This is a genomic window from Vibrio sp. 2-2(8), from assembly GCF_963888495.1.
Classification (GTDB): Bacteria; Pseudomonadota; Gammaproteobacteria; order Enterobacterales; family Vibrionaceae; genus Vibrio; species Vibrio anguillarum.
Genome location: NZ_CAWPJM010000033.1, coordinates 288,357 through 403,699, shown reverse-complemented (window position 1 = coordinate 403,699; position 115,343 = coordinate 288,357). Strand labels below are relative to the sequence as shown.

The 115,343-nt window shown below is 42.0% G+C and carries 103 protein-coding genes (2 of these 103 cut by a window edge); 68 read left to right on the top strand and 35 right to left on the bottom strand.

Features of this window, described 5'->3' with window-relative positions:
• Positions 1-448, top strand: the 3' portion of a protein-coding gene (locus tag AACV12_RS11035; RefSeq protein WP_094147295.1) for a fumarylacetoacetate hydrolase family protein. It extends 167 nt beyond the left edge of the window; only the last 448 of its 615 coding nucleotides appear in the window; its start codon lies beyond the left edge, outside the window; it ends in the stop codon at positions 446-448.
• A gap of 58 nt (positions 449-506) precedes the next feature.
• Here AACV12_RS11035 and AACV12_RS11030 read toward each other — a convergent pair whose 3' ends face one another.
• The 7 genes from AACV12_RS11030 to AACV12_RS11000 form a co-directional block, all read right to left on the bottom strand.
• Entirely contained in the window at positions 507-827 is a 321-nt protein-coding gene (locus AACV12_RS11030) for an AzlD domain-containing protein (protein WP_013868095.1), read from the bottom strand.
• A complete protein-coding gene (locus AACV12_RS11025; protein WP_088733521.1) occupies positions 824-1,555 on the bottom strand; it encodes an AzlC family ABC transporter permease in 732 nt (243 codons plus the stop codon). The genes AACV12_RS11030 and AACV12_RS11025 overlap by 4 nt, the downstream gene beginning before the upstream one ends.
• Positions 1,556-1,765: 210 nt before the next feature.
• On the bottom strand, positions 1,766-3,469 hold the full coding sequence (locus AACV12_RS11020; RefSeq protein ID WP_170900335.1) for a phospho-sugar mutase: 1,704 nt from the start codon (positions 3,467-3,469) through the stop codon (positions 1,766-1,768).
• Between the two features lie 158 nt (positions 3,470-3,627).
• On the bottom strand, positions 3,628-4,542 hold the full coding sequence (locus AACV12_RS11015; RefSeq protein WP_445286167.1) for an amino acid ABC transporter permease: 915 nt from the start codon (positions 4,540-4,542) through the stop codon (positions 3,628-3,630).
• Between the two features lie 32 nt (positions 4,543-4,574).
• Positions 4,575-5,357 (bottom strand): transporter substrate-binding domain-containing protein, encoded by a 783-nt coding sequence (locus AACV12_RS11010; protein WP_170900348.1) that lies wholly within the window; start codon positions 5,355-5,357, stop codon positions 4,575-4,577.
• A gap of 97 nt (positions 5,358-5,454) precedes the next feature.
• Positions 5,455-6,252: an amino acid ABC transporter permease gene (locus AACV12_RS11005; RefSeq protein WP_094128079.1), complete on the bottom strand. Its 798-nt coding sequence runs from the start codon at positions 6,250-6,252 to the stop codon at positions 5,455-5,457.
• Complete coding sequence (locus AACV12_RS11000) at positions 6,252-6,971, bottom strand: amino acid ABC transporter ATP-binding protein (protein ID WP_170900347.1); 720 nt, start codon at positions 6,969-6,971, stop codon at positions 6,252-6,254. The genes AACV12_RS11005 and AACV12_RS11000 overlap by 1 nt, the downstream gene beginning before the upstream one ends.
• Before the next feature lie 299 nt (positions 6,972-7,270).
• Between AACV12_RS11000 and aroG the strand changes: the two genes are divergently transcribed.
• Positions 7,271-8,323, top strand: a complete 1,053-nt coding sequence (aroG, locus tag AACV12_RS10995) for a 3-deoxy-7-phosphoheptulonate synthase AroG (protein WP_170900333.1) — start codon at positions 7,271-7,273, stop codon at positions 8,321-8,323.
• A 94-nt stretch (positions 8,324-8,417) separates the two neighbouring features.
• On the opposite strand, the gene AACV12_RS10990 is transcribed toward aroG, so the two are convergent.
• Complete coding sequence (locus AACV12_RS10990) at positions 8,418-8,861, bottom strand: DUF2850 domain-containing protein (protein WP_026029059.1); 444 nt, start codon at positions 8,859-8,861, stop codon at positions 8,418-8,420.
• 369 nt (positions 8,862-9,230) lie between these two features.
• Here AACV12_RS10990 and ppnP point away from each other — a divergent pair, with 369 nt between their 5' ends.
• Positions 9,231-9,512 carry a pyrimidine/purine nucleoside phosphorylase gene (gene ppnP / locus AACV12_RS10985; protein WP_026027338.1) on the top strand — a complete coding sequence of 94 codons (282 nt, stop codon included), beginning with the start codon at positions 9,231-9,233 and terminating at the stop codon, positions 9,510-9,512.
• 28 nt (positions 9,513-9,540) lie between these two features.
• On the opposite strand, the gene AACV12_RS10980 is transcribed toward ppnP, so the two are convergent.
• A complete protein-coding gene (locus AACV12_RS10980) occupies positions 9,541-10,287 on the bottom strand; it encodes a substrate-binding periplasmic protein (protein WP_094128085.1) in 747 nt (248 codons plus the stop codon).
• Between the two features lie 97 nt (positions 10,288-10,384).
• Positions 10,385-11,233, bottom strand: coding sequence for a pirin family protein (locus AACV12_RS10975; RefSeq protein WP_170900332.1), 849 nt, complete (start codon positions 11,231-11,233; stop codon positions 10,385-10,387).
• Between the two features lie 148 nt (positions 11,234-11,381).
• Between AACV12_RS10975 and AACV12_RS10970 the strand changes: the two genes are divergently transcribed.
• The gene (locus AACV12_RS10970; RefSeq protein WP_013868082.1) at positions 11,382-11,672 is read left to right on the top strand and encodes a hypothetical protein; all 291 of its coding nucleotides are present in this window, start codon (positions 11,382-11,384) and stop codon (positions 11,670-11,672) included.
• Here AACV12_RS10970 and AACV12_RS10965 read toward each other — a convergent pair.
• Both AACV12_RS10965 and AACV12_RS10960 read right to left on the bottom strand, forming a co-directional pair.
• Complete coding sequence (locus tag AACV12_RS10965; protein ID WP_017047428.1) at positions 11,653-12,828, bottom strand: GGDEF domain-containing protein; 1,176 nt, start codon at positions 12,826-12,828, stop codon at positions 11,653-11,655. The genes AACV12_RS10970 and AACV12_RS10965 overlap by 20 nt on opposite strands.
• 325 nt (positions 12,829-13,153) lie before the next feature.
• Positions 13,154-14,062 (bottom strand): LysR substrate-binding domain-containing protein, encoded by a 909-nt coding sequence (locus AACV12_RS10960; RefSeq protein WP_017045988.1) that lies wholly within the window; start codon positions 14,060-14,062, stop codon positions 13,154-13,156.
• Between the two features lie 90 nt (positions 14,063-14,152).
• Between AACV12_RS10960 and AACV12_RS10955 the strand changes: the two genes are divergently transcribed.
• Positions 14,153-15,079 (top strand): DMT family transporter, encoded by a 927-nt coding sequence (locus AACV12_RS10955; RefSeq protein ID WP_094147251.1) that lies wholly within the window; start codon positions 14,153-14,155, stop codon positions 15,077-15,079.
• Between the two features lie 11 nt (positions 15,080-15,090).
• Here AACV12_RS10955 and AACV12_RS10950 read toward each other — a convergent pair whose 3' ends face one another.
• Positions 15,091-16,182, bottom strand: coding sequence for a DUF3541 domain-containing protein (locus AACV12_RS10950; RefSeq protein WP_105977540.1), 1,092 nt, complete (start codon positions 16,180-16,182; stop codon positions 15,091-15,093).
• A gap of 328 nt (positions 16,183-16,510) precedes the next feature.
• On the opposite strand from AACV12_RS10950, the gene AACV12_RS10945 reads away from it, so the two are divergent.
• Positions 16,511-17,887 (top strand): diguanylate cyclase, encoded by a 1,377-nt coding sequence (locus AACV12_RS10945; protein ID WP_017045991.1) that lies wholly within the window; start codon positions 16,511-16,513, stop codon positions 17,885-17,887.
• A 272-nt stretch (positions 17,888-18,159) separates the two neighbouring features.
• On the opposite strand, the gene AACV12_RS10940 is transcribed toward AACV12_RS10945, so the two are convergent.
• Entirely contained in the window at positions 18,160-19,677 is a 1,518-nt protein-coding gene (locus AACV12_RS10940; protein ID WP_017047432.1) for a DUF3612 domain-containing protein, read from the bottom strand.
• Between the two features lie 161 nt (positions 19,678-19,838).
• Here AACV12_RS10940 and AACV12_RS10935 point away from each other — a divergent pair, with 161 nt between their 5' ends.
• A complete protein-coding gene (locus AACV12_RS10935; RefSeq protein WP_013868075.1) occupies positions 19,839-20,417 on the top strand; it encodes a malate synthase in 579 nt (192 codons plus the stop codon).
• 125 nt (positions 20,418-20,542) lie between these two features.
• On the opposite strand, the gene AACV12_RS10930 is transcribed toward AACV12_RS10935, so the two are convergent.
• Positions 20,543-21,559 (bottom strand): GGDEF domain-containing protein, encoded by a 1,017-nt coding sequence (locus AACV12_RS10930; RefSeq protein ID WP_017045993.1) that lies wholly within the window; start codon positions 21,557-21,559, stop codon positions 20,543-20,545.
• Between the two features lie 232 nt (positions 21,560-21,791).
• On the opposite strand from AACV12_RS10930, the gene AACV12_RS10925 reads away from it, so the two are divergent.
• Positions 21,792-22,169, top strand: coding sequence for an MmcQ/YjbR family DNA-binding protein (locus tag AACV12_RS10925; RefSeq protein ID WP_017045994.1), 378 nt, complete (start codon positions 21,792-21,794; stop codon positions 22,167-22,169).
• On the opposite strand, the gene AACV12_RS10920 is transcribed toward AACV12_RS10925, so the two are convergent.
• Positions 22,166-23,083, bottom strand: a complete 918-nt coding sequence (locus AACV12_RS10920; RefSeq protein ID WP_019281245.1) for a chemotaxis protein — start codon at positions 23,081-23,083, stop codon at positions 22,166-22,168. The two genes, AACV12_RS10925 and AACV12_RS10920, sit on opposite strands and share 4 nt — an antisense overlap.
• Before the next feature lie 185 nt (positions 23,084-23,268).
• Here AACV12_RS10920 and ppiC point away from each other — a divergent pair, with 185 nt between their 5' ends.
• A complete protein-coding gene (ppiC, locus tag AACV12_RS10915; protein ID WP_026027858.1) occupies positions 23,269-23,547 on the top strand; it encodes a peptidylprolyl isomerase PpiC in 279 nt (92 codons plus the stop codon).
• Between the two features lie 375 nt (positions 23,548-23,922).
• A complete protein-coding gene (locus AACV12_RS10910) occupies positions 23,923-24,594 on the top strand; it encodes a LuxR C-terminal-related transcriptional regulator (protein WP_013868071.1) in 672 nt (223 codons plus the stop codon).
• Positions 24,595-24,664: 70 nt separating this feature from the next.
• Here the strand turns inward: AACV12_RS10910 and malK are convergent, their stop codons facing one another.
• Positions 24,665-25,783, bottom strand: a complete 1,119-nt coding sequence (gene malK / locus AACV12_RS10905) for a maltose/maltodextrin ABC transporter ATP-binding protein MalK (protein ID WP_017045996.1) — start codon at positions 25,781-25,783, stop codon at positions 24,665-24,667.
• A gap of 657 nt (positions 25,784-26,440) precedes the next feature.
• On the opposite strand from malK, the gene malE reads away from it, so the two are divergent.
• From malE to malG, 3 genes are all read left to right on the top strand, one after another.
• Positions 26,441-27,622, top strand: coding sequence for a maltose/maltodextrin ABC transporter substrate-binding protein MalE (gene malE, locus AACV12_RS10900; RefSeq protein WP_026027705.1), 1,182 nt, complete (start codon positions 26,441-26,443; stop codon positions 27,620-27,622).
• A 76-nt stretch (positions 27,623-27,698) separates the two neighbouring features.
• Positions 27,699-29,273, top strand: coding sequence for a maltose ABC transporter permease MalF (gene malF / locus AACV12_RS10895; RefSeq protein ID WP_170900331.1), 1,575 nt, complete (start codon positions 27,699-27,701; stop codon positions 29,271-29,273).
• A 12-nt stretch (positions 29,274-29,285) separates the two neighbouring features.
• A complete protein-coding gene (malG, locus tag AACV12_RS10890) occupies positions 29,286-30,176 on the top strand; it encodes a maltose ABC transporter permease MalG (protein ID WP_010317575.1) in 891 nt (296 codons plus the stop codon).
• A 319-nt stretch (positions 30,177-30,495) separates the two neighbouring features.
• Here malG and AACV12_RS10885 read toward each other — a convergent pair whose 3' ends face one another.
• Together AACV12_RS10885 and AACV12_RS10880 are read right to left on the bottom strand one after the other, a co-directional pair.
• Positions 30,496-30,741, bottom strand: coding sequence for a hypothetical protein (locus AACV12_RS10885; RefSeq protein WP_017045998.1), 246 nt, complete (start codon positions 30,739-30,741; stop codon positions 30,496-30,498).
• Positions 30,742-30,834: 93 nt separating this feature from the next.
• On the bottom strand, positions 30,835-31,320 hold the full coding sequence (locus AACV12_RS10880) for an acyl-CoA thioesterase (RefSeq protein ID WP_026027856.1): 486 nt from the start codon (positions 31,318-31,320) through the stop codon (positions 30,835-30,837).
• 300 nt (positions 31,321-31,620) lie between these two features.
• On the opposite strand from AACV12_RS10880, the gene AACV12_RS10875 reads away from it, so the two are divergent.
• On the top strand, positions 31,621-32,202 hold the full coding sequence (locus tag AACV12_RS10875; RefSeq protein ID WP_013868065.1) for an acyl-homoserine-lactone synthase: 582 nt from the start codon (positions 31,621-31,623) through the stop codon (positions 32,200-32,202).
• 3 nt (positions 32,203-32,205) lie between these two features.
• On the opposite strand, the gene AACV12_RS10870 is transcribed toward AACV12_RS10875, so the two are convergent.
• The 4 genes from AACV12_RS10870 to AACV12_RS10855 all read right to left on the bottom strand — a co-directional run bounded on the left by AACV12_RS10870 (position 32,206) and on the right by AACV12_RS10855 (position 35,972).
• On the bottom strand, positions 32,206-32,928 hold the full coding sequence (locus AACV12_RS10870) for a helix-turn-helix transcriptional regulator (RefSeq protein WP_017044271.1): 723 nt from the start codon (positions 32,926-32,928) through the stop codon (positions 32,206-32,208).
• Between the two features lie 139 nt (positions 32,929-33,067).
• On the bottom strand, positions 33,068-33,829 hold the full coding sequence (locus AACV12_RS10865; RefSeq protein ID WP_013868063.1) for a DeoR/GlpR family transcriptional regulator: 762 nt from the start codon (positions 33,827-33,829) through the stop codon (positions 33,068-33,070).
• Positions 33,830-34,025: 196 nt separating this feature from the next.
• Positions 34,026-34,943, bottom strand: coding sequence for a GGDEF domain-containing protein (locus AACV12_RS10860; protein WP_013868062.1), 918 nt, complete (start codon positions 34,941-34,943; stop codon positions 34,026-34,028).
• A 129-nt stretch (positions 34,944-35,072) separates the two neighbouring features.
• On the bottom strand, positions 35,073-35,972 hold the full coding sequence (locus tag AACV12_RS10855; protein WP_017050312.1) for a DMT family transporter: 900 nt from the start codon (positions 35,970-35,972) through the stop codon (positions 35,073-35,075).
• 99 nt (positions 35,973-36,071) lie between these two features.
• On the opposite strand from AACV12_RS10855, the gene AACV12_RS10850 reads away from it, so the two are divergent.
• A complete protein-coding gene (locus AACV12_RS10850) occupies positions 36,072-36,860 on the top strand; it encodes an AraC family transcriptional regulator (RefSeq protein WP_026028665.1) in 789 nt (262 codons plus the stop codon).
• 661 nt (positions 36,861-37,521) lie between these two features.
• Positions 37,522-42,732, top strand: a complete 5,211-nt coding sequence (locus AACV12_RS10845) for a hypothetical protein (RefSeq protein ID WP_170900330.1) — start codon at positions 37,522-37,524, stop codon at positions 42,730-42,732.
• Positions 42,733-42,888: 156 nt separating this feature from the next.
• Here the strand turns inward: AACV12_RS10845 and AACV12_RS10840 are convergent, their stop codons facing one another.
• Positions 42,889-43,485: a response regulator transcription factor gene (locus AACV12_RS10840; protein WP_013868058.1), complete on the bottom strand. Its 597-nt coding sequence runs from the start codon at positions 43,483-43,485 to the stop codon at positions 42,889-42,891.
• Between the two features lie 4 nt (positions 43,486-43,489).
• Positions 43,490-46,981 (bottom strand): response regulator, encoded by a 3,492-nt coding sequence (locus AACV12_RS10835; protein WP_170900329.1) that lies wholly within the window; start codon positions 46,979-46,981, stop codon positions 43,490-43,492.
• A gap of 578 nt (positions 46,982-47,559) precedes the next feature.
• Between AACV12_RS10835 and AACV12_RS10830 the strand changes: the two genes are divergently transcribed.
• From AACV12_RS10830 to AACV12_RS10640, 39 genes are all read left to right on the top strand, one after another.
• The gene (locus AACV12_RS10830; RefSeq protein ID WP_339377066.1) at positions 47,560-50,613 is read left to right on the top strand and encodes a DUF1592 domain-containing protein; all 3,054 of its coding nucleotides are present in this window, start codon (positions 47,560-47,562) and stop codon (positions 50,611-50,613) included.
• A 5-nt stretch (positions 50,614-50,618) separates the two neighbouring features.
• The gene (locus AACV12_RS10825; RefSeq protein WP_170900327.1) at positions 50,619-51,863 is read left to right on the top strand and encodes a DUF1552 domain-containing protein; all 1,245 of its coding nucleotides are present in this window, start codon (positions 50,619-50,621) and stop codon (positions 51,861-51,863) included.
• Between the two features lie 151 nt (positions 51,864-52,014).
• Positions 52,015-52,545: a winged helix-turn-helix domain-containing protein gene (locus tag AACV12_RS10820; protein WP_170900326.1), complete on the top strand. Its 531-nt coding sequence runs from the start codon at positions 52,015-52,017 to the stop codon at positions 52,543-52,545.
• Between the two features lie 475 nt (positions 52,546-53,020).
• Positions 53,021-53,905 (top strand): RhoGAP domain-containing protein, encoded by an 885-nt coding sequence (locus AACV12_RS10815; RefSeq protein ID WP_170900325.1) that lies wholly within the window; start codon positions 53,021-53,023, stop codon positions 53,903-53,905.
• Between the two features lie 153 nt (positions 53,906-54,058).
• Entirely contained in the window at positions 54,059-54,547 is a 489-nt protein-coding gene (locus AACV12_RS10810; protein ID WP_019281251.1) for a hypothetical protein, read from the top strand.
• A 150-nt stretch (positions 54,548-54,697) separates the two neighbouring features.
• Complete coding sequence (locus AACV12_RS10805; RefSeq protein ID WP_170900324.1) at positions 54,698-55,258, top strand: hypothetical protein; 561 nt, start codon at positions 54,698-54,700, stop codon at positions 55,256-55,258.
• Positions 55,259-55,597: 339 nt separating this feature from the next.
• Positions 55,598-58,723 (top strand): PKD domain-containing protein, encoded by a 3,126-nt coding sequence (locus AACV12_RS10800; RefSeq protein WP_170900323.1) that lies wholly within the window; start codon positions 55,598-55,600, stop codon positions 58,721-58,723.
• 314 nt (positions 58,724-59,037) lie between these two features.
• Entirely contained in the window at positions 59,038-59,286 is a 249-nt protein-coding gene (locus AACV12_RS10795) for a hypothetical protein (protein WP_017044439.1), read from the top strand.
• Positions 59,286-59,831 (top strand): hypothetical protein, encoded by a 546-nt coding sequence (locus tag AACV12_RS10790; protein ID WP_019281254.1) that lies wholly within the window; start codon positions 59,286-59,288, stop codon positions 59,829-59,831. The genes AACV12_RS10795 and AACV12_RS10790 overlap by 1 nt, the downstream gene beginning before the upstream one ends.
• Positions 59,818-60,297 carry a hypothetical protein gene (locus AACV12_RS10785; RefSeq protein ID WP_019281255.1) on the top strand — a complete coding sequence of 160 codons (480 nt, stop codon included), beginning with the start codon at positions 59,818-59,820 and terminating at the stop codon, positions 60,295-60,297. The genes AACV12_RS10790 and AACV12_RS10785 overlap by 14 nt, the downstream gene beginning before the upstream one ends.
• A 25-nt stretch (positions 60,298-60,322) precedes the next feature.
• Positions 60,323-60,808, top strand: coding sequence for a tetratricopeptide repeat protein (locus AACV12_RS10780; protein WP_094164096.1), 486 nt, complete (start codon positions 60,323-60,325; stop codon positions 60,806-60,808).
• A 106-nt stretch (positions 60,809-60,914) separates the two neighbouring features.
• Positions 60,915-62,102, top strand: a complete 1,188-nt coding sequence (locus tag AACV12_RS10775; RefSeq protein WP_170900322.1) for a hypothetical protein — start codon at positions 60,915-60,917, stop codon at positions 62,100-62,102.
• A 124-nt stretch (positions 62,103-62,226) separates the two neighbouring features.
• Entirely contained in the window at positions 62,227-63,696 is a 1,470-nt protein-coding gene (locus tag AACV12_RS10770) for a hypothetical protein (RefSeq protein ID WP_269146491.1), read from the top strand.
• Between the two features lie 15 nt (positions 63,697-63,711).
• A complete protein-coding gene (locus AACV12_RS10765) occupies positions 63,712-64,440 on the top strand; it encodes a hypothetical protein (protein WP_019281259.1) in 729 nt (242 codons plus the stop codon).
• Positions 64,441-64,479: 39 nt separating this feature from the next.
• Positions 64,480-65,031, top strand: a complete 552-nt coding sequence (locus tag AACV12_RS10760) for a hypothetical protein (RefSeq protein WP_019281260.1) — start codon at positions 64,480-64,482, stop codon at positions 65,029-65,031.
• Entirely contained in the window at positions 65,021-65,434 is a 414-nt protein-coding gene (locus AACV12_RS10755; protein ID WP_017044447.1) for a hypothetical protein, read from the top strand. Before AACV12_RS10760 ends, AACV12_RS10755 begins: the two co-directional genes overlap by 11 nt.
• Before the next feature lie 5 nt (positions 65,435-65,439).
• On the top strand, positions 65,440-66,015 hold the full coding sequence (locus AACV12_RS10750; protein ID WP_094129941.1) for a hypothetical protein: 576 nt from the start codon (positions 65,440-65,442) through the stop codon (positions 66,013-66,015).
• On the top strand, positions 66,016-66,312 hold the full coding sequence (locus AACV12_RS10745; protein WP_017044449.1) for a hypothetical protein: 297 nt from the start codon (positions 66,016-66,018) through the stop codon (positions 66,310-66,312).
• 1 nt (position 66,313) lies between these two features.
• On the top strand, positions 66,314-68,548 hold the full coding sequence (locus AACV12_RS10740) for a hypothetical protein (RefSeq protein ID WP_249371339.1): 2,235 nt from the start codon (positions 66,314-66,316) through the stop codon (positions 68,546-68,548).
• 127 nt (positions 68,549-68,675) lie between these two features.
• The gene (locus AACV12_RS10735; protein WP_170900321.1) at positions 68,676-69,272 is read left to right on the top strand and encodes a hypothetical protein; all 597 of its coding nucleotides are present in this window, start codon (positions 68,676-68,678) and stop codon (positions 69,270-69,272) included.
• Positions 69,269-71,158: an FHIPEP family type III secretion protein gene (locus AACV12_RS10730; RefSeq protein ID WP_094129950.1), complete on the top strand. Its 1,890-nt coding sequence runs from the start codon at positions 69,269-69,271 to the stop codon at positions 71,156-71,158. Before AACV12_RS10735 ends, AACV12_RS10730 begins: the two co-directional genes overlap by 4 nt.
• A gap of 11 nt (positions 71,159-71,169) precedes the next feature.
• Positions 71,170-72,210, top strand: a complete 1,041-nt coding sequence (locus tag AACV12_RS10725) for an EscU/YscU/HrcU family type III secretion system export apparatus switch protein (RefSeq protein ID WP_017047171.1) — start codon at positions 71,170-71,172, stop codon at positions 72,208-72,210.
• Complete coding sequence (locus AACV12_RS10720; RefSeq protein ID WP_170900320.1) at positions 72,194-72,952, top strand: OmpA family protein; 759 nt, start codon at positions 72,194-72,196, stop codon at positions 72,950-72,952. Before AACV12_RS10725 ends, AACV12_RS10720 begins: the two co-directional genes overlap by 17 nt.
• Positions 72,942-73,337, top strand: coding sequence for a hypothetical protein (locus AACV12_RS10715; RefSeq protein WP_019280818.1), 396 nt, complete (start codon positions 72,942-72,944; stop codon positions 73,335-73,337). The genes AACV12_RS10720 and AACV12_RS10715 overlap by 11 nt, the downstream gene beginning before the upstream one ends.
• On the top strand, positions 73,324-74,328 hold the full coding sequence (locus AACV12_RS10710) for a hypothetical protein (protein WP_094163745.1): 1,005 nt from the start codon (positions 73,324-73,326) through the stop codon (positions 74,326-74,328). Before AACV12_RS10715 ends, AACV12_RS10710 begins: the two co-directional genes overlap by 14 nt.
• Before the next feature lie 12 nt (positions 74,329-74,340).
• Complete coding sequence (locus tag AACV12_RS10705; RefSeq protein ID WP_019280816.1) at positions 74,341-74,991, top strand: hypothetical protein; 651 nt, start codon at positions 74,341-74,343, stop codon at positions 74,989-74,991.
• Positions 74,992-74,996: 5 nt separating this feature from the next.
• The gene (locus AACV12_RS10700; protein ID WP_019280815.1) at positions 74,997-75,212 is read left to right on the top strand and encodes a FliM/FliN family flagellar motor C-terminal domain-containing protein; all 216 of its coding nucleotides are present in this window, start codon (positions 74,997-74,999) and stop codon (positions 75,210-75,212) included.
• A gap of 189 nt (positions 75,213-75,401) precedes the next feature.
• On the top strand, positions 75,402-75,965 hold the full coding sequence (locus tag AACV12_RS10695; protein ID WP_019280814.1) for a winged helix-turn-helix domain-containing protein: 564 nt from the start codon (positions 75,402-75,404) through the stop codon (positions 75,963-75,965).
• Between the two features lie 291 nt (positions 75,966-76,256).
• Entirely contained in the window at positions 76,257-79,787 is a 3,531-nt protein-coding gene (locus AACV12_RS10690; RefSeq protein WP_249371337.1) for a hypothetical protein, read from the top strand.
• Positions 79,788-79,965: 178 nt separating this feature from the next.
• Positions 79,966-80,238 (top strand): hypothetical protein, encoded by a 273-nt coding sequence (locus AACV12_RS10685; protein ID WP_019280812.1) that lies wholly within the window; start codon positions 79,966-79,968, stop codon positions 80,236-80,238.
• A 52-nt stretch (positions 80,239-80,290) separates the two neighbouring features.
• A complete protein-coding gene (locus AACV12_RS10680) occupies positions 80,291-80,983 on the top strand; it encodes a flagellar type III secretion system pore protein FliP (protein WP_017042612.1) in 693 nt (230 codons plus the stop codon).
• Between the two features lies 1 nt (position 80,984).
• Entirely contained in the window at positions 80,985-81,668 is a 684-nt protein-coding gene (locus tag AACV12_RS10675) for a hypothetical protein (RefSeq protein ID WP_019280811.1), read from the top strand.
• A complete protein-coding gene (locus AACV12_RS10670) occupies positions 81,661-81,936 on the top strand; it encodes a hypothetical protein (protein WP_017047161.1) in 276 nt (91 codons plus the stop codon). The genes AACV12_RS10675 and AACV12_RS10670 overlap by 8 nt, the downstream gene beginning before the upstream one ends.
• Positions 81,926-83,395, top strand: a complete 1,470-nt coding sequence (locus AACV12_RS10665; protein ID WP_017047160.1) for a type II secretion system protein GspD — start codon at positions 81,926-81,928, stop codon at positions 83,393-83,395. The genes AACV12_RS10670 and AACV12_RS10665 overlap by 11 nt, the downstream gene beginning before the upstream one ends.
• Positions 83,395-84,657: a type III secretion system ATPase VscN2 gene (gene vscN2, locus AACV12_RS10660; RefSeq protein WP_019280810.1), complete on the top strand. Its 1,263-nt coding sequence runs from the start codon at positions 83,395-83,397 to the stop codon at positions 84,655-84,657. The genes AACV12_RS10665 and vscN2 overlap by 1 nt, the downstream gene beginning before the upstream one ends.
• Positions 84,611-85,015 carry a hypothetical protein gene (locus AACV12_RS10655; protein ID WP_019280809.1) on the top strand — a complete coding sequence of 135 codons (405 nt, stop codon included), beginning with the start codon at positions 84,611-84,613 and terminating at the stop codon, positions 85,013-85,015. The genes vscN2 and AACV12_RS10655 overlap by 47 nt, the downstream gene beginning before the upstream one ends.
• On the top strand, positions 85,009-86,292 hold the full coding sequence (locus AACV12_RS10650; RefSeq protein ID WP_170900318.1) for a hypothetical protein: 1,284 nt from the start codon (positions 85,009-85,011) through the stop codon (positions 86,290-86,292). Before AACV12_RS10655 ends, AACV12_RS10650 begins: the two co-directional genes overlap by 7 nt.
• Positions 86,279-86,512 (top strand): flagellar biosynthetic protein FliQ, encoded by a 234-nt coding sequence (locus tag AACV12_RS10645; RefSeq protein ID WP_017047156.1) that lies wholly within the window; start codon positions 86,279-86,281, stop codon positions 86,510-86,512. Before AACV12_RS10650 ends, AACV12_RS10645 begins: the two co-directional genes overlap by 14 nt.
• Positions 86,513-86,520: 8 nt before the next feature.
• Positions 86,521-86,895, top strand: coding sequence for a hypothetical protein (locus AACV12_RS10640; protein ID WP_013868054.1), 375 nt, complete (start codon positions 86,521-86,523; stop codon positions 86,893-86,895).
• Between the two features lie 84 nt (positions 86,896-86,979).
• Here the strand turns inward: AACV12_RS10640 and AACV12_RS10635 are convergent, their stop codons facing one another.
• The gene (locus AACV12_RS10635) at positions 86,980-87,891 is read right to left on the bottom strand and encodes a M14 family metallopeptidase (protein ID WP_170900317.1); all 912 of its coding nucleotides are present in this window, start codon (positions 87,889-87,891) and stop codon (positions 86,980-86,982) included.
• Positions 87,892-88,171: 280 nt separating this feature from the next.
• On the opposite strand from AACV12_RS10635, the gene AACV12_RS10630 reads away from it, so the two are divergent.
• The 3 genes from AACV12_RS10630 (at position 88,172) to rlmC (ending at position 91,783) form a co-directional block, all read left to right on the top strand.
• Entirely contained in the window at positions 88,172-89,500 is a 1,329-nt protein-coding gene (locus AACV12_RS10630; protein ID WP_088718071.1) for an HD-GYP domain-containing protein, read from the top strand.
• A gap of 134 nt (positions 89,501-89,634) precedes the next feature.
• Complete coding sequence (locus AACV12_RS10625) at positions 89,635-90,546, top strand: DUF808 domain-containing protein (protein ID WP_170900316.1); 912 nt, start codon at positions 89,635-89,637, stop codon at positions 90,544-90,546.
• Between the two features lie 88 nt (positions 90,547-90,634).
• On the top strand, positions 90,635-91,783 hold the full coding sequence (gene rlmC / locus AACV12_RS10620; RefSeq protein ID WP_170900315.1) for a 23S rRNA (uracil(747)-C(5))-methyltransferase RlmC: 1,149 nt from the start codon (positions 90,635-90,637) through the stop codon (positions 91,781-91,783).
• A gap of 73 nt (positions 91,784-91,856) precedes the next feature.
• Here the strand turns inward: rlmC and pyrC are convergent, their stop codons facing one another.
• The gene (gene pyrC / locus AACV12_RS10615; protein WP_088729749.1) at positions 91,857-92,885 is read right to left on the bottom strand and encodes a dihydroorotase; all 1,029 of its coding nucleotides are present in this window, start codon (positions 92,883-92,885) and stop codon (positions 91,857-91,859) included.
• 208 nt (positions 92,886-93,093) lie between these two features.
• Here pyrC and AACV12_RS10610 point away from each other — a divergent pair, with 208 nt between their 5' ends.
• From AACV12_RS10610 to AACV12_RS10595, 4 genes are all read left to right on the top strand, one after another.
• Complete coding sequence (locus tag AACV12_RS10610) at positions 93,094-94,911, top strand: MOSC N-terminal beta barrel domain-containing protein (protein ID WP_170900314.1); 1,818 nt, start codon at positions 93,094-93,096, stop codon at positions 94,909-94,911.
• Positions 94,912-95,498: 587 nt separating this feature from the next.
• Positions 95,499-96,707 carry a NupC/NupG family nucleoside CNT transporter gene (locus AACV12_RS10605; protein ID WP_013868046.1) on the top strand — a complete coding sequence of 403 codons (1,209 nt, stop codon included), beginning with the start codon at positions 95,499-95,501 and terminating at the stop codon, positions 96,705-96,707.
• Positions 96,708-96,905: 198 nt separating this feature from the next.
• The gene (gene pepT / locus AACV12_RS10600; protein ID WP_088729747.1) at positions 96,906-98,138 is read left to right on the top strand and encodes a peptidase T; all 1,233 of its coding nucleotides are present in this window, start codon (positions 96,906-96,908) and stop codon (positions 98,136-98,138) included.
• A 210-nt stretch (positions 98,139-98,348) separates the two neighbouring features.
• Positions 98,349-99,227, top strand: a complete 879-nt coding sequence (locus AACV12_RS10595) for a mechanosensitive ion channel family protein (RefSeq protein ID WP_094143029.1) — start codon at positions 98,349-98,351, stop codon at positions 99,225-99,227.
• Positions 99,228-99,320: 93 nt separating this feature from the next.
• On the opposite strand, the gene norR is transcribed toward AACV12_RS10595, so the two are convergent.
• Positions 99,321-100,907 carry a nitric oxide reductase transcriptional regulator NorR gene (gene norR / locus AACV12_RS10590; protein ID WP_026027850.1) on the bottom strand — a complete coding sequence of 529 codons (1,587 nt, stop codon included), beginning with the start codon at positions 100,905-100,907 and terminating at the stop codon, positions 99,321-99,323.
• A gap of 203 nt (positions 100,908-101,110) precedes the next feature.
• Here norR and hmpA point away from each other — a divergent pair, with 203 nt between their 5' ends.
• Positions 101,111-102,298 carry an NO-inducible flavohemoprotein gene (gene hmpA / locus AACV12_RS10585; protein WP_094130096.1) on the top strand — a complete coding sequence of 396 codons (1,188 nt, stop codon included), beginning with the start codon at positions 101,111-101,113 and terminating at the stop codon, positions 102,296-102,298.
• A 191-nt stretch (positions 102,299-102,489) separates the two neighbouring features.
• Here hmpA and AACV12_RS10580 read toward each other — a convergent pair whose 3' ends face one another.
• Positions 102,490-103,035 carry a YaeQ family protein gene (locus AACV12_RS10580; protein ID WP_088733503.1) on the bottom strand — a complete coding sequence of 182 codons (546 nt, stop codon included), beginning with the start codon at positions 103,033-103,035 and terminating at the stop codon, positions 102,490-102,492.
• Between the two features lie 71 nt (positions 103,036-103,106).
• Positions 103,107-103,316 (bottom strand): cold-shock protein, encoded by a 210-nt coding sequence (locus tag AACV12_RS10575; protein WP_170900313.1) that lies wholly within the window; start codon positions 103,314-103,316, stop codon positions 103,107-103,109.
• 795 nt (positions 103,317-104,111) lie between these two features.
• Between AACV12_RS10575 and AACV12_RS10570 the strand changes: the two genes are divergently transcribed.
• The 4 genes from AACV12_RS10570 to AACV12_RS10555 all read left to right on the top strand — a co-directional run bounded on the left by AACV12_RS10570 (position 104,112) and on the right by AACV12_RS10555 (position 106,521).
• Positions 104,112-104,474: a hypothetical protein gene (locus tag AACV12_RS10570; RefSeq protein WP_026027849.1), complete on the top strand. Its 363-nt coding sequence runs from the start codon at positions 104,112-104,114 to the stop codon at positions 104,472-104,474.
• A 198-nt stretch (positions 104,475-104,672) separates the two neighbouring features.
• Positions 104,673-104,912 (top strand): hypothetical protein, encoded by a 240-nt coding sequence (locus AACV12_RS10565; RefSeq protein WP_017046015.1) that lies wholly within the window; start codon positions 104,673-104,675, stop codon positions 104,910-104,912.
• A 164-nt stretch (positions 104,913-105,076) separates the two neighbouring features.
• On the top strand, positions 105,077-106,081 hold the full coding sequence (locus tag AACV12_RS10560) for a response regulator (protein WP_013868037.1): 1,005 nt from the start codon (positions 105,077-105,079) through the stop codon (positions 106,079-106,081).
• A 2-nt stretch (positions 106,082-106,083) separates the two neighbouring features.
• A complete protein-coding gene (locus AACV12_RS10555) occupies positions 106,084-106,521 on the top strand; it encodes a PAS domain-containing protein (RefSeq protein ID WP_017046017.1) in 438 nt (145 codons plus the stop codon).
• A gap of 78 nt (positions 106,522-106,599) precedes the next feature.
• On the opposite strand, the gene AACV12_RS10550 is transcribed toward AACV12_RS10555, so the two are convergent.
• Positions 106,600-107,601 carry a 2-hydroxyacid dehydrogenase gene (locus AACV12_RS10550; RefSeq protein ID WP_017046018.1) on the bottom strand — a complete coding sequence of 334 codons (1,002 nt, stop codon included), beginning with the start codon at positions 107,599-107,601 and terminating at the stop codon, positions 106,600-106,602.
• 565 nt (positions 107,602-108,166) lie between these two features.
• Between AACV12_RS10550 and AACV12_RS10545 the strand changes: the two genes are divergently transcribed.
• On the top strand, positions 108,167-109,210 hold the full coding sequence (locus tag AACV12_RS10545) for a GMP reductase (RefSeq protein WP_017046019.1): 1,044 nt from the start codon (positions 108,167-108,169) through the stop codon (positions 109,208-109,210).
• A gap of 461 nt (positions 109,211-109,671) precedes the next feature.
• Here the strand turns inward: AACV12_RS10545 and luxN are convergent, their stop codons facing one another.
• The 4 genes from luxN to AACV12_RS10525 form a co-directional block, all read right to left on the bottom strand.
• Positions 109,672-112,251, bottom strand: coding sequence for a quorum-sensing autoinducer 1 sensor kinase/phosphatase LuxN (luxN, locus tag AACV12_RS10540; protein ID WP_170900312.1), 2,580 nt, complete (start codon positions 112,249-112,251; stop codon positions 109,672-109,674).
• Complete coding sequence (gene vanM, locus AACV12_RS10535; RefSeq protein ID WP_170900311.1) at positions 112,244-113,446, bottom strand: acyl-homoserine-lactone synthase VanM; 1,203 nt, start codon at positions 113,444-113,446, stop codon at positions 112,244-112,246. The genes luxN and vanM overlap by 8 nt, the downstream gene beginning before the upstream one ends.
• Before the next feature lie 262 nt (positions 113,447-113,708).
• Complete coding sequence (locus tag AACV12_RS10530; RefSeq protein ID WP_017046034.1) at positions 113,709-114,557, bottom strand: universal stress protein; 849 nt, start codon at positions 114,555-114,557, stop codon at positions 113,709-113,711.
• 10 nt (positions 114,558-114,567) lie between these two features.
• A protein-coding gene (locus tag AACV12_RS10525) for a SulP family inorganic anion transporter (RefSeq protein ID WP_017048956.1) crosses the window boundary here: on the bottom strand, positions 114,568-115,343 show its 3' portion. 715 nt of this gene lie beyond the right edge of the window; only the last 776 of its 1,491 coding nucleotides appear in the window; the start codon falls outside the window, past its right edge; the stop codon is at positions 114,568-114,570.

The window sequence follows — 115,343 nt, the reverse complement described above, 5'->3', positions numbered from 1 at the left end:
CCAAGAGACGCTTCACTATGAAGCTGAAATTTGTTTTTTGATCAAAAAAGGTCAATATAGCGCGGTTGGTTTGGGGTTAGATCTGACTAAGCGGGTACTGCAATCTCAGCTTAAAGCAAAAGGTTTACCTTGGGAGCGGGCGAAAGCATTTGACGGTTCAGCAGTACTTAGCCGATTTGTGCCATTGTATGGTATTGACATCAATAAGTTGCAGTTAGAGCTATTCATCAACTGTGTTCGGGTTCAGTGCGGCGGTGTAAACCAAATGATCTATTCACCCGCCATCATTTTAGAAGAGCTGAAATCTTACACATCACTGCGTGATGGTGACGTTGTGATGACCGGAACGCCACAAGGAGTTGGAGAAGTGCATTGTGGCGATCTCTTTTTAGGGCGTCTTAAATGTGGAGAGCAGACCTTAATCGAGATTGAATGGCTAGCGCAATAAAACTGATTTGCGCTATTCGGGCTGCGGTTATTATCAGTATTCACCGCAGCCTCTGTCTTTAATGGGCTAAGAGCGTTAAATTTAGCAAAAAGAAAGTCGCCATGCTGATGATCGTGGTCAGCAGGACATTCTTGGTTTTCCATGCAATCAGTCCCGCTAATGCTGCGGCCCACAAGTAGGGATTATGGCGATCAAGCCAAAGTGTTTGCTCTGGCAGGAACACAATCGGAGCCCAAATAGCAGTTAATACAGCAGGGCTAGAATAAGTGAGTAAGCGCTGGATAACTGGGTTGAGACGCAGCGGTAATTTAGGCTCTAAGAACAGATAACGGCTCATAAAGACCAAAGCGGTCATGGCGAGGATAGAAAGCAGAATCATCGTTGGTTCCTCCTGCTCGAACAGAGTAAAACTTCAGAAACATAACCTGCACACATTGCGCCAATGCTTGCTAGCATTAAGCTACCTTCAACTTGCCAAAGAGTCAGGCTTACCGATAACACTAGGGCACTGATGACAGCAACGAGTATCGGTATGTTTTTAATGTTCGGAATGACAATGGCGATAAAAGTAGCCGCGACTGCAAATTCCAACCCCAACTCGTTTAAAGCGGGGATGTAGCTGCCGGCAATAATGCCGACCAGTGTGGCCAAATTCCAAACTAAATAGAAGCTTAAACCCGCACCAAGCGCGTACCAACGGTTAAACTGTTTTTCATTTTGTTGTCCGCAGACCGCAAACAGCTCATCAGTGAGCAGAAAACCCAGAATTAAACGCCAACGTGTCGGGAGTGGGCTGATTTTGCTGCGCATGGAAACGCTGTAGAGAAAATGGCGAGAAGTGATGAAAAATGTGGTGATCAGCAGAGTCAACAGCCCTGCACCTGTTTTAAACATCCCCGTGGCGACGAGTTGCGCTGAGCCTGCAAATAAAACCGCAGAGAGTGCTTGGCTCTCTAATATGGTCAGGCCACTTTCAATCGCAAATGATCCTGCCAATAAGCCCCATGGTAAAACGGCAATACTTAGCGGTAGCATGGCCAGTGCGCCTTGCCCAAAGAGGCGACCTCGAGGTTCCAAATGTACGTGGTTCAATAGTGTGCTATCCATAGTAATTCCTTTGCTGGAAGTGATGAATCTATCAAGCCACAAGGTTGGGTCAAGCGATTGTACAAAATTGCGCATACAACTGTCATCCACTGGAGGGAAAAGATCGTTGTAGTCGCAGGCATTGTTCACCTAAACAGATGAAATAAAAATGCCGCCAACAATGAATTGAAGACGGCCTGTTATTTCGTTGTGCTTGTCCGGCAATGGGCGTTACAAGCTGTGTTGGTGTTCTGCTATGAGCATCGCCATTTGCTCGTCGGCTTTTTTCTCGGCGCTGGCGAAATCTTCTTCTGCTTCGAAGGCTCCGACGACCTCGTAATAGCATTTCAATTTAGGCTCAGTGCCCGACGGGCGCACAATCACTCTCGCTCCGCCTTCCAAGTGATAGGTCAATACATCGCTAGCAGGAAGTTGAATCGCTTGCGTTGTTCCATCGGCAATATAACGTGTGAGTGATTTGAGATCGTCGGTCATGAGCACTTTTCTACCGGCGATTTCCGTTGGCGGTGTGGCGCGAAGCTTGTCACCGATCGGCGGTGAGTTAGGGTCTAACTTAATGCTACGTTGTGCATTAATGTAAAAACCGTGCTGGCGGTAAATGGTTTCGAGTTGATCCCAAATAGTCTTACCTTGGCTGTATAATTCGGCCGCTAGTTGTGCAAATGCCACCATGGCCGAAAGGCCATCTTTATCCCAAACGGTTTGCCCTATGGTGTAACCCAATGCTTCTTCATAGGCGAATAAGAACTGCTGTTCATCGCTTTGTTGTTGCATCGCCACGTTGGTCAACCATTTAAAGCCAGTCAAGGTTTGGTAGTATTTTGCACCTTTCGCCTGCGCAATATTTCCGAGTAAACTGGATGAGACGATGGTGTTGCCAACCAACTGCTTTGAGGCATCGGTTTTGGAGAGCAAATAGTCCCCAAATAGTGTGCCAACTTGATCGCCAGTCAGCATTTGGTATTGACCATCCGCTCGTTGTACGGCAACGGCAAATCGGTCGGCATCTGGGTCGTTGGCGCAGGCCAGTTGTGCATTTTCAGCATGGGCTAACGCGATAACCATATCCATCGCCCCCGGCTCTTCAGGGTTCGGGAAGTTGACGGTTGGGAAAAGGCCATCCGGCTCTCGTTGTTCCTTTACACTGATGACATGGGTAAACCCAGCGTCATGCAGCAAAGTTTCAGCCATCTCAGCGCCGACACCATGCATCGCGGTATACGCAATGGTAAGGCATTGCGGATCAGTGTGGTGGTTTAACAATGGGCTTTGATTGAGGGTACGACGGTAAGTTTGGTAATACTCTTCTGTTAGCCATTGCAAAAGGCCTTGTTGGTGCGCGTTGTCTAACGGCATCAGAGAAATAGCTCGCGTTGCCGCTAAGTCGATTTCTGCTGCAATACCTGAATCGTGAGGCGGGATAATCTGTGCACCATTTTCCCAGTACACCTTAAAGCCATTGTATTCGGGTGGGTTGTGACTGGCGGTGACTACGACTGCGGCGGCGGCATTAAAGTGTTTTACCCCAAAAGCGACTACTGGGGTCGGTGCCACTTTATGCGTGAGATACACTTTGATCCCCAGCGCGGCGAGTACTGAGGCGGTATCATGTGCAAATTGCTGAGAATCTGGCCGGCCATCATAGCCAATCACCACCCCACGTGTTTTGGCATTGCTGACTTGTTGAATGAGGTAGTGCCCTAAACCCGTCGCCGTTTCTTGAATTACCAGGCGGTTCATACGATTAGGGCCGCATCCCACCATGCCGCGTAAACCTGCGGTGCCGAACTCAAGGCGTGATTGAAAGCGAGCTTTTATCTCATCTAACTGATGCTGATCGACTAGTGCTTGTAGTTCTTGGCGAGTTTTAGGATCGGGATCTTTTTCTAACCATTCGGAAACATGTTGCATCATGGTTTCACCTTCTTACATTCATGTTGAATTGATTCTAACTGATATTCATTCTCAATAATGGGGGCGCAATCGCTAAACATCGTTCTTATTTTGTTTCTCATCACGTGTTGCTTCTCTTTGATTGGTTGCGTAACTGACGCTGACAAATTCCGTGTTATCTAGTTAGAGTGATGAAGCGAGAGATGGCGTAAACTGCGTAGCTCGAGCTGTCTAAACAGTAAAGAGAGGCTTAAACATAAACCTAAGTATGCACCGCCCACTAACAACCATATTTCAAAAATAAGCCCAGAAGAGTTAGCGATTTCTGTGCCAACAAACGTCATTTCTTGAATTGAAATTAGCGATACAATCGAAGAATCTTTGACCAAAGAAATCGCTTGCCCAGCTAAAGCCGGCGTGATCGCCGCCAATACTTGAGGGGCAATGACGTATCGGTATTTTACCCATCGAGACAGCCCTAAAGAGTGCGCTGCTTCCCATTGACCTTGAGCGATTCCGGCCAAACCTGAACGAACAACTTCAGCGATGTAGGCCGATGAAAGCATCCCAATACACACAATTCCAGAGAACAAATTTTCCCATAGATGAGAAGGACCAAACAGCCAATGCTGAATGACATTGGTTGGCTCATGGTGTTCCCGTAGTATGTTTTCTAGGCCCAACAACGGGATCAGTTGATTGGAGACAAAAAAATAAAAAATGAACACGAAAACCAGCGGCGGAATGTTCCTAACTAATTGCACAAAAGCGTTAGCCGGAATTCTGAACCACGAAAACTGAGAGTGGCGTGCTACGCCAAGCAGTGTGCCTAACACAAGGGCCAGCACCATCGCCCAGACACTTAAGCGCAAAGTAGCAACTAACCCCTGAAAGAAATAAGGGATAGCACCATGGCTCGTTGGGGTGAAAATCAGAGCAAAAGCTTCTTGCCAACGCCAATTATAATTCACCCCAAGCTCGGCTCGGTGCGTTAACCAAATAACAAAGCCTAACAGTGCTACGAGTAACGCATAATCGAGCTTATTGAGCGATAATCGTAGCCATGGTTTAAGGCTCCGTTTTTCATACAGCACAGTTTTTGTTCTATTCACATCCGCCCCTCAGGCTATTGCCCTGAGACGATTTGGTTTTGCCAATCTAGCGTTGAGAACCAATATTCGTAGCGCTCACTTAACCAGCCGTCATTGGTTCGTTCAATAATCCATTGATCAAAAAAGGCTTTTTTGTCCTCTTCACCTAAGCGAACGGCAAACGCTTCGTTTCCTTTGGACAACCGTTCATTGAAAGGAATGAACAGTTTGTCACTGTGTTTCACTGTTTCATGTTCAGGTTTAGGGCTTGACGCAATCACGGCGTGTGCTTGGCCGTTTAATACTTCTTGAAAGGCTTGTGCATCGTCATCAAATTGCAGAATTTTGGCTTTGGGGAAGGTTTCACGAGCGACTTGAACGGTAAATGCTCCGCGTCGCGCTGCGATAGTCACTCGACGAGAGTTGAAGTCTTCAATGGTGGAAAAGCCATTAGCTAAGGATTGATTGGCAGCAAGCTGCACGCCTGAATGTGAATAGGGAGCAGTGAACAGGACGCTTTTCGAGCGCTCAGGAGTGATAGACATGCCGCCGATAATGACATCAAATTTCTGTGCTAAGAGTGCTGGAATAATGCCATCCCACGCGGTAGGTACAAATTCCACTTTCCAACCTGAATCTTCAGCAAGACGTTTGGCAACATCAATTTCAAAGCCAATTAGGTCGCCTTGCTTGTCGCGCATTGCCCAAGGCACAAACGTAGACATACCCACACGCAATGTGCCTCGTTCAGTGATTTTATCAAGGCTAGGCGTTTCACTGGCAAAGGTGGGTATGGAAATGGTTATCCCTAGTAACATGGTCAACCCGAGCGATAGAGCGGCGATAGCCTTCAATCCAGCGCGTTGCCACGCTTTTGGTGCAGATTGCTGCATGATGTTCTCCTTTTAAGGATGATTATTGAGCGCGCCATTGCGCCCCGAGTTTGTGTTCTAACCATGCTGAAAACCCTGATAAAGAAAGAGTTAACAGTAAATAAATTGCAGCGACGGTAAACCATATTTCAAATGGCATCGCCGTTTCTGAGACAATATTTCTACCTTGAGTGGTTAAGTCAAAAATAGCCATCACACTGACGATAGACGAGTTTTTAATTAATGACACGACTTCATTGGTCAGTGGAGGTAATGTACGTTGGATAAGTTGCGGTAAGATCACATCAACATAGGTATAAAAACGAGAAAGCCCTAATGTTCGTGCCGCTTCAAACTGTCCCTTCGGAATGCTGTTTAAACCACCACGAAACACTTCGGCAGTATAAGCGCCTTGAAACAGTGCCAAAGCTAAAATGGCAGTAGAGAAGCGATCTAAGCCCAGCACTGGGCCAAACACAAAATAGAGCAGGTATATCTGCACCAGTAGCGGCGTGTTGCGGATAAGCTCAATATAAATATTGGCCAACCAACGCCCTACCACAGAATTGGAAAGCTTCAACAAAGCGGTTGTTAAGCCAATGACCAGCGTAAAAAATAGGCTGACCGTTGAGATTTGTACCGTGACGGCTAACCCTTCGAGCAGTTCCGCGGGCCACCATTCACCCTCGTCGTAAAAAGCGATGAAATCAGGCACACGATGCCATTGCCACTGGTAACCCATAGCATGTGCGCCAGAATCAAGTATCCATACCATCCCCGCAAGCAATAGAACTATCTGTATTAGAGCGGAGAAGATCGGTTTTATCAGTACTTTTATCATCAATGGCTCAATATTTGGTTGAGAAACTGTTGAGTTCTTGGGTGTTTTGGCTGACTAAATATCTCTTCCGGCGTAGCGATCTCGAGAATTCTTCCTTCATCCATAAAAATGACGCGATCCGCTACTTTTCGGGCAAAACCCATTTCATGAGTGACGCACATCATGGTGATGCCATCTTGAGCAAGATCTACCATGACATCCAGTACCTCCTGGATGGTTTCAGGATCGAGAGCTGAAGTGGGTTCATCAAACAATAAAATTTCTGGTTGCATACAGAGTGAGCGTGCAATGGCAACACGCTGTTGCTGACCGCCAGATAATTGCACCGGATATTTGTCAGCTTGGTCAAGAATATTCACTCGCTGTAAAAAATGGCTCGCTCTTTGTCTTGCGGCTTGCTTACTCAATTTCAGTGTACGAATTGGAGCTAAAATAAGGTTTTCAATCACCGTCAAGTGAGGGAAAAGGTTGAAATGCTGGAAAACCATACCGATTTTTCCCGCAGGCTGTGTGATGTCGGAATGGTTAGAGTTCAGGGTGATCTTGCCCGCGCTGATAGCTTCTAACCCATTGACCGTTCGGATTAATGTTGATTTTCCTGAGCCTGAAGGGCCACAAACGACTAAGATTTCCCCTCGACGAACCTGAAGAGTAATGTCTTTCAAAGCGTGAAAATTATTGTACCACTTGTTTACTTTTTCAAACTCTATCGCATTCATGGTTGAATATCTTGTTGCTATTTTGTTATCACCTACCTTAGCAATATCAACGAGATAATGCACCTACGAAGCTCATATTAGCGTTAATTTGTGGGTTCCAGCATAAAGGTGTAACTATTTTTTTACGCAATGATAATCTTGTAAAAAAGTAGCCAATATTGCCTTTTGTTGAAAATAATGATTGAAGTTGTGGTTTTTAGTAGATAAGTTACAGGGGAGAGCCGAAAGCAAGGCTGCGTATAGATCCAACCTGTCCGTTGTTCGGTAGGCAGTAGAAAAGAATAAGGAAGAAGTAAGCAATGTTTCAGACTGATGATGTAAAAATTAAACGAGTTAAAGAGTTATTACCTCCTGTTGCGGTTCTAGAAAAGTTTCCGGCAACAGAAGTTGCTTCTTCAACCACATTTCAGGCTCGAGAAGCCATTCATAATATTCTACAAGATAAAGATGATCGCTTATTGGTGATCATTGGCCCATGTTCAATTCATGATCCTCAAGCGGCTGTTGAATATGGAAAACGTCTTAAAGTGTTGCGCGATGAACTAGGTGATCGCCTTGAAATTGTCATGCGTGTCTATTTTGAAAAACCTCGTACGACCGTCGGATGGAAAGGGCTCATTAATGACCCTTATTTAAATGATACCTATAAAATTAACGATGGTTTACGCATGGCGCGTAAGTTACTGCTTGATTTGACCGATATGGGGATGCCGACAGCGAGCGAATTTTTGGATATGATCACACCGCAGTATGTGGCTGACCTTATCAGTTGGGGTGCTATTGGTGCTCGTACAACAGAATCTCAAGTTCACCGTGAACTCGCATCGGGTCTATCTTGTCCGGTTGGGTTCAAAAATGGGACAGATGGCAATATCAAAATCGCTTCTGATGCGATTCGCTCTGCCAGTGCATCGCACCATTTCTTGTCGGTCACTAAGTATGGTCATTCGGCCATCATTCAAACGGCAGGCAACCCTGATTGCCATATCATTCTACGAGGTGGTAAAGAGCCAAACTACAACGCTCAACATGTCGCGGCTATCAAGCAGGAACTAGAAATCTCCGGTTTACCACAAAAAGTGATGATTGACTTTAGCCACGCAAACAGCTCTAAACAGTACCAGCGTCAACTTGTGGTATCACAAGATGTGAGCGAGCAGATTGCATCGGGTGAACATGCTATTTTTGGTGTGATGATTGAGTCTCATCTCGTTGAAGGACGTCAGGATCTCGTGGATGGTTGTGCGGCCACTTATGGTCAATCGATTACGGATGCATGTATTGGCTGGGATGACACTGAAGTGGTATTGCGTCAGTTGGCTGGTGCCGTAGAGGCGCGTCGCGTACGCTAAATATGGCGTCACTCTATAATATAAAGTATCAACAGAGCTCCCGATTCGGGGGCTTTTCTATTTAGACTCAGCTCTGATCGCGTCACTTTAAGCACTATGGTTGTGAAAAGTGCTCAGATAATGCTGAACGACGATTTTTACTTGGGTCGCCGTTTTCATCGTTTTCTACCGTGCTTTCATAGCCTTGTTTGATAAAGCGTTGTAAAGGCATGACAGGTTCAATGCGCTTCAGTTGAGGGGAGTTTGTTGTCCCAGCAAGTTGGTAAATGGTCACGCCACTACCAGTGTTAATCACAATTTTATCCCCATCATATTCAAACTGAGTGCTGACTAAGCGATTATTTCGAAACACGCCATTTGAATTGAGAGTGAGAACCTCAGTGCTATAGCTGGGTGTACCGATTTCAATCCATGAACCATAGACATTTTTGGGGCTTGTATACTCTTGATAGCTCACTAAAAGCAAAGTGGCAAAACCAACTGCGATAGTGAACAGCACTATCCAAAAAAGACTTTTTAATACCCACTTTTTTTTCATGGGGTGACCTGAAGAGGCTTTATTTGCATGCGTGAAACCCTTAACTGCCATTCCCACTCCATAACGTAAGCAATCAGCGACTAGTATCGGTAAGGCTAACCAATTAAAACAAGGTTAGAGAGTGGAATATGTCGTGTGGTTTAGCAAATGTCACACTAGAAAATATGATCTTTTTTCCAAAACCAGTACTAATGGATGACAAGATGAACATTGCATCATGAATTTTGTTGACTTACCGATCAGTATAGGTCGCGTTTCACTATTTGTTTAATCCCAATTGCCACTTGTGTATTTTTACGATTTCAGATAAAACGGCTTACAAACGTGTTATTCACCATATTTTGGTGGTTTATTTTACAAGGAAGAGAAATGATCAAAGAAAACACATACTTCGATGGGGCGGTTAAATCTTTAGGTTTTGCTCACCAAAGTGGTGACAGTTCGGTGGGCGTAATGGCTCCTGGCGAATACACCTTTGGCACGGCCGCTCCTGAGCGTATGACAGTCATCAAAGGTTCGTTAACGATAAAGCGTTTAGGGGATGAACATTGGTCTACATTTAAAGCGAATGAATCTTTTGAAGTCGCTGAGAATTCGTCCTTTGATTTGAAAGTTGCCGAAGCAACAGCTTATTTGTGCGAATATTTGTAGTTGAAATAGGGCTTAAAAGCCCTATTTCTTATCGAGCTGTTAAGCCAAATTTTGCATAGATGGCTTCGATCCTTCCACTTTTTACCATTTCAGACAGAGCGTTTTGTAATGCATCCGCTTGTGGATGGCTTTTAGGCATACCGTAATAGTTGCCGATAGTGTTTGGATAGTAGTAGGTTGCTACTTGGTAGTTACTAAAATTGATTGTTTTTAATTCCACTTCTAGCGCAGGTAAATCCAATACGATAACGGTATCTATTCTCTTTGCCTCTAGCATTCTTGCTAGGTTGAAGTCATCATTAACAACCGTTCTATTTATCTCTTTGTCTTGATCAAACGCTTCGAAATAAGCGGTACCTCTTTTCACACCGACATTCAGCTCTCGTAAATCTTGATAATTGTTGATTGCTGGCCCATCACTGCGAGTGACAAAAACAATATTCCGTGTTTGCTCACTTATAGGACCGATAAAGCGAACAAATGCTTCTCTGTCTGCTGTTCGTATGACACGTGGAACAATGTCAACAGTACCATTTTCTAAAGTAGCAAGGCTGCGAGGAAATGGAATGTTTCGCCACTCGATATCGAAGCCCATATTTTTTGCTGCTTCTTCAATGATTTCCTTTAATGGGCCGCTGATTTTTTGACCATCTGGACTGATCACCATTTCTGGTGGTCGATGCCTAAAATCAGCTTTAAGGGTGTTAGCAAAAAGCGTTGAGCTGATCAGCACTGCTGCCAATGAAATGAGAATATTTCTAGTCAATACCCACATATTTCGTGCCTCTCGTCAAATTTACTACTTGAGTATAGGCAAACTTTCTGAGAACCCCAAAATGACACTTAAGATCAGCCGGATGGCTACCCTATGATTAATACTGTTCAAACAGACCTGAGTTGTAGTCTTTAATTGCTTGTTCTATCTCAGAAAATGAGTTCATTACAAACGGCCCATAATGCACTACAGGTTCATCAATGGGTTGCCCCATTAGCAACAATACTCCGCTCGTATCATTGGCTTTTAATGTTAAGAACTCACCTTTTGAGAGCAACGCTAGCTCGCCTTGCTTCAACACTTTACTGCCTAGCTGTGCATTGCCTTTGTAGGTAAATGCCATGACATTAAAGTGATTTGGAGTGGCGATCTCTAATTGGCTACCCGGTGTTGCTTGCCAGTCGGCTACACTCAATTTAACGCCCGTTTTTGTTAATGGGCCAGTTACTATCTGGTTGCCACAAGTGACATCACCCGCAAGTACTCTCAGCAGGCCAGCCTCTTGGGAGTGGTATTCGGTAATGGTTTCGGGTTGAAAGTCGTGGTATTGCGCTGGCGCCATTTTTTGGCTAGCAGGCTGATTGATCCAAATCTGAAAACCGTGCAACTGACCTTCAGTCATGATTGGCATCTCGCTATGAATAACACCTCTTCCTGCGGCCATCCATTGGGCACCACCAGAGCGTAATTCACCGACATTACCCATATGATCTTGATGTTGGAAATGCCCATTTAGCATATAAGTGAGAGTTTCGATTCCTCGGTGTGGATGAGGAGGGAATCCGCCAATATAATCGGCTTTTTGATCAGATTTAAATTCATCGAGCATTAAAAATGGTGAAAAATTAGCGTTATTAAAGCCAGCAACGCGGCTAATTTTTACGCCATCTCCATCCGAAGTGGGTTGTGCGGGGATTATCTGTTTTATTTCACGTTGCGTTAGCATAATGATTCTCCTTGTCGGTATAACATCAGTCTAAGACAAGGTGCTGATAAAGAAGAGCGCTGTGTTTTGAAGGTCTTCGTCGAGAAATTCGAACATATCTTGAGGGGGGCTATAATTAGAGTAGGTTGGATCACGAGGAGGATGCCCAATGTCTATGTTGCCCAAACATGAAGATCAGAATCCGCATTATGATCCCAAAGAGGATTTTACGCTTGAGCAGATGCACCGATTTACCAAGGTGGCTAATCAAGCGCAGAAAAATCGCGATACGCTTGAACAGCTCAGTGATAAAGACGTTTCCATTGTTGAAGCAGCAAGGCGTGCGGCAATGAGGCCAGTGATTCACCCTAAACCAAATAAACCTAATACAGCACGCTACGCCGCATGGATGGTGGTGGTATGTGCAGTAGGTTTGTGGATTATGTATATGACTCGCTAGCTTTCTTTATTGGTGTCACTGTTGCTGAATGGGTTGCAGTAGATGCTTCAGTATGGTCAAGTGAAATATGTTGGTAATACTGATATTGATTTTTGCCGTTGTGTTTTGCTGCGTACATCGCTTTGTCTGCGCACCGAGTCAGCTCGGCCAAGTTATCAGCATCAGAAGGAAACAAAGCAGCGCCGATGCTGACGGTGAGGTTATTGATCATTTCTGACCCTTGATATTTATCCTCAAACAGATAACAAATCCGGTTGAGAACACCATCCAAATCCTTAACCGTTTTGATATCGTAAAGTAGTAGCACGAACTCATCTCCGGCAAATCTCGCGATGGAGTAATCGTGTTTATCGGTCTTCCGGTCTTTATTTCGGACGTTGTTTTTTAAACGATTGGCGAAATATTGCAAGACTCGATCCCCGACCTCATGTCCGTAGCTGTCATTAATGGACTTGAAATTATCAATGTCTAGAAAGACGAGTGCGGTGATGGTTTTTTTATCAGTCTGCTGGGAGAGTTTTTCACGTGCCCAAGTTTCGAAACTCCAACGATTGGCGAGCCCAGTCAGTTGGTCGGTGTAGGCAAGGTCTTCAATTCCCTCTTGATAAAGATGCTGGATATAGCAAACCGCTTTGTTGTAGTAGTAAGAGGAAATATGACACATGCAACAGAGTGCGATGAGACTGAGAAAAAACCGATCTATGGGGAGATATTGAGGAAGAATATCGGCACCGGAGAGTTGTACTGAGACGCCAATTAGCATAAAGAAACTACAGCTAAAAACTAAGCCTATTCGAAAGTCATTAATGAAGATCACCGCCGCAATAATTGGAAACAACCACAGCACATTGCCGACCATATGCTGTCCATATAGTAGTAATATGACCCCTTTTGTTAACAAGATGGCACTGAGGAATAAATCGGCATAGGAGGTGTTATCAGAGTGATGGTAGAAATAAAGGTAATTAGAGGCAATGGCGATCAAGCATAATAAATTAAAAATGCTCAGGTAATATTGCTGTTCAAGAAAATGAAGAATGCCATAAAAGGCGAAAAGTAGCACAGACACAAATGAGCATAAGGCAACGACCCTACGCTTGCGTGACGCTCGCATATTGGCCATCTCTTCTAAATGTCTACCTACCAGTTCAGTCATACTCGATCTCGATGCTATCCTAAAGTATTAGATACCGAGTTAAGTCTAGAATAAATAACAGAGTTTTGCGGACGAAGTGCATGGAGTCAGTTAAAAAATACAATGGCTAATCATTTGGCGTTTTCGTTAAGTCATTAGGCTATTAATAATCGGTGATCAATGGTCTTATAACTTATTGTATTATCAGCATGTTTTGTCGATTATTTTAACGTTGTTCAAATAAGTCATTATTTAAGCCATTATTTTTTTATAAAAAAATGAATATAAGCAAATGTGGATATAGCAAAAAAATCTAAGCCGTCCTGTAGTTACATTACAAATTTAGTTACATCGCAAATTCTTTTTTGATCCAACTTCTTAACACTAAGATACTCTCTTGTTTCAGTTGCTCTTTGGCACAAACGAAGTAGTAGTCTTGATAGGGATTAGTCACTGCGGAACCGAGTTCTTGTAGTAGGCCTAACTTGATGTCATCTTTTACAAAGAGGCGATGGGTAACGAAAATACCTAATTGGCGGATAGTTGCTTGTACGGCTTGTGCTGAAGAGACAAATGATAGGTTTTTGCGACTTGCTGGCATGGTAAGTTGATAAGCATCGCACCAAATTTGCCAGTCTTTTTTGCGGCGCTCGTTCACAGCGATAATCGCTGGGTGGCATTTAAGTATGGATGAAAGCGTCTGCTTATCACCTTGCTTTATGAGGTCAGGTTTTATGAGTTCAGGGCTGCATACCAGCACCAATTCATCTTCGGCAAGTTTCTCACAATAGTAGTCTTGCCACTCATCTTGTTTACCATGAACAATCGCGATATCAACGTTCTCTGATGTTAGAGAAAAAGTGCCTGTTAAACTCGATATTCTCACGTCTATATGTGGCGCATGCTCTTGAAAGCGGTTAACTCGTGGTATCCACCAGTGCAGCGCTAATGAGTTGACCATGTTGAGTGTCAGTCGGTTATGGCGCTCATCTCTCATAAGCACTTCAGTTGCTTCAACGATTTGCTCCAAAGCAGGCGCAATTCTCCGATAGTATTTTTGACCAGCATTATTGAGTACGACGTGACGCCCAACGCGATTGAATAGCGGCTGGTTTAGCTGGTTCTCTAATGCTTTTATTGATTGACTGATGGCTGAATGACTAACATTAAGGTGCTTTGCTGCATCTGTCATGCTGCCTGTTTCTGCTACGGCAATAAATGAGTAGAGTGACTTGAGCGGAGGTAGTTTTCGCATTGGTAAGTTTCTCTTACAGGTTTGGTTAATATTACTCGTTATTTTTCCTTTCGTCATTGTTCTATGATGGCTGTACTAGAGGAGAGTTGTATGAACCCACGAATTTTGGCTCCATTATTTATGTTGTCCTCCACATTTAGCTTGTCATTGACAGGGCTACTGTCTAAGTTTCTTGCACATGAGATACCGCTACAAAGTCTCAGTTTTCTCCGATTTTTACTCCCCGCGCTTATATTGTTGGGAGTAATGAGCTTAACTCATTTCCGTTTTCCTCCCAAAGGTATGAAACGGGCTCTGTGGGTTCGCTCAGTATGTATTGCAGGCTGTCAGCTCTGTTTTATTTACTCACTTCAGCATCTTTCTTTGGTGGAAAGTGTTGTATTGTTTAGCACTGGTCCACTGTTTATTCCTTTGTTAGAAAAATTAATATTTGGTGTAGTGATGAAAACAGGCACGGTTGTGAGCTTGGCCATTACATTTATCGGGGTGTTACTGCTGGCTGGCGATGTTTCGGGCATCCATTTACGGATGGAGTTATTGGTCGGTTTACTTGCGGGAGCGCTGAATGCGGGATCGCAGTTAAGCTTGTATCGAGCGACGAAAAGTAATATGCGATCTATTGATATCAATGCTTGGACGTTTGTGTGTGCATCAATCTTATTACTACCTTTGTTATTTCTTCCTACCGTAGACGCGAATGTACTTCAACAAACCTGGGGCAGCTTGCAGCAGTTAGCTGTGGTTATTGCCTTGAGCGGAGTCTCTATATTAGTCATTAACACTCAAATTTTTCGAGCCAAAGCCTACCGTCTGGCACACTCTGGCTCGCAGCTCGCTCCGTTAATTTTTACCAATTTGCTTTTTACCGCTTTATGGCAACAGTTGTTTTTTAATGTGCAGTACTTGCCAACACAAATGGTAGGATTGGGCTTGATTGTGATGGCAACTTTTACCGGAATTCTTATCCCGAAGCTATTTAAATCCTCAGTATCGTCAAACCAGCTTAAATCAGCTTAACCCGCTTATTGCTACTGTCTGATGAGCCCATAAGGCAGGCTAGAAAATACCTTAGGATTATTTTTCACTGTGGGCGCTTGGTTGGTTTTCTGCCAGTCAAGTAACATAATGGCAAGTACATTGCGGTGCTCTCCGTCGGCAAGGTCAAACACACCTGAGGTAGAGGGGATCATCCCTTTCTTTTTATCAATCGCTTGTTGAATTGCGAGACGAGTTTTTTCTACAACAGGATCTTTTTCTAAACCTGCGAGTAGAAAAGTGATCCCAACTTCAGCAACCACATCTTCCTTCGCTCTTAGCAAAATGGTATCGATATTATTGCGAAAGTAGTCGAAGATCCATTGATGCTGCTGCTCTTTAATGGGATTTTGATAGTATTCCGAATCGGCAAAAATAATGTGTGTCATGCCATACAGTTTATTGCCATATTGTTGCGCGGAGAGTGCTTTATCAGCAGAATCTGGGTATGTTTTCCTAAAGCTATCAATGAATGGTTGTACGACATCTTGTTCACCTAACTGGCGTAACCAATAGACTTGGTTAGCAAGTTGTGCGGCCCACGCTTTAATCATTTCTTCATCAGTGGCGTACTTAGTAAAATCATAACGGCGGATCACTTGGCGCAAAAGCTGATCTTCTTTATGTTTCAAACCATATTCGTTGGCACGGGCCATAGAGCCTAATAGGTCGACGCCTAAGTAGAGGTATTCTGGCATATGTTTAGTGGCGATATAGCGTAATTGGCTGCGTTCATCTTCGTCATCGAGGTATCCAGCCAAACGTTGCTCAGAGTAGAGAAAAACCTGTTCAGCAGTTGAAACTTCTGCGGAAAATTGATTAAGTCGGCTTGCTACGCGAGCAAGATCACTCCACACCGCTGCTGAATATTTAGGGTCTAGAGTTTGGCGATACATCCGTAACCCATAGTGCCCCTCTTTGAATGCCGGCAATGTGAAAAGTTGCTCTTCATAGGTTTGACGAATAAGCTCCGCAGATTCAGAAAAAGTGTTATTCGTTGTTGGCGCCGGCTCTGCATAGCCAGAGGCAGGCAACCACAATGCAATAGCTAATCCCAGAAATAGGCCACTCTTTTTTAATAACATGATGAAAACACACCTCTAAGCTAATATTCATAATAATATTAGCATTTCATGGATTTATTATTGTTGGTGATATGTCAGGTGTGCGTAAAATGACCGCTTTGAGCCGTCGTTAGGATAATGCGTTTAGCTGATTGTGCTTTTTACGCTATGCAAATTGATGAATTAAAATATTACTATGTTAGCAAAAAGCTACGAGTTCATTTGGTTATATCAACAAATTTGTAATTAATTTGGGTATTCCCTCATTAATTACGTTAATCTTAAGTAAGAAGCACTATTCTAAATAGAGCAAGTAAAACCATACACATGTAGTGATCGCTACAGGCTAGTGAGGGAGAGTTGCATGAGACATATCTCAGGCAAACAGTGGTCTGTCAATTTGCTTCTCGTTGCCTTCATCATTTTTTGTGGAGGGTTGATCGAAATTATCAACTTCAATCAACGAAGTTTTATCCGAGATAATCTTCAAACCAGAGCAAAGGAAGAGCTTTCGATTATTCGAGCTCAGTTAGAAGCTGCCATTTTGTCTGACATCTATGTAGCAAATGGGCTAACCAGCTTAATTGCGATTAACGCCCATTCTCAGTTCGAAGATTGGGAAAAAATTGCGGCTAATATTTTACATGAAGGTAGACATTTGCGCGTGATTGGGCTTGCGCCTGATGATGTGATTCGTTACACCTATCCATTGAGCGGAAATCACAAAACGATAGGCTTAGATTATCGTACCGTTCCCAAACAATGGGCCACGATCTTAAAAGCAAGGGAGATCCAAGAGATCTTCATTGCAGGCCCTGTGAACCTGGTTCAAGGTGGGCGAGGCCTTGTTGCTCGGATTCCTATATTTACTGACCCTCCTGATAACCAACAATATTGGGGGGTATGCAGTGTCGTGATCGATTTAGATTCTCTATTACTTTCCACTGGCGTTGAACGTTTTACTCACCGCTTTAATTTGGCGATACGTGGGGTAGACAGTACTGGTTCGGAAGGCGAGGTATTTTTTGGTGAACAAGAGGTGTTCACGAAAGCTTTTGCAAAACAAAGTGTTCATTTTCCCTATGGCGGCTGGGAAATTGCTGTTGCGCAGAAAAGCGATGTTTTAGGTCAAGTGCCTTGGTATCAGGTTCACATTGTACGGTTGCTAGGCTATCCGATCTTAATCTTGTTGGTTGCGGCGTTTATTACGATATATCGCTTGTACTCTATTGCTAATGAAAGAGCACTTCATGACGAATTAACTCAGCTTCCTAACCGTCGGTACTTCATGTATACGCTTGATCGATATTTTGAGCAGGCTATCAAAATGGACCAATCGGCTGGTTTTGTGATCCTCAACATTGATATTGATAAGTTCAAATCGATCAATGACACCTATGGGCATGCGGCGGGTGACAAGGTGTTGATTGCTTGTGCGGAGCGAGTGAAAAGCGTATTGCGTTCTTCGGATTTAGTTGCACGCATTGGCGGTGATGAGTTTCTGGTTTTGCTGTCTCGAGTATCGGACAACGATGATATTGAGCGGATCAGTCTCAAAATAAAAAGTGCGTTGTGTAATGCGCCAGTCATTTATGAGCAGCACTTAATTAACCTACATGTCAGTGTAGGCGCAGCCGCATTTAGCCCAGAATTTGATAATGTGGATGCGATGTTGAAACTGGCTGATGAGCGGATGTATCAAGAAAAGAGGCAGCAGTACTACTAGATTATTTATTCAGATTTGCATTTTGAAATTTAATTGCAAAATGCAAATTTATTATGCGACACGTTGTAATGAAACCGCTCATAAAGTAGACAGATAAGGTGTTTTTTGGCAGTTTTAAAGTTGGCATGCATCCTGCTATATAGTAAGTGACCCTTCTAAGCCGAGGGTCACCTAGCCAACTGACGTTGTTAGTGAACCTTATTTTTGTTCACACTTATTAATAGCCAATCATACCTTTTGTGATTGGCTTTTTTTATTTTTACGCTCTGCAACTAGCCAGCACATTTCTCATAGCAGCTTGGTTTTCTTGGACAGACAGCACCGCGTGAGCAGATTAAGCGCGCATTATTTTCAATTCCGCGTTCAATCCAATTAATATTAAGAATTTTAGCAATAGTCGTGAGATCTTTTTTGATGTGTCTTGGAATAAGAGAGCTTCCGCCGTTGCTGACGCATAACGCTTTGAGCTCCTCAGCAATTGAGTGAGCATCCCCACCTTGTGCATTGATGGCTGGATTCAAATCTATTCCAGCGCATAGCACTCGATTATTGCCTGCTGGATCGATCATATTGACGGATTCACAGCAATATATTCTCGGTTCATCACCTACATTCAAAATCGAAATTTGCGCAGAGCTGCCACTTTGCGGCTCTGAAAGACGTCTAAACACGGCCCAATGCTGGCAAGGGTCATTCACTTTACGCATATTCCCCCACGGGAGAGGGATCCCATTACCACGATAAACCGCTTTTAATTTGCCTTCACCATAAGCATCGAAATAGTGCCAATGCGGATAGGGTGACACGACCGTCATGCGCCTCATCGCAACGGAAGGAGAAACCCCCGCTTTCAAATGTACATCGATTTCGTAACCGCTGCGATCAAGAAGTTGTCGATAAGGCACTTTGGGGCACAGCAGTGCGCCAGCAAAAAAACTCGATTCAAAATCTCGCCATGCCTGAAGGATATCTTGGGAATTTAATTCACAGGTGGCGGTGGCATCAGGCGTTTCTTCCCAACTGTTTGTGTGGCCAACCGTTAAGACACTTTTTAGTCCCTCTTTGCTGTGCAGAATATTGTGGCCAATATACACCGCGAGGTCGTACTTTAGGCGAGTTGGGTACTCACGTAGAATTTCATTAAGGTAGATCGTGCATGGTGGTTCAAAAAAAGAGGTAATAAGTTGTTTGGCGCTAACACCAAGCTCATCAACAACATCTTGCGGGGTTCTCGTGACCCAGCGGATAACCAAACCAAGGCTTTTGGCGATGTCGATAAGATCTTCAACAGCTAAGTTTAAGCGTTTTAAACCCACTTCTTCTGCTGCTCGCTCAAGATCTGGGAAGTGGTTTTGTAAACTCTCTTGGTGAGCACGGATCAATAGATGAGCAAACTGTTTGCCAGTGATCCCGGTTTGGGAAAGCATCTCTGGGATTGCGATTTGTAAAATATCATTTGAGAATAAAAAGCTAGGTTCAAGAGCCATACCGCTTATCCCACCTCTGTTACCCTTGTCAGGAGTAATATCCGTTTGACCTGGTTCATCATCTAAAAACCAAGCGGGATCTTTTTGGAAAACTTGGGCAATGACCTCCAACATATCAACACTAGGTACCCGTTTTCCACGCTCAATCATCGAAAGGTATGAAACGGAGGGGGCGTATTCTGGGTTGATACGAATACAGCGTGCCGATAAGTCTTCCATCGTTAGGTGATTACGCTTTCTTAAGTTTCTGACTTTTGTCCCTAAGAAATGTGACTGACGAACTAAGCTTTTTGATAAGGCCATTTTGTAAAATTCACACTGTAAAATTTTTGTTGTGAAATTGTAGTAAAAAATTGGTTAATCTACCAAGTAAGCAAGGTCACAAATTTGCACAAAGGTTAAACGCAAGTTTGGAATAATTGCTCTAGAACACAAAATGTTGAGTTACCTATAAGGAAAAGACGATGAATATGCTGACATTCGATAAAACAGAAATCCAAAAACTAGATAAACCCTTTATCGCTGAAGCCGTCTTCGCCGTCGAGACTATCAGTGCTAATCAACAAAATGAAAAGCAGAGTAGAGCGAAGCAACTACTCGATAGATTGTTCCCTTTGGCGACGGGCTCTCATCAAGATGTGACCAGTTATGTGATCGATTACCGCCATGTGTTGGCTTATTTCAAGGATGGGCGTCATAGTGGTTTGAAGCATCCAAAACATTTTGTTGCCTTCAATGGTGAAAAGGAGTCACCATGTTCGATCTTGTTCCGTGATGGAAGTGGTAGCCATGTTGAAGTGATGTTAGGCTGCACTAAAGGGACTGGACGCGTTGAACTGATAGAGATTAATGATATTCAGTTAGAAACGTGTACCACATTTACCCAATCGGTGGAAGAAATGCCCAGCGCCGCAATGCGCCACTGGGTAAGCCTAGTCAAAGGTGATGAAAAGGGTAAGCCTCAAGCTTGTAGTGAAGATAAGGAGTACACCGCAAAAGATGGTGAAGACTATTACTTAAACTACAGTTTTAACCTTGCTTAGGTTATAGATGCGTATTGGGATTAAATGGGGCGTGGCGCCCCTTTTACTTTTCTATCCATAAATTGAGGTTTATGGAACTTGTGATTGCTTTTCAGCTACCCATAAGCCATAAGAGGTTGAAGCGATTAAAGCGGCATAACACGGTTGCGGCCTAATTGTTTTGCTTCATAGAGCAGTTTATCGGTTCTTTCTATCAAAGACTCGGACGTATCACCTAGTTGTAATTCTGTCACACCAAAAGAGGCGGTAATATTACCAACTTGGTTTCCTGAACGGCGATCCTTCACGCTCATTTTTTCTATCGAACGGCGCAGTGATTCTGCAAACTGTCTGGCAATGCGCAGTGTTTTATTTGGAACAATTAAAACGAACTCTTCACCGCCAAATCGGTAGGCGGTAATACCATCTCGACAGCTACTCTGAAGCTTTTTAGCGATGCCTTTGATGACGGTGTCACCAAATAGGTGGCCGTAATTGTCATTAAAAGATTTGAAGTGATCGATATCTAATAAGATCAGGCTTATTGGTTGCTGCGCGCTTATTAGGGTAAAGAGATCATCATTGAACGAACGGCGGTTATATAAACCGGACAATCCATCGAATAAAGCCTCTTTTTGCACCTCGGCAAGCTGCTCTTTCAGTCGATGAATTTCTTTACTGGCACTATTAAGTTGACCATTTAAAAACTGAGTTGAATGGCGAATATCTCGCGATTCAGTGACCAATTGGCGAACCACTTTCATCACCTCTTCGATCGATAAATCATCGTTTTCGACTCGTTCTAATTCACTAAAACTTTTATCAATCACTCTGGCAAATTCGCTGGTATCGGTTAGGGTATCTGACATTGAACTTGCGACTTCATTGACTAACACTTCAATGTTGTTGCGTAGCGTGCTTAAACTGGTTTCAGAGCGCGATGCGACATAGCTGTTATAGAGTTGAGAGCTTGCCGCGGGAGGACAAAGGCCAAAGTTTTCCAATACAGAATCGAGTTCTCGATTGAGTTGAGGTATGGCATTGTCAACATAGGTATACCAAAGTGCATAGTTAGCAGGTGTCGCCGCCACATGATTTTTCATCATCAACGGTACTGCTTTTTTTAAATTGGCTGTAGATCTCTTAAAGTCGTCGCTGGTCATTATCGTAAAATTAATAGACAGTCACAGATATTCATACCGCTAAGATTAGCGGATATCCCAAAGTTATGCGCTAAAAAAATGCAACTAAAGTTTGAAGTTGAATTTTTATTTACGGTGAACAATCGATTCTTGATGTAGATCAAACACAACAGACAGACATAGTAGGGGGTTTTTTATATATTAAATCGCTGAATGATTAAAATAAGTTGGTTACTGAATCAAGGAGTAATAGATGGAGATGTATGATATTGAATCGTTTTTGGATATTTTACCTCAGGTAGAAAGTAGCTATCCGTTTGGTCCTGACGCGTTGGTTTTCAAAATTCGCGGTAAAATGTTTGCCTATACTTCTCAGTCGAGAGAAGAGCCGTTTGTGACATTGAAGTGCACTCCCGAAGATGGTGAAGTTCTGACCAGTGCCTTTTCCGCTATTCGTCCTGGTTATCATATGAATAAAAGACACTGGATCTCCGTTAAGTTAAACGGAGATGTTGACCAGATGATGTTAGAGGAATTATGTGAACGCTCTTATCAGCTTGTAGTGAGTAAACTGAAAAAATCAGATAGAGAAGCGCTTCAGGCTCTGTTTGTGCAAGCAAAACTTGATTAAGCGGTATCCTTACGTTGTTCCAGTTTTTTTGCGCCACGCAGCATCGCTTCTATTAATTCTGTTGCGTTAAATTTTTCCAAAGCTTCGTGGGCTCCGACTTGGTGAGCTCTATCCAAACAGATCTCACTGGAAAGCGAGGTGTGAAGAATACAATAAGCATGGCTCAGCATTGGATCATTTTGAACCTCAAAGGCCAGTTCATATCCATCGAGGCCCGGCATTTCAATATCACTGACCAGCAAATCGATCGCACGTTGATGTTGAGCGTCTTGACGCATCAGCTCAATGGCATCAAGCCCATTTTTACAGATTTGGTAAGGGATGTTGATACTGTCTAAGGCATCTGACAATTGTTTACGTGCAATAGATGAATCATCCACCAGTAAAATACGCAATGCTTTTAATCGCTCACGTTCAATATCAGTCAGCATCGGGATCTTAGTTGATTCATACTGTGGATAAATTTTTGAAAGTAATAATTCGACGTCAAGTAACTGCACAATCTGTTTTTGATAGCGGGTTATGCCAGTGATAAAAACGTCTTTTCCCGCCACTGCAGGTGAAGACTCGATTGTTCGCCAGTCACACTCGATGATTTTCTCAATGCTACGTACCATAAACGCAACTACAGTTCGCAGGCAGTCCGTCACGATTAAGTAGCATTGTTTATATTCGCTAGGTTGAATTGCTCTAAAGCCAATGGCGGCAGCCATATCAATGACAGGTACCGTCAAGTTACGGATAGTCACCGTTCCGATCACATGATGATGAGAATATGGGATTTGTGTCATTGGCATGTAAGGGACAATCTCTCGTACTTTCAGAGTCCCGATAGCAAAAAGCTGTTTCTGAGTGTTCAATGTGAACATCAACATGCCTTGGGATTGGTTTGCCTTACTGGGGGTTTTAGCCATAACACCTTACTCAACGTTGTTTCTTATGCTTAATACTAAACGATCTCTTACTGACGGCAATGCGTTAAATGCAAATAAACAGTATAACCGTATGTTTATTGATCTTTTGCACTCTTACATTGGGGTTGGACTCTTGAAAAGCATCCGTTACACTATTTGCAGTAGCAAATTTATTGAGAAAAATGATGGCAAGAACGGCAGCGGCTCTTCACATTTTAGTGAAGCATAAAGAACAAGCTGAAGATATTATCGCTCAGTTAAAAAAAGGAGCGAAATTTCAAACATTAGCCAGAAAATATTCTACCTGCCCTTCGGGTAAAAAAGGGGGCGATCTGGGTGAGTTTCGTCAGGGGCAGATGGTACCTCAATTTGATAAAATCTGTTTCACTGGAGAGGTACTGACACCCCATTTGGTGAAAACCAAGTTTGGTTGGCATGTTGTAAAAGTTCTATATCGGACCTAGCCTCAATAGGGTGATTTTCTCATCGATGTTGATTTTTAAAGTAATAGTCAATGAGCAGTGAGTGCCACGCTTTTTCTTAACACCAGAAGTGCGTGGTGCTTTTCATTCGTTAGGAATGACACTCGATTCTTTATCTTTTTTATTCCATTACCTTTTATAGAATGGCCTACTACACCCAAACTACTTCAAGTAGTAAGGTATATAAATAAAACAGTCATTTGTTCTCATAAATAAGAATGCACAATAACTTCATGAATTAAATGGATTTATTCATTAGGTTTTTTATTAAAATGAGAGCGGGTTATTTTGAGATATTGACTTATAGTCGCTTAACGTTAGTTTTATCAAGTGAGCGGTATGATCTAGGAGTTTAAAATGAGTGAAGAAAAAAAAATTAACGTTCGATTGCTTTCTGATGTTTGTATGCAGTCTCGCTTACTTAAAGATTCGCTAGAGTCAAAGTTGCCGATTAGTATTGATATCTCTCCGCTTTGCGATACGTGGATGAATGATAACAGTCTATCATCCTATAAAATTCAATTGGTTATCATCGACTATTCTCGCGTTGATGAAAATAATTTTGCTGATTACTCAGCATTTAAACGCTTATCCTGCCCTGATGCAAAAGAAGTGCTTATTAATTGCCCGCTAGATATTGAACCTAAAATGCTCTTTAAATGGCAGAATCTTGTGGGTGTATTTTATACCAATGATCAGCTTGAATCTTTAGTTAAGGGCATGGAAAAAGTGCTTGATGATGAAATGTGGTTTAATCGAAAATTGGCTCAGGAATATATACAGCATTATCGTGCAGGTAATTCATCTATTACCTCTCAAGCTTATGCTAAATTAACGAAAAGAGAGCAGCAAATAATTAAGCTACTTGGCTGTGGTGCATCTAATATGCAAATTGCAGATGAGTTGTTTGTAAGTGAAAATACAGTAAAAACACATTTACATAATGTATTTAAAAAGATAAATGCTAAAAATAGACTTCAGGCATTATTATGGGCAAAAGATAATATTGGTATTGAAGAGTTTAATTAAATTTTATTTATTTTTAAATAAGACAGCCCCTTTGATAGGGGCTGTCTTATTTTCTTAACTGAATTTCTTTTTATTCGGCTTCGATGCCTTTTTCTTTGTAAAGGCGGCGGCATGCACGTCCATCGCTGTGGAAGAGGTGGCAGCGATGCCCAGGAATACCAATTGTCAATGTATCACCTGTTTCAACGCCCAAAGTATCAGGCTGGCGGTAAATTACATCAGAATCAGAGCCTTTCAAGTTCATGTAGACTTGTGTCTCATTGCCGAGTTTCTCAACCATCATCACTTTGCCTTCAATTTTCGCGTCACCATCTTCAGCGCTCAGCAAGTGCTCTGGACGCACACCTAATGACATACGCTCGCCGCGAGTGATCGTGGTGCCATCGACCAAAATCCAAAATGAGGTTCCATTAGAGAGTTGAACTTTCACGCGTTCGGCTTCGACATCTTCGATGAATACGCTCATGAAGTTCATTTTAGGAGAACCGATGAAACCTGCGACGAAACGATTTTCTGGGTAATGATACAACTCAAGTGGTTTGCCTACTTGTGATACGAAACCAGCATCCAAAACCACGATTTTGTCAGCCATTGTCATTGCTTCGACTTGGTCATGGGTAACGTAAATCATAGTGCAGCCCAATTTGCGTTGCAGTTTGGTTATCTCTGAACGCATCTGTACGCGCAGCGCTGCATCTAGGTTAGACAGCGGCTCATCAAGCAAAAAGACATTCGGTTGTGAGACTAAAGTACGCCCAATCGCGACACGCTGACGTTGGCCACCTGAAAGAGACTTAGGTTGACGTTCAAGCAAATGGCTGAGTTGGAGAATATCGGCGGCGTGCTCAACACGTTGCTCGATCTCCTTTTTATCGGCTTTGGCCAACTTTAGGCCAAAAGACATGTTGTCGAAAAGATTAAGGTGCGGGTAGAGCGCATAGGATTGAAATACCATGCCGACGCCACGTTTAGAAGGTTCAACATCATTCATTCGCTTATCGCCAATAAACAAGTCACCCGAGGTGATATCTTCTAGGCCTGCTATGCAACGCAGTAGGGTGGATTTTCCACAACCTGACGGACCGACAAAGACGACAAATTCGCCTTCTTGAATTTCTAAGTCAACATTTTTAGAAATTAATACATCACCGTATGCTTTACATACATTTTTTAACGTGACACTCGCCATAGAGCTCGTCCTCGATCAATATTTTTTATAAATCACTGCCCATCATTATATGAGTTTTCTTGCAGGCAATGACAGCAGGAATTGGGTAAGGTGGTTAATAATGTAAGAAAAAGGGTGATGTCTTCAAATTAAGGGAGTTTGAAGAAAGCATCACCCATCCATGCCAATGATTTAGTTCACTTCCCCTGCACATTGAGCGTCTCCCCCGTTATAAAATCAATTACCACGAACGCTCATTTATGACAGCAAACCAATCTAGCGATGTAAGCCAGTAAACGATGAGTTACTGGAAAAGGCTCTTACTATCCACTCTGGGATGACTGTATTTTGTGTGATGTGTGTGTTTGATACATCCTCCTAATTGAGTTTTTTATAGGGGGGAGTAGCGATGGATGCGATGGAGGAGGGGTTTAAAGGCTGAGTTAGATCCAGTTCAAATAATTAATGGCTGTTAAGTGGAAGCATGTCACAAAAAGGTATTTTTTTGTGATTGAGCTCTCTAACCTTGAGCGATGATGATCACGAAAATAGTCCATAATATCGAGGGCGTAGGGCGTAGGAGGATGAGTCAAGTTAGGTTTTCTCTGATTATATATGACGAAATACGGCGAAACCTGTTGGTGAGCCCTACAACACAAAAATAAAAAGGATATGAACATGAAAAACGCCCTAAGCACAGTCGCGCTAAGTACTCTAGTTGCTCTTGGTTCGTTTGGTGCACATGCTGCTATTGAAGAAGGACAACTCACCATTTGGATTAATGGTGATAAAGGCTATAACGGTTTGGCTGAAGTGGGTAAGAAATTTGAGGCGGACACGGGTATCAAAGTGACCGTGGCTCACCCTGACGCACTTCAAGATAAATTCCCACAAACCGCAGCAACGGGTGATGGACCTGATATTGTGTTCTGGGCTCATGACCGTTTTGGTGGTTATGCAGAAGCTGGCTTGCTGGCTGAAATTAAACCTTCAAAAGCGATTCAAGAGGGTATCGTGGATTTTGCATGGGATGCGGTGAAATACAACGGTAAAATCATCGGCTACCCAGTCGCGGTAGAATCCTTGTCTCTCATCTATAACAAAGATCTTGTGCCAAACCCACCGAAAAGCTGGGAAGAAGTGGAAGCGTTGAACGCCAAACTTAAGAAAGAGGGCAAAACGGCCATCATGTGGAACTTGAAAGAACCATATTTCACATGGCCTCTTATGGCGGCTGATGGCGGTTACGCATTCAAATACACGATTGATGGCTATGATGTGAAAGATGCGGGTATCGCGAATAAAGGCGTAAAAGACGCGATGAACTTCGTGAAAGGCTTAGTGGACAAAGGCGTGATCTCTCCGGATATGGACTACTCTGTTTCTGAAGCTGCGTTTAACCAAGGTAAAACGGCAATGACGATCAACGGTCCGTGGGCTTGGGGCAACATTGAAAAATCAGGTATTAACTACGGTGTGACGACATTACCTAAATTTAACGGGCAATCTTCCAAGCCGTTCGTGGGCGTATTGACGGCTGGTATCAGCACCGCTTCTCCAAATAAAGATCTCGCGATTGAGTTTATCGAAAACTACTTACTCACCAATGATGGTCTGCGCATGGTCAATAATGACAAACCTCTTGGCGCGGTGGCTCTTAACTCTTTCCAACGTGAGCTTGATGCAGATACACGCATCGCCGCGACAATGGATAACGCAATGAATGGCGAAATTATGCCGAACATCCCTCAGATGAATGCATTTTGGGGCAGCGCGAAAAGTGCAATTATCAATATTGTAGATGGCCGCCAAACTGTCGATGCCGCACTGGCTGATGCAGAAAAACAAATGACTAAATAATTCGGTTTTGGTCAAGCCCTTAAGGAGAGGGTAACCTCTCCTTCATTTTACGTTTATATCGCTAGCAGGTTCTTCTATGCAGTCAGTTCAAGGTACAGATGCTTTGTCAGCACCCGAAACGGCACTTCCTTCCAGTAAAAATGTGCTCATTAAATGGGCATTATTAGGTACGGTTGGTATCGTTAACGGTTACGCCACTATTCTTATGTATTCTCGCGGTGAGCTCGCCTTTGCGCTGCTTACTCTCATTCTTACCGCTCTGGCCCTTTATATTTTCGGCAGTAAACATACTTACGCACACCGCTATATTTATCCGGGTATCGCGGGAATGATCTTATTCATCCTCTTTCCTTTGGCCTACACCGTTGGTCTGGCTTTTACTAACTACAGTGCTAAAAACCAACTCTCTTTAGAACGTGCACAAACCGTGCTGTTGGATCGAACTTATCAGGGCGGGGAAAGCTATCCTTTCACTCTATACAAAACGGAAAGTGGCTATCGAATTGCAATCGAAGATGGAGAGCAGACGCTCGCTACCGACGTATTTTCCTTAAATGGCTTATCGGTGACCGATATGGACCTTCAACCTATTGAGGGTATTGAGGGCACCAAAGAGCCGATTAAAACCATTATTAATCACCGTGCTACGTTGAGCTCAATTGATCTGCATTTCCCTAATGGTGAAGATGTACGCATGAGTGGCTTGCGCAAGTTTGCCGCCGTATCGCCGCTTTACACCATGCAAGATGATGGCGAAACGCTGGTCAATAATCAAACAGGCGAAATACTACGGCCGAATATGGATGTTGGCTTTTATCAACCAGTGGACGAAAGTGGTCAATTTATCGGTGCGACAGTATCGCCTGGTTTTGTGGTGAAAATTGGCACACATAACTTTGAGCGTGTATGGAAAGATGACGGTATTAAAGAGCCTTTCATCAATATCTTTATCTGGACGGTCGTTTTCTCAACCTTAACCGTGATTTTCACTCTTATGATAGGGTTAGTGTTGGCTAGTGTTGTGCAATGGGAAGAGCTTAAAGGCCGCGCCGTTTACCGAGTGCTATTAATCCTGCCTTATGCTGTTCCTGCCTTTATTTCTATTTTGATCTTCAAAGGCTTGTTCAACCAAAGCTTTGGTGAGATCAATATGGTGCTCAACAGTATTTTTGGCATTAGTCCTAGCTGGTTCTCAGACCCCTTTCTCGCTAAAAGTATGGTGCTGATCGTCAATACTTGGCTTGGTTTTCCTTACATGATGATTTTGTGTATGGGTCTTTTGAAAGCGATTCCAGAGGATTTATATGAAGCATCGGCGATTGATGGTGCAGGTTTTTTACACAACTTCACCCGTATCACATTGCCGCTCATGATCAAACCAATGACTCCGTTACTTATTGCGAGCTTTGCGTTTAACTTTAACAACTTTGTGATGATTCAACTTCTGACACAAGGTGGCCCGAATATGATTGGTACTTCAGAGCCAGCCGGCTACACCGATTTACTCGTAAGCTATACCTATCGTATTGCGTTTGAAGGAGCTGGTGGTCAAGACTTCGGTTTGGCTAGTGCCATCGCAACCTTGATCTTCTTACTGGTTGGTGGGTTAGCACTACTCAACTTACGTTTTACGAAGCTGTCACAGAATTAAGGAGTAATCGTTATGGCGATGGTACAAGGTCAATCTCTCAAATATCGCTTATGGGCGACTCATGTTGCTCTGTGGGCATTTTTATCGCTGATCATTTTTCCACTATTGATGGTCATTGCGATTTCATTTCGTGAAGGGAACTTTGCCACGGGCAGCTTGATCCCAGATAACCCATCTCTAGAACACTGGAAATTGGCATTAGGTTTTGCTGTCACTAATGCTGATGGCTCTGTTACACCGCCGCCATTTCCGGTTCTGACTTGGTTATGGAATTCAGTGAAAGTAGCAGGCATTACTTCAGTGCTCATTGTGGCCCTATCGACAACGTCTGCTTATGCCTTTGCGCGCATGCGTTTTAAAGGTAAAGACACCATCCTAAAAGCGATGATGATTTTTCAAATGTTCCCAGCGGTACTGGCACTGGTTGCGATGTATGCACTGTTTGACAAATTAGGTCAATACATCCCATTTCTTGGCTTAAATACGCATGGTGGTTTAATTTTCTCCTACCTAGGTGGTATCGCACTGCACGTATGGACGATCAAAGGCTATTTTGAAACGATAGATAACTCATTAGAAGAAGCGGCTGCTTTAGATGGAGCTACACCATGGCAAGCCTTTAGACTGGTGCTGCTACCACTCTCTGTGCCGATTCTTGCGGTTGTGTTTATTCTCTCGTTTATTGGGGTGGTTGGTGAAGTACCAGTGGCATCTTTGCTACTTTCTGATGTAAACTCATATACATTAGCGGTGGGTATGCAGCAGTATCTTTATCCTCAGAACTATTTGTGGGGAGATTTTGCAGCAGCAGCAGTGTTGTCTGCTTTACCTATCACTGTCGTATTTTTGCTTGCACAGCGCTGGTTAGTCGGAGGACTTACGGCCGGTGGTGTGAAAGGATAATAACGATAGGGCGACCGTGAGGTCGCCCATATTGTATTAGCTTAACGTATTTGGTTTGGCCGCCGATCAGTTAAGTAATATGCAAATCTGGCGTTACGCATAGCTGGCTGTTAGCTTTATTCCTTACTATCCAACAAACTAACAGTTTTTGTAACCAAGACCCGAGCATTGCTTGGGTTTTTTTATATCTGCATTAAAGGGTGCTATTGGTAACGCACATGCAGTATATGATGAATTGAATGTCTCAAAAGTGAAATGGTGTTTGGATGCGACTCACATCTGAAATCTTCGTGTAACGTCGTAAAGGAAAGCTAAAAAATTAGAACTCACGGCTAGAAGGGGCGCAGCCTAAGTATTGCAAAAGGACATACAAACTCTCTTGTTGCAACGCAACGCGGCGAAACAGATCGGCGAAGGTATCATCTCCGCCAAAGCAGGCACGGATATAGTGGTTAATTTCTTGGGGCTGGTAGCCTTCAACGTAAAGCGTTCGGACCCAGTGATACTCAATTGACTTTGGGTCGACTAATGTTGATTCGCTCAAGGTAATCTCTCTGGGAGTCAAAGCCTTTTCCTATCATCGATGCAAAATTTCAGAGGGCTCGATTTAAGCAGATAAAGATGAAGAAAAAATGACAACTGAGCGTATCATGGGTGGTTATTTTAAGTACTTAACGTGAGCTTCCATCTCTTCCCCTATCTCTTTACGCATGTTCATTAAGCGTATCGCTGATTGGCGTAGGGCAATATCTTCTGCTGTTTGCGGCACCCATTCGGGTATAGGGGTGGGCTTGCCTTGCCCATCGACAGCCACCATGATGACAATACAATGGGTAGTCAGCTGGTTTTTCAACTCTTTTGGATCGCTCGCTTGCACATCAATGGCAATATGCATTGAGCTCGTTCCCGTATAAATAACTTTTGCGCTGACTTCAACGAGGTTCCCTACGTGGATAGGAGCGACAAAGCGGATCCCTCCAGCATAAGCGGTGATGCAATATTTACCACTCCAGCCTGCTGAGCATGCATAGGCCGCTAGATCTATCCATTTCATGACAGCGCCACCGTGGACTTTTCCACCAAAATTCACATCACCGGGCTCTGCTAAAAAACGCAAAGTTATTGCACGTTGGCCACTACTCATTGGGGAATCCTTGTTTTGTATTAACGGAATCATAAATAACAAAGCGTTAACCAAACTGCAATATTATTTTGAATGCAGCAGATATAAAAAATCCTCTTAGTTGCCTAAGAGGATTTTTAAAGCCGAGCGGTACGAGTTATTTACTTTATGTTGTACCTTATTGAGCCAACTGAGCGTTAGTTATTCAGTTGCGTTAATAATAGTTTAAACAGTATTTCGACGTAACTGTTCGATCGAACAGGTTCTATCTCTGATGAGATTGTTTAGCGTGATTTCTCCAATAACCTAAGGAGAAGTCACATGACTATTTCAATTTATTCACATACCTTTCAAAGTGTCCCTCAAGCTGATTATGTGTCATTGCTGAAGTTACGCTATAAAGTTTTTTCGCAACGCTTGCAGTGGGAGCTAAAAACAAATCGAGGAATGGAGACTGATGAGTACGACGTTCCAGAAGCACACTATTTGTATGCCAAAGAGGAACAGGGTCATTTAGTGGGGTGTTGGCGAATTTTGCCAACGACGTCGCGTTATATGCTTAAAGATACTTTTTCGGAATTACTCGGTGTGCAGCAAGCACCCAAAGCAAAGGAGATTTATGAGCTGAGTCGTTTTGCGGTCGATAAAGATCATTCGGCGCAATTGGGCGGCGTGAGTAATGTTACGCTGCAGATGTTTCAGTCGCTGTATCATCACGCCCAGCAATATCACATCAATGCCTATGTAACGGTCACATCGGCCAGTGTGGAAAAATTGATTAAGCGGATGGGGATCCCATGCGAAAGACTCGGTGATAAAAAAGTGCATCTTTTGGGAAGTACACGTTCTGTCGCTTTGCATATTCCAATGAATGAAGCATATCGTGCAAGTGTCAATGCATAAGCCTTATAAATAGGGATTGATATAGCCACCTAAAATAGCTTTAGTGATCGCTTGGTAGCGATTCGTCGCGCCAAGCTTTTTACAAGCATTACTGAAATGGAACTTCACGGTACGTTCTGACGTATTAATAATCGTGGCAATTTCCCATGCGCTTTTGCCTTCGGCCGCCCAAGCTAAGCATTGTACTTCACGTGCGGTGAGCACCGCTCTCGGTTTTGCGTCTTTATGGTAACGGGTGATGTTGCCAATATTATGAGCCAGTAACGGTACAATGAGCTGTGAAGTATGGATACTTTGTTGATTCAAATCGTAAGACTTGGTATCTGAGGTTGCAAAACTTATCATGCCAAATTCCCCCCTAAGCCCATGGATTGGAATGCTAAATCCCGCTTTGAGTCCATTGCAACGCGCCTCTTCGAAAATGACTCGTCCATCATCATTGACTCGTTTAGCGTCATCCCAGCGAATGGGCAAAAAATTGGTAATACTGTATTTGACAATTGGATCGATATGCATGAAGCCTGATTCATCATATTGCTGTCGCCAGCTATTGGGGTAATTGTCCGTGACAAGCGTTTCACTGGTTTTTAACGTGGGTTGAAAAGAGAGGCCAAAGAGGAAAAATTCATGATCAATTAAGTTATTGAGCCCATTGAGTACATTTTCCAAATCATCGTGGCTAGTGATTTGTTGGTTCTCTTGGATCAGTCTCAGAATTTTGTACATAAGCCGAAAGTTCTAAATTGCGTCGTACTATATTGGCATTTATATCAAAAAAAACCGTAACAGTACGAGCAAATAATGAAATAGTTTATCTATTTGGCGGGAAAATCTAGTTCAAATGTCGGTTTTGGCCTCAATCTATCTATACCACCTGAATGGTTACTTCATTTTCACGAGCGAATGCATCAATTTCTTCTGGGGGTTGAGCATTGGTAATGATCAAATCTACATCGGCAATTGTGCCTAGCTTCACCATGGCATTACGTCCGAATTTACTGTGGTCGACACCGAGATAAACACAGCGACTATTTTCGATGATCGCCCGTTTGACTCTCACTTCATGATAATCGAAATCTAAAAGTGAGCCATCATAGTCAATGCCGCTAATCCCTAAAATACCGAAATCGAGACGAAATTGTGAAATGAAATCCAAAGTGGCTTCACCCGTCACGCCACCGTCTTTATTGCGCACTTCACCGCCCGCTAAGATGACATTGAAATCTGGTTTGGCCATTAAAATCGTCGCCACGTTAATGTTGTTGGTGACAATGCGCAGATTTTCGTGATTGAGCATTAATGCCCGAGCGATAGCTTCAGGTGTCGTGCCTATGTCGATAAAGAGCGTTGCGCCATCGGGAATGTGTTTGACTAGCTCGGCAGCCACTTTCTCTTTTTCTTGCTGATAAGTCACTTGGCGAGTGTGGTAAGAGGAGTTTTCAGAACTAGACGCGATGGTGGCGCCGCCGTGATTGCGTCGTAACTTATTGGCATCCGCAAGTTCGTTGAGATCTCGGCGGATGGTTTGTGGGCTGACATTGAATCGCTCGACTAAATCATCGGTACTCACAAATCCGTGTGTTTGAACTAATTCGATAATTTCTTGATGGCGTTTAACTGCTTTCACCTTAAATATCCTTATTCATTGAAGCTTAAATAGGTCAATACCTTGAATGCTTACTTTGCGTAAGGCACTACGACTTTGTGAGTGTACGGTTTAATCGACCAAATTCAATCATTAGTGAATGGGATACGCGAGTATTTGCTCGTTTTAAGTGATAATTCACATTAAACGAACATTATAGGCCCTTTATGGAACATAGTTATGTTTCTTGGAATGTGGCACATTGATTCCGTCCAGCGAGCTTGGCTTTATAAAGTGCTTTGTCTGAGCGGCGATAAATTTCGAAAAAATCGGCATCTCTGCCCGCAATTTCAGAGATACCACAACTGATACTAAAGTGTGCGCCGTTGTCAAAAAATGCGTATGCATAAAATTCTTTACGCAAACGATCGGCCACTTGAAAGGCCTCATGCGCATTCGCCTTATGCAGAACAATCAGAAACTCTTCACCACCAATTCTACCGCAGGCATCGCCATGGCGTGTGTGCTTTCTCGCTATCTCTGCTAACTGCCAAATCACATCATCTCCTCGCTGGTGGCCATAGGTATCGTTTACTAACTTGAAGTTGTCGATATCAATCGCGATACAACTTATCGGATAATGATCACGCTGAGCCAACGTAAATTCATTACACGCTTCTCGCCACAACTTGCGGCGATTGTAGAGCTGCGTTAAGTCATCGGTATTGGCCAGAGTGTGTAGTTGCTCTCGCAGTTCAACAATATCGGTAATCTCAGTAGAAACACCGATAAGGCCAATCACTTCACCCGTTTGTGTACTTAGAATCGGTTTCTTTATTGCGCGGTAGACGCGTACTTTGGTATCAAATTTTGCTTGTGCACGTTCTTCACTGATGAAAGGCTGTTTGGTATCAAATACCATTTGATCGCTGTGTAAAATATCGGCGAGTAGGTCATCTTGAAAAAAATCATGATCAGTTTTGCCTCTGAGTTCTTCCAAAGTTGTGCCAAACAGTTTAAGTGTTAGCTGATTTGCATACAGATACTCACCTTGACGGTTTTTTACGAACACGTATGAACCGAGCTCGTTGAGAACAAGCTCATGCAAGGCAAACAAATTATTGCTATACACATCTTCGATGTTATCAAGAATCATTATCTGGCCACCAAATTTGCTAGGTTGCCTAACGGATCTGACGTAAAGGATCCCTCAATACATTTCATTTTTGTTTATTTTTATTCTTCTTCCATAAACATAGCTCGAATCGATGCTAGATGCTCAATTTTATGGTTGTATTGCGCCCTCGATAGCTGTTGTACGGCTTTTTGTCAGTTTTATTTGGGATAAAATAACCCCGGAAATTACCATCGTTCCACCTAAAAGATGGTAGTTTTGCACTGTTTCACCTAACAGGGTTGTGGCAAGCGAAACCGCCACCACAGGTAACAAATTCATAAACATCGCACTAGAGTCTGCACCAATTAAATCGATCGCTTTTACCCACATCCATGGAGCCAATAAGGATGCAGCGACGGAAGCGTAAGCGATTAGGGGCAGTGAGCCTTCCGTGGGTAGGAGATGTTTACTGGTCAACCATAATGGTGTCAGCATTAAGACAGCAAACAACCCTTGCATATAAATAAGCGTCCAATTGCTTAGCGGCATTTTCCACCGTTTAAGTAACACACAATAAAGTGCGTAAACGGTTGCAGCCACCACCATTAATGCATCACCATGTGTAATATCTTGATGCAAGAAGAAGCTCATATCGCCTTGACCTAGCATAAAAGCAAGCCCTGCGAGAGAGAGGACTCCTCCGACAACACTCAAAGCTGAAATGCGCTTATGGAGCAGAGGAACGCTGATGAATACACTGAGCAGTGGTACCAGCGAAGTGATCAATGACATATTTGATGCAGTAGTCGTTAGCCCTGCGTAATAGCCAAGAGACTGATTCAGTACCATGCCTAACATGGCTAAAAAAGCCAGTTTAGTTAAATGGGGCTTGATGATTACCCATTGGCGGATCACGGTAGGTAAACAAAAGGGGGTTAGCAACAGCATCGCGACAAACCAGCGATAAAAACTCATCGCACTTGGTTCAATGGTTTCTGCGGCGAGCTTGTTGATGATAGAGTTACCACCCCAAATTAGAACCGTGAATAGTGGAAGAAGATATACCATGTGAGCCTCGTCGCAAATTGTGCTTTGGAGTATAGTGTGGCAGGTCTCTATAATTATATATATCTCCAAAACGACATTGCGAGCGATAGGAAGACAAGTTTGAAAAAAGCGCCCAGAAATCTTCACCCTTCACTATCGATTGACAGTGCGCCATCGGATGTCTTTATGAATTTCGATGCGTTTTTGTCAAACACAGAAACGCGAACTCATAGTCATCCATGGGGACAAGTGCAGCTAATTTCCGGCGGGATTTTGGAAATGGAAGCGCAAGAAACGCGATTTCTCGCACCGCCTCATCTCGCGATTTGGGTTCCTGCGGGGGTGAAACACTGCAGCTATAATCGTAAGCCAATTGAATATTGTTCGCTCAATATTGATCGGGCTCTCACCCATGGTTTTCCCAAGCACACCAGTTTGATAAAAGTGACGCCCATCGTTTCTGCCATCATTGAGGATTTTCGATCGCGTGAAATCAGTGTGGCTCAAAACGCGCAAGATAAACGTTTAGTTCAAGTATTGCTCGATCAATTGGCAACGCAAGAAACACAGCATCATTTTTTGCCTTCCACTAACCACAAATATTTAGCCCCGATTTTAGCGGCGGTAGAAGAAAACCCGACCGATGATACGACATTGGCTTTGTGGGCTGAAAAAGTACATACCACAGAGCGAACATTAGCGCGTCATTGCCAAACGGAACTCGGGATGAGTTTTACCGAATGGCGATTAAGAGTACGCTATCTCTATTCCATGGATTTACTGCGCACAGGACATTCAGTGAAAGAGGTAGCATTAACTCTTGGCTACAACCAAGCCAGTCCTTTTATTACTATGTTTAAAAAATACTCCGGCCAAACGCCGGAACAGTATAAAAATCGTTTGTTATAATATTGCTTAAGCGTATGTAAGCACTTTGTCGCTGATCAAACCATAAAGAAGAACCTTAGACTTGATGTGGTGACTTTTTACAACGTTAAGGGAAAAATTATGTGCGTTCGATCTCTTACAGACAATCTTAATTTATCAGTTGGTGAAGTTATTAAAGCAGTATTGCGTTTAATTGGATAGGTTGTACTAATACATCTTTAGATGCGCAGATTAATTAACACTCATGATTTGATGTGAAAAGTTATGAATATTGTTGAAAGATTGAGTGGCACATGACATATAGCTGATATTTTTTAATATATACAGGTGTTCGTTGAATATGGATAAAGTCAGGCTCATGTTATGTATATTAAAGCGTGCTATGTATACTAAAAAATAGTATTGCCGTATCAAAAAAATCAGAAATAAGTCTTATCAAAATCGTGTGGCTTGAATTAACTATAGATTAATGCAACTTTTTTCATATAGAATCACAAAAAAAAAGATGACAATATAAATCACTTTGTTATTTTTCCGTCAATGTTTGTTTAAACAGGATGATAGCATAAATAACCCCATCTCCATACAGTGTTGGTTCATTTCTTCTAAATTCCTTTTTATTCTGATATTCCCAAGTCTAAATATCGTTATATATCCATTAATTTATAAGAGTTGATAATAGATGCCTTCCATACCAAAACCAACGTCATTAGAACGAATAGATTCAACATCAAATCTAGCCAGTAGTGGCACAACCATACATCCTCATGTCAAAGTTATATCTGTTCAGCATGTTAATAAACCTAAAAGTAATTCACAAACAAAAAATAGGTCAGAGAAAATTTTAAAAAAATTAGATTCGGAAATAGAAAACAGTAAAGGTAATACGAATAATGAACGTAAGCATAAAGAAGATCTACAACGTATCAAGTATTGGGTAGAGAGGGCGCAAGTTGGAGAAGTATCTGATGAAAGCCATTATGAGGAAGTATTTATTAACGAAGTGGATAGGTGTTTAGGTCAAGGTAGGAAAACATACATTGAGCAAAAAGCCCGTGAGTTAATACTTCAAATTAAAGCATACGATGTCGAAGGCGGTATAAGGCCAAACCGATTAAACACCAGTGCAGGCGGCGTAGCCTTAAGAATTCTTTCCGTGTTCAGTGGCCACTTATTTCCAGAGCCTATGGTTTTGGACTCTGCTAGGAACGGTTCAGTATCGACTAGCCCATCCTTGCCTTTTGGGGGGCAGCCAAGGATACAACCTTCGCCACAAAACGCTATGAAAATGAAAACAATAAAGGTTGAAAGCTCGGTTTCGCCTGTTGAACAGGACGTTAATGTAGTGGCAAGCCGCCAAAATTCAAGCCCCGCTCTTGGAAAAAGCACGGCTGCTCCTTTGTCGGGATACAAGTATGGAAAAGAGATAGCAACGCACTTAATGGCTACTGAAAACAACATGCATGGTCATCAGGGAAATCTAGAGCTTATCAAAGAGACTCTCGAAAACTATACAGAAAATTTGATGACGTTTGAGGGGGGAGAGATTGTTGAAAATACCGAGGTGAGAGAAAAAATACAAAATTTATTCTCTTCCATATCAATTGAAGACATCGAAGAGCTTGAAAATCAAGCTGTTGAAACCGCTATTGATGAAGACACTGATGATGAGAGTGTCATTGATAGTCATACTCGGCAAAAAAGGTCGCTTCCTTCTGGCAGGAAGCGAAAAGATTACGGTGGAATAGAAGAACACTTTGTCAAAAGAATCAATGAAAAAATGGAGCGTAAAGATATTTCCATACATCGAAAACGCATATTTGTTAAGAAAAAACTTGCACAGATTAAGATCAATGTATTGCGTTTAAATACACTTCAAGAAAAAGGCATTAAAGTATCCAAGCCACGGATTATACATCTAAACTTCAAGCAAAAATTTTTGCAGTCAAAATTAGATCAATTGGTCGCTTTTAAAAAATCCAAATCGACATTTAGCAATCTACTTGATTTATGGAATGGAGAATTGGATAAAAATGCGTTGAATGAGCTATCAACAGAATTGTCTGAATTAAGAGCTAATTTTATAAATCAGTTGTCAATATTGAGTGTTTCCTCCACTGATAGAGAAAATGATCCACTCCCATTCAACAATACCATTTTAGTACTGAATGAAAACATCGCAATACTAAGTAACCTATTACAGTTAGTCTCTAAATTACCCTATTTTAATGATGCTAAATCACTGAAAATTTTAAATGAACGCAGTATTGAATGGCAATCTTTAGATAACAATTTTAGAAAGCTGATAAAAAAAATATCTAAGAGCGGAATAGATTCAATCAATACAACTAGCGCGATACGAAAACTGAAGAGTCTGAACTACTTCATTGACGAGCAAATTCAAGAAACTAAAAACTATGTAAATACCTGTACTGATGCCTTATTTGTCGGGTGGCTAGGAGAGAAAAATCGACAAGGTGCGACGCCACTTTATTTCAACCGAGAGTCGCTTTATCGAGATATTATTGAATTCAAATCTAAAATGGCCGTTCAAGATAGCATCGATGAACGTACTAGAAATTCCTTAGAAATTGAATCACTTGTAATGAAGTCATTGCCTAGCACCGAGCTAACTGAAGTAGAACTATCAAATACAGCCGCCGCTCTATATTTAACCTCAAGGATTTACGATATAAAAAAAACTGATCCCCATGCAGTCGAGAATATTGATATCGATAAATTTATTTTTTCAGACCTTATATACAGCTTCTCAGACCATTTAGGTCGAATTAAATACGATGTAATTTCAGTCGTCGACTACCTGTGCAGTGAGGCAACAAACCATCCAATATTAAAACGTAAGCAAGTCAGTGTTTCTTGGCCTAGTGAAGTTCATGACAATTTACTAATATTTCTTAATGAAGAGAAAGTGAATGTTACTAAGTTTTTAAGATTTATGGAGAAGCAATCTAGTGTAGAAGCGAATAAAGATAAATTGCTGAGTAGCATTGAAACTCCGATGAGTTATTTCCAACACACATTAGATAGACTTGCCGTGAATGAACCCGGTGTTGCACTATCAAATACAGTAACATACCGCTATACAGTATTCAGTCATCATCCTGAAGCGCACTCTGTAGCAATGCGTGAAAACCCTCCGGTAAAAAAAAGCTTTTCTATTGCAGATATTCTAACGGGTAGGGAACGAGCATGGCGAGCAGAGAATACGGCTTATAATGAACGAGAGATCATTAACACATCAGGGATTTCTAATTCTTTGCTCCACAGTCTTGAAAATACTGACACACAAGCTGAATTTTTGCGTTCAATGAAAGCATTAAGGTCTGATTTACAAATAAAAGAGCGTTTTTATGATTACGCTAAGTCGGCACTTGAACTACACCAATTGGACATTAATCATTCATATTCAATCCGTGAGGCTCCTATGCTTCTCATCTATCCATCGCCTGAAGATGGGCCACATTTTTCTAAAAAATGGTCATATGATTTAAACCCAGAGTATAGCCCTATAAAATTATTCTCTTTATTAACGAATAAAGTTCTCATATTTGCATCAATTAATGATTTTAAAAGACAAATAAGAGTAAATACAGAATTACGAGAATGGGTTCAGCTTCATTTTCCGGCCGAATTTCATGGGAATTATGACCAAATGACGATTGATAAAAAAGGCATGGATTATTCTAATCTTTTTGAACGTACAATTGATAAATATTCAAATGATATGGATGTATTAGTTAGTTCGCACTTAGAATCGGCAGCTTTGGGTATGTTGAATAGAATCGAAAAAATATCACATATATTAGCACTTCCAGCAGTGGGGATGGGGACTGTTGCTGGGTTTTTATACGGTACTACAATGTCAATTGGTCCATTACTTGGGAAAGCCGCAATTAGCGATACTGAAGAAGAGCGAAATAAATACTTAAAAGAAGTAGCGATCTCTGTAGCGATAGAGTTGGTATTTGAAGGTGGTGGCAAGCTAATAGGGACGGCCACAAAAGCCGTAAAAGCGACAAAAGATGCCATTGATACTGTTGCAAATAACTTTTTCAAGCATCAATGGCAACGAAAAGCGATATTTCAGTCGCTCGATATGCCGAGTGACATCGTAGATGTAGGCCGTTTGTTGACCAATAATGAGCTAGAAAATGCGCTCTGTTCACGCGTGAAGCGAGCTCCTGGTGCGTTATGTACGCTATTGAGAAAAAGGTTACTTGATACATCGCGGGAGGTTATGAGTAAAAAGTCATTCGAAGCATTTGCTCACATTGCTCATGAGCAGGGGGTTGATCTCTCAGGGATTAAAACTATGACTGTAGGTTATAGAAAAGCGAACAATGAAATAGGCTTTGGGGCGATAGGTAAGGTATACCAGCTTGATGACAATTTTGTTGTGAAAGATTATAGCGGAAACATTCGCTTGGATGAGAATCCTGCTCGCTCATCGCTGTGTAGACTTTACGCTGCCAGAAACACTGAAGCCGCATTCAACAGATTGTATGGGGAAGGTTCTGCTGAGGTGATACTTCATGACACTACCGATCCCATGGTAAAAACTGTCTCGGTCAAAATGAAAAAAATTCATGGGGATTCGTTGAGTAACATCATTAGAAATGCTCGACCAGAGCTGTCAGATGTCGTTCGAAAGTTCAAAGAAGAGGGTATAGTTAATGAACTTGTGGAATATCTAAGATCTAATGGGATCGACCATAATGATATAAATTTGGGTAATATTTTATACGATCCTCATACAGGTAAGTTTGCGCTTATCGATTTTGATAGTGCCCAGATAATTCCAGTGGTTGGGGAAAGCCTTTCAGCAGGAAAAGTTAAAACCATCAGGCAGAATCTAAACCATGTATTTAATGAAGCTGAAAGAGCATTAAAAAGCAGTCAAAGTTCGGTATTATCTGACTTAGATGAAGTAAGTGGAAATTCATGGGGTTCTATGCTTGAGCGTATACCCATTATTGGAAACATAATACAAGTACGAAATATTAAAAGAAGTTTAGCTAATGCTCTGCCTATCGCTAAAAGTAAGCTTGATAATACCTTATCTGCTATGGATAACACGGCACTAAATGATGATGTTAGGCTTGCTCAGGATGTATTTTTTGGTAAAGATTTTTATGATGACCCTAGTAGTCAAGAGAGACTGAGATCCATTATCGAAGCAATGCGTTCCGATACTGAACGGTTGTCTGTAGTGAATTTTGATATAGGTAACCAGATTGAGGGTAGCTCAGTCATAGTCGCTGCGTTGTCGCGCTCTGAATACGCTAAGTTTGGATTAGATCAACGAGTAAAATTTATTAAAGTCAACAAAAGAGGATTTAATCAGTACTACCAAAAAATGGGGAAAAGTGACAGAGCTGTGGCGGATGTATTAATCCACGAACTCTCTCATGGTGCGCCGAATAGTTTGGATTTTGTCTATGTTGGTACTAAAAAACAGGCAACAGGATATGTTGATATTTATGAATTAGCAAACCTTGCAAATGACAAAATAGAATATCGTAGTGATTCCATCGGGCTCAATCCAACTAGCAGTTTAGGTGGTCCACATCTTAGATCCATAAACAGTATTTCAGGAAAAAAAGGTATCAGGAATGCAGACTCTATTGCTCAGTATGTTTCCTTGTTTGATAAGTTTCGTAGCAATTTTGGTGGATTTGATATAGATATGAAAACATTGAGAACGTTGCAATTAGAAACAAATGATTTTTCTCAAAGAGCTCACGAAGGCGTGCGTGTTAACCGGATGCAACGTTCTATAGTCGAAAAACACTCTCGCATTTTGGTTGCTATTGATAGGGATAGTGGGGATTTTGATCTCTATGTCCCAGCAAGTGAAGGGGCCCTCAACTAAATTCTACGTGTTAAAAATGCATGAGGATAAGTTTCTCTCTCATGCATAATAACAAGTTCTGCATACACGCTAACCTAGAATTGTTAGTTTATGTTGACAGCGAGTCAATAGGTCATATTTATTTTTTCAAGTATAGACGTGTATACTTCATCTGGTCTATAAAATATTATTCCTATGTACGAAAAGAATAAGGTTAGACATTGAAGTACAACCTAATTTGTCCATTAGTCTTTTTTTATACGTGCTAACGGTTTTCTCGCTTAGAATCAATAAATTTGCAATTTCTTTATTTCTATAACCTTGAGCCAAATATTTTAGAACTAGAATTTCTCTAGCAGATAGACTGTTAACTAATTCATTTGCATCTGATGAAGTATCAACATATATATCACAATGGCTATTAATATATGATTCTAATTTTGTTTTTATATTAGAGATATCATCTTGTTTTGATATATATGCTTTTATATTGATTTTTTCCAAATGCTCTTTTATTAAACTATGTGGCATAGAGGAAAAAATAATATAATTTTGATCAGTATGAGGGGGGCATCGTTTGATCACTTCAAAACCGTCGAGATGAGGTATCCCAATATCAAGAATGATGAACTTAGGATTTAAAGTGTTTATTTTCTTAACAGCTTCAATACCACTTTTTGCTTCTCCTATCACCTCATGCCCTATTGAGGTAATAACATTTTTTAAACATTCTAGTACAACGGAATGATCATCGACTAAAAGAAAACTTGCCATAAAATTAAGCCTTATCTTTATTTTTAATAATAGAACTAATGCTTGTTATTAATAATGTCACTCTTTCCGCTATTTTAGCTAGTGTGACTGTTTGATTGTCTTTTTCAAATAGTTCACATTTCTCCAATAAATCAAGGTCGCCTATAATTCGCGTAATACCCTTCAATTTATGCACAATAGACTGAAATTCTTCATTACAATTGGTTTCTGACAATTGACTTTCAATTTCCTTCAATGCGGTATGCAATAAATGGATCAGCTCTTGGAATGATTGACCTGTCTCGTAAGAAAAACGGCGAACATTAACGATATCAATATGTTCATCTGCCAGTGTTAGATTCCTGTAAATAGTGTCCTGCAAGTCTTTAAGATTTATTGGTTTAAATATGCAATCGTTCATGCCTGATTTCAAACACAATTCGAAAACCTCAGTTTGGGAATTGGCTGTAAATCCTATAATTGGCATTGATTTTGTCCTATTTTTTATTTCCCATGAGCGAATCACTTCTGTTAGTTCAAAGCCCGTCATGTCGGGCATGTAACAGTCAGTGATCAACATATCAAACTGGGTTTCAGATTGGTTGATCAGCCGCCAAGCTTCTAATGCACTATGACAAGTTACAACATCGATATCTAATATACTTAGTTGTTTCTCTACTAGACGACGGTTAATATCATAATCATCAACGACTAATATATTTTTCCCGCTTAATTTAGCCTTATAAGTATTTTTATCTATTGAATGAAGCTTATTGTTGTGACTATGTTCACATACACTGTTCAATGTCGATGTTTTGGGAATGGCTAATTTGATTTCCGTTCCCAAGTTAATGCCACTTTTTATATTTATATCTATATTTAGTATAGAGCATAATTTGTGTGCAATAGCTGAGCCTAAGCCATAACTATCAGTATCTTCAGAATCTGTCACGAATGGAAGCGCCATATCGTTAAGCTGACTATCGCTCATACCTACACCTGTGTCAGAAATAATTATAATTACATTCTCTTGTTCAAGATGGCATGCTATCGAAACTGAGCCAGAATCTGTGTACTTTATGGCATTACTAAGTAAATTATTAAATATTTGACGAATATAAACTTGATCAGTATAAATATATGTATCTTCATCCACATCAACACTAATAATGAAGTCCAGATTTTTTTGATTACACAGAGCAGTAAATATACTGGAGACGCTATTTATTAATGTGGTTACATTGATGTATTCTATGTTTAGATTGCTGTTTACCACCTCCATCTTTGATATTTCAAGGATATTATTAACTATGTCAATTAATCCTAATGAGGCATCATATGCTTGCCTAATATATTTTTCTTTTTCCTCAATAAATGAAACTTCTAACGATCCAATAATGGCATTTAATGGGGTTCTAATTTCATGGCTCATGACGGCTATAAAATTAGATTTATCTCTGTTAGCTTTTATAGCTTCATCTCTAGAAATGATTAATTGAGAATTAAGATGGTTGATTTCAGTCAAATCTATCCAACCAGTAATAAGTCCTTTAGTTTTTCCATCTACATGATAGGGAACTGACCATTCTTTCAGTACCATCTCCTCATCATCTCGTATGAATTTAATGGTATTGTGAGTTGGTTCAGGTGATTTAAGCATTTCAAAAAATCGTACTTCTTCATTATCCAAAAAGTCTTTACCTAAATGTTTATTCGGATACTCGGAAGTTTTTTTTCCAAGAATACAGAAATCACTTGTATCCTTAGAACTGAACTCAGAAAATGACTTATTGAAATGAACAAACCTAGATTCAGTATCTCTAACAACAATAGGAATAGGAATGCCGTCAATGAGGTTTGCTTTAAATTTCCATTCTGATAATACTTTCTTTCTTCGTATTTCTCTCAGAGAGAAGATAATTAAGTATATAAATATTAAAAACAAAATGACTAATATAATATAGAAATATTGATTAACCTTATCTTCTTTTTCTACCCAAACAGATTCCGAATTTACAAGATAAGAATCCCATTTTTCATTTGATTTATCAATGTAACTGAATCCTAGGCTTGCAATGGATTTATCGAGTATGCTTTTGAGCATCTCATGATGTTCATATTTTTTGCTAATCACAAACCTGAGGTCGCCTTGATATTTTGTTGATATGACTTTATAAGTAAGCTCCTTTTGAAAGTATACATTGACTAAAAAATTCATGACTTCACTGTAACCATAGGCGGAATCAGCACTTCCTTTCGCAACGAGTTCCACTGCCGTTAATGTATTGTCTGTAAAAATTATTTTTGAATTGGGGTAGGTATTTTCTAAATATTTTTTTAAGTTGTAAGTACCAGAAACAGCAATTGTGTTATTTGTATTTTCATTTTTCTTTTTACTGGTAACCACTGAAATTTCGGTTGATGCATAAGGGATGGTGTAAGATAAATAGTCGTCCACTTCCTTTGAATAAGATGCTGATGGGCTCATGTTAACACGATTACTCATTATGTTACTCACGATGTCAGGAAGTTTCGTAATTCTTACCCACTGAAACTTCAGCCCCGTTTTTACACCAATTGTTGAAAGGAAATCTGAAATTATACCAGCTTCATTTCCTTTTGAATCGTAGAAAGTATAGGGTGGCAAAGAACTATTGAATGCGACAGAAATAATGGGTTTTTCTTCGGCTATCCATTTTTTTTCAGCTTGTGTTAATTCAATGGGATAGCTATGACTAGCATCGATGTGCCATATAGATTTAATCAGTTGGTTTTTATATCTTAAGTGTTTTAAATTAACCATATTTTTATATTCTGGGTTTTTGTAAATAAGGTATCGTTCAAAATTTTTGTCGAAATACTTAAATATATTTACAGCCTTACTATCAATTTTGTTCATTAAATATATGGCAGAAAAATAATTTATTATGGCGAAATCAATATCACCGTTGATCATGGAAATATAAGCATCATTGGCACTATCGAAATGAACACATTGGAAACTATCATACCCAGAGTCTTGTAGCTCGTTACTAAAGCAATGATTGACATAACCAATCGAAAGGTTGCTATCAAGTTCAGGTCTATCATTAACAGTTAATGCGACATACTTTTCTGAAATGACGGTTGTCTTTTTATAATCGCCCTCATCAAAACCGGATCCTGCAATTGAAAATTGAATCAATCCATCGTCCATAGCTCGCTTTAGTTCATCCATCGAAGCGTAAGAAATGTAACGGATGTTATCTTTTTCGCAGGGGAAAATCGTCATAAGGTAATCTGACTCGATTCCAGAAATGTAATTGTCAAATTTTATTCTAAATGGTTCATCCAAGTCATCAATAATACCTATATTGATATTTTCACTACTCTTCTGGCAGGATCTGTCAAGTGAAGAATAAAGCCCACTACTTGGATAAATTTTGCTTATTGAAGATTGTGATTCTAATTCAGAAAAAGCAGATATTGAAAACATGGTGGAAAGTATAATCAATGCTGATTTTAATATGTTGCCCATAGCCTATACACCACTTAATAGCTCTGACTATTGAGTGTAATCTTTCATTAGGAATTATCAAGCTTATCCCTTGTGAGTTCGTGTAAAGCTCGTGAAGAAAGTCTCATATTTTTATGGTGTGGAAGTTTTTTTATGGTGTGGGAATTTTCTTAAGTCATGAGCTGGCTATGGTCTGCTTTGACTGATGCTCATATTATGATGTCACCGAAGGATATGTGTGAATGCATGTGAAATTATGTGAAATTCTCAACCTTGAGATTATTGATGTGGGTGCATGGGTGCATAAGCAGTTTGGTTATAGCTCAATTGACTGAAACTGAAGTGTTTTAAAGCACTAGAATAGTATGGCTCTGTCTGTATTAAAAGCTAAGACTGAACACGGTCATGCTGTATGTACGAATGAATATCTCTGCTGTTTATTTCCTTAATTGATGCTAGTAAGTGATTTCTTCTTTGTAATTGATGGAATCACTTTTTTATTGTAACTAAAGTGTTAATGATATTTTTAAATATAATTATCCATATGTTGGTTTCGATGCATGATTATTGATGTGCATAAATACGGGAGAGTATTATTTGTGAAAAAAGATAAAAGAGTAAGCATATATACGGTCGCTATATTAGCTGTAATAGCAAGTCAATATGCGCAATATGCGTTTGCTGCCGATGAATGGCAGGCAAAATCCTATGTAACTCATTCCCAAGTTTGTTATCAAAATGGGTTATTTAAAGCCAAATGGTCAGCAAGCCCACATAATGTACCTGACCTTGATGGCCCTACGTCCTCTTCAGAACTAGGATGGGGTATACAGCCTTGGTTGTTACTTGAACGAGAATCAGGGCAATGTTTAGGTGGTGAACCGCAGAACCAACCCCCATTAGCTAATGCTGGTCAAGATGGCTCTCATGAAGCACCTACACAAGTATTATTACAAGGTAATCAGTCCAGTGATCCTGATGGTGACGCCTTGACGTTTCTCTGGGAGCAGGTCAGCGGCCCGACAGTAACGATTGAGAATGCAGCTAACGATGTGGCTATTTTCCGCCCTGGTGATGTTACTTCATCGACAAGCTATGTCTTTAAGCTAACCGTGAATGACGGCAAAGCCGCAAGTAGTGATACGGTGACTCATATCGTTAATCCCAAGCCCATCATTGATCAAAATAAACCACCTAAAGCGAATGCGGGGTTGGATCATACGCATGAAGGCTCAAGTGAAGTCTGGTTATGGGGACAAAATTCGAGTGATCCAGATGGCGATGAATTGAGTTTTAGCTGGCGTCAAATTGGTGGGCCGTCGATAAATATCGAGGATGCAACGAGCGATGTAGCAAAAATTCGCCCAAGAACGCCCGGTACAACGCAATATGAATTTGAACTGACTGTTGACGATGGCCGTGGTGGTATCGATAAAGATACGGTAGTACATACGGTCGTTCGCCCCGAAGAAGTTGATGACTCAAATCTTATTGTTCGTGCACCTCAAAAACCTGTGGATGCGAGTGAACATTTGCGCGCACTTAATTTAGTATCAGGAAGCGAGACAGTACCCGCAGATTTTATTTGGGGTATTGAAACGGGGTTAAATATTCCGCAAGGAACCTATTCGGTTAAATTTCCATTTACACTACGCAGCATTCCAGAGCCATATAATCAAACAGAAATTGTGGTTGATTCAGCGCAAAATGCCCCAAAAGTTGCATGGACGTATAAAACGTTTTCTAGCATACAGGGTTATGGTGAGCATTTGCTCGCGACGACTTGCGCTAAATGTCACGGTCCGGGGAAAAATTTAGAAATCAGTGCGGATAGATCACCATCAACCCAATTGATTGAAGCGTTCCAGTTTGACGATAAAGCCATTGAGAAAAAAATCGCCAGCATGGCGACAAAATCAGGTGTTTTTTGTGATGAAAATTGCCAAATCACTATGTCTGACTACCTTGAAGAACTATGGGCTGATTATTGGTTAGAACCGGAAGTTGCATCGGGGTATGGCCAGAGAAACATGCTGCTGCTTTCACGTCAAGAATATATCAATACGGTCAAAGATTTACTGAATGTTTCGATTGATAGTGATCTCTTACCCCTTGATGACCGCAGTACCATGGTGGAGTATTTTTATTCTAACCCTGCCAATATGGGTTATATGACCAATGATAAGTTTGATAGTTACCTTAATGCGGCTTTAGCCGTAGGCGAGCAGTTGGATATTGCCAGCGCGAGTGGTTGCGCTGTGGGTGGAAATAGTGTCGAGGCCTGGAATGCCAGCACTATTTATGAAGGGCATACCAAAACACAGGTCCACTACAAGGCGAAGGAATACTTAGCGGTAACTTGGAGTCGTGGATCTGAACCAGATCAAAACTACGTAACTTCTGGGTCAGCGAAGCCGTGGCTTCTGATCGGTGATTATGAAGGTAGCGATGAAAACTGCCTTGATTCTTGGCTGACCAGTATTGGCGAACGTTTATTCCATCGCCCACTCACTGAACAAGAGCGAGATAAATACCTTATTTCAGATGCCAAAGGTTCAATATTAAACATGTTAGTTTCACCGGCATTTTTATACAGAACTGAGTTTGGTACGCCAAATGATCAAGGTAAATATAACCTAAACGCTTACGAAGTTGCTTCGATGGTGGCTTACCGCTTATGGGGTTCGGCGCCAGACCAACCATTGTGGGATAAAGCAAAAAATGGAACCTTGTTAACGCCATCGGTATTGAGTGCGGAAATTGACCGTATGCTAGATGACCCCAAAGCGATTGATAATTTTACCCGCTTCGTTATGCAAACGTTAGATTTTGATGAAAGTCGAGTTGTAGTTAATCGAGGAGATCTAACAGAAAAGCTTGGCCGAGATATGCTGGAAGAATTGAAACTGTATGTGGCTGATACTGTATTTAATGACAAGAAAGGTACCTACAGCGATTTAATGTCTTCCGATACCACTTTCATTAACAAAGACCTCGCGCAGTACTACGGTTTTGGCACTGTTACAGGAAACACCTTTAACCCTGTGAAAGTACCAGAAAGTCGTGGTCTAGGTTTGCTCAGTTTAGGTGCGGTTGCCGTTGCTTACGCCGATGACAATAAAACCCGTCCAATTCCACGTGGCCGAATGGTACAGCGTTCATTACTTGACTGGAATGATGCACCACCGACAGGAGCCACTCCCTCAAGTATTGAAGGTGATCACTCGACACGTGATTATTGGACTCAAGGCACTGGGCCTGCGAATCCTCAGTGTTGGGCTTGTCATGAAAAAATGAACCATGTGGGTTTTGCGATGGATGTTATCGATAAAACAGGTAAATACCGTTCAACAGAGAATTATATTTCTATTGAAGGCACAGAATACCCGAATGTTGCTTTATCTACTGACGGCACCTTAGTGAATAAATTTGGTACCACTGTTGGTCAATTTTCAAACTTACATGGTTTAGCGAACTTAATGTCTGATGATGAGTTAGCGAAGAATGCGTTTATCAAAAACTATTTCGCCTACTTAATTGGTGAAAAAACAGAAATGTTGACTGACCTATCAGCTGACTATTCAAAAATTGAAAAAATCAAAGACTTAATACGTGATGTCTTGATGTCTGAAACTGTATTGGTAAGAGAGTAAGTCGCATGAAAGAGAATATACAATTAACTCGCCGCCAGCTGATTAAAGGTTCGGTAGCACTAGGTGTAATGGCTGGTTTGGGTCTCCCTAGTTTCAATGTGCATGCTGGCCGTTCTTCAACAAGCCCAAAGTTCATCTTTATCAGTTTTTCTGACGGTTACCCACGAGGAACTTGGCACCCAACTATTAGTGGTGGTCAACTTGCCATGAATGCTTGTACCTCACCACTTGAAAACTATAAAGATTATGCTGTTTTCATTGAAGGCAATAAATCTCAAGGAGGCAGCGGGCATGATGGTTATAAGGGCCAAATGCAGGAACGAGAAGGCCAAGGATCGCTCGATTACCACTGTGAACAGCAATACGGTTCTGGAATGGCCAAAAAAGCTTTGCGTTTAGGAGTAGACACCAATTATTGGGGGCATGGCGGTTTTGTTGCCACCCGATCACCCAATGGTGCTTTACGCGCTACGGATTCGCCACATCAGGTTTACAATGATCTGTTCGCTGGAGAAAGTGGTAGTGGTGAATCTCCGCAGGACGTAAAAAAGTTGAGGTTACTGGCAAGCAGCTTAGAAGACGTACAGATTCTACAAACTCAATTGGAACAAGTGGCGGCAAGCAAGTTACAAACGATGGACAGTGTAGGGGCTTCACTTCAGGAAGAGTTACAAAGTTCAGGTATTGTAACGGGTGAATGCCCGACTTACATTTATGATCAGTTAAATCAGGGTAATGGCCGTGACCTTACGTTGAACTTGCAAGTGGCGAATACCATTTTGGCTTTGGCTTGTGGTAAGACTCGCGTAGTCACGTTGTCGCTGGGTACGTCTAACGATTCAGCGCAAGTGGCAAGCGTCAGTGCTATGGTTCCGCATGATGCTTCACATTACGGGAGTAGCACGATTAGGGAGACGTACATTAGGCACCGCCAATGGTATTTGAGCAGCGTAACAAAACTCATTGATCAGTTGAAAAAAATCCCTGATCCAGAGGTGGGTGGCAGCTCGCTGTTTGACAATACCATTATCATGATCTCGTCAGAAATGGATGATGGTAACGCACATAGCTCTAATGATTTACCTGCTGTATTACTCGGTGGCCAGAATACTCAATTGAATACGGCCAACGGCGGACGTCTGGTTCAAAATACCACAGGGAATATGGGGGGGGTTTTACGTTCATTCTCGGATGCTTATGGATTAAATGCCCCGTATACGAATAGCCCCATCCCAGGGTTATTTAAATAAAATCGATGATAAGTTCATGAGTGTTCATGAACTAGAAATATAAAATGAATCACACACAGGTTATTTGAAAATAACTTGTGTGTGATTTATAGCCAATTACATCACATGGACAAGGATGTTGTTGTGTAACTAAGGTGCAGAGAACAAAGATATGAATGATAGACGTTATTTTTTGGGTAGTGAAATAATTTTCGACTCATTAAAAAGAGAAATTATAGCTAATCAACAAATTTTACGCTTAGGTGGTAGAGAGTCAGAAATCTTAAAGCTATTGTGTGAAAATCCTAATATGGTATTAACTAAGGAAGATATCCATATAAAAGTTTGGGGTAGTATTTACGTTAGTGAAACATCATTAACGAAAGCAATTTCTAATTTAAGAAAATCTCTTAGCATAATGGATAATTTATGTTTTGAGATAAAAACCATCCCTAAAGAAGGATACATTTTTATCTCTGATTCAATGAGCACCGTAGTGCCAGAAGAGTTACCAGAAATGTCAGATGAAATAGAGAAAAACAGTTCTAGTTACTTGAGTGATTTAAAAGTTTTCGGGCAAAAATCGGATTCAAACATTAGTTACTTTAGAACACCGCAAGAACTTAGGTTAATGTATTTTGTATTATTATCTTCAATTTTCTCTTCGTCAATGACTCTTTTTATTAATAAAATATTAATGTGACTTATAGAGGCATATGTTTAATGGTTTTTCATGAAAAATAAGTGAGTATTAACAGTAGTAATCTAAACTTAAATCCCCATTTAAATAGCAAGCAGCTAATAATAAATTGGCTGCTTGCTATCATCATGTGCGACTTTCGATGACTATTTTAAATCGAAAAACTAACACCTTCATTGCGCGAACAATAATGATTTTTTAATCATAACATGATACACGTAAAGCATGCTTGCATTGAATTCTTGATCCGCCTTAGCCTTGCTCGGCTAATGACAGTGTCATCATCCTAATGGAACTTCCGGTATTCATTTTCATGGGTTAAAAATGCACCTCACGTTGCATTAATCTCAACTAATTGTTTTTATTGGGTTTATTTTTATTCACAATCACTCTGAATGATTCACGTGTTCAATGTGATGATGTGTGAGATTTTAACAATGTAATTAACCGTGTATTAATGAATGTTGGAGACAAAGTTATGCATATCAAAGTTATTAGTCATTTACAGTCTTGGGTAAAATCGAGAGGGTCGAATCATAAAAATTCATTTGATGTACTGTCTGTTAAACAAATGAAAATTGAAAATCGTATTAAAGAAATGTTGTCCATCGCAGATGCGAGTGCTTGTTATGAAAGAGATAAAGAAAATTATAATAAACAGACTAATAAACTTAGTATACTAGTCTGTTATGCTAAAGATAGCAAAAAAGAAATTAAATTAGAAAAAAGAAAAGTAAATAAAAAATTAGCTGAAGAAATGAAATGTGTGGTTAGGAAAGAAAAAGAACTCAACAAGTTGTTAGATAAACAAGCGAAATTGAATATAAAAATAGGAAAAACAAAAGAAGAAAAAGCAAAAAATGCCGTGAAGCAGTTATGTGATATTATGGTGAATAATAGAGTATTTATAAAATCTGAAGGTATTTTTAGAATATCGCCTATCCAAGCTTATGGAAATAAGTACAAAAATAATATTGCTAATTTGTTATCAGACATTGGAGAAAATAACGTCTCTGATATGAATGTGGTGGCTCTTGCAATTAAGGCTCAACTAAAAGATTCCTTGACAACTTCCGACCACCAAATAATCGCAAGTTGTATTAAAAGATTGAATGCGGACAATAATATTGTTTTTCAACTACAGGATTTACCCACTAGCATTGTAGATGTCGTAAAATTATGTAAAAAAATAATCGATGAGCAAGCTAATAAACCAGATATTAAAATGAATGCGGAAAGTTTGGGAATTGTTTTAGGGCCAAATATTGCCCCTAATATGCCTAAAGATAATGAAAGTTTTACGTATTATGAGGTTTATCAGAAATTTTTTGAAAAGCTGCTTGAACAACGTGAGATAGCATAAATTCCATATCATAAATATAAAACATGCCAAAATTGTCGTGTTGTTGATTTAAGCGATACGACAAAATATTTAAATAATTAACTTTGAATTATTGATGGGTGTGATACGATATTTTTCAGGTATGACACTAGGCGCATAATTTAAGGGATATTTATGAAACCATCATTGAATATAGTTAATCTTGAAATACTCTCCCACACGATTTGTGATAATGATGCAACGCTAAAGAAGGAGATCGTTACAATAAGAGAATATACAGAGAAAAATATCGTGCAGCGTCAACAATGCCGTAATCATTCTTCACCGAAATTAAAACCTTTGAAAGATAGCAAGATCATCCAGCCTTTGACTAAGTCTATTTTGACAGATCATCTGCTGCTTGTACCTTATCGCTCCTTTTGTTTGGCCGTACATACTTATATCAAATCGACACAAGATTTAGACAATAAGAGTAAGAAAAAGGCTTTTTATCATATTCACCACTTTTATGTAGAGGATGATGTGGCTCCTAATGTTTGGCGCGGAAAACTTCGTGGTCAAATTAATGTTGTTGCTAACATTGAAAAAAGCAGTCGTTTTCGAACCCAAACTAAATTTAGAACAAGCGTAGAAGGCGTTAGCGATATTGATTCAGATGATTAAACCATTTGGCTTTTGGTTCCTCACGCCATGTTTATCAGCCATGACGAGATTTTCATATTTTTTCGCATATTAACATTTTCAAAAATAGACAGCGGTAGGGATGATGTAACCGAAACACAACAAACCCTATTTGTATCGAGGAATAAAGTAATGAAAATTTTTAATTTTGGTGCATGCACTTCGTCGGAAACCAAAAAACTTAAAAAAGACATAAAGAGTATTAACGAGCAGATTAAATCGGTCAGACCGCAAACAAATGAAACTAAATTAGAAAATCTAGCGAAACAAATAGATGCAATCAAGTCAAGAGTAAGTGAATTAGATGCTAAGCATCAAGTTAAGGTTACAAAGTCATCAGGATATGCATCTATGACACGAGATTCGGTCTCCATCCAGAAGGCACTTAGTGGACTTAATGATAAAAAAGAGGAGGCTAAAGCAGCTCAGGCAGCTCAGGCTGCTCAGGCAGCGAGTAAAAATGCTGAGGCTGGATTGGAACTAGAGAAGATATTCGCGAAGGAACCAAGTTTACGGGAGCCTATGCAGCCCATGATAAATCGTCACGGAGCTGCATATGCACTCACTACATTAGAATATTCCAGAAAAGGAGAAGTAAACCGAGATATTCAAAAGGCAAAAAACCTCGAAGATGCACAATCAGCACAAAACAAAAGACAAAACAATCAACCACGCCGCGATGATTGGACTTAGTTAATCACTGGATCTCAAAACTTGTGTTCATAAGAAACTATGACACTTACCTCGTTTAGCCACCGTTAAAAACGGTGGTTTTTTGCCTAACATTATTTTAGGTTCGTTTAGAGGGTTTTTTAGCCACCAACGAGTTTACCAACGCGATGAGTAACCTTATGTTCGATGGGTGTATTACAAGTCATTTTTTGGGTTTAACTATCTGATTTGTATTTGTTTCATGATTATTCAACTTTGTTCAATAGTGATGTGAAGATGAGTTCGCTAAGTTACTTAATTGTCACTCAGTGATTTTTTAAGCGGAATACACACACTATTAAAGGAGTTTTAAGTATTCATATGAAACAAAAAACGATTAGTTTGCTCATATCAGCAATACTGCTTTCGCCACCGTTACTTTCGGTACCCACCGTCAGCGCAGAAGTGCAACGTTCGACAAGTGTCAAAAGCGAATCAGTAAGCAGCTCTGTCTCGATGGGGTCGGTTGATACTTGGTATTCCCAAGGCGAAATTTTATTAACGAACACTTCTGGCCAGTCTCTGGATTTCAATGGGGCTGAGATTTGGCTCGTTGCGGATAAAAATATCAGCATTGAGAATGTTTGGGGCAGTACTGGGTTCTCAGTTCGTCGCCAGCAAGGTAACACGTTCATCTTTAAACATGACAGCACGTCGTTACCTGTTTTATCTGGAAATTCCATTAAGCTTATTTTTGGTGTGGATGCTGCGGATGGCAACTCGGTTGATGCCAATGATCTCCATGTAGAAAAAGTGATTGTGAAAAATGACCCAGCGATGCAGGGTAAAATAGAGATCGTCGCTCCCACGTCGCCTCACTCTAGCCTTAGCAGTGCTTCTGTTCAAGTCGAAGGGCAAAGCTATAGCGAGACGGTTTCAGTACCATGGGGGAGTACGTTTACCTTAGATCATCTTAGTGATGGTGAATATCAGTTGACAACATTGGATGTTAGCAGTGAGTTTGGGCTTGCTAACGCAGTGTCACCAGTGATGAGTGTGACAGTAAACAGTGAACAGAGCCCGGCAAGTTCTCAACTTCAATATAATGCATTCATTTACTATGCGGGTATAAATTTGACCTTGCCTGCATTAGACAGTATCGCAGGAAACCCAACCACAGATGTTGCAATACACCAAGCGGGAAGTGAAGAGGTTTTGCGTAGCGTTACTGTACCTTTTGGTAGCCAATTTGATATCACTAAGTTGTTGGATGGCGATAGCTACGATCTCTCTTATGCTCCTGTCACTGTGAATAATTCGGTGTATCAATTGCAGCCAAGTTTGGGTGTGACAGTCAATAAAGACAGCCTAATGCCCGTTTCGCCTGACGTTGATGTATCGCAAGTTGCGACCGACGGTTTTCGCCAAGTTGAAGCGCAAATCACTGGTCTCCCTAGTGAAGCGCTACCCGTAATGGTCAGCTTGATGGCGCGTGATGGTTCTGTAAGCTACCGTTACGAAATTTCTAGCCATAATGAAATCTTGCCAGAGAGCATCAAGCCTGGTGATTACTTAATTCAAATCGAACCTGTTTCCACCGATGAAACCCGTTATGCGTATGAAGGGGATAGTGTGGTGACTATTGATGAAAGTATTTCACCGTTTGCGCTGGTTCTGCCATTTCGCGAAAGCATGAGTTTAGCGGTCAAAGGTTTCCCGGATTTTGTTGCTAACGGTACGGTTACCAATGACGGAGAACAGGCAACCAGCGCAATTGGCGCAACCAGTGTTGATGCCATTTTCAAATATGCAGGCTTCAGTGGTTCAGGTGATCCGGGTGTTATTTTGCAAAAAGCGGAGCTACCTTTGCACCGGACCTATCAAAATGCGCAGACGGCGTCTCAAATTTCCGGTAAACACGTATTACCTGTCATGGTGGTATACACCGCCAATGCGAGTGGTGGTGCATCGTTTGGAGATTTGGAAGATAACGATACGCTTTATAAGCACTATGCGACATTTATGACTCAAGCCACCGCCGCTCAGGAATATGCTGCTGGTGACGGATCTTCGCCTATGTCTTTCGTGCTGAACCCCGATTTCTTAGGTGAGCTACAGAAAAACCCGGATCACGTTGAGCGGTTGAATGAGCAGGGTGCAGTGAAAGTTAATGAACAGCTTGCGCATGCACTTCAATACATGAAAGACACTTACGGTTATACGCTACCCACCGAGTTACCGACTTTTGACAATACATTGACGGGGTACATTGCATCTTTGAACTTCATCATGAAAGGGATGGCACCGGATGTAAGCTTTGGTTGGCAGATTAACTTATGGGCTGTCGGCAGTGCTAACTGGATCCACAGCACTGAAGATAATTCTCAGAATACGGGTAAAGATGTCGCTGATTTTGTCAATTCTCTTCAAGTGTATTCGGGCAATTATGTTCCAGATTATATTGTGTTTGATAAATACGAGCGTGATGGTTTCGGGTCAGAAGCGATTGCAAACTACGCTTATAACGCCACCAGTTGGACTCGTTATCTCTCTTATGTGAAAACCATCAGTGGCGGCGTTGATGCCCCAGCGATGATTTGGCAGATCCCCGGTGGACACATGCCAACCGTTGATGAAAGTAACAGCATGATCATGGAAGAGCATGAAGCGTCCGGTGGTTCTTACTTTATGGGAGACGCACGAATTGGCTCTGACATTAGTAAGATCCGTGCTGGTTTACTTGATAAGCCACTGAGTGCGAACATCTATAACGGCGCAAGTAATGTGGGCGAATTGCTGGAGAAAGATGCTGGCTATGATTGGTCGAACGCTGGGATACAAGATTTACCTAAGAATAACGTATTCGCGGTTTTTTGGGGCGGTGGTTCGACAACGGCCGTCGTTTCTATCGGCTCCAATGGTTCGGATAACGGTTGGTTACAAAGCAAGGTGGATGCTTATGCACAAAACCCAGTTTGTTTATCTGGCCATGAGTGTGACGGCTCCATTACGGGGGGGAGTGGTGGTGTGACACCACCTCCGGGCAATAAGCCGCCAGTCATTCAACTTGCTCCTTCTTTTGAAGTGAAAAGTGGTGAGTCCGTTACGATCACTGCAACCGCAAGTGACCCTGATGGTGATACGGTAAGCTACCAATGGACAGTGCCAGCTGATGTCGTCGTCATTGGTGATATGAGCAGTAATACGCTTCAAGTAACAGCACCAGTCACTGCATCCGACATCACGTATACCATTGGTTTAGACGTTTCTGACGGTGAGATCTCTACAACCAAAGCGACACAACTGATTGTAACGGGTGATGGTAGCGGTGGCGGTGATGATGGCCTCTGTGCGGATATTGCGCCGTTTGTACAAGGCCAGTATCAACCCGGCGAACAAGTTACATACGAAGGAAGTTTGTATGAAGCGGAACGTTGGACTGATGGTGATAAAACGCCAACTACTCCTTATGCCGGTTGGGTACTTATCGGTAGTTGTAATAGTTAATTAAATAGATAAAACAACCAAAAGCTCCCTGTTTGGTGGGAGCTTTTTATTGAAAGCATGGCATCTCGTTTTTACCTTTGGGTTATCACAAATCAATACGCAAGCTGCACCGAGCAAAGAGTGCCATTTTTGAAAAAAACGTGCGGATGGGCTGGATAATTATATTTATTCTCTTTTTTTCAGAATGATTCCGTTTTATCCATTGGCATGTCTACGTTGTTCCTCGTTACGATACTCAGTATTACAGCACTACAACACAGTGTGCAGAGCAAGTTTCAAGTTCAAATTATTGTATTATTTTGTGGGAGTCGTTTATGACAGGTTTAAATATAGAGCAGATACAACCTTCTGTTTTGGAAGATACGTTCAATAATATAGGAAAAGGGTTTCAAGAAATCTTAGATTCTCTTGATAAAGCGAATGCTAATGGCAAGGCGCTAACCGTTCAAGATACGCTATCACTACAGCAGTCGGTTTTCCACTATACAATGTTCCAAGAAACGGTGACTAAAATCGCTTCAAAATCAGCGAACGCGATCAACGAAGTGACGAAGGCTCAGTAATGAATAAGCTGTATGTCTTGTTGTTGCTTTTTTTATTTGGCTGTGGCGAGCAAGGTTCTACACAAATTGCTAGCTTTGAGTCTGCCGATATTGCCAATAAAGTTATTGTGATGCTGTCTCAATACCAAGTACCAGCAACGCTATCGAGGCAAAAAGAGAGCTTTTTGGTGTTTGTTGATGAATCAGCCGAAGAGAAAGCTCGTACTTTACTAACAAAATTTAATTTCTATTTCCAGCGTGAAGATCTCAATGACCTTCTTGAATCTAAATTTGCCAGCTTAAGCAAATTAGAAATGGTAAAAGGAAACTTATTACAAAGCCGAGAGATATTTAACAAGTTGAGCGTAATTCCAAACGTATTGCGTGCAAGTGTAGTGGTTACTGGTGATGTAAATAAACGCGTTTCAGTACTCATCATGAGTTTTCAAGATATTGAACAAGAAAACAAAAATAATATCGAACGTTTTTTAAAAGGACTGGTTTCCGAAAAAGACACGTTGACCATTAGCTATTTTGTTCAGAACGTTATAAATGAAAATATCTAAAAAACGTCATCAAAAACTACTTCATTATTATCTGAGTAAAAGGATCTTGTCTCAAGAGGTGTTCTCCGTCTTAACGTCTTTAACGGAAGAAGAAATTGAATCTTGGCTTTCTATCTCTAAATTCAAAGTGAGAGAACACGTCTTACGTTTGGGGTTAGTGCTGGAGTATCAAAAATGTCGGCTAAGTAATGAAAGTCAAAACTTCGCATCACTGCGGAAAAAATTAGGACAAGAATTATATCTTTGGTCAGACACTGTTGGCTTTAACCAGATTCCCAGCATGTCATCAACTTTGTTGTCTGGATTGGTGTTGTTGACTGAATACAACAACAGGCAGGCGATCGTATGGTCGATTCGATTGGGGCTAGACATTCCAGAAACATCGATTGACATTAAATATCCTTATCGCTTAACGGGTGTGATGCATAGAGCGATTGGCTCTTCATTAAGCCGAGCAGATGGCTAGATAATCACAGTTCAGGACAAAGAATATGAAAGAAACAACCTTTGATTTTGTAAATAATGAAGAAGAAAACTTATCTTTATTGGATAGTAAAGGAATCGAGCAGAAACTCGCCCAATTACGTCAGTCTAAAAAGGTAACAGTGACGCAACTTAAAGAAATTTATGATTTGGGTGTTAACTTTTACAACCAATTACAGTTTAAAGAAGCCGAAATTGTTTTTTCTGCTTATACCTCTCTTAATCCTTATGATCACCGTGGTCCCGGTTGTTTAGCGGCGATCTATTTAGAAAAGGGACAATTTAAAAAAGCATTGGATATACTCAATGTATTAAAAACATACCCCACCAATGATTTGGATGAAACGGTGTTAAATATTGCGTTATGTCATTATAAGTTAAATGAACATCTGCAAGCAGCGGCAATGTTATTAATTGTACAAGTTCAAAATTTAAATGAATTTTACGAAAAACGTTATGCCTACTTGCATCAACAGTTGCAACCCTATATTTAATAGGCTGATGGTTGAATTAAATTATAGCTCATGTTTGATGTGTTTGCTTTATGTGAACATTTTTAATATCAAATAAGAAAAATGAAATGGAAAAATAGGAGCAGTCATGCAAGTTAATTTATTTAATAGACCACTTCAGTCGTTTAATGTTCAAGACCAACATGATGAAGCGCACAACATCTCATTAGAGAAAAACCTTAAGACTCTTGATAAAGCACAGGCTGAATTATCTAAAATTGACAAAAAAATTGCGTCATTAAATAAGCAATCGGCCAGCGTTGAAACGTTAGCGATGCTCGCAGCACAACAAAAGCAAGTCGTGTTGGCGATGTTACGTGGAAACCCAGAAATGGCCATCGCGGCACTATTGGCTCAAGGCATTGAAAAATATGGAGATCAATTAGCGGACATTCAAGCATGGACGAACGGTGGCGCTGCGATGTTTGATGCGGCTATGTCGGAGATGTTTGATAGCTTAGTCGCAAGTGGATCAACCGACGGCTATACACTGGAAGATTTATTCCAACTTGCAATTATGGATTTTATGTCTCATGAGTACCCATCTACATCGGTACTGGATTCGATTATGGGGCATTTCCTTGAGAGTACTGGATCCGGATCTCATGGTTACCACGAAGGCTGGGATGGGGATGGTTTCGCCAGGGAGTCCGATGCGTTGTTTGATCATTTATTAAATAATGCGCCAGCGGGTAGCTTGTGTCATGACATTCTGACCTACATGAATGGTACGTGTGGTGGGAAAAGCGCTTTAGCCAATCAGTTTCGAAATAATTTTGATAATGCGGGGGGCTTTGTTTGTGACAGTACTACCTACCCGTCAGGTATGGGGCTCTCCCCAATGTTACGGTTTGCGATAATGTCAGGTTATCTTGCTGCTAACCCTGATATTGACCAAGCTACGATTGAAATGTTTTTAACGATGCCGATTGTGGATTTGAATACTTTCATTAGTGATACGACGACATACTCTTCTGCAATAGAGTTTCTTTTTGATAATGATGGTTATCCTGGTAACGATGGTTCTGGTACTCCATTGGGTTGGCGCCCTGCTGGTCCTCAAAATAATCATGCAGTTATTGACTGGAATGGTAACGGCCTGTCCTTGCCGTATTTTGAAAATTTATACGCCACTTTCCCCGCTCGTGAGCTAACAAAAGAAGAATTAAAGGAAGTGAATCGCATTGGCGATCAGATCCAAATGCTGCAAGAAACCTTGAAATATTGGTTATCGATAATGCGTGATGAACAGTTAGCTGCGGCACGGAATATTTAAGCCTAAGAATCCAATAAAATAAAAGGGCATGCCACTGCCGGGGGACATGCCGCTCGTGCCACGAGAAATGTGTTGCTATCAAAGAGGACGCAAAATCCCGGCTAATAACATGAAGGGAAAACTCATGAGTACATTCATGAATACCATCTCAGCGCCGGTCTATGTCAGCGCAGTAGAAGATGAAAGCCAAGATGTTCAACGTCAACCTGCGCAACGTGCAGCAGTAAGTGATATGACGCCAAATCAACCACTTCCTGGTAGTGCAGTTTCACTTAACGCGTTATGGCGTTTGATTGAAGATGCAATGAAAGAAGTGGCCAATGCGACCTCAGGGACTGGTAAAGAGAACTCTGCGGCGAAAAAATCACTGATTGATGTGCAAAAAGAGTCGCAAATTAAGCAGCTTAAAGATCGTGAAAAGCAGATTGAAGACCAGAAAAAAGCGCAAGCGAAACAGAGTTTTTGGAGCAAATTCACGATGGCTTTGGGTTTCATTGCTGCGATTTTGATTGCACCGTTTAACCCTGTGATGGCGGCCATTATGATCGTTACTATGGTTGCGTCGATTGTCATTCCTAAAATTGCCGATGAAATCATGAAATCGGCAGGTGTTCCGCAGAATGTTCGAGATAAAGTCAAAATGGGGCTTGAAATCGGCATTGGCATCGTTGGTATGTTGGTCAGCTTTAACCCAGCGCAATTGGTTAAGAATGTGGCCAAAATGGCTGCGGATACGGCGATAAAAGCGGCGACGATGGTTGAGCGCACTGTTGTGGCTCTACGCAGTATGTTGGTGAATTTAAACCCAGCTAAATTAGCGGCAATGCTCGGTAAGTCTGCGGCTAGTAGCGCTTCGAAAGCGACTAAGTTGTTAGATACAGCGATTGATGCGCTTAAAGCTTTTAAAACAACCGCACTGACGGCGACTAAAGAGGCGCTATCTAAAGCGGCTGATAAGGTTGCTCAGGTTGTTGAGCATGCATTAAATGCGATTAAACAGATGAAAGCCACCTTGCTTAAAGCGTTAGACAGTGCGGTTGATAGTATTAAGTCAGCAGGTTCAGCACTGAAAGAACAGCTAACCAGCTTAAGCAAAGCTGTCGATAAAGTATCGGCGTCTATTGATGACTTACTCGCCAGTCTGAAGAGTTTAAGTCCTTCAAACTTGATGAATAAAATGTCGCAAATGGTCGATAAAATGTCTGATTTGCTCAATTCACTCAAAGCGATGCGCCCAAGTCAATTGGTGACTAAAGCCAAGCAAATGCTGGATGATGTCGCAGATGCACTCAAAGATTGGATGACGAACAGCGAGAAAGTCGCTCTGCGTACGACTCGTGTGAATCAGGCTGTTGAGGTGAGCTCAAATGTTACGTCTGTCGTGAGTATGGGTTATGGCATCAAATCTGCCGATATCAGAAAAGATATGGAGATTGCACAAGCAAAACAGGAAGCATTGGAGACTCAAATCCAACAGATCTTAATGATGCTTTCTCAAGCGATGCGTGCCGTCACTCACGCCTTTGAATCACTGTCTAAAACCAACAGCGATTTCCGTGAATTTAACGATAAAATGATTTCGACCCATATGTAATCTGGAGATAACTAAATGAGTTCTATTGTATTTAATACCCAACCTTCGGATATTACATTTGCTGAAAAATCACACGCTCGAAACGCAGTAGTGGTTAATGAAAAGCAGTGGAATAGTTACAGTGAGAAACTGGACAAAGTTGAAACAGGCTCAGTTTCAATGAGTGACCTTCTGGCTTTGCTTGCTCAAATCATTGAATCATCTCAACGTTTACGTGCCCAAATGATGCAAAATCGCATTACTGAAGCGGTGGCGACGAGTGATTTAGCGGTTAAGCTTTCGGGCGATAAATGCAGCGACGCACAGCGGAAATTCGGTATTACACTTGCCGCTTCCGTTGCGACGATGGCCATGTCTACGGCGGCAACAGTACGCATGGGTCAGAGCAAAACATTGAAAGATAAGCATGTTACGGATTTAACGAAAGGTAAAAATACCTCAGTGAGTTCATTGGATTCACGCTCGGTGAATAAGTTTACCGCTAATCTGCAAGAAGGCCGTACTGCCAAATACCGTTCTGTTTCACAAATGAGTGAAATGGCCAGCAGTATGGTAGGTAATGTCAATGAAATGCAACATGCCGATCAAGTTCGCAAGCAAGAGGAAACTCAAGCGAGCAAAGAGTTGAAAGAGAAATTTGACGCACAACTTGACCAGTATATTCAAGATTTAACCCAAGAAGCGGTGAAACTGAATGAGATCTTGGATTCAGTAGCCAAAGCAAGCTTGGTACACAACCGATAACCGGAGTAGGAGCGAGCTTCGGCTCGCTCTATTTTATCTATGCGTAGTGTGTCAATTTCTATTTTAGCGAAGACTGAACGGGTCTCAGATGTTTCTCCGACAAAGCAAACTCGTGAAGATAATCAGCCCAAGCGAGTAAGAGATGTAAAGCAAGCGGAAAAACGAACGAAGAAACATCCACGGTTGTTTCGCATTCGGCGTAAGTTGATGACGCCTCAACATCAACGCCAGTTTGCTAGGATGTTGAACAGTTATCAATTAAAAGCATTAAGAGATTGGCAAGGTTTTGCCGATACCATCACTGATATCAAATCACTCAATGATGCGCAGCACTTTATTTTGCAAGCCGCTCAACATTCAGAACACCTTTATCCTGCAGCTCTTCGTAACAAGATAAAACAATACCTCAATTCTTTGGGAGTTATGGCTGAGGAGATGGAAGCAGACAGTGGAACGTTGCAACAGTTAGTGGCTTATGAACATTATCTTGAAGGCCTACTTTCGTTGCTGGCATTGTGCAGGAAATACGATACACGAGAACGTAGCGGTCCGAAATTAGCGCGTAAAAAAGAACATGATGATGAAAAATAAGCAAACTCGCATGACCCATTGTCAATTAGAAAATAAGTCACTGGATCCCTACGAGATTTTGAAAAGTAAATCTCAACGTTTGAGTTGGAATCGCTTATCGGATGCCGAGATCTATCTCGATAAGAAAGCTGTGGTTTCTTGGTTTGAACGACTAAGAAATTATTCAGAAGGAACCGTTAAGGCCATTATTGTCGAAGGAATTCTAGAAAGTCAGTTCCACAACATTACTTTTATTCTGCGTCTTGTTCAGAGCCCGGATTTTAAAACGATGACCTCAAAAGAGAGTTATCAGTTGTTGTATGAGATGGTGTGCGAAATACCACAAGGTATCCGGGATTGGATCGACGAAAAAGATTATTTAATGAGCCGCGATGTACTTGCGCTCCTTTCACGAAATCGGTGACGAGTATGAAACAACAGACAACAGTAACGGTAGAAGCCCGTTATCAATTGACATCAGAACTTTGCAGACAAATCAACAACGTTGCAGGGCATCAATTTGATAATCAATCGATAACGCTTGATTTTATTGCCCCCCATTTTGCGCCTGATTTTGCCGAAGATTTGCTGGAGATTCGTGTTATGCACATCGGAATCGAAGCGAAAGGTTATGTTCGTGCCTCAGAAGCGGAACGCTTGATTGGCGTTGAAGTGAAGTATTTAGACAACGATTATCTCGCCTACTTAATGACGCAAACCGTAGCGTCGAAAGGTGTGCATTATCAAGGTTACCAGTCTTATCCGCATGAGTCGGGGATTGCTCCATTATTTGAATGCGTCCTAACCTGCGATGATTTGCAGGCCACGCTTTATTTGGATATTGCATCGTTGGATATTGATGATGATGGGCTTGAATTACAACCTATCCAGCTGTCGGAGGATCTGCGTTTGACGGTGAATTGGTCACCCTTTGAGACCTATCTTGATACTCAGGAGATCCTTGAGTTGTCTGATGAAGATTTAGTCTGGGTGTTTTCGAAATAAATGCCAGTGACACTCAACGAAATAGAGCAGTTTTTACTGCACATAGAACAGAATGAAGAGGTTGTATTTGAACAGTATACAAACTACTTACTTCTTCCTATCGTGCCTTTTTTTCAGTTGGTTCATGTACAGAATACGCAGCAGGTTATTAATGGCTTACTGTGTTTTGAGCCAGCATCAAATGGTTTTTTGATCCGGGTGGATGGTTATCTGACCTTAGCTTGTGAAGATCACAGCATAAGAGACGATGACCTTCGCCGCATCACTATTCAATTATTAGAGACAATGAGGTTTTAGTATGCCGCATCCAATTAGTCATATCAGTTCAGTATCACCAGCCCAATCTCTGCACTCTGCAACAGATTCTCCCGTTTCTTCGGCGAGCCCAGAGCCGTCTGCGCTTGGGAGTCAAGAGCCACACTTAGCGTCAAATCAGCCTCCACAGACTCCAGATAGTGCTTTACCTACCGCCTCAGTAATCGATGCAGAAGATCCTCCAGCAGAAGGATCGACAAGTTCTACCACTGACTCAGAAGCACAAGCGAATAAAAAGAAGACTCACAAAAAATCGAATCGATACGCTAATCAACCCAAAGCGAAAGCTCATATAAGCGCTTGTGCGGTTGGTGGTATTACCTTGGGTATTCTGGCAGGCCCGATAGGGCTAGTTTTTGCCGCCGCTTACATTAATGCTATGTGTGGAGCCATGTATGGTGGCTCAGAATATTTTACCGGGGATAAAGCTAAGCATCCAAAAACAGAGCCAGAACCACAGCCTGAAAATACCCCCCCTAGGCACAGGCCAAATCCTAACTCGGTACCATCTGAAGAAGGACGTAGGCCCGATGAGTCAGACACCGAACAGGGAAGGGAACATGTTGGTCAACCGAATGCAACCATTGGTAGTAATAACTTTATTTTTGCTCCGACTAATATTTTTGCTCCAACTACCATTACTTCTCCAACCACTACGGAAGGTAATGTTTATTTTTTCCGTGAAGATGATAAAAATCATAAATCGACCACCGAGCAGAAAACGTCATCTACCGCTTCTCAAACCAACAATAGTTCACAAGGTTTTTCAACTTCGGGAGTAAAAAAAGTAGTCGGGGTGAGCACGCTAAATCGTCAGCAGGCAACTGCGGATAAACCAGCGTCAGTCGCGGCTGGTGTTGAGGAATTTTTTGATAGTTTTGATGGTGATACCGCATTGCATGTTAGGTTTGATGATGGTGTAAATGCCTTTGTACACGCTCCTGAATCGATGACAAGTGATATATTGACTAGGCATTCTCATCTTTTAAATAGGCCATCGTCGACGGTTGTCACTACAGGTAAAGAGAACGATCAAACTGATGCTAAGGAAGTTCAACACCCTAAAACGTCTCAACACCATCGAGCGGATGGTTTTGATCAAATGCTGGATGCGCAAATAGCCCATTCACAGAATAGTGCGCGCCTAGTGGCTAATGAAGAAAAACCATCGATAGGTAAAGATGGCACTCATAGCTGGCAGCTACAGCAACAAGGAAGTTGGGAGTTAAAATCCATTGACTCAGTAAATGCTAAAACAGTTCAACAGCAGGGATTCGATAGAGCTGATGGTGCGCCAACTTCTTCAGGAAGTGCGTTCGAGAGGCTTGATATGGAGTTAAAGAAACGTAATCCTCAACCATTTGACACTTTGCCGATTACGCCGCAAGACATAACGGAAAATAGGCCATCGTCGACGGTTGTCACTACAGGTAAAGAGAACGATCAAACTGATACTAAGGAAGTTCAACACCCTAAAACGCCTCAACACCATCGAGCGGATGGTTTTGATCAAATGTTGGATGCGCAAATAACCCATTCACAGAATAGTGCGCGCCTAGTGGCTAATGAAGAAAAACCATCGATAGGTAAAAATGGCACTCATAGCTGGCAGCTACAGCAACAAGGAAGTTGGGAGTTAAAATCCATTGACTCAGTAAATGCTAAAACAGTTCAACAGCAGGGATTCGATAGAGCTGATGGTGTGCCAACTTCTTCAGGAAGTGCGTTCGAGAGGCTTGATATGGAGTTAAAGAAACGTAATCCTCAACCAATTGATACTTTGCCGATTACGCCGCAAAACATAACAGAAAAGTTGGAGGTTATGCGAGAGAGCTCCGAGAAGGTGATGAAGCTAGAGCGACAATATTCCAAGCCGCTAGCAACTAAGGAGTTAACAGTGGAGACTTCTTCAAACCAGTGGACTAAAGAGATCACCGAAAACGGCCAATCTCGCTGGGTTAAACCAAAACAATCTTCAGGTAATGATAAAGTTTTGCTCACGGGTGGTGCAGTCAGTGGCCTAGGCCAAAACTATACTCAGGGAATTCGTAACAATTTGAAACCACTTGATGAATTGAAAATGGCGCATTTTCAACAGTTAAAAAAAAATATAAAAAATAATAATGAAGCTACACGACAAAGCGTTTTCCATAGTGGAGGGTTGGTTGTGGCAGGCCAGTCAGTCAGTGAGCGGAATTTAATTCGGGCATCAAATTAAAGATATCAAGAAATCTCATTCTTATTTTTAGACCAAATCAGGCTTGTTCAGATTTGGTCTTTTTTTTTCTTTTGTGGTTAAGCGAGAGTCTAATTACATTACGCTCAATAATGAAGTGAGGTGCACATTGTATATTGAAATTGAACCTGCAGAAAAACGCATTCCGCAAATCAGCTTGAAACGTAATCGAGATTCTAATGTTATTAAAAAAGCAGAGTTGCGTATTTACCACGAAGCGCGTGCTTTGCTGATGGCAATGGAAGAACGAGTGTCCGAATACCAAGCGATTGTGGAGCAGCAAGTTGTACAAATGATCCAAGACAAGGAACAGTCTTTAAATTCTCACATCAATGAAGCTTCTCAATCGGTCATTGATGGTTGGTTTGTCCAACAAAAGCATTGGTTAGAGACGGCAGAAGAACGTTTGGAACATTTGTTGGCAGAACAGGAAGAAAGTTTGGCTCTGTTGAAAGATGAAATAAAGCATTCAATTATTTCGGCCATCCAATCACGTCTAACAAAACTAAGTCAAAGCGATAACTTAATTTGCCATCTAATTGAAGTGCTACATGGTGAAGTTGAGGATGAAATGAAGTCACTGAAGGTTGAGCAGGTTCGTGATAATCATGGTGTTACACTGACCATTGAAAACCAAGATAGCATCATTAGCATTAATACTGCTGAGTTGGTTAACGAGCTACACACTGGTTTGGGGCTGATATGATCCCGCTTCTTAAACGTTATCCAATACTGTTCAACCCGAGTAGTGTGATCATTACGCTGTTGCTGCCCACCATCATTTTGGTCACCTTGCCAGGCGTAGTGATTGATTCCCTTATTTTACTCAGCTTTATTAGCTCTATATTGCTGTTGGTCATCATGTTAGAAAACGATCAGCCTTTAAGAGTGACTTTTTTACCCACGGTCGTGTTGCTATTAACGACTTTCCGTTTATTGCTTTCAATTGCGACAACTCGAAACATTATTGCTAACGAAGACGTTGGCCATGTTATTGAAACTGTTGGTGAATTTGTTATGGGTGGCAACCTTATTTCAGGGTTGTTGATTTTCGTCATTATCACCATTGTTCAATTTTTAGTCGTCACGAAAGGGGGGGAGCGAGTTGCCGAAGTCGGTGCGCGCTTTTCACTGGATGCATTACCTGGTCGACAAATGACCATCGATGGCGACCTAAAAAGTGGCTTGATTAGTGGCGAACAGGCACAAAAACTGCGTGCCGATTTAAGTACGGAAAATAAGCTGTTTGGTTCTTTAGATGGGGCGATGAAATTTGTAAAAGGTGACTCGATAGCTGGAATTTTGATCAGTTTAGTCAACCTTTTTGGTGGGATTTACGTTGGTATCAACCAATTTGATCTCTCATTATCGGAAAGTGTCAGCCGCTTCTCTGTACTCACCATTGGTGATGGTCTGGTGTCTCAAATTCCAAGTTTACTATTGTCTTTAGCGTGTGGGGTTTATTTAACGAGGATCAAAGGTTCTGAAGAGGAATCTCGTCCTTTTATCGGCCAATTGATGACGCAAATTCGTTCATTTTGGAAAAGCTTGTTGATCATCGGTGTCGTGATCTTATTACTCGGCGTATTCAATTTGGATTTATTGCATGTCTGTCTTCCTTTGGCGTTATTGTGTGCAATTCTCTCCTTTGTTTTGCGTGGTAAGCATGATGCGCCTGCGGCATCGATTACTTTCGATCCGAAAGGCAGTGGTGTATTCGAATCTCTCAAATTCGTTTTGCGTGATAGCCAGTCGCAAATGGTCATCCAACGTCGGCTGGAGTTGATCGAGAGCTCGATTTGGGGTCAACACGTAGGGATTCCGGCTATCATCGTTGATGAAGCACAACAGTTTGATATTGAAGTGTTTGTTTCCGACATTCGTATGTTTGGTTTTACACAATCTGATGCGGACGATTTGGTGGAGATCATGAATGACGATGTCTTTGTGCGTAACCATGATGTGCTGGTGAATATCGCGCAGATAGCAGACTATTTTTTGCGTAAGCGTTTAGTTGAAAAATACAACTTACAGTACACCAGCAACATCATTGCTGATCTGTCTAATGAAAGTGAAGTCATGAAGAGTGAAGTTGACGCGGCCATTGGGTTAAATCGCGTCCATGATGTATTGAAAGAGATGATCCGAGCCCCAGAGTTTTATCTTGATCGTATCAGTTTTTTTGAGGCCTTGATCTATTGGTCACGAATGGAGAACGAGCCCAAAAACTGGCTGACTCGTATTCGCAGTCAAGCTAAATATGAAATCACTTCGCGTTTACTCAATAAAGAAAATCAGATCCACGTTGCACTTTTAGAGCAACCACTCACGGAATTGATCGAATCATTTGTGATGGGTGAAATGGAAGATGTAGACCGATTGCTTGAAGTGCAACAAGAGCTTCGTGCTGAAGTTCTTCGCTTAACTACATTAAATGGTAATAAGCCGATCCTTGTGGTGAACGATAATGAGATAACGGCAGTGAAGGCTTTCTTCCAACAAATTGTTTCAACCATGCCCGTCTGCAGTCATGGTGACATTGCCGATTCTGCTTGTGTTGCTTCATCTGAAGCTTTGCAAGTTGCGGCTTAAGAGAATCCCACATGGAATCGACAGAACCCAAAAAATATCCGCCCACGGAAAAGAAACTGCGTGATTTGAAAAAAAAAGGACAGTTTCCCAAAACAGAACTCGCAGAACCAACGTTGGAACTGGTCGCTTTCGCTCTGATATTCAGTGGGATGCTTTTTCTTATGTTTGAGCATAACGATGAATGGTTTGAAGTGATCCTCTACGCTGACACTCAAGTGGGTTTTCATCTGGTGGTGTCGGTTCTGAGTTTATGTATCGGCAGCATATTCATGATAAAGCTGGTCATGGCCGTGATTAACTGGGTACTGATTAATAGCACGGTGATCAGTACCGAGTCGCTTGGATTCAAAATTGAAAAGATCCATCCAGTGACCGGTTTCAAAAACATTTTTGGTATAGAAGCGCTTTCGCGCGCCTTACGAAAGGTGCTAGAGCTATTGTTTCTGCTCTTTCTGCTCAAGTATGTTTTCGATATTACTGGCGGTGAATTAAACATGCTTAAAGAGACCAATAACAGTAGTGATTTCCTCTATAAGCTAATGTTTTATATTGCTTTTGTTTCAATGCTCTATGTCGTTTACGGTGTGTGTGTAGGCTGCGTCGATTTTTTAGTGGAGCGTTATCACTTTCATAAGAAAAACCGAATGACCTTTACGGAAATGAAAAATGAAATGAAAGAAACCGAGGGGTCGCCAGAAATCAAGTCTGAACGGAAACGTAAAATGCGCGAGGTCATGGATGCACCAATGGTGAAAGGGCGTCGTCCAACCTTTGCTTTGGCAAACCCTACGCACATTTTGGTCCCAATCTGTTATGACCGAAATATAGATCGTGCCCCTGTTGTATTGCAGATTTGTACTGATTCATTAGCTCAAGAGGAGCGTAAGCGGTTGCAAGAGATGAATGTGCCGATTATTGAAAATAAACCGTTGGCTCGTGCGTTTTATCGCAAGATGAAAAATGGTGAGGATTTTATTCCGAAGGAGTTTTACCGCGACGTCGCTATTATTCTTTCCGCACTTAAAAGGCATCAGAATGCAAAAAAATCATAAGGTGAGTTTTATTTTGGCAGGCTTGCTTGCTCTCACAGCTTGTAGCAATCAAATACGTGATGACAACCTAGCGCTGGATTATGACTGGGAACCGGATGTGTATAACCTAGTTTACTCTCATGTCGCTGATGCCGATAACCTGCGTTTTTGGGTACGTCGTGCACCCGAATATGGTGAAGGCTCTCCCCACCAGCGCGGGTGCATTGAAATTGCCCAGCCTCAAAGCCCCAACCGTTTTTACATCGCTAACCTTAATACTTATGGGTTGATAGAAGTAAAGAACTGTGACGGCGATTATTTGGCATTTAGTAATTTGATCGCGCCCGAAAAGAGCCGAGCTTTTGATGTGTCTGCGTGGCAGCGTTCTTATGGCATTGTGGTTACAGAACTTGATGGTGCACATTGGTTACTGAAATTTGAAAACTTATTTGTTGTCAATCAATACCAATTAACTGTGCAAGGCCGTCACACTTTGCTTGCGATGCTCAGGGAACTACAAACTCTCCCGGTGGAGAGCCTTTTAGTGTATGGCGTTGCTGATTCATCGGGCTCATATGCAAAGAATCGGCAATTGTCCGATCAACGCTCGAGAGTGGTGCGCGAGTTTTTAATTGAAGAGGGGATGAGAAATATCCCTATTGATATTCGGGCAAGTGTTGAAAACGCCCTTCCAACAGCGCAAGAGCGAGTTGCTCAACGCCGTTTTATGATTGAGGTTAAGCTAAAAAACAATGAAAAATAGAAAATTCTCTTTATTAGTCAGTGAGTTTATTCAGTTCACTCAAGGTACGGCGATGAAAGTAGAGCTCGGTGACGCTTTAGCTTGCCACTATGGAAAGCGCTTGTGTCGAATTGAAGATGGCCAGCGCGTAGGTTTAGCTAATCAGTTGCTGATTTTGGTGGAAATGCCGGAATTGGCAACACAGCCTGAGTTGGCACTGCGTCTGAACGGTGAATTTCATCTTAGTCTTGATGGCTATTTGGCACAGCTTCGCCAAGGTGGTTTTCATTTCATCCGTCATCGGCCGATGACCGAATACCCGCAAGAGCTTGTACGTTATTTGAGTGAGAGTGTCACGTTTGCAGAACGGTTGAGTATAGAGATAAAACAACATGTGGCTGATTGAGTTTGTTGGGGGCCATTTACAAGGAGTAACACTGCCGCTTGATTCATCACTTGAAATAACAGGGAATAAAGAGAGCCAGCACCCTGACGCGTTAATTGCCCCTGAAAGTTTGCCAGCGGATATGACATTGTTGATTGAGCTCAAGGGGTCGGTTCCAATAATTAAAGGGTTCAATAAAAGTCATAAAGTGAAGCGGTTGATCGCCAATCGGGTATATCGTTTTAAGGGATTGAGTTTTTTTCTATATAAGGAAGGAGCGCGTAAGCCTTGTTTAAAGCGTTATCGTTTCAGAGAGTATCGTCCTTTAATTGTGTCTAGCCTGTTGCTCAATATTATAATGACGGCGCTTGTATTCTTGTTATTTCAAATGCAACAGCAAGCGTCAATCGTTGGTTATTTGCAACAGTTGGGATCGGGTTACCTCAAAGACGGAAAATTTTATGTTTTTGAAGAACAATCGCTAGTAGGTTTACCCAATAGCTGGCTTGAGAATATCAATATTGTGAGTTCAGATAATTATCTACAGGCCTCTCAACTGACTCTTGAATTAGTATCAGCATACTCAGGTCAACCTTTGGTTGGGAAATTAGTTCAACGTGAAGGACGAGATCAAATACGCGTTGAAACTAATGAAATAGATCATCAGGTTATGGCGTTATTTGGACAATATGGTCTTGAGTTCAAGAAACAAGGCGATGATTGGTTTGTGTCCAACCGAACCAGTGCGACTCGGCTTTTAAAAGAAGCGGGATTGAATCAGGTAATAAGCCGTGTGAAATCTCGTGAAGGTGAAGAGGAAATTATTGACGATCAAGCTTTTCCTTATTCCGTCTTTTATTCAACAACCGCAGGTCGTTACCTTTATGATGCACTTGACCGTTATTGGGAAGGTAGCGAGGTTCCATTGCTGGGAGTAATAGAAAGTATTAGTCCCAATAAAATAGTGTTCAAAGAGGGTTTAAAGACCCGAATATATTTAATTCAACCTTAGTAGGAGTATTGTATGACAACCATCAGCCCCGTTATGTCTACTTTTTTGGATACTGACGATAGAGCATCCTTAGATAGTGCCACAAGACGACTGTTAGATAGCGAAGTGGTCAAACGAGCCACAACTGGCCATCAGAGCAATCAGATTCGAAGCTTATTTTCATCCGGTACTAAAGATCCATTATCGTTAATTGATGATATTTTGTCGAAATACACGAGTGATCAAACATTGAGAGCGGATCAAGCGGCTAAAGAAATTGAAAAGAAAGCAAATGCTATCGCAGAAATCAACCGCTTATGGGGTTTGATAATGCAAGATAACTTACCGAATGTTAACCCGACAAATAATGATAAAACACCGTTAGGAGATGCTGCTTCTTCTAGTTATCTAGACCAAATACAGGCAATTATCGCAAACGATTTGAATGATTCAAGAGGCATTGCTGCGATTACTGGCAAGAATTTAGCAGACTCAAAAACTTATCGAGTGAGTTATAACGATCTACAAGCAATGAATGCGACCATGACTGCATTCTGTGACACGATTCAAGTTGATCTAGATACCGAGCAACAACTGTTTAAAAATATTATGACGGACATCTCTTCTGCGCAAGAAGAAATTCGTGATATACGCAGAGCTATTGTTGCTATGGCGAAGGGGTAAAAATAATGAAAATTGCCATTGACGTTGTGATCGGCCATTGCACGATGACGTTAAGCGAACTCCATCAATTACAAAAGGGACAGATAAAATCATTTTCAGATTTCGTTCAATCGCAAGTGATGTTGAAAAGTGGTAATGAATTGATCGCAGTGGGGACTCTGGTCAAGGTCGATGACCAATACTGTGTGTCCATTGAGCAAGTAAATGCAATAGAAAGTTAATTTTTAAAAAGAAAGTTGGTGCCGTTCACTACCTTTCTTTTTATTCCGTGTTCCTTATCCTGTTATTATTAATGCATTAATTTTTTTTTGCAAAATAACACGTAATTCACAGGTTCACGGGGGTGCAATTTATCGGTTTTTGGTGGATTTAAGGACTTTAATTTCGAAAAAATAGAAGAGGGTAGACCTATGGAAAGAAATTATACGTTGGGAAAAGAAGTTATTTTTGATGCCCTGAAATGTGAAATTCTAGCAGATGAACAAATTGTTAGTCTCGGTAGCCGAGATGGTGCTATTTTAAAATTGCTATGTGAACAAAGTAATACAGTTGTTCTTAAAGAAGAAATTCATGAACAAGTGTGGGGGAAAGTATTAGTCAGTGAAACCTCATTGACTAAAGCCGTGTCAAATTTGCGTAAACATTTGTCATTGTTTGACGGAGTGACATGTGAAATTAAGACGGTTCCTAAAGAAGGGTATATGTTAATTACGGAGGTTCCATTTTCAGATTTATTATGGGTTGATATTCCTCCAGCAATAGAAATAAAACGTGTGACGAGTAGTGAACGGAAATTAGCGGCACGACCTACCTTGAGTGCTGTAAATAGATCGGATTCTTCGACAATGCAGATGGAATATAATGATTCATTTATTGATTTATTTGTTAGAGGTCATTTGGTTTTTTTTGTTGTCTTTTTTGCAGCGCTAATCGCTTCACTTTGTACGATCGGGTTTATGGTCCTCTGGTCGTGAATGGGCTGAATATTTTAAGTTTTATCTTAAAGCAAGTAGTAAGGTTAAAGGTATTTTGCTGCTTGTTTTGAGTGAGCACCATTTTTGTTTTTTTAGTTATAAGTGTTGATAGCCATTGTTGTTCTCTTTTTTTTAAAAAATATGTTATATGGCTATTAATAAGTAATTGTGCAGGCATAGATTGTATTTCTTATTCTACGAAGAAGAGTGGTAATCCCTATGGTTACGAATGTACCGGCTACGCAGATCAATTCTATTCATCAAGACATAAACGAAAACGAAAATGGATTAATGTTTAATCCTATTCGTCCAGATACTATTAGTGCTCAGCACTTTGTAGACCTTACCAGTGTTGATCAACCTCATGGTCTTAAAATGATGGCTTCAATTCAAGATGGTAAACTCATTCTAATCACGGGGAAAAACCGTGGTTTATTACGTGAGATGTGGCATCGTCGGCCATTCCATCATCGTAAAGCTGATTATTTATTCGCACCCATTGAAATCCCTAATAAGCGAATTACTCAACTTTGGATTGACAAAAAGCAAAATCTTCAAGCCGTTTATACGGATATAACGACGGGTAATACGCACTGTAGCCACATTAAACTTATGCCTAAATTGACGAGTCAGGGTCAATTAGTTGTTGATGTTCATACATCGGCGAATACTGAAGTGACATTGGGAAGTGATAACACGCCACCCGTAACGCTCATGCTGAAAGGTGAACAGGAAGCAGATGTAAAAATTGATTCCTTAAACAATCGCAGATTAAGTGTCGCTAGTGGTAAGGCGCAATTGGCTCCACCCTTGTCAGACCAAGAATATATTCAGCACATCAAGCCTTGCGGGAAATGGTTACAAGTCACTATTGCAACCATTGGCGAAAATACAGGTAGACAACGAATTATTTATCTCGATACGCAACATTTGGAATTCCGAACAGAAACAAATGCATTACCTGAAAAATGGCAATCGGCGGTTTCTGATACGCCACCAATTGCTTTTGCGCATTTCGCGGCCAACAACAGTAGTCATTTTGTCAATGCTAACCCTTTTGTTGGCAACAAAGTGAAGCATATTGGCAATCAATTTGTGCCACTGTCTGGCTGGATTGATGGAATTAAGCATCGAGTCTCACGCGGCAACGAAAAGTGGCAACGAGGTAGAAAAGTCGATGCAGCTAAGTCTTATGCTAAATCGATTGATCCTGGGTTACATACCATGGCGTTATGGGGAAAACAGAGATGGAATCATCGCCATCTGCCCGCTGAAATTGTAATGGCTGAACAGCGTTTGGCTAAGCAGCTGAGTTTGAAGTCGTATTTAAGACATGAATGGAATAAGTGTTTTTTAACGGATGAATTTGATAAGGATAGATCACGATTAGATTCACGGCTTCGTGTTGCACTCAGTATTTCTTGCGTTGGAAATAACACTAGAGATAGCGATAAAATAGAAGAGCTAACAGCAGAGAAACTCATTCTTGACTCATTGAAATCGAGTGAAAAAGTGCTCGATCAAGTAGTGATTACCAGCGTGAGTGGTAAACGCTTAATGGATTCTGCCTTAAAAGAAAATATATCAATATTAAACAAACAGCTCTCGGATTTGCTTTTACACTCCGATGCTCAGAACTTATCAATCGAGCCTATCCACTCAATCCTACGGTCAATGCAGAATCAGTTAACAACATTGACAGATTCGACCCATTCTTCGTTTAAATATAAAGAGATTGACCTTTATCTCTCATATATTGAACGAACGCTGATCAATACTCGGCTTTATCTCGCCTGTCAGGGGGCTTCTGAATCTATTAAAATCCAAACAAATCCGATGGATACCCTAAAACATAAATTGTTGAACGAGAGAAGTGACGAGTTGAATAGTGCTATCCAAACGGGCTGTCCTTCGATGAAGGCATGGCGGTGTGCTAATAAAATACATTCTCGTATGGCTGAGTCACTAAACAACCAGCAGAATGGTTTGGGGAAAGTATGGACGCATGTTACAGGCAATCAAACACCCGCTCATCAGATCTTGGATCAAATCGTTCAGCGTATGCATGCCTTGCCCAAGGGAGATGCGTTAACGTTAAGCGCACAGCAGGGGCTGAGCGGCTTTGCTGGAATTGCCCATTTTGGTTTACCTTTTGCCGGGGGCTATTTTGCAGGTGTAATGGCTTATTATGAAAAGCACTATGATTGTAAGTTAGTGGCGCTTGGTGATGAAAAAACGCAAATTCAGTTCGTTCGAAAAAAAGATAAAATGGCAACAGCGATGCTTGGTACGGGGGCGGGCATGGAAGACATTGCCAACCTGGTGAAGGATCAGTATGGATCTGTGGTGACTGTGTTGCCTTTTGAAGCAACCTTAGCTTTAACTGCGAAGAAAGAACATGAACAAAATTTCGCGTTTAATGTAAAAAATGTCGACTTATCAAAAATGCTAGGCTACCTCTTCAAACTCGAAGATGGGGATAAAGTTCTGCAAGAGTATCAAGATACGATAAGTCATCCCCAATATACGAGTGAGCAGACAAAAACACTTAAGGTGACGTTGGCCGAAAACTCTGAAGTTCGGCTGCAAAGGGGGATAAATGTGTCACCCAATATGTTTATGGTGGCACCACGGTCTTATATCAAATTTGGGGCCGATGTTTCGGTGGCCAGAGAGAATAAGCGCGTCACTAAAATAGGAAATGAGAGCAGTTTACATGTCCAAACTGACTACGTTGCGAGTTTAAATGTCTCCGCGGGTTCTGGAGTGACAGCGATGGTGTTTCCACTTGCTCCCCCCTATGCTTTCCCCACAGCAATCGATGAAAAAACGTTTGCAACCACCACCCCTAGTTTGGCTCAGCATGGTTATGTTACACGTTTTAACCAGTTAGGCAGCCATGAACTGCCTTTAGCCTCAATGCATGGCATTAATGGACCAATTGATGATACGCCTGCGGTCGTGCTCCAAAGTAGTAACGTGATACAAAACGATTGGATGACTCAGAACGACGTCAGCAGTAATGATCTCGATTTGTTACAACCCATTCAAACTGACCACCAAAATCATATTCAGTTGAACCAACTTTATCATTGGTTGAACACGAACGGTACAGGAGAAAAACAGCTACAAGCTAGGGGGGTAAGTATATTGACCAAATTGGCTATAGCAGAAAAAATGGGTTACCACGAAGTCAACAAAGAGATTGCTGCCGATAAAATAGAACACTTGAAAGTGAGTTATGATCAACGAATTCATTGGCGTTGTCGTTGGGCTGATAATATTCGTCGTCATATTCATATCAGACCTAAATATTCGCGTTCTCTTAGTCAGATAATTGGTGGTGAAACATCAGCTACAGGACGTAAATTTCTGCAAGAAATTAAAGCATCGAGCCAAAGTCAAAGCCAATTACTCAACGCAGGGCGAGAGTCTTTTGTGCAAGCGACGGCAAAATATCGCTTAGAACGAAACCAGTTAGATGTACTGACAAAGGAACTCGTTGAGCAACTTACTCGAAGTAAGAGCACCAAAGCTGCACACAAACTATTGGCTAAGTTCGATCAACAGCTTTCTCGTAGTAGCAAAGCGGATCGTAACCAGTTTCAATTGACCGAAATCGCGTTTCAGCGCATTTCTTCAATGAGCCGACACCCTGCGGGTATTCTCCCCATGATTAAAGTTAAACAAAAAAGTCAGATAATGATGACAGAGTCTCTCGGGGAGATAGTATTTACACCATCAAGCCCAGAGATGGATAAAAACAATACTCCTTTATTTATCAATCAATTAGACCCTTCATTGTTTAGCGTAAGCTATTAACCTTACGGATAAAATAGGGTTGTGAAAAATGTTGAATTTTTATACCTCGCAAATAATCAACATTCTTCATTTTATGCGTCGGTGAATCATTGTTAGTGTTGGCCATCGCAAATTGATGTGGGCTGTGAGCATTTCTTACATCTACTTCATCTTTTTATTACTTAAAGGAAAACAAAAAATGGCGGCTATTAGAGCTATTATTGCTGATGATGCACTGACTACAGGTGAAGTCGGTAGTACTTTTCAAGATTTTATTGCACAAGCTGATGGTGCAATCGAGACGTTCATTACGGCTCATACTGATGCCACTACGGGAGCTCTGGATCTTTCTGCATCGGATTCTTTGGAACTGCAAAAATTGATGTCAGATCAGAGTATTGCAGCACAGACAGGGACAACAACCTTGAAGTCACTAAAAGATTCGATTATTGCAGCAGCAAGAAATATCTAATTTTATAAGAGGCATCATGCCTGTTTTTTGATGTATTTAATGACGGTGAAATATGCTTCAGCTACTTAGCCCTGACAATGCCTATTCAGGTGCCAACTTATTACTTTTATTGGTATTGGTATTGTTGTCAACGGTGTTTTTCATCTGTTTTTCTGGTTTTGTTAAATACAATATAGTGTTAAATATTATCAAAAACGCGGTTGGAACACAGCAAATCCCACCGGCGATTGTGGTGAATTTATTGGCGGCACTCATGGCGCTAAATAGTGTGTGGCCCGATATAAAACCCGGTATAGAGCGCATAAAACCTTATTTTTCTGAGCAATCAGAAAATGAACAGATGTTTGACGTGTTTTATGATCAAAGCTTGGAAGAAGAAAAACCGCAAAATATAACGATGTACTATTTAGCAAGTCATATGTTTGAGTTTTTTCCTGAGCTGTTGGAACGATCTAAAATAAAGACAAACCAGTTACTTTCCATGATTGATATTCCGCTGAACTTTGATGAAACCACGGATACGTTTAAGTATTTTCTGGGCAGTTTAGTATTAGATCTGTATCAAGGGTTTGAACTTGGGTTGAAGTTGTATTTGATCTTCGTGAGTATCGACTTCTTAATTGCCGTGATATTGAGTGGGGTGGGGATGACGATGTTATCACCAACGGTAATCTCTACCCCAGTTAAGCTTGCTGTGTTCTATTTTTCAGACAGCTGGACTCTTTTGTTCAGAGCGCTTGCGTGATATGGAAGCGGTACTTTTTCCCGATTGGCTTTTATTTGCTGGGTTGTTTTTATTCCTGAAAATTTACAACCCTACTCGGCTTTATTTGGATAATACCACGTGTTTAGCCATCGCGATTGTGCTTGCGATTGGGCTAGATGCGAGTGATTTGGCACAAGTTCCAACCCCTTGGTGGGTTGCAAGTGTTGTATTTTTTGCGCTTTTTTCCTCAGTGCCATATTGGTTAAGTGGCACGATAGGTAATGTTATTCAGCAATTGCTCTTGCTGAACGAGCAGTCTGTACAGGACCGTCGTTTTACTGATGAATCAGAAGCACTTGCTAAAATCAGCAGTCTTATTTTCCTGATGTATGCACTAGAGAGTGGTGCTTTATTTCGTCCACTCTTTGATGTATTTACGCAAACACAGAATCAAGACATCAACAATCCGTTTGAAACACTTTACTTCATGATCGTCGATAGTTTATCGATGATGATGGTTGTATCAGGGAAATATATAATTTTGATGCTCACGATTACGGTAGGTTGTGGCTATGTGGATCTCTTTTTTAAAAAGGCGTCATTGTCTATGTTTGTTACGACAAGCATTAAAGCGATCGTAGTTATTATTATCATTAATCTCTGGTTGTTGAGTGACCAGTTTTATGTGTTCAAACAAATGATGCAAAAGGTAGGTTATGAATAATAGAGTAGAAATGACAAACAGGTTGGCTATTGCTCAAACGCATAGCGGTATGGACGATTTTGATACTGTTGCTCAGGAAGTTTCGCGAACCACGAAAGTACAAAATGAAGTAACAACTAATATCAAGGAAGAGGGAATTACTGAAGAAGACATGCTGAGTCAAGATGAGATTGTGGAGATGATACTGAAACAATCGGTTATGAATGAAACAGTGCGTCAAATGAAGCAAAACCAAGAACGTTTAAAAGAGATACTTAATGAAGATTAAACTGCTGTCATTGGCTTTTTTCTTGTGTGCAACAATGGCACAAGCCAGTGTACTAATTAAACAGCAAGATATTGATTTAAAAGGAGCCTTATCTGCAATTGCCAAGGATATGCAAGTCAAACTGGTCAATGATCTTGATGATAAAACCCAACGTCAGATTCTGACTCAAACGTTATCAGGGGAAGGGCCTGAGCTATTGAGACGACTTTCTGATGTGTATGATTTTGACTGGTATGTTTATGGTGGAATGCTAACGGTTGAAGCCGGAAAAACGTATATTAATTACGCTTATAAGCCACGTAATATTTCATCTCAAGCGTTACTGAAAGAATTGAAACAAACCTTTGATACCAACTTAACAACTAAGCTCAAATTAACCGAGCGAAGAAACTCAATTTTATTCTCTGGCACACGTAAATTTGTCAATGATGCCGTCAGTTATGCCAATATGGTGGATAAAAACCAATTTCTTGAAAACGGTAATAATTTAGAATTAGCGCGAATTGAATTTCATTTTATCTCAGTCATTGATCGCAGTGTCAGCACTTTCGATAGTACGGTCACCTTTCCAGGTGCTCAAGCATTGATTGCAGCGGCCATAACCAACATTGGACAATTTCAGAATGTCAGTGATGGGGAAATGGTACAGCGCACTTATAAAGTTAAGTTGAGTGAAGGTGAAAAACAGCAATTAGACGAGGAAGAAAAAACGTCTAATGTGCAGGCTTTACCTGCGGCCAATGCCCTTTTAGTCCGAGGTACTCCGGAAGAAATTAAACTGGCGAAACGCATCGCAGCTTTGATTGATGTCAAACGACAACAACTGCTTTTTTCGCTAAAAGTGTATGACGTCGCCGCTGATCGTAATGAGAATTTTGGTATTGATAGCGCTTGGTTGAGCGGTATCAAAGGGATTTACGATATTGTGATCCCACCTTTTACCCAGACAACTGAGTTTTTAAAAAATTTCCAAGCGCTGTCTTCCAACGGCATTGCTCGTGGTGTCTATCAGACCAATCTTTTAGTGCTTGAAAATCAAAAAGGTCACTTTGGTAAAAAAGAGACAGCGACTATCACCTTGATCTCTGAACGCCAGGTTGAAACCCAAAAAATAGAAGCCGATAACAGTTTGTACGTGACTGGCCGACTATTACCATCTGGCAATGTGCAGGCCAAAGTTGAATATATAGAAGAATCTTTAGGTGATACGGCAGATTCTGAAAGTACCAAAAGTGAGCCACCAAGAGTGAGCTCACAATCGTTGGAAACAGAAGTTTATATTAAGCCGAATCAAACGGTGATTCTCGGTGGTTTTGATAACACTGTTACTCAATCGACAACCAACGCCGTGCCAGTGCTTTCAAGTATTCCTTTCTTAGGAGAGCTGTTCAAAAACACATCGCAGACAAAACGTAAATTCAAACGCTATGTGTCTATTTCATTTGAGGTGATTGAGTAATGTTAAATCACTTCTTTAAGGTGAAAGAATTGTATCAAGATACAGTGGTTTGTCATGTTTCTATCGATACCTTTGTTGGCCAAGAATGTTTCATTCACACAGTGAGTGGGGACAAAATTCGTGGTGAAGTGATGAAAGTTGCGCAACCGAGAGTGGAGATCAAACTACTTCAACCCGGTGCGGTACAGCGTGGTGGACGAGTAGAAATCACCCCTCGTCGATTCTGTTTTCCTTTGAATGAAAAAGCATTAGTAGGGAAAGTGATCAACTGTTACGGCGAGTCACTCTATGGTGATGATTACCTAACGCAGCCTGGTGAATTTGTTGATTTACCGATCATTATTGAGCCGATCCCGTTGCAGATGCGAGCGCCTATTGAAACGGTTTTTCCAACTAAACTTAAGATTATCGATGGGTTGTTTACGATTGGTGAAGGGCAACGTGTTGGTTTATTTGCCCCAGCCGGTGCTGGCAAAACGACAACCGTATCTATTATGGCGAATAACATGGAAGCTGATGTTGTTATCTTCGCCATGATTGGAGAGCGAGCCCGCGAAGTCATCGAATTTTTAGAGGGAGAGATTGGCCCAGAAGTCATTCGTAAATCCATCACTGTGGTTTCGACATCGGAAGCGAATCCTTTGGAAAAGGTGCGTTCTGGTTTAGTCGCCGTATCTATTGCTCGCCATTTTATGGAACAGGGTAAAAAAGTGGTGATCTATTTCGACTCGTTGACTCGTTTTGCTCGTGCGCAAGCCATGCTGGATGGTACGCCGATTAAAGGTGGTATTCCGATCGGTGTGTCGCTCGCATTGTCGCGCTTGGTTGAAAGTTGTGGCAACTCAGTGTGCGGTTCAGTAACGGGTATTTTCACCGTCTTGATTGAAAAAGAGATAGATGATGACCCGATTGCTCATGAGGTGAAATCTCTGATTGATGGCCATCTTGTGTATTCAACAACCATTGCTTCGACTGGCCGTTATCCCGCTATTGATGTATTGAAAAGCAAAAGCCGTCTACAAAATAAGGTTCAGGATAAGAAATACGTCCGTTTGTCAGAGCAAATCAAAGATATGGTGTATCGCTATTTCAATGTTGAATTGTTGATTCGGGTTGGAGAGTACGAAAAAGGTAACGATTTAGAAACAGACAAAGCGATTGATCTTTTCCCGATCGTGATGGAGTTTTTAAAACAAGGTTTTGAAGGTGTCGAGTATGAAGAAACACTCGAAGCGATGGAAAGAATTTGGTCAGATTATTGAGATCGTTGATATTCGAATCGATAAACAGCAAAGAATGTTAGTTAAGCTGAGAAAACGCAATCAGGAACTGCAAGATCAGATCGAGGAATTTTGGCGGCGTATTGAAGTGTTACAGCAAGAGCTTAAAAGTTTGGTCGTGGTAAAAGAGAACAACGCACTGAGCCGTCTCTTTATGCGTCGCGAGAGTGTCAAAACGAACATTGAATCGGTTTTTTTCGACGCCTCGATTACTCGACAAAAAGCGGAGGATTTAGCTTCTGAAATAGAGCTGGTTGAAGCGGAAAAACGACGCCTTGAAAAGCGCAAAGATGCGCTTCATGAAATCCGAGAAGAATTGAGGTATGAGAAAGCATGTTAAGTAAACTCAATCAAATCACGTCAACCCCCTTGGCGTCGAAGGATAACAATTTTGAAGGTATGTTGGGTGATTTATCCGATGAACTCAATACCGTTGATGCCAGCTCTGCCACTGATACGAGCCTATCTAAGAGTAAAGATAAGTATAAGGGCGTTCTTAAAAAACGTCGTGATGTAATAGAGAACAACGCTAGCTTCGAAGGCTTGATAGCGAATACAACCGTAATGCAGAAGAACGAGCTCTCTTTTAAGCCTCAAATAAAAACAGCGGCTGATCAGAAAGTACGAATGACGGGAGTAAACGAAAATCGACGGATCACACCTTCTCTTATAACAAAAGAGACGCAGTTATCGTCACTAAGTGAAACAAAGCACCCTGTATGTGGTGTAGAGAAGATGGCTCTTAAAGAACAACCGTTGATGGTGTTGAATCGTGTAAAAATACAAGGTGATGGAATCAAGCTAACGACTGCCCATTCGGCCCTTACGTTACCGTTACCTCACGTTAAGTCGAATTTTGGCGGTTATATGTGGTCGCATTCTGAAGTATTAAGTCAGGCGCAATCAAAGCAAGGAGATGGAATAAAGTCTGTCTCTCCGCACCTTACGGTGATGCGACCCATGCAGGGTAAGTTGATTTCTGAGCAGGGTGTAAAGAGCCCTTCACCAGCATTAGCTCAGACGCAATCCAAGCAAGGATACGGAGCCAAGCTTGCCTCTCCTCACCTTACGATGGCGCGACCCATGCAGGGTAAGTTGATTTCTGAACAGGGTGTAAAGAGCCCTTCACCAGCATTGGCTCAGACGCAATCAAAGCAAGGAGACGGAATCAAGTTTGCCTCTCCTCACTTTACGATGACGCGACCCATGCAGGGTAAGTTAAATTTGGAGCCGAATGTCGGTTTACGTTCTGGAGCACAGAATCGAGAGTGGGCGATAGCACCTAGTGCGTTGAAAGAGATCCAATCTCAAATATTTATGGGTAGATTTTCTGGCGGGGATTCAAATAATTTGAAAGGTTCACCTCTTACTCTATTTGAGGCTGAGCCAAAGAATGTGCATACAGGCAGTGTTAATTTGAATCCTAGATATTCGGTCTTACAAAACTTTCCAGTAGTGAGTTCGAATTATCTAAATTATTCATTATCACCTGACCTATTTTGGCAATATCCGAAGGTAAATAGTTACCGAGTTTTTTTCGCAAAAAAATACTACTTATTTAAATTTGAAAATAATAAAGTAACCAGTTTGTTAGAGGAATATTATGACCGTACTTGATGTCACTGCTGCATGCCTAGATATTGTGAAAAATGCGATTATTATTTTTTCCTTAGGTTTTGTCATTACAGGTGTGGTTGTTGGATTATTGCAAACGGTATTTAGCGTCCAAGATCCTGGTCTTCCAATGTCAGCTAAATTAGTTGTATTTATCATTTTGCTTACACAGGTCGGTGGGAACATTTATGAACAGTTCCACCTGCTTTTTCATCAGTTATAGGATAAAAAATGAATAGATTAAGAGAGCTCGTTTATAAAACTTTAGTAGATAATTTGGGCGTGCAACCGAATTTGCTTTCAAGGATTGAGGGGAATGAACCGATCGGTATTGAATTGATCGGTGGTGAGGAGATTTTTATTAATTTACAGGAAAATGCGATACAAACTTTTGTCGAAATTCCAATCTTTGATACACGAGTTCTTCGTTTGAAATCTCAAAAAATAATGGATTTGTTATGTTCAGACGAAAGTGTTTTTATGAATGTAAAAAAGAATAAACTCATTATGATTTCTGAATTATCTGCAAATGTAATGAATGTAGACCGTGAACTTGCTGATAAATTACAATTCTTTAATAATGTGATTCACCAAGTTAAGAGTTGAGAAAAGCAGGCCGTATTTATGCGGCCTGCTTTTTTCGTTACCACTCATGAATCCATGACATAGGGGGTTGGGTGTTTTATTGTTTTAGCGGCACACGTAGTCCAAAGCGCCAACAATGGCGGCGACTTGTGCGTCATTACACTCTTGCGCTGTGACTTTTGGGCTATCTGGGTACACTTCGGTGGTGGTGCCGAAGTAGCAATTTGTGATGCCACCGCATAACCCTAACGCTTTCATGGGGTAGTTGATCACTCCTTCTTGAGTGATCGGAGAGCCGATGATCTCGCCTTTACTGTCGGCTGGTGCAATGTGCGTGACTTTGCGTACCGATTCAATAATGGCTGCTTGGAATTCTGGCTGCGGATTTTCCGTATCGCCGACAGTATAAAACCCATCGGGAATCGTATCGGCTTCATATTTAATCCCATCGCGCGCTGCTAGTGCAGGGCGAAACTCGCTTTCATCACTGTCTGTAGTTTCATGTAAATCAATATGCACCAGCACGTCACCTAAGCTTGCGACCCAGCGCATTAAGCTTGCAGACTCTTCGGCTGGGCTATTGGCGTAAAATGAGCGATTAGGGTCAAGCGCTGATGGGTTCCAACGATTGATCGTTTCATAGCCCCAAGGGCTTACGCACGGGGCAACGGCAATGTTGAAATGAGATTGATACTGCTGTGCTTGAGTCGCTAAAAACTGCAACGCGCCGTGCACTCCGCTGGTTTCGTAACCGTGTACACCACCTGTGATCAACACCGTTGGTTTGTCAGGGTTCCATGAGCGACTTTTTAAGGCAAATAATGGGTAGCGATCTTTGTCTATTGATAGTGCACCGTATTGCTCTATCTCAAAATCCGTTGCCAAAGCGTTAATTTTCGGCACGACTTCTTGCTGATATTCTCGTTTAATCGTCGTTTGCGCGAGCCACGCTTCGCGTTCTGCTGCTTGCCAAGGTGTGCCTGGCGTACCGATAGGATAAGTATAAACAGAGTACATGAGGGTTCCTTTCTGACTAGTTGCCCACAGAGTAAGAGGTGTGAGTGTTAAGAGCAATCAAAAATACCAAGCTGGATTTACCACAGCCCGTTAACAGGGTTCATTACCTCAACCTGTTTTTGGGGCAATGCAGGTTTGTTAGAGCAAGGAAATAGCCGACTCTGGCCTGATAACTGAGGTAAATCATTGGCTAAACCGAACGGTCACATCTAAACTGCAACCAGACCAATGCAATTGAGTGAGAACACGATTGGAGAATAGTTTCCCCCTTTCTGAACTAATGATTTCGCTAACGACCGCCTTAGACATGACGGAAGGCCAACCACCGGAGCACTGCATTCGTTGTTGCTGGGTTGGTATGCATATTGGCATGCAATTAGAGCTCGATCAGGCTGAGCTGCATGATCTGTTTTTTACCTTGCTATTGAAAGATGCGGGCTGCAGTAGCAACGCCGCGCGAATTTGCGAGTTGTATGCCACTGATGATCTCGCTTTCAAACGGCGTTATAAAACCGTCGGAACCAGTCTATCGAGTGTGATTAACTTTATCGTCAAAAATACCGGTTCAGAGCAGAGCTGGGCAGAACGTATTTTAACTACCATCGACATTTTGAAAAATGGTAATGATTATGCACAAGAGCTTATTCAAACTCGTTGTACTCGTGGGGCTGATGTGGCGCGAGAGTTGCGATTTAGCGAAGTCGTCGCGCAGGGGATCCACTCACTGGATGAACATTGGAATGGTCAAGGGCGTCCTCAACAGCTAAAAGGTGAAGCTATCCCCCTTTTCTCGCGGATTGCGTTATTAGCTCAAGTGTTTGACGTTTTTCAAATGGAACATGATTTGGACGAAGCAATACGCGAGGTTACAGAGCGTAGTGGTGTATGGTTTGACCCACAATTGGTTGAGATTATTGAGCAGTTGGTGGATAACCCGCACTTTGTGGCTAGCCTCAAAGCCTCTGATATCAGCCAACGAGTGATGCATTTACCACCGGCACAAGCGCATCAGCCTTTGGATGAAGCGTATTTAGACTGTATCGTCACGGCATTTGGCAAGATTGTTGATGCAAAAAGCCCCTATACCGCAGGGCACAGTGAACGAGTGGCTGTGTATACTGATTTAATCGCACGACAATTAGCCATTTCGGAAACTGATCGATCTTGGTTGAGACGCGCGGCATTACTGCACGACATTGGTAAGTTAGGGGTCAGTAATGCCATTTTAGATAAACCCGGTAAGTTAGACGATATGGAGTGGAAAGCCGTTCAGGCACATGCCGCGTTTACTGAACAAATCTTGCAGAAATTATCGCCCTTTAAGACGTTGGCACGTATGGCAGGGGCACATCATGAGAAACTCGATGGTACTGGCTATCCGCGTGGTGTAAACGGTGATGAGATCAGCGTGATGACTCGAATCATCACGACGGCCGATATTTTTGATGCTCTCAGCGCGGAACGTCCTTATCGCTCCGCGATGCCAATTGATAAAGCACTTTTGATCATGCAAGAGAATCTACATACTGCCATTGATCCTGACTGCTTCGCCGCGTTACAGAGCGCTCTGGCTCAATTGCCAGCCGAATATACTCAGTCACTGAGCTAGTGTTCTTTACTGCTTTGCTACTTGAAGCGTCAGCACTGTTGGTGGGATTCTCATCGCTGTGTTTCCCTTCATCAGCGCTTGGTGTTACATTTTGTCACGCTTTGAATAATGAAAATGAATAAGAGAGAATTTGCATGGCAGGCGCGAGCTTACTTACCCTTCTTGATGATATTGCAACCGTGCTCGATGATGTGGCGTTGATGTCAAAAATGGCCGCGAAAAAAACGGCAGGCGTATTGGGGGATGACTTGGCGCTCAATGCTCAGCAGGTGTCTGGTGTTGCCGCTGAACGAGAGATCCCAGTGGTATGGGCAGTGGCTAAAGGCTCATTTCGCAACAAATTAATTTTGGTTCCCGCCGCCTTGCTGATGAGCTCATTAGCCCCTTGGCTGATAATGCCGCTCTTGTTAGTCGGTGGACTTTTTCTCTGCTTTGAAGGGGCAGAAAAAATCTTAGAAAAAGTGTTTCATACCAGTCATCACAGCACCGCTGACGCGGATGAGCGCATGCTCACTGACGTATCGATTGATGACTATGAAAAACGTAAAGTCGCTGGGGCGATTCGGACCGATTTTATTTTATCGGCCGAGATCATCGTGATTGCGTTGGGGACAGTGCAAGGCCATAGCATGGTGACACAAATTTTGGTGGTGAGTTTGATTGCAGTGGTCATGACCATCGGCGTTTATGGTTTGGTGGCAGGCATTGTGAAATTGGACGATTTAGGTTTCTACCTAGAGCGCACTTCAGATGGCGCAGGGCTGCGTGCTCGCTTTGGTAAAGGGTTGATCAGTTTCGCGCCTAAGCTCATGAAAGCATTAACTGTAGTGGGTACCGCCGCGATGTTTTTAGTGGGCGGTGGCATTGTGGTGCACAACATCCCTTTTATTCACCACGTGCTTGAACCTGTGATTGTAGCCGTTGCTGAACTCTCTTTATTAGCAGTAGTGATGCCAACCTTGCTTAATGGTTTCGTTGGTTTACTCGCCGGGCTGGCTGTGGTTGCAGTGTGGGGGATAGTGAGTAAATTGAAACCGTCCCATTAATTTTTTTTATGGTGATGATAACCATATTGAATGGTGATTTGCCCGCAGACGAATAGACTAGCGCTTTTCGTTTTTGGCAGTTCCCATTATGCAGTGTGCGTTTTTTGATCAACAGCTGTGCCGTTCTTGTACTCATTGCGCGGTTTCTTATTCAGAGCAGGTGAAGCGCAAAGATTTGGCACTAAAAGCGCTGTTTTCAACGCAGATGCCACAGCAGTGGCTAGAACCTGTCATAAGTGAAGAGACGGGTTTTCGTAACAAAGCGAAAATGGTGGCTCTTGGCGCGGCTCATGCACCGATTTTGGGTGTTGAATCCATGGTTGATGGGCTATCAACGCCCGTGTCGTTAGTGCAATGTGCTCTCTACCCACAAGAGACACAAGCGCTATTAACTTATCTACAAGATTGGATCCGTAGCTCGGGCATTCCTCCCTATAATAAAGCCAAGAAGAAAGGCGAACTCAAATACATATTGCTCACACGCAGCGAATATTCAGGTGAGTTTATGCTGCGTTTCGTATTGAGAAGCCGCGAAGCTTTAGGCCGAGTTGAGCAAAACCTCGCGCGGCTTCAGGCGCAGTTTCCAACCATTCGCGTCGTCTCAGTTAACCTTCAACCCATCCACATGGCGCGCCTAGAAGGTGAAGAAGAGATTTTTTTAACCGAGTGTGAGTATTTGATTGAGCAGTTTAATCAGGTGCCTATGGTTATCCGCCCGAAAAGTTTTTTCCAAACCAACCCGCATGTAGCGAAGCAGTTGTACGCGGCGGCGCGTGATTGGGTGAGAGAGATAAACCCAAGTCACATGTGGGATCTGTTTTGTGGCGTGGGCGGTTTTGCCCTACATTGTGCCAGTCCAACTACGACAGTCACAGGCATTGAAATTGAACCAGAAGCGATCGCCAGTGCTAAACGCTCTGCCAAGACGATGGGCATTACCAATTTAGACTTTGCTGCGCTGGATTCTGCCCAATTCTCACAGGCTCAATCAATCGCTCCTGAGTTGGTGCTAGTCAACCCTCCGCGTCGTGGTTTAGGAGCTGAATTAGTTGAGCGATTGGTGGCTTTATCACCCAAACACATCATTTACTCAAGCTGTAACCCGCAAACGCTGATCACTGATATGCAAGGTATGGTGGGCTACTTACCCAAAAAACTGCAATGGTTTGATATGTTTCCACATACCGATCATAGCGAAGTGATGGTGCTGTTAGAGCGTCAGCCTAAGCTGAGATAAGCGCTGTGTGGTGCAAAAATGATAATGATAAAGAGAGGGAAGCCGCGGCTTCCCTTTTTGATGCATTAATGGGCTATTTTACTGCCCACGCGACCGTTTCACCGGCGCGGATCGGCACCACAATATCTGAGCCAAATGGCATACTTTCAGCAACTGGCCACTCTTCTTTGACCAAAGTAACGGTGTCGTTATTACGGGGTAGGCCGTAAAAATCAGGGCCATTGTGACTGGCAAACGCTTCAAGGTTGCCAATTTTACCAACTTGCTCAAACACCTCTGCGTATAACTCTAAGGCTGCGTGCGCTGTGTACGATCCAGCACAGCCGCAAGCGGCTTCTTTTTTGCCTTTGGCATGAGGCGCAGAATCAGTACCCAAGAAAAATTTCTTATTGCCCGATGTCGCTGCCTGAATCAGCGCAAGCTGGTGGGTGTTGCGCTTAAGGATTGGCAAACAGTAAAAATGAGGGCGAATACCACCAGCAAGCATGTGATTGCGGTTATAAAGTAGATGGTGCGCCGTGATCGTTGCCGCTACATTCTGGTTCGCATTTTGTACAAACTCGGCAGCATCGGCGGTGGTGATGTGTTCTAACACTATTTTCAGATTTGGGAAATCATTAACAATAGGAGCAAGCACTGTATCGAGGAAGGCTTTTTCTCGGTCAAAAATATCCACATCGTGAGCAGTTACTTCGCCATGAATCAGCAGCAGCATGCCAACGTCTTGCATCGCTTCCAATACAGGGTAAATATTTTGAGCGCAGGTTACGCCAGAATCTGAATTGGTGGTCGCCCCAGCCGGATAAAGTTTGGCTGCCACGACAGCGCCAGAAGCTTTGGCTTTGCGGATCTCATCAGGTGTCGTGTTATCGGTGAGATAAAGCGCCATGAGTGGCTTGAAAGAATCACGTGGTTTTTGCGCCATGATGCGCTGTTGGTACGCTAATGCTAATTCTGTGGTGGTGATTGGCGGGACCGTATTGGGCATGATCAGTGCGCGGCCGTTGTAGCGACTGATGTCTCGTACTGTATCGGCCAACACATCACCATCACGTAAGTGAACATGCCAGTCGTCTGGACGAGTAATCGTTAATGTTTTCATTGGTTGCTCCCACCGGAAAATAAATTGATTGGAGCTTAAACGGGCTTCGCTTTTAATGTGCGCGCAATCGCTTACGTTTAAGCGACAGGATGATAGAGGAAACAGGGGTGAATTTCATCCTTTTATTTTCCATAGGGTTAGCCAGCTTTGGCGATTTCCATTATCATCGCGTTATAAAAATACCTTCAAAAAAGCATAAGGATAGGCCATGTCGTCAGCTCAACTTTCACAAATTAACGTTTACCCAGTCAAATCGATAGGTGGTATCGCGCAGTCCACCGCTTGGGTTGAAAAACAGGGGCTGGCTTTTGATCGGCGCTTTATGATCGCGTTAGCTGATGGTTCAATGGTCACTGCGCGTAAATATCCAAATATGGTTAAGGTCAATTCAATACTGGTTGCAGATGGTTTGATCTTTACGGCAGCGAACCAATCTCCATTAAAACTGCGTTATGCAGATTTCAAAATGCAACCTTCTCCAGCGCAAGTGTGGGACGATAACTTTACCGCTTACACCACAACCGATGAAGCGGATGATTGGTTTAGCCAAGTGTTAGGCCAGCGTGTTGAGTTGCTGTTTACCGGAGAGCAATCAAACCGAATGCGTGAAAAAGTGGGTCACAATGTCAGCTTTGCTGATGGCTATCCAGTGCTGGTCATCAGCCAAGCTTCACTTGATGAACTTAATCGCCGCAGCCCTGAAGTGCACAGCATGGATCAATTTCGTACCAATCTAGTGGTACGAACCGATGAGCCTTTCGCTGAAGACAGCTGGAAGCGGATCCGAATTGGTGAGGTAGAATTTGAAGCGGTAAAACCTTGCGAACGCTGTATTCTCACTACTGTTGATGTGAATAAAGGGGCTTTTCGTCCAACCAAAGAGCCGCTAAGAACCTTGTCACAATTTCGTGCTAACGAAAGAGGTGGGGTGTTTTTTGGGCAAAATTTAGTCGCAAAAAATGAGGGGATGATTCGAGTTGGCGACAGCGTTGAGGTGCTTGAGTACAAAGAGAAAGAGTTTTATCGAGATTTGGGCATGAGTCACCATGTGATGACCTGTGTTGAGCGTGAAGCGATTGCGCGTGATTTTGTCACGTTCTGGCTAGAGCCGAAAAAGGGTGAAATGCCAAATTATCAACCTGGGCAGCACCTACCAATCGAAGTTGTGATCGATGGCGAGAACGTGGCGCGCCGCTATACTTTGTCATCTAGCCCATCGCGCCCGGGTCGGTTAGCGATTTCAGTCAAACGTATTGATGGCGGTAGAGTTTCTAACTGGTTGCTTGATCACTTGCAGGTAGGAAGTACATTGACCACGCAATCACCGGATGGCTCGTTTCATCTGTCGACTCAGCACCAACAACCGTTGTTACTGTTGTCGGCTGGAAGTGGCGTGACGCCTATGTTATCGATGTTGCGCTATCTTGCCGATAATCAACAAATTCAAGATGTGGTCTTTTATCATCAATGCCGCAGCGTTGAGGATATTCCTTGCCGTGTTGAACTTGAAGCGCTTAAGCAGCGGCATCCGGGGTTGAAAGTCTTCATTTCTCTGACTCAAGCTCCAGTCGATTGGTTTGGGCTGAAAGGCCGGCTCTCTTTATCTCACCTTAAGCAAATCCAACATGTGACTGCTCGCCAAGTGTTTGTGTGTGGGCCTGATGGTTTTATGCAGAAAGCAAAAAGCTTATTGTTGAAAAAAGGGCTTGCGGAAGAATCTTACCACCAAGAAGCATTTGGTGTGGCGCACACCGTCGCAGCTGAGCTGAAAACGTTACAACTGAGCGTCAATGGCCATGTATTTGAGGGTAATAACCAAACGACCTTATTAGATCAAGCCGAAGCCGCTGGCCTTGCGATTGCCAACAGTTGCCGAGCAGGGTTCTGTGGTGCGTGCAAGGTGACTGTGCAGTCGGGCAAAGTGCATCAACCTGACGTGCCAGCACTGCCTGAACATGAGCGTCATCTTGGTTTCGCTTTAGCGTGTTGTTGTATTCCTGAAACCGATATTGAGGTTGTAAACTAGTTTTCGCCTCACGCTGTTGCACTACAGTGACTTTGTCCAATAAAAATGCCTCTTGGGTCAGTGTTGACCGCAAGAGGCGTGACGTTGCTAGTGATTTTTATTCGAAACCGTTTCAGTCTCTTGAAAGTGACTCTCTTAAAGCTAGTTGGCAAAGTGCAGAAATACCAATTATTCGTTTTTATATAGTTAAATTAGTTTAAATTTGTGATGAAAATTCCATATTTTTTTTGTTTGTTTTCCATCCAATCTTGCCTGTGTTTGATGTTTTTTTAGAATAACTGTCGAATAAATGAGCGCTTGAACGTTTGCGTAAAAATATGTGATGAAACTCTCATTTTGTTCGCTATACTTTCCGCCCGGTTATGAGCCGGTGCTCAACCCATACAAGCCGTCACACGGAAATGTGAATGACCCCAAGGACTGGACCAGCTAAGTTCCTCTGCTTGTATAAGGTGATCTTAGATGAACAATATGTTCGCATACCCCTCTTTTTGTCATGCTTTTGTTGTGCAAAAGGACAATGATTCCTCCTTTGCCAAGTTTTTTGGTTCTACCCTTATTTCCAAATTTCAAACTAGGTAAATACAATGAATATTCTTTTTGGCCTCGTCGGCATTTTAGCGCTGATCGCTTGCGCCTACCTGCTCTCTGAAAATCGATCTTTCATCAATTGGAAAACCGTATCACGTGCTTTATTGCTGCAAGTTGGTTTTGCCGCGCTGGTGCTCTACTTCCCATGGGGACAAAGCGCACTAGCCAGCATCAGCGGCGGTGTGTCGAGTTTGCTGGGTTTCGCCGATGCAGGAATCCGCTTTCTATTCGGTGATTTAGCCGATTCCGGATTTATTTTTGCTGTTCGTGTTCTGCCTATCATCATTTTCTTCAGCGCTCTTATCTCTGCCCTTTATTACCTTGGTATCATGCAAAAAGTCATCGAGTTTATCGGTGGTGGTATTCAAAAATTTTTAGGTACGAGCAAAGCAGAATCTCTGGTTGCTACGGGTAACATTTTCCTTTCACAAGGCGAATCACCACTGCTTGTGCGTCCCTTTTTGTCGCGCATGACACGTTCAGAACTGTTTGCCGTCATGGCCGGAGGCATGGCCTCTGTCGCAGGTAGCGTGTTGGGTGGCTATGCCGGTCTAGGTGTTGAGCTTAAATACCTTATTGCAGCCAGTTTTATGGCGGCACCCGGCAGTTTAATGATGGCAAAAATCATCGTACCAGAGCGCGATGTTCCACTTGATCAAACCAATATTGAGATGGATAAAGCGCAAGAGAGTAATGTGATTGACGCACTGGCGAGCGGGGCGATGAATGGCATGAAAGTGGCGGTGGCCGTCGGTACAATGCTGGTTGCATTTGTGAGCGTGATTGCGATGGTTAACACTGGGCTTGAAAGTTTCGGTGAGTTATTGGGTTTGAACGGCATTACCTTACAACTGCTGTTCGGTTATCTATTTTCACCACTGGCTTGGTTGATTGGTGTACCAAGCCATGAAGTCTTGATGGCGGGCTCTTACATTGGGCAAAAAGTGGTGATGAACGAATTTGTGGCTTTCATTGATTTTGTTGACCACAAAGCGCTGTTGTCGGAACACACCCAAGTTATCATTACTTTTGCTCTGTGCGGCTTTGCCAATATTGGTTCTATCGCGATCCAATTAGGCTCTATCGGGGTTATCGCTCCTGAACGCCGTGCAGAAGTCGCGAATTTAGGTATTAAAGCGGTGATTGCAGGTACGCTAGCTAACTTAATGAGTGCATGTCTAGCGGGCATTTTCATTCTGCTTTAAACGCCCTGTTTGCTTCTCTCAATGCTCACTGCGGTGGGCATTTTTGATCCCTTTTTTGAATGATTGACACCTCAGTAATTGCTGAAAAGCTGATTTATAGCAAATTCCGTTTCTGATGAGCGCGTAGTATAGCTTGCAATTAACTGCGTATCCCAACATAGGCGATACGTTGACATGCTAACTTATTGAGTGCTTGCTATGGAAAATCTTGTTGAACGCTTTTTGCGTTATGTCTCTTTTGATACTCAATCTCACCCTGCCAGCCGCCGTTGCCCGAGTTCAGTAGGGCAAATGACGTTTGCCCATACACTGCATGAAGAATTAATCGCATTAGGCTTAACCGATGCTACGGTTGATGAACACGGCTATGTTATGGCGAAGTTGCAATCGAATGTTGATTACCCTGTTCCTGCGATTGGTTTTATTGCACATATGGATACCGCGCCAGACGCGTCAGGCAAACACGTTAAGCCGCAAATTGTGGAGAATTATCAAGGCGGAGACATTGCTTTAGGTAAAGGGGATGAGGTGCTGTCACCTATTCAATACCCGGATTTGCATCAACTGCATGGTTACAATCTGATCACGACTGACGGCACCACACTGCTTGGTGCCGATAATAAGGCAGGCATCGCTGAAATTATGACGGCCATTGAGAGGTTAATTGCCGACCCAAGCATCGCACATGGTGATATTTGTATCGGTTTCACTCCCGATGAAGAGATCGGCCGGGGCGCGGACTTATTTGATGTGGAGAAGTTTGGCGCACAGTGGGCTTATACCATTGATGGTGGCCCGGTGGGTGAGTTGGAGTATGAGAATTTCAATGCGGCGAGCGCTGATGTTATTTGCTATGGCGTGAATGTTCACCCTGGGACCGCGAAAGATAAAATGGTGAATGCCATCAACATCGCCGCACAATTTCAGCTTATGATGCCAGCCGATCAAACCCCAGAGACCACGCAGGGCTATCAAGGCTTTTACCATTTAAAATCCGCAGAGATGAGTGTGGCTCGCTCAACCTTGGGTTACATTATTAGAGACTTTGAACGAGAAGGCTTGGAAGCTCGTAAAGCGTTTATGCAGCAGCAAGTGGACCAGTTAAATGCCCGTCTTGAGAAAGGACGAGTTGAGTTGGTTGTGACGGACAGCTATTTCAATATGAAAGAGATGGTCGAGCCTCATCCACAAGTCATTGAACTGGCTAAACAAGCCATGATTGCTTGTGATGTTGAACCGCTGATCAAACCTATTCGAGGTGGTACGGATGGTGCGAGGCTCTCATTCATGGGCCTGCCATGCCCTAATATTTTCACTGGCGGTTATAATTTTCATGGTATTCATGAGTTCATTACCATTGAAGGGATGGAACAAGCGGTAAACGTGATTGTAAAACTGGCTGAAAAGACAGCGTTGGCGAATCAACACTGATAACAAACCTTTCCTTTCGCCAATCTCAAAGGGAGTTTCTCTTCCAAAGCTATGACAGGGCGCATAATAATTGCGCCTTATGCCGACGTTAACTATTCACTCAGTTACAATACCTTTCTAAAATTTCTAACACGATCTCAATCTGCTGCTCTCTAGTGGCTTAGATGTGTTGCTGCTCATTATGCATAAAAATAAAAGAAGGGGATTGATATGGAGAAAGTGGTCGCGGTGTGGGACTTTCTTATCACTCATAAATTGGTGTTTAGTATTTTAATCATAACGTTGATTATTTTGACGCGGCGAGTTGTGCTTTCTCAAATTCGTGGCGATGTCGCACTGATTACCGAAAAGCAGCGTAAATGGATGTCACGCACCAAGAATGGCACCTTTGCGTTTACTTTGGTCATCCTCTTCGTATTGTGGCAATCGGAGATCAACGAATTTGCACTGTCAGTGACTGCGATAGCGGTCGCCATTGTAGTCGCATCAAAAGAGATCATCTTGTGTTTTACGGGTTCAATTCAGCGAGCGAGCTCTCGCTCATTTCGTATCGGGGATTGGATTGAAGTCGGAAAACTGAGCGGTGAAGTGATCGAACACAACTTGATGGCAACCGTGATCCAAGAAATCGACTTGAATCATGGTCAATACCACTACACTGGAAAAACTGCGACCTTGCCAAACAGTATGTTCTTTTCGTTTCCGGTAAAAAACCTTAATTTTATGAAGCGTTATGTGTTTCATAACTTTTCGATAGTAGTGCCTGAATTTGTAAATTTGTACCCTTTATTGCCGATTATGCATGAAAAGATTGAGAGCCACTTTGCCCACTTTATTGATGTTGCAAGGCGCTATAACAGCATGATTGAAAAACATGCGGGTGTAGATTTGCCCAGTGCTGAGCCGCACATTCAGATCAGCAGCGCAGCCGCAGGAGAACAGATCGTGCATTTCATGATTTTTTGCCCAACAGAGCGGGCCAACCATTTAGAGCAACTGATCCGCCAAGACTTTATGCAAGCATATGAAAACGCATTTCCACGTGCTTTAGTTGCAACAGAAGTGTTGCCGAGTGAAGTGGGTAGCTAACTGCCGAATAATGAGCGCTCACACAGTATGGTGAGCGTCTTACCTGCAATTACTGTTTGGGTGAGAAAAGATATATTAGTGATGAAAGTGAGATTAACGCTCAATTGCGTGTGTTTTTTTCACCGAAATCCCCAAGCGTTTTGAAAGCCGAGTGAGATTCGCGCGATCCACTTGCAATAATCTTCCCGCTTTTGCCCAATTAAAATCGGATTGGGTCAATGCTTCACTGATCAATTTACGCTGATATTCATCCGTTGCTTCTCGCAGCCCACGTTGCCACACCTTCGCTGTGACCTCTTTGTCGCTCAACGTACTTTGCGTGTTAACCAGGGGTAGGCTGAAATCTAACTCACCTATGTCGTAGCTGTTGACTGTGATCAACGCTTGTAAGCCTTGTCTGGCTCGTGCTTTCAGCGCTGCGCGGTTGATCACGTGTTCTAATTCGCGAACATTACCGGGCCATGAGTAGTTGAGTAACCCAGCCAGTGCGTTGGGATCGATTTTGAGCTGTGTGATACCGAGCTTGCGACGTGCTTGCTCTAAAAAATAACCTGCCAACAAGGTAACGTCACCATTTCGCTCTCTTAGCGGAGGGATATGAACAGGGTATACGCTGAGTCGATGGTAAAGATCGGCTCGGAATCTTCCCGCTTCCACCTCTTGCTTTAAATCTCGATTTGTCGCTGCCAATATCCGTACATCAATAGTTTGGACATGATCTTGTCCTACGGGCTGAATTTCATTGTTCTGCAATGCACGTAAAATCTTGCTTTGGGCAGCCAATGGCAGTTCACCGATTTCATCGAGAAATAAGGTTCCACCGTCGGCTAATGCAAACTTGCCTAAGCGATGTCGTTCTGCTCCAGTAAAAGCTCCTTTGACGTGGCCAAATAGTTCACTTTCGACCAAGTTTTCTGGAATTGCGGCGCAGTTGACATAAATAAGGGGTTGGCGTTTACGCGCTGATAGTTGGTGCAGTGTTCGTGCGACCAGCTCTTTACCGACACCCGTTTCACCATGGATTAAAATGTTGAAATTAGAAGGGGCAACCACTTCCAAATCGGCTTTCATGGCCAGCATCGATGCACTTGAACCGATGATCTCTCCACCTTCTCTGTCCCATGCTTCTTCATTCAGCTCTTCTAAGCGTTGCTGTGATTGTTTGGCTTGTGCTTCAAGTTGAGAAAAGGTCAGTGCCATTTTCAAGGTAGAGGCCGCGATTGCCGACAACGCTTCTAGGCTGCGTTTGGGAATATGCTCAAACATGTTGGGATTAAGGCTATCAAGCGTCAATATACCGAGCAGTTTGTCACCAAACAAAAGGGGCAGGCCCATACAAGAGTGCATGGGAAGGTCGCCATCATGATCCATTAATAAACCATCGAAAGGATCGGGTAGTGATGAATTCGCATCGAAAATAACCGGCCCATCAGCGTGACAAATCTCACTAAAGCGCGGATGTTCATCAATTAAAAAGCGTCGGCCTAAGGTATCGCGAGTCAAACCTTGCATCGCAAGGGGGATTAACAAATCACCTTGGCGTGAAAGCAGCATCACACAGTCGCATTGAATGGTTTTACGAATCGCATCAAGCAGGCGATTGAACCTATCTTGATCATTCAAACCACTTGCGAGTCCTATGGTCATTTCAATCAAGGTAGAGATGGAAAAATCTTGCATGGTAAGCACTCAGGTGATGTTTTTAGATATTGTAGTGTCATTATGACATTTTTTGAAGTGTTATTTTGACCTGATTATTTAATGATTTTTTATTTTTTATTTAAAAATCAATAGATTAATGTTGGTATGCTTTGTGCTATACAAGCTTCAGTATCAGAGCGAATCTAATTCGCCATTTATAAAATCTGAGGAGAAAGCTCAATATGCTCAATAATCAACACATCGCCATTGTCAAAAGTACCATTCCTTTGCTTGAATCTGCCGGGCCAGCGCTTACAGCTCATTTCTATCAGAGAATGTTTACTCACAATCCTGAGCTAAAAGATATTTTTAATATGACCCATCAACATACTGGCCGTCAGGGCGTTGCACTGTTTGAGGCAATTGCCGCGTATGCGAAAAATATTGAAAATCTCGCTGCATTAACCAGTGCAGTGGAACGTATTGCCCAAAAGCACACCAGCTTTAACATTCAGCCAGAGCACTATCAAATCGTCGGTCATCACCTTATTGAAACGTTGCGAGAGCTTGCTGCCGATGCCTTTACTCCTGACGTTGAAGCAGCATGGACGGCGGCTTATCTCTTTTTAGCGCAAGTCTTCATTGATAGAGAAGGAGAGTTGTACTTACAGCGTAAACAGGCGATCGGTGGTTGGGAGAATGCGCGTGAGTTTGTGTTGCAAGATAAAGTGAAAGAGTCTGAATTCGTCACTAGCTTCATCTTTGAGCCTGCTGATGGTAAAGCGGTATTAGATTATCAGGTAGGTCAGTATATTGGGGTTGAACTTAAGCCGGAAGGTGCGCCATACAGTGAAATTCGTCAATATTCCTTGTCACAAAAACCCAATGGAAAAAACTACCGCATTTCTGTGAAGCGTGAAGGCGTGGATACTGAACATCCTGGGACAGTCTCTAACTATTTACATGATTACGTTGAAAAGGGCAGTCGAGTGAAACTTTATGCGCCAGCGGGTGATTTTTTCTATGTTGAGAAGCTCGCTCCCGTTGTACTTATCTCTGCAGGTGTCGGGGCAACACCAATGCAAGCCATACTTCAACAGCTTGCGTCAGTAGGAAAAAAAGAGGTGACGTATCTGCATGCTTGCAACAATTTATCACAACACTCCTTTATTGATGAAACCGCGACATTAATGGCGGTGCATCCATCATGGCAGCAAGTGGTCTGGTATCTGGAAAGTGAGCAAACACCAGCCAAGCAAGGTTCTATGATCTTGCATGAAGTTTGCGAGCAACTGCCGCTAACACAGGGGGATTTTTATATCTGTGGCCCCGTTGGTTTTATGCAGTTCATTGTTGAACAGCTTGAATTGCTTGGCGTAGCAAGAGAGCGTATCCATTACGAAGTCTTTGGTCCACACGCCTATTTATAAAGTATAAAGCGCTATCTCAATCTAGGCTCTTTTAAGGGCCTATACCCTTCCCATTTAAAGCTGCAGCGGTGTTGGTTATGTTCGCTTACCCCAATCACATAGTTTATCTATGCTCATGGGGATGAGCTCACTTGCCGTCTACCTGCAACTTCAAGTGGTTTGGGTATAGATACTGAAAAGTGGGCTGGGAATTAATGCTCACTTTTTATTTGTAGTGCTTGCCAAGTAATTTCATCGGAATGGCTATCGCTATCAATAAAGATAGAAGACCCACTAATCATCACTGAAATATCCATACCTCGGTTCAAGGAAGTAGAGAGTTTTTCAATCGCTGCAGCATCAAAGCGAAATAGATCGACATTGAGGTGAGAGAACTTTCCCTTGTTCTGCTCCCACCAAACCTGTGATTTCGTGTTAAAGCTGTAGACTTTCACCTGTTGTGCAAGCCGTGTGGCTTTTTTAATGCGATCAGCATCGGGTTCTCCGACTTCAATCCAGAGCTGAATTTGGTCATCTAATGATTTTAGCCAGAGATCAGGTTCTTCAATGGAAGAAAGTCCTCTAGTGAATGTTAGCTCGGGTGAAGCATTAAGACAAAACGCCAAAATGCGCGCCATCATTCGTTCGTTGCTTTCTGAAGGATGTTGAGCAATGGTGAGATTTAAAGAGTCATAATGATCGCGATTAGTATCCGTCAGCGCAATACGGAACTTATAGATTGTCGGTTTAAGAGCCATTGGAAGAATGCCAAGAGGTAAAAACGAAAATAGCCAGCAAATTGCTGGCTATTAGAATACTTAGTAAAAAATTATACTAGGCGGATGTTTTCAGCTTGAGGGCCTTTTTGACCTTGAGCTACTTCAAACTCTACCTTTTGACCTTCAGCAAGAGTGCGGAAACCTTCACCTTTAATTTGGCTGAAGTGTGCGAATACGTCTGGACCGTTTTCTTGTTGAATGAAACCGAAACCTTTAGTTTCGTTGAACCATTTTACTGTACCAGTAACTGTGTTAGCCATTTTTATACCCAAAATCAAAAAAAATTTTACAGCCGAATACGGCGCGGATAGCGTGGAAAAGTAGATTGCTATTGCGTACGACACGACGGGGGAGTTACAAGTAATCCAACGAGACGTATGTGTATACAAAGAACTGCTTTCTAGCTAGTGCAAAGTCTAGTTCAAACTTTTATCTTGTCAATCATAACTCGATAAAACTCGAAAAACTTTCTTAAAATTGTTAGGTTTTATGCTCTATGTTGCATTTTCTTATGATGAGGCTTGAAATTAACATTACTATTCTATTACCCATTGACATAGTTGAAGTTTTAGCCAGAGTTAGTGGTCAGATGAGTTCGATGGTTGAAGCCGTTTATTACTGGCCAACGTTCATTGAGTGAGGAGAAGGGTTAGGTTTACTTTCCTATTTAATGGCTCTCTTTTTGGCTGAATGATTCTCCTCAAAACTGAGGCAATTTTTCCCTATCAAATAGCATCTTCAAGTTGTTTTGGCGACAACTCGGAACGTTGCGCTGTACACATCACAAATTTGTACTTTCAATGAAATATTTACTCGGTTAAATAATTGTTACAGTTAGTTCCATTTTGAAGTGTTTTTTTGGGTAATGCCATGTCCCATCTAATTCTCGGGTTTTCTGTTGTTAACCACTGATTAACAATTATTTTATTCTAAGCCAATAAGGAAAAATTGCTTATTTTTTGAACTTGAAATTCTTATTTAATGGAGGAAAATGTATGTAAACTGAGTTTTCGAAAATGAATGGATACTTTCTCATAAAAAGAGAGGTTTACAACATGAAACTAATACTGATTTTAATGGCGTCTGTCTCGGCGGGTGTGGCCTCTGCTGATCACTTTCATTCATTTTTGCTTGGACTTTACATCGCGTCACTCGCAGTAGGCAGCTGTTACTGGTTTGCGTTTCGAAGTACTAAAGTGCCGGAGTTTGCCCTTTTTCTTCTCATCTGCGGGCTTCTTGCTAAATTGACAGTGACCATTATCGGTGTTGCGTGGGGGATATCGGCGCAATTGATCACATCGCCTTTTATCTTTGCTTTGTCGTATCTCTTCTTCTCTATTGTCGTGACATACCTCTGGTTCAGTTATCGAGATAAATTAACCTCTGCAATCTCTAAAACAACGGCGCATCACGCGTAGCGCACTTAATGCATAGAGTCCTTACGCGTAAGATGCTTAATGTGATAGTGAACTAAATTATTTCTGTTAATGCAAAAGGGCTTCCTCACTGGGCCCTTTTGGTGCTTTTGCACTTTAGACTTTTGTCCAAGAGTGGCGCTCATCTTTTCGATATACACTATTGGCAATGATTATTTATCTCCTGAACAAGGAAGTACTATGGGAATTGGATTATTTTGGGCAGAGAAAGTTATCTTAATACTGGGTATCATTTTTATCCTGACGAGTATTGTGCGGTATGGTAAACGTAGCCATGACTGGAAAGGTGTCATCACGATGTTTTATCGTCGCATTCCCATGTCAATTGAGGAATATAAGTGGTACCGCTTGGGAGTGGCATTCATTGTTACCGCTATTGTGTTGCGGATTGCTGTACTGACCTTCTGGCCCTCATTATGAGGTTGAAATGAGCGAGCATTGTTGCTTGCTAACCGATGTTTCGCTTGAGTGTGTAGCCTTTTATAACCCCTAAAACTTTTTAATTAATTTTTTGCGCAACTCGCATCTACGCGAGGTTTAGGTATACACTCTATTTATCGAATTAATAAATAGAAGGTGATTACATGTCTTTCCCCGTACTCATCTGTGATGACTCTGCACTGGCTCGGAAGCAGATGGCTCGTTCACTTCCCGCCTCTCTAAACGCCGATATTACTTTCGCAGTCCATGGTTTAGATGGCATCAAAAATCTTGAAGAGCATGATTTTAAATTAATGTTCCTCGATTTAACTATGCCTGAACTGGACGGCTACGGAACGCTAGAAGAGATGCAACGCAGAGGGATGACAACACCTGTTGTTGTTGTTTCTGGTGATATACAGCCGAAAGCGAAAGATCGAGTATTGGCGTTAGGGGCGCGTGCTTTTATTCAAAAGCCGATTGATAAGGACGTGTTAAATAGCGTACTACGAGAGTTAGTCGAACCGCCAACACAGCCTCGTATCGTTACGCCTATCTCTGTTGAACTACCTATCTTAAAACGTCGTGACATCTATATGGAAGTTGCGAACGTTTCGATTGGTCGAGCAGCTGATGCTCTGGCGCGACACTTTGATGTATTTGTTCATTTACCGCTACCAAACGTCAATATTTTTGAAGTGAGTGAGCTACATATGGCACTTCGTGACTTGGCGGAAAATGATCAAGTTTCTGGTGTATGTCAAGGCTTTAGCGGTGAAGGCATTGCAGGTGAAGCACTGGTGCTCTTGAGTGATTCCAGTGTTTCTGACCTGAAAAAATTAATGAAAGTGCCAGCAGACAGTGAAGAGCTTGAAGAATTAGAACTGTTAATGGATGTATCAAACATATTAGTTGGTTCTTTTCTGAATGGATTAGGCGAGCAATCGGAGGTGCGTTTTTTTCAAAGCTCTCCAGTATTGCTTGGGCAACACATCTCCATTGACTCTGTGATCAATTCAACCGCTGGATCATTTAAAAAAACGATGACGTTTGAAGTGAGCTACAACATTGATCAAACGACGATCCGCTGTGACTTGCTCTTTATGTTTGTCGATGAGTCTCTTCCGTTGCTAGACAGTAAATTAGCGTACTTGATGGAGGATTTTTAACGATGAATCTCCCTGCAGAATTTGAACAGTTCCACTGGATGGTGGATATGGTGCAGAATGTCGATATGGGGCTGATCGTGATTAATCGTGATTACGAAGTGCAAGTGTGGAATGGATTCATGACACACCACAGCGGTATTCAAGGGCACGATGCGATTGGTAAAACCATTTTTGAACTGTTTCCTGAAATCCCCCAAGAGTGGTTTAAGCTCAAAACTAAACCTGTGTATGACTTAGGTTGTCGTAGTTTTATTACTTGGCAGCAGCGCCCATATCTCTTCAAATGTCGTAATGTTCGCCCTGTCACTCAGCAAGCCGATTATATGTACCAAAGCATTACTTTAAACCCGATGCGAACCACGACGGGTAAAATTAACTCATTGTTTTTATCAATACAGGATGCCACATCTGAAGCGTTAGCCTCTTTACAAATACGTTGATAGAATCAGGGTTTTAATGATTTCGAAGCCTCCTTTTGGTGTTTCATCAAGGAGGCTTCATGTTAGTGATGGGTTCAATTAATCAAGCGTTACAAGCTCATTTCCGCAACGTTGATTGTTTGCAAAGGCACGAATGTTATCCAAAGTTGTCTGAGCGATATTGTGTAGTGCATCTTCAGTCAAAAAGGCTTGATGTCCTGTAAATAGTACATTGTGGCAAGCCGATAGGCGTCTGAATACATCATCGACAATCACATCATTCGACTTATCTTGGAAGAAAAGATCCTTTTCATTGTCGTAAACATCTAAACCAAGAGCGCCGATACGACCTTGTTTCAGTGCTTCAATTGCTGCAACTGAGTCGAGTAATTCACCTCGGCTGGTGTTTACAATCATCACGCCATCTTTCATTTGGGAAAATGCGTGGCTGTTGAGTAAATGGTAGTTCTCTGGCGACATTGGGCAGTGAAGCGTAATCACATCACTTTGTTGGTAGATTTCCTCAAGGCTGCAGTAAGTTGCACCGAGTTCAATCGCCAGAGGGTTCTGATAAGGGTCGAAGCACAGTACCTTCATTCCCAACCCTTTCAAAATACGCATTGTGGCAATACCAATTTTTCCTGTGCCAACAACTCCCGCGGTTTTACCGAAGAAGTTAAACCCGACCAACCCCTCTAATGAGAAGTTAGCGTCTCGGGTACGTTGGTACGCCTTGTGAAAGCGGCGATTCAAACACATCATCATTCCTACCGTGTGCTCTGCCACCGATTCTGGTGAATATGCGGGCACTCGCACCACTTGAATACCCAGCTCTTTTGCGGCATCGAGATCGACTTTATCAAATCCGGCACAGCGCATTGCGATAAGCCTCGTTCCATTTTCATACAATTGGCTCAATACTGGGCGACTTAAGTCGTCATTCACAAAGGCACACACCACAGTGCATCCTTGGGCCATTTTAGCTGTGGCTGGGGTGAGTCGAAAATCGTGAAAGTGCAGCGAGAAGATCTTTGTATCACTGACCTCTGAGAAAGAACTCGCGTCATAAGATTTTGCGCTGAAAAATGCAATGTTGATCATGTTCTCTTCCTAATTAGACTTATAATTTTCACTATAAATACGCCTAATATCACAGAAAATAAACCACAAAATAACTATGTCTTTGGGATGGTAGGAGTTGCGGTGTGATGTCACTAAAATCGAAAACGGACGGATTAATGATAAAAATTCACCACAATCTGTAAAAATCGCCGATAGAAATGTCTGAGTCACCTCTTCTGTGAATGTGACTTCCCTCACATTTTCGGCGCAATGCTGAACAAAGTAACGTTTGCTTATTGTATGAAAGCTTTCGCTAAAATGATGCGTTCTTTAATAACGTATTGAAAAATAAAAATTTACACGATGAGTATTTGAGAGAGATGAACTTGAGAAGTATCGGATATGAAAGTTTCGAGATAGTACCACAAAAAAAATGCAAATATCAGACTTGCCGATAAGAAATCCGGGCCTATAATGCTGAAAACCGGAGCGTCTGCCAACGCTCCGGTTTTTTTGTGTCCAAAATGTACTGACGTCTGCCAACGAAGGTACTACGCACTCTGCAAAAGAGACACAAATGGTCAATTAATCAAGGAATTACATAATGCGTATCGAACAAGAACTTAAGTTAGGTTTTAAAGATGTCCTGTTTCGCCCTAAGCGTTCAACACTAAAAAGCCGTTCTCAAGTAAATTTAACCCGCGATTTTACATTCAAGCATAGTGGGCGTCAATGGTCCGGCGTGCCTGTTATTGCGGCGAATATGGACTCGGTAGGCAGTTTTGCTATGGCAAAGTCACTTGCTGAACATGATGTAATGACAGCGGTTCATAAACATTACTCAGTAGCTGATTGGGCTGAGTTTGTTAAAAACGCCGATACATCAACACTTAAGCATGTGATGGTTTCTACAGGTACATCTGATGCTGATTTTCAAAAAACCAAAGACATCATGGCGCTTAGTGACGATCTGATTTTCATCTGTGTTGATATTGCTAACGGCTACTCTGAGCACTTGGTCGATTACGTACAACGCGTGCGTGCACAATTTCCAGATAAAGTGATCTCGGCAGGTAACGTTGTCACCGGTGACATGTGTGAAGAGCTCATCCTTGCGGGTGCGGATATCGTAAAAGTTGGTATCGGCCCAGGTTCGGTTTGTACCACGCGCGTGAAAACAGGTGTTGGTTATCCTCAGCTTTCAGCCATTATTGAATGTGCCGATGCGGCGCACGGATTAGGCGGGTGTATCATTGGTGATGGTGGCTGTACATGCGCAGGTGACGTTTCTAAAGCCTTTGGTGGTGGCGCTGATTTTGTCATGCTTGGTGGCATGCTTGCAGGTCATGAAGAGTCTGGCGGCGAAGTGTTTGAAAAAGATGGCGTGAGCTACATGAAGTTTTACGGCATGTCGTCACAGTCTGCAATGGCGAAGCACTCTGGCGGCGTTGCAAAATACCGCGCAGCGGAAGGCAAAACTGTATTGCTACCTTTCCGTGGCAGCGTTCACGACACCATCTCTGACATTCTTGGCGGTGTGCGTTCAACTTGTACTTATGTCGGTGCAGCTAAGTTAAAAGAGTTAACTAAGCGCACCACATTTATCCGCGTACAAGAGCAAGAAAATAACGTGTTTGGCCGAGAGTAAATCAATAGTTTTAACAACCATAATTAATCAGAGCCGCTTTTGCGGCTCTGATTAATTATGCCCCTCACTACGAAGAGTGTATCGCGCTGTTAAAAAGAAAATAATTGCCTAGCAAGAAAAAAGCCGCCAAAAATAGGCGGCTAAAAGTGTGCAAGCAAAGGTGTTGTTTAAGTCGAACCTGTCTTTCGCTACAAACAATAGACTGAAAAGGTGCGGTGCTCAACCCTGTCGTTCATGAAATGATATGTGAAACAAGGTGAATATGTAATTATTGCATGTATAACTTGCATGGGTTCATTAGATATTCAGCTAGAACCACTTGGGGTCCCTGAGGTCAAGGCTTGGCGAGTGTAGGTAGTAGACGGTTTATAATAGATTATGCGGTTTTAAAATGTCAGCCAGCACTGAAATGGTTTTGGTACTGGCTGAGTTTTATCTAGATGTTGGTATCTTCAATTACGTCAAATAACCGTTCCACTCTTTGCTGTATGAGCATTGGGTACAACGTCTCTATTTAACCAATGGCTGATTACTTGCTGTAACGCATTTAATGACGTCGGTTTCTCTAAACGACCGTCCATCAGCTTGCTAATCATTTCTAGCTCACGTTCGCCAGATTCACCTGACAGAGCAATGATCGGAACCTGCGGAGAATGCGCCTTAATGATTTGGCTGGCTTCAAAACCATTCATAACTGGCATTTGAATATCCATCAAAATCAAATCGATGGAATTCGCTTTAAAGATTTCTACTGCATTTTCACCGTTGTTTGCCTGCAAGTTGTTAACACCAAGTTGGTTCAGATACATTTGAACTAGTGAGCGTTGTACTTCTTTATCGTCAACGATGAGCACCGTGGGGGCTTTGTTATTGATTAGAAATGACTTATCGATTGGTTGTATATTGTCAACGGTTCTTTGCTCTGTATTAGGTTTAGGTTGTTGCCAACTTTTGAAATCAGGAGTACGAAGCGAGTCGGCTTGGGGGGCATTGGGTACCATAGGAAAGTATAAGTGGAATTCCGTAAACTCCCCCAGTTTCGATTTGCATTCAACTCGGCCGCCAAAAGAGCGCATGACACGCTGGCAATAGCCGAGCCCCAGACCGCTGCCTCCGCTTTTTTGATAAGAGAAAAAGTCATCGAAAATCTTATAAGAAATGGCGTCGTCAATCCCCGGGCCTGTATCTCTGAAGATTAAAATATTTTCATAAGTACCGATTTGAGTTGTGATCTCAATTTGGCTATTTGGGTAGGAATCAAAATAATAAATTGCGTTACGAATCAAGTTGAAAATAACAAAGTTGAATAAGGTTTCATTAAGTTTTGCTACGAAGTCATCTTGTTGTGGTAAGTGAATTCGCTCAATTACTTTCTCGTTCTCAAAGCCATATTGACTGACCGCCTGATCAACGGCTTTGTGGATCGACGTCATCGTAATCGGTTCGTGTTCAGGCGAACTATCGCTGACCTCGCGCAAGATAATATCAATCAACTGTCGCCCACGTTGAATAGCCGCTTGGCCGTTCTCAATATCCTGTTTAATTTGTTGTGCGGGCGCTTGACTATCAATATGTTGCTTTAAAATTTCAAAATGCAATTGTACTTGAGCGAGCGGGTTACGCATTTCATGCGCAATTGAATTCGCTAATGCACGACTTTGGCAGACACGTCTATCCGCTTCAATAATACTTTGTATTCGGGTTAGCAAGGTTTGAAGTGCAGCGATTTCTTCATTAGAAAACATCTGATTATTGATTTTGTGTGGCGAGATTAATAAATGTGTGACCAATTTGCTGTGGCCAAACAGTGGCATAACCAACGCTGTATTGTTTGAGCTCATTTTGTCATAAAGGGCTTTGATCGAGTTTTTTGCCGCGGTTTTGTTGTCTAATTTTTCAAACAATTCATCAAACACTAGTGCGGTTTGTTTGGATGAAAGGTAACGTTCGTAGACGGTTTCGTTATAGTTACTATTAACGAACTGCAGCTTATCATCGGCGATGTATAATAACTGGCCTAAACGGCGCATCGCATCATCAATTGACCGCTTGAAATCGTCTTCCAAAGCGAGAATTTGCTCTACAGGAGTCTGCTGATTGCCGTAAATCAGTAAAGAGGCGTAACGGCTCAAGCGTTTGTAGAGTGGATTCCAAGTAATACCAATAAGCGCACAGAGTGGTATTGCAATCAGCCATTGGTTGCTGTCGGTGAGAGGGATGAAGATCGCGCCGAGCGGTATGAATAAAACCCCACATACTAACGCAGTATTGAGACACAGGTAAGCAAGGTATTTCACACTGTAGAAGCGTGAAGTGATAAGAGCATAGCCAACAAACATCATTTCGCTGATGGAGAGTGCCGGAGGTAGCCAAGAGAGTGAGAAATCTTGAAAGAAAAAGGTGATTCCTATGTGGATAACTAGTGTTGAAAGCATGTATACCAATATACCTGCAATAATATAATTGGTTTTGGCCAGTGCTAACTTACTACTATTGGTTCGCATTACGACCAAGTTAAATAACGTCAGTATCACTGAACATAGCATGGCATTAAAGAAGTAAGGTGTATGGGGCCCAAATTCAATGACAAACTCGCTCGGTCCGACAATATCAACATGTTTCACCGTGAGGTTAGATTGCAAGTTAATAAGTACGGAGTAGGCCGCTATAGTAATAAATATCAGCCGTTGCCAAAGGTGTACTTTGCCTTTTCTTTGTTCGGCAGAGAGCTGACATGAGAAATAGTAGGCAAAAACAAATGCAAGGGATGCAGAAATATTGGCAATTTCTGCCATAAAGATTGCTCTATTTACACCAAGCTCAACTAGCCAATCAGTATGGAAATATGCATTACTTCCTATCCAAGCGATGATACACGAGGAATAAGCGATGTAGGAGGCGTGGTGTGTGCCAAAAATTACTTCATTTTTTTGTTTAAGACGATAGCAATAGTAAGTTAACCAAACGAGCACCATGGCTACTGCTGCGATAAGCGTTATCGCTTTGGGATAGAGAATTGGATCTAAGTTGAGGTTAAGCATACTCTTTCTCTTTCCTTTTGGTTAAATCGTACTTCCTACGCTGAGAAACTGCATGTCGATAGTCACGAAAATTGGTATCACTGAAAACCTTATCCATCCTTTCAATCATCCAGAATCCACGATAACTTTGTTTTCCGTTATTATTTAAGTCGTTATATCCAGAACGGAAATACGATTTTGGTTCGATAGTTTGATAAAAATTGAGTATGAAAGGTTGTTCGATAATGGTGAAACCAATTTTATACCCCATTTGATTTAGTATTTGGATGAGCTTTTTTTGAGCAAGGTAGAGAAAATAGAGCTTTTGTTGAGCGTTACCACTGACGGTTAAACGCAGCACTTCACAGACCGCTTGCGTACCAGTCAATTGTCGCCGAAATTGATGATCGAATTCTGGGAGAGAGTCGCATTTCGACAATGCTGGTTTGAAAAGCTGTAATTCCATCAAAACATCGTAACTATGATCGGGTAAACAGAATTGCCACTGTTCGTTACTGAATTGCTGTGCGTAACTAAGCCAAGTCTGATTTACTGACCAATCTTGTACCAACATTGAAGCGACCAGTGTGGGAGATGCTTCGTTATTAGGATGCTTGAGTAAAACAAAGTGCTTCCCTTTTTGTGATAAGGACAATAAAGGCAGCATCTCGTACCACTTTTCGCCTTTAATAAATAGCTCAAGATTGCTCAAGGTGATCGCATCTTTGATGGGCATTTTTTGCGGGTGACTGGGCGTTGTGACCCAAAGTTCAGAATCCTCTATCTGGTCGATCAAAAAACCACGGTAGGCACAGTCTTTAAGTGGCAGTTCGATACGAGGAGGAGCATCCGCTTCGATAGGGAATAGTGTTTTTATAGCCGCAATTTCGCATTCACACCAGAAATCTAGCCAATGCGAATAACACTCGCTGACGGCTTGCTCAAGATGTGCTATCTCTTCATCTAATGTATTCGGATAGCGCCGGATGAGCTCTCGGTAGTCCATCAATTCAAACAGTATTGAGAAGCTTTTATTGTGATGTTCAGGAAATAGGTTGAGTAATTGGTTTTTGCGGTGATCTGTAACGGCGCGGAAAAGATCAGCCCGTTGCTGTGGTTGATAAGTATTGATGACGAACTCTACCAGAGCTCGCTGTTTTTTTTCAATAGGCAGACTGCTTGTCAGCCGTGAGCCTAAAGATGATATTATTTTCATAGAGTTAACCTAGCCTAGGTTTATTTAATTATTTTTTATTAGTTTTATTAGATAGGCTCCAGTAAATGAGACTTTGATTTAGGAGGGTATTTGGCGTCACGTCAGTTAGTAGCAGTAACCGCGATTTTATTTGTACCTAACATCCTAAGTACCAGTTGCATATCCGCAGCAAGTTTACTACTTGCACTTACCCTCCACAACAGCGTTTTATAATAAAAGCCTTCCGAAGAAGGCTTTATCTATATGGTTAATTTATCAATTATTATCGTATCAATAGCATCGGTACGCTTGATTCGGCTAAGAGCCGAGTGGTGTTACTGCCAACAAAAAACTGACGAAGTTTAGAGTGTCCAAACGCGCCCATGACGATCATGCCAAGTTGGTTTTGTTGTTGGTACTGAAGAATCGCCTTATGAACTTCGCCAGATAAGCACGCTTCCACAACGTGAATACCGTGTTCACACAATTTTTCGGCGGCAGCTTTAAACGCGATCGCTTTATCGTGGTTATCTTCCACCATCACCAAATGGCACTCCAGCCCTTTTAGCAGCGGTGTTTTAATCGCTTTATCCACTAATTTTTGGCTGATTTCGCTACCATCAAAGGCTAATAGATAACTTTGTGGTGGCGTAAAATCACCCGTTGCCACTAAGGTGTGCGACTTCATTGTGCGCACGATACTCTCTAATTGAGATCCAACGGCCATGGCGTCGTTTTGGTGCACTTCACCTGATTTACCGACCACCAATACACGAATTTCGTTTTCAAGATCAAGCAAAGTCTCCAGCAGGTTGCCGTGCTTTTGCAGTTTATGCACATCTTGTAAACCTTGTTCATGAGCTTTGGTTTCTAGCTCATTGAGTAACGCTTTACCGTGCCTTAAGGCCAGTTTAGAACGCTTTTCGTCTAGTTCAATAAGCTCTTTCAATAGCTGTTCTCGGCTGCCTAAACCGATGTTACCAGACAGCTCACTTTCGGTTTGATTGGCCGCTTTATCAAGTACGTGCAGTAAGGTTAACGGTGCTTGTAAGCTTTTGGCGGCCCACACGCTTAAATTGGCGACCGACTGTGAATAAATCGATCCATCGATGCAAGCAATAATATTGGTCATAATCTGTTCCTTAATGTCCGCCCATCAGCTTTTCAACTTCTTCTGGCTTACCATGCACGCCGAATTTATCGACAATCGTTGCTGTTGCTTCATTCATACCGATGATGTTTACATCGGTCCCTTCGCGTCGGAATTTGATAACAGCACGATCTAGCGAAGAAACCGAAGTAATATCCCAAAAGTGCGCTGCAGAGAGGTCGATAGTGACACGCTCTAAGACCTCTTTGAAGTCAAACGCGTTCATAAATTGATCTGACGAAGCAAAGAAGACTTGCCCAACAACACGATAGGTACGTTCTTCTCCATTTTCAGAGAGTTCACTTTTAACCACCATGAAGCGGCCAATTTTGTTAGCAAAGAAAAGAGAAGCAAGCAGCACGCCGACACCGACACCGATCGCTAAGTTATGGGTTGCAACCACAACAACGACGGTCGCGATCATCACGATGCTGGTAGAAAGTGGGTGAGTTTTGAGATCCTTTACCGAACTCCAAGAGAAGGTCCCAATGGAAACCATGATCATTACCGCCACTAAAGCCGCCATCGGGATGAGCTTGAGCCAATCACTTAAAAACACCACCATGATGATCAGTAGAATACCGGCGCAAAAAGTAGAGAGCCTGCCGCGTCCGCCGGATTTAATGTTGATGATCGATTGACCAATCATCGCACAACCAGCCATGCCGCCAAGAAAGCCGGTGGCAATGTTGGCGATACCTTGGCCTTTACATTCGCGATTTTTATCACTGCTGGTATCGGTTAAATCGTCAACAATGGTTGCTGTCA

Bases quoted from the DNA above. Each gene is read 5' to 3' on its own strand.
- AACV12_RS10805 (WP_170900324.1), top strand. From the start codon at position 54,698: ATGAAAATTTTTAATTTTGGTGCATGCACTTCGTCGGAAACCAAAAAA.
- norR (WP_026027850.1), bottom strand. From the start codon at position 100,907: ATGCAAGATTTTTCCATCTCTACCTTGATTGAAATGACCATAGGACTC.
- AACV12_RS10765 (WP_019281259.1), top strand. From the start codon at position 63,712: ATGAGTTCTATTGTATTTAATACCCAACCTTCGGATATTACATTTGCT.
- AACV12_RS10725 (WP_017047171.1), top strand. From the start codon at position 71,170: ATGGAATCGACAGAACCCAAAAAATATCCGCCCACGGAAAAGAAACTG.
- AACV12_RS10575 (WP_170900313.1), bottom strand. From the start codon at position 103,316: ATGGCTAACACAGTTACTGGTACAGTAAAATGGTTCAACGAAACTAAA.
- AACV12_RS10880 (WP_026027856.1), bottom strand. From the start codon at position 31,320: ATGAGTAGTGGCCAACGTGCAATAACTTTGCGTTTTTTAGCAGAGCCC.
- AACV12_RS10785 (WP_019281255.1), top strand. From the start codon at position 59,818: ATGAAAATATCTAAAAAACGTCATCAAAAACTACTTCATTATTATCTG.
- AACV12_RS10780 (WP_094164096.1), top strand. From the start codon at position 60,323: ATGAAAGAAACAACCTTTGATTTTGTAAATAATGAAGAAGAAAACTTA.
- AACV12_RS10770 (WP_269146491.1), top strand. From the start codon at position 62,227: ATGAGTACATTCATGAATACCATCTCAGCGCCGGTCTATGTCAGCGCA.
- AACV12_RS10870 (WP_017044271.1), bottom strand. From the start codon at position 32,928: ATGTACAAAATTCTGAGACTGATCCAAGAGAACCAACAAATCACTAGC.
- AACV12_RS10730 (WP_094129950.1), top strand. From the start codon at position 69,269: ATGATCCCGCTTCTTAAACGTTATCCAATACTGTTCAACCCGAGTAGT.
- rlmC (WP_170900315.1), top strand. From the start codon at position 90,635: ATGCAGTGTGCGTTTTTTGATCAACAGCTGTGCCGTTCTTGTACTCAT.
- AACV12_RS10955 (WP_094147251.1), top strand. From the start codon at position 14,153: ATGAACCCACGAATTTTGGCTCCATTATTTATGTTGTCCTCCACATTT.
- aroG (WP_170900333.1), top strand. From the start codon at position 7,271: ATGTTTCAGACTGATGATGTAAAAATTAAACGAGTTAAAGAGTTATTA.
- AACV12_RS10960 (WP_017045988.1), bottom strand. From the start codon at position 14,062: ATGCGAAAACTACCTCCGCTCAAGTCACTCTACTCATTTATTGCCGTA.
- AACV12_RS10740 (WP_249371339.1), top strand. From the start codon at position 66,314: ATGCCGCATCCAATTAGTCATATCAGTTCAGTATCACCAGCCCAATCT.
- malG (WP_010317575.1), top strand. From the start codon at position 29,286: ATGGCGATGGTACAAGGTCAATCTCTCAAATATCGCTTATGGGCGACT.
- AACV12_RS10920 (WP_019281245.1), bottom strand. From the start codon at position 23,083: ATGGCTAAAACCCCCAGTAAGGCAAACCAATCCCAAGGCATGTTGATG.
- AACV12_RS10965 (WP_017047428.1), bottom strand. From the start codon at position 12,828: ATGACTGAACTGGTAGGTAGACATTTAGAAGAGATGGCCAATATGCGA.
- hmpA (WP_094130096.1), top strand. From the start codon at position 101,111: ATGCTCAATAATCAACACATCGCCATTGTCAAAAGTACCATTCCTTTG.
- AACV12_RS10545 (WP_017046019.1), top strand. From the start codon at position 108,167: ATGCGTATCGAACAAGAACTTAAGTTAGGTTTTAAAGATGTCCTGTTT.
- AACV12_RS10745 (WP_017044449.1), top strand. From the start codon at position 66,016: ATGCCAGTGACACTCAACGAAATAGAGCAGTTTTTACTGCACATAGAA.
- AACV12_RS11020 (WP_170900335.1), bottom strand. From the start codon at position 3,469: ATGATGCAACATGTTTCCGAATGGTTAGAAAAAGATCCCGATCCTAAA.
- malK (WP_017045996.1), bottom strand. From the start codon at position 25,783: ATGGCGAGTGTCACGTTAAAAAATGTATGTAAAGCATACGGTGATGTA.
- AACV12_RS10825 (WP_170900327.1), top strand. From the start codon at position 50,619: ATGAAAGAGAATATACAATTAACTCGCCGCCAGCTGATTAAAGGTTCG.
- AACV12_RS10855 (WP_017050312.1), bottom strand. From the start codon at position 35,972: ATGGTATATCTTCTTCCACTATTCACGGTTCTAATTTGGGGTGGTAAC.
- AACV12_RS10795 (WP_017044439.1), top strand. From the start codon at position 59,038: ATGACAGGTTTAAATATAGAGCAGATACAACCTTCTGTTTTGGAAGAT.
- AACV12_RS10635 (WP_170900317.1), bottom strand. From the start codon at position 87,891: ATGTACTCTGTTTATACTTATCCTATCGGTACGCCAGGCACACCTTGG.
- pepT (WP_088729747.1), top strand. From the start codon at position 96,906: ATGGAAAATCTTGTTGAACGCTTTTTGCGTTATGTCTCTTTTGATACT.
- AACV12_RS10690 (WP_249371337.1), top strand. From the start codon at position 76,257: ATGTTTAATCCTATTCGTCCAGATACTATTAGTGCTCAGCACTTTGTA.
- AACV12_RS10630 (WP_088718071.1), top strand. From the start codon at position 88,172: ATGATTTCGCTAACGACCGCCTTAGACATGACGGAAGGCCAACCACCG.
- AACV12_RS10845 (WP_170900330.1), top strand. From the start codon at position 37,522: ATGCCTTCCATACCAAAACCAACGTCATTAGAACGAATAGATTCAACA.
- AACV12_RS10665 (WP_017047160.1), top strand. From the start codon at position 81,926: ATGAAGATTAAACTGCTGTCATTGGCTTTTTTCTTGTGTGCAACAATG.
- AACV12_RS10705 (WP_019280816.1), top strand. From the start codon at position 74,341: ATGACAACCATCAGCCCCGTTATGTCTACTTTTTTGGATACTGACGAT.
- malF (WP_170900331.1), top strand. From the start codon at position 27,699: ATGCAGTCAGTTCAAGGTACAGATGCTTTGTCAGCACCCGAAACGGCA.
- AACV12_RS10580 (WP_088733503.1), bottom strand. From the start codon at position 103,035: ATGGCTCTTAAACCGACAATCTATAAGTTCCGTATTGCGCTGACGGAT.
- vscN2 (WP_019280810.1), top strand. From the start codon at position 83,395: ATGTTAAATCACTTCTTTAAGGTGAAAGAATTGTATCAAGATACAGTG.
- AACV12_RS10760 (WP_019281260.1), top strand. From the start codon at position 64,480: ATGCGTAGTGTGTCAATTTCTATTTTAGCGAAGACTGAACGGGTCTCA.
- AACV12_RS10715 (WP_019280818.1), top strand. From the start codon at position 72,942: ATGAAAAATAGAAAATTCTCTTTATTAGTCAGTGAGTTTATTCAGTTC.
- AACV12_RS10550 (WP_017046018.1), bottom strand. From the start codon at position 107,601: ATGATCAACATTGCATTTTTCAGCGCAAAATCTTATGACGCGAGTTCT.
- AACV12_RS10650 (WP_170900318.1), top strand. From the start codon at position 85,009: ATGTTAAGTAAACTCAATCAAATCACGTCAACCCCCTTGGCGTCGAAG.
- AACV12_RS10560 (WP_013868037.1), top strand. From the start codon at position 105,077: ATGTCTTTCCCCGTACTCATCTGTGATGACTCTGCACTGGCTCGGAAG.
- AACV12_RS10625 (WP_170900316.1), top strand. From the start codon at position 89,635: ATGGCAGGCGCGAGCTTACTTACCCTTCTTGATGATATTGCAACCGTG.
- AACV12_RS10930 (WP_017045993.1), bottom strand. From the start codon at position 21,559: ATGACCAGCGACGACTTTAAGAGATCTACAGCCAATTTAAAAAAAGCA.
- AACV12_RS10860 (WP_013868062.1), bottom strand. From the start codon at position 34,943: ATGATTCTTGATAACATCGAAGATGTGTATAGCAATAATTTGTTTGCC.
- AACV12_RS10990 (WP_026029059.1), bottom strand. From the start codon at position 8,861: ATGAAAAAAAAGTGGGTATTAAAAAGTCTTTTTTGGATAGTGCTGTTC.
- AACV12_RS10720 (WP_170900320.1), top strand. From the start codon at position 72,194: ATGCAAAAAAATCATAAGGTGAGTTTTATTTTGGCAGGCTTGCTTGCT.
- AACV12_RS11025 (WP_088733521.1), bottom strand. From the start codon at position 1,555: ATGGATAGCACACTATTGAACCACGTACATTTGGAACCTCGAGGTCGC.
- AACV12_RS10980 (WP_094128085.1), bottom strand. From the start codon at position 10,287: ATGTGGGTATTGACTAGAAATATTCTCATTTCATTGGCAGCAGTGCTG.
- AACV12_RS10570 (WP_026027849.1), top strand. From the start codon at position 104,112: ATGAAACTAATACTGATTTTAATGGCGTCTGTCTCGGCGGGTGTGGCC.
- AACV12_RS10645 (WP_017047156.1), top strand. From the start codon at position 86,279: ATGACCGTACTTGATGTCACTGCTGCATGCCTAGATATTGTGAAAAAT.
- AACV12_RS10910 (WP_013868071.1), top strand. From the start codon at position 23,923: ATGAGTGAAGAAAAAAAAATTAACGTTCGATTGCTTTCTGATGTTTGT.
- AACV12_RS10700 (WP_019280815.1), top strand. From the start codon at position 74,997: ATGAAAATTGCCATTGACGTTGTGATCGGCCATTGCACGATGACGTTA.
- AACV12_RS10810 (WP_019281251.1), top strand. From the start codon at position 54,059: ATGAAACCATCATTGAATATAGTTAATCTTGAAATACTCTCCCACACG.
- AACV12_RS10970 (WP_013868082.1), top strand. From the start codon at position 11,382: ATGTCTATGTTGCCCAAACATGAAGATCAGAATCCGCATTATGATCCC.
- AACV12_RS11010 (WP_170900348.1), bottom strand. From the start codon at position 5,357: ATGTTACTAGGGATAACCATTTCCATACCCACCTTTGCCAGTGAAACG.
- pyrC (WP_088729749.1), bottom strand. From the start codon at position 92,885: ATGAAAACATTAACGATTACTCGTCCAGACGACTGGCATGTTCACTTA.
- AACV12_RS10775 (WP_170900322.1), top strand. From the start codon at position 60,915: ATGCAAGTTAATTTATTTAATAGACCACTTCAGTCGTTTAATGTTCAA.
- AACV12_RS10710 (WP_094163745.1), top strand. From the start codon at position 73,324: ATGTGGCTGATTGAGTTTGTTGGGGGCCATTTACAAGGAGTAACACTG.
- AACV12_RS10790 (WP_019281254.1), top strand. From the start codon at position 59,286: ATGAATAAGCTGTATGTCTTGTTGTTGCTTTTTTTATTTGGCTGTGGC.
- AACV12_RS10755 (WP_017044447.1), top strand. From the start codon at position 65,021: ATGAAAAATAAGCAAACTCGCATGACCCATTGTCAATTAGAAAATAAG.
- AACV12_RS10610 (WP_170900314.1), top strand. From the start codon at position 93,094: ATGTCGTCAGCTCAACTTTCACAAATTAACGTTTACCCAGTCAAATCG.
- vanM (WP_170900311.1), bottom strand. From the start codon at position 113,446: ATGAAAATAATATCATCTTTAGGCTCACGGCTGACAAGCAGTCTGCCT.
- malE (WP_026027705.1), top strand. From the start codon at position 26,441: ATGAAAAACGCCCTAAGCACAGTCGCGCTAAGTACTCTAGTTGCTCTT.
- AACV12_RS11000 (WP_170900347.1), bottom strand. From the start codon at position 6,971: ATGAATGCGATAGAGTTTGAAAAAGTAAACAAGTGGTACAATAATTTT.
- AACV12_RS10555 (WP_017046017.1), top strand. From the start codon at position 106,084: ATGAATCTCCCTGCAGAATTTGAACAGTTCCACTGGATGGTGGATATG.
- AACV12_RS10840 (WP_013868058.1), bottom strand. From the start codon at position 43,485: ATGGCAAGTTTTCTTTTAGTCGATGATCATTCCGTTGTACTAGAATGT.
- AACV12_RS11005 (WP_094128079.1), bottom strand. From the start codon at position 6,252: ATGATAAAAGTACTGATAAAACCGATCTTCTCCGCTCTAATACAGATA.
- AACV12_RS10750 (WP_094129941.1), top strand. From the start codon at position 65,440: ATGAAACAACAGACAACAGTAACGGTAGAAGCCCGTTATCAATTGACA.
- AACV12_RS10975 (WP_170900332.1), bottom strand. From the start codon at position 11,233: ATGCTAACGCAACGTGAAATAAAACAGATAATCCCCGCACAACCCACT.
- AACV12_RS10530 (WP_017046034.1), bottom strand. From the start codon at position 114,557: ATGACCAATATTATTGCTTGCATCGATGGATCGATTTATTCACAGTCG.
- AACV12_RS11030 (WP_013868095.1), bottom strand. From the start codon at position 827: ATGATTCTGCTTTCTATCCTCGCCATGACCGCTTTGGTCTTTATGAGC.
- AACV12_RS10815 (WP_170900325.1), top strand. From the start codon at position 53,021: ATGCATATCAAAGTTATTAGTCATTTACAGTCTTGGGTAAAATCGAGA.
- AACV12_RS10940 (WP_017047432.1), bottom strand. From the start codon at position 19,677: ATGGCCTTATCAAAAAGCTTAGTTCGTCAGTCACATTTCTTAGGGACA.
- AACV12_RS10950 (WP_105977540.1), bottom strand. From the start codon at position 16,182: ATGTTATTAAAAAAGAGTGGCCTATTTCTGGGATTAGCTATTGCATTG.
- AACV12_RS10935 (WP_013868075.1), top strand. From the start codon at position 19,839: ATGAATATGCTGACATTCGATAAAACAGAAATCCAAAAACTAGATAAA.
- AACV12_RS10640 (WP_013868054.1), top strand. From the start codon at position 86,521: ATGAATAGATTAAGAGAGCTCGTTTATAAAACTTTAGTAGATAATTTG.
- ppiC (WP_026027858.1), top strand. From the start codon at position 23,269: ATGGCAAGAACGGCAGCGGCTCTTCACATTTTAGTGAAGCATAAAGAA.
- AACV12_RS10800 (WP_170900323.1), top strand. From the start codon at position 55,598: ATGAAACAAAAAACGATTAGTTTGCTCATATCAGCAATACTGCTTTCG.
- AACV12_RS10605 (WP_013868046.1), top strand. From the start codon at position 95,499: ATGAATATTCTTTTTGGCCTCGTCGGCATTTTAGCGCTGATCGCTTGC.
- AACV12_RS10835 (WP_170900329.1), bottom strand. From the start codon at position 46,981: ATGGGCAACATATTAAAATCAGCATTGATTATACTTTCCACCATGTTT.
- AACV12_RS10925 (WP_017045994.1), top strand. From the start codon at position 21,792: ATGGAGATGTATGATATTGAATCGTTTTTGGATATTTTACCTCAGGTA.
- ppnP (WP_026027338.1), top strand. From the start codon at position 9,231: ATGATCAAAGAAAACACATACTTCGATGGGGCGGTTAAATCTTTAGGT.
- AACV12_RS10655 (WP_019280809.1), top strand. From the start codon at position 84,611: ATGAAGAAACACTCGAAGCGATGGAAAGAATTTGGTCAGATTATTGAG.
- luxN (WP_170900312.1), bottom strand. From the start codon at position 112,251: ATGCTTAACCTCAACTTAGATCCAATTCTCTATCCCAAAGCGATAACG.
- AACV12_RS10875 (WP_013868065.1), top strand. From the start codon at position 31,621: ATGACTATTTCAATTTATTCACATACCTTTCAAAGTGTCCCTCAAGCT.
- AACV12_RS10820 (WP_170900326.1), top strand. From the start codon at position 52,015: ATGAATGATAGACGTTATTTTTTGGGTAGTGAAATAATTTTCGACTCA.
- AACV12_RS10675 (WP_019280811.1), top strand. From the start codon at position 80,985: ATGGAAGCGGTACTTTTTCCCGATTGGCTTTTATTTGCTGGGTTGTTT.
- AACV12_RS10595 (WP_094143029.1), top strand. From the start codon at position 98,349: ATGGAGAAAGTGGTCGCGGTGTGGGACTTTCTTATCACTCATAAATTG.
- AACV12_RS10565 (WP_017046015.1), top strand. From the start codon at position 104,673: ATGGGAATTGGATTATTTTGGGCAGAGAAAGTTATCTTAATACTGGGT.
- AACV12_RS10670 (WP_017047161.1), top strand. From the start codon at position 81,661: ATGAATAATAGAGTAGAAATGACAAACAGGTTGGCTATTGCTCAAACG.
- AACV12_RS10685 (WP_019280812.1), top strand. From the start codon at position 79,966: ATGGCGGCTATTAGAGCTATTATTGCTGATGATGCACTGACTACAGGT.
- AACV12_RS10695 (WP_019280814.1), top strand. From the start codon at position 75,402: ATGGAAAGAAATTATACGTTGGGAAAAGAAGTTATTTTTGATGCCCTG.
- AACV12_RS10680 (WP_017042612.1), top strand. From the start codon at position 80,291: ATGCTTCAGCTACTTAGCCCTGACAATGCCTATTCAGGTGCCAACTTA.